This window comes from Photobacterium rosenbergii (assembly GCF_003026455.1).
In the GTDB taxonomy this organism is placed as follows: Bacteria; Pseudomonadota; Gammaproteobacteria; order Enterobacterales; family Vibrionaceae; genus Photobacterium; species Photobacterium rosenbergii.
In genome coordinates, this window is record NZ_PYMB01000007.1 from 1 (window position 1) to 115,343 (window position 115,343).

Here is a 115,343-nt window from a genome sequence, read left to right on the forward strand (position 1 = left end):
CTAGTTTGACGGCTAAACCTACTGCACATATCGGCCCGACGCCTTCAAGCTTCATCAACTTCTGGCAAACATTGTTCGACTTTACCGTGGCTTCAAGCTGCTTTTCTAAGGCTTCGGTATGTTCAATATGGGCAAGGAGGTGTTCCCATAATTGGTGTAACATTTCCCTAAAACTACCAGGTAACCGGTTATCTCCATCTTCGAGAATATAAGGTATTTTCTCTCTCAAGCTTTTAAGGCCTTTTGGAGCGACGATACCAAACTCGGCTAATAGCCCTCTAATTTGATTACTTTGTGCAATTTGATGGGACGTTGCTAATTGGCGGGCTCGCTCTAAGGATTGCAGTGCCTGTTCATCGGCCGATTGAACACGGACACTAGGGATATGGGCTTGAGTAGCTGCAACAGCTATTGCCAATGCATCATTCCTATCCGTTTTCTGCTTGATTTGGAAAGCCTTAACAGCTCGGGCATTGATGACTTTTACTTCATGCCCGAGCTCAGCAGCATACCTTGCCCAATAATGGGAGCTACTGCAGGCTTCCATTGCGACTAAAGCTACTCTCTCGTTAGCAAGCAACTCCTTGAGCTTTGCCCGGGTCATTTCCCGATTGAAGAATACTTTGCCTTGCGGGCTTCGCTTGCAAACTTGGAAAACATTCTTTGCTAAGTCGATGGCCAATGTATTAAGGTCGTTCATGTATGGACTCCTTTTGGCTAATCTTTCGTCGGATTAAGACCGTAACTCCTCAGGGAGAGGGAGTCCATACATCTAGGAAAAGCGGGAAGAGCGAAAAGCAAGAGCTTGACATCGATTAGCTGAGAGAAAAGCTTTTGCAGGTCCCAGGTCCCAGGTCCCAGGTCCCAGGTCCCAGGTCCCAGGTCCGCTTTTTCTCATTCTCAAGACCTATCTCAAACTACCTTCCGGCTGTTCTATCCCCAACTATACTTACAAACATATCAATAAACACACATTGCGCTTTGGGGATAGTAATGATGAAGTTTTCATTGGCTGCAATCTTAATATCGGGCTTAATCAGCTTCTCTACTTTCGCGGCAGATACTGCATCGAACTCTTCACAGGTCAGCCAATCGACCTCTACCGCCTCGCAACCTGGCACGCAGCAGGCTCAGGCTTCAGCACAAACGGCAACTCAGGAAACGGGTAAGGCTGCGGGTATCGATACCGCGTTTGCAGCCTCGGCGGGCGGCATAACAGCAACCGTTCTGGCAGTAGGTGCTGCAGCAGTGGTTATTGGTGTTGCCCTGTCTGATTCCGGCGGCGGTGACGATCCTGCTCCACCAGTAACAGCGCAAGCTGAATGAATATTTTTATCTGGGTAATTTAGAACGGTTATTGAAAGATATTACGTAAAAAAGGCTTGGCCTGAATGTCGTCCAAGCCAAGCCTTCTCTAGGATCTAGGATCTAGGATCTAGGATCTAGGATCTAGGATCTAGGATCTCTAAATCTTCCTCCCCTTTACCAACTTCCTTACCCACATCCGCCCCGGATGAAGGGCTTCCAGCACACTATTAGGTAACGGCAGTGGATCGCCGCAAATTTGTGAGGCCAGTAGTTCACCAAGCAAAGGGGCTGAGCTTAGGCCGCGAGAGCCCAAACCAATCATTGAATACAGGTTGTGGTAGACCGGTACACTCTCTGCGCTATCTTGCTGGTTTTTTAAGTCCGCATACTGTTCAAGTAGTTGATCGTATTGGCACACATCGCCCACAAAAGGCAGGTGGTCGCGACTGGCACAGCGTACGCCTACACGTGCTTGCTCGCCTGACATATCAATATCTTGTGGCCAACTTGCTTCAGGTAGGCAATCAACCAGGCGCTGCTTGTTGTCTGCATGTTCTTCCGGGCTGAAGGCTAAGTCGATACTGCCTCGGCGGTAGCTAGCACCGATACAGTGGCTCTCGCCGCTGGCATTGACAGGTGTTAGGTATCCGTCATAGCAAAGTACTGTTTTTAATGGGTTCAGCGATGGGTTAGTCGGGATATGACTTACCTGTCCGCGTACCGAGTAGGCAGGGATGTCTTGCGTCTGAGTGAATTCTGCAAAGCGGTGCCCGTTAGCCACAATCACCGTCTGGTGCTGGTAGCTTTGACCTTGTTGGTCTGTTAGTTCCCAGCATTGATCATTTTGCTGGCCAGGTTGCTGGTTTAGCTGCTGGATATCGACTTGCGTTTTGAGTTCAAGGAACCCTAGCTCTTGCGCTTGCTCAATCAAGACTCGGGTAAGCTCTTGCGGGCATAGCCAACCGCCAAGTGGGTAGTTAACGCTGCTATGGCCTGAAGCTACACCGGTTACTTGCTCGGTTTGTTCAACGTCCAGTTGGCGAATAAGCTGTTCCGGGAAGCCGCCGGTCATCATCTTTCCTAGCTTGCTGGTTGAGTTATCATCCCAAGCCAACTGGGTCACACCACACCACTCATGGCTGAATGCTTTGTGCTTGGCCGCTTGTTCGACAAACTGGCGAGCATACAAAAATGCCGGGGCAAAGAAGCGGGATAGGGCATCGTTTGAGCCATTGAGCAGCGGATAAACTGCCCCCTGACGGTTACCTGATGCGCCTTCTGCCGGTAGCTCATCGGCACAGTACAGCGTGGTTTTGATACCACGGCGTGCCAGAGCAAGTGCTGTTGTCGCCGAGCCGACACCGCCACCGATAATCGCAATGCTGTTATCTTCGTGACCATTGCCAAGGTTGGCGGATTTGCGGTTGTACCATGGTTTGACGTTGCCGCTGTATTTGCGCTCGGTGACACTGCCGGCCAGCATTTCACGTTTGGTACCAAAGCCTTTGACTTTCTTCATGTCAAAGCCCGCTTCAATCAGGCCGCGGCGAACAAAGCCTGCCGCAGTGAAGGTTGCAGTGCTACAACCAACTCGGGCCAGTTTTGCCATGCCGTTGAACAGATTTTGGTTCCACATCTCTGGGTTCTTGCTTGGGGCAAAACCGTCGAGGAACCAGGCATCAACGATACCGTCATTATTCGTCCATACTTGTGGCATACAGTCTTTGATATCGCCAAACCACAGGTCCAGAGTGATCATGCCATCTTCCAGCACAATGCGGTGACAGTCGGCGACAGCTGGTGGGTAGTGGGTATGGAGTTGGCTAGCTAAGTCGGCCAGTTCAGGCCAAGACTCGTGAGCTTTGATCAGATCGTCCTTGGTAACCGGAAACTTCTCGAAACTGATGAAATGCAGCTCTTTGGTGGTGGCATCCGGGTTAGCTTCGCGGAATGCTTTGAACCATTGCCATACCGCTAGGAAGTTGAGGCCGGTTCCGAAACCGGTCTCTGCCACCACAAAGCGGCGGCGGTCGAAGGTTTCCCAACGTGTCGGTAAGCCATTTTGGTGGAGAAACACATAGCGGGTTTCTTCCAGGCCATTGGCATTTGAAAAGTAGACATCGTCAAAGTCATTGGAAACAGGGGTACCTGATTCGTTCCAGTCCAAGACGGCATTTTCGATTTTTATCGATGGTGTTTTGCTTACGGACGGTTGGGCTTTATAAGACAAAAGGAGAAGCCTCATAGTTGGTGTAACGGGTTTAATTGTGGGCGATTGTACCTGATCAACAGGAAAGCTGACCACTTTTGACAGATAAACCCGTTATTATCGTCAACGTTATACCCAAGTCACCTCAGGTTGTTGATTGTTTTGACTGAGGTTATTTGGGTATAAATGACAGTAGGAATTCATCATGAAACGAGCCGTAATTACAGGCATGGGTATTGTCTCCAGTATTGGTAACAACGTTAAAGAAGTACTGGAGTCTTTGAAAACGGGTAAGTCCGGTATCAACTTCTCTGAACAATTTGCAGAAATGAAGCTGCGTAGTAATGTTTGGGGCGATTTGAAAATGACCCCTTCAGAGCATATCGACCGTAAGAAAATGCGTTTCATGGGCGATGCCGCCGCTTTTGCTTACTTGTCAATGGAACAAGCGATTGAAGACGCTGGCCTGACTGAAGATCAGGTATCTAACGACCGTACAGGCCTTGTAGCGGGCTCTGGTGGTGCGTCTTCTTACAACCAGGTTGCAGCAGTAGATATTCTGCGTGAGAAAGGTGTTAAGCGCGTAGGTCCATACATGGTACCTCGTACTATGTCTTCAACAGTGTCTGCATGTTTGGCTACGCCATTCAAGATCCGTGGTGTGAACTACACCATGAGTTCAGCATGTGCGACTTCTGCACACTGTATCGGTCATGCTCTTGAACTGATCCAGCTTGGCAAACAAGATGTTGTATTCGCTGGTGGTGGTGAAGAGCTTGATTGGTCGCTGACCATGATGTTTGATGCCATGGGCGCACTATCAACTAAGTACAATGACGACCCATCAAAAGCCTCTCGTACTTATGATGCAGATCGTGACGGTTTCGTGATCTCTGGTGGCGGCGGTATGTTGGTTATCGAAGAACTAGAGCACGCTTTGGCACGTGGCGCGAAAATCTACGGCGAGATCGTCGGCTACGGCGCGACATCAGACGGTTACGACATGGTAGCCCCATCAGGCGAAGGCGCTGTACGTTGTATGAAGATGGCGATGCAGGATGTTGACAGCATCGACTACATCAACACCCACGGTACGTCTACACCGGTTGGTGATGTGAAAGAGCTAGGTGCAATCCAAGAGCTATTTGGTGACAACAGCCCTGCGATTTCTGCAACCAAAGCTATGACCGGTCACGCACTGGGCGCTGCAGGTGTACACGAAGCGATCTACTCAACGTTGATGCTAGACAACAGCTTCATCGCACCGAGCATCAACATTGATAACTTGGATGCAGCAGCAGAAGGCCTAGACATCGTCACTGAAAAACGTGACCAAGAGTTGAAGACAGTAATGTCAAACAGCTTCGGCTTCGGCGGCACCAACGCGACGCTAGTTATTAAGAAATACGAAGGGTAAAACCTAGATCCTAGAAAAAGTAGATCCTAGTTCCTAGGGGCATAACGAAATTGTTTGGTTGTGAATATCTAGGAACAATGAACCAGTACCTAGGATCTGAAGTTAACCGACTTTTGTCATTTTCCAGGGGGTGGCACTGACTAAGAGATTCAGTTAGAAAGCCTTTTTGCGGAGACTGCGCTAGCTGTTTTGCCCTTGAGTCAGTGCCTAAAAAACAGACGCGACATTGGCTGTTTGCATAGTATTTTCTTTTGCGGGAGCTGTCTATGATCCCAGCCGGTGTTTTTATTCCTGGACGTTCGCCCAGCAGAGATTCTGCTGGGCTTTTTTATGGGTGAAAAACAGAGACGAGAAGCTAGATCCTAGTTCCTAGAAGGAGCGGAACCAGAAAAGTTGGAATAGTTGAGCCCAGAACTTGCACATTTATCAAATACTCATTTAGGAAAGAGGACACAGCTTTAGTTTTAGTATTCTTCCAATTACTGGTTTTTTGCTTTTGCTCTAGGAACTAGGAGCTAGCATCTAGGAACTGACTTATAAGCTCTTACATCTTGACACTACCTCTACATCCAATAGCATCACCCATATACCAATAACCTTCGAAGGACGCTTTATGAAAATCCTCATTGACGAGAACATGCCTTATGCCGAGGCGCTTTTTAGCCAGTTGGGCGAGGTGATCAGCAAGCCGGGCAGGACGATGACCGCTGAGGATTTGCTCGATGTCGATGCATTAATGATTCGCTCGGTAACTAAGGTTAACGCAGACTTATTGACTAAAGCCAATAAGTTAAAATTTGTGGGTACCGCAACCGCTGGTCAGGATCATGTCGATGAAACACTACTGGCTGAAAAAGGCATCACTTTTACTGCCGCACCAGGCTGTAACAAGGTCGGGGTGGCAGAATATGTACTGAGTAGCCTGATGGTGCTGGGGCAACAACAAGGTTTCTCGGTATTCGACAAAAAGGTGGGGATCATCGGCGCCGGTAATGTCGGTAGCTATCTTGCCCAATGTTTGGATGCGCTGGGTATTCCGTATTTGCTTAACGATCCGATTAAAGAGCAGCAAGGCGATAGCCGTTCATTCCACACCCTAGAAGAAATCCGCTCCCAATGTGATGTGATCACTATGCATACGCCAATTACCAAAAGCGGTGAGCACCCAACTCATCATTTGGTTGATGATGCATTTATTAGTGATTTGCAGCCGGGGGCAATCCTGATCAATGCCGCCCGTGGCCCTGTCGTTGATAACCAAGCGCTGAAGCGTGCCTTGAAGCAGAGCCTATCAGGGGAAGGAAAGAAACTAACGGCGGTGCTGGATGTTTTTGAACACGAGCCGCAAGTTGACTTGGAACTGCTGCCATTATTGGCTTTTGCGACCCCGCATGTAGCGGGCTATGGCTTGGAAGGTAAGGCACGCGGCACGACCATGGTGTACAACAGTTTCTGCCAATTCCTTGGCCTAGACAAAGCAGTAAGTGCTTCAAGCCTGCTCCCGGTTGCGCCCGTGCCGCAGGTTACACTCAGTTGTCTGTGGGACGAGCCTACCTTATTTACATTGACCCAGCTGATCTACGATGTTCGCCGTGATGATGGTTTATTCCGCCGTGAAATGGGCCAAACTGAAGAAGGCAGCCCAGAAATGGCCTCGGCTTTTGACCGGATGCGTAAAAATTACTGGGATCGCCGTGAATATAGCGCGATTACAGTAGCGGGCGAGGCCCATTTTGGGGTAGAGTCGCTGGCTAAATTAGGTTTTACAGTAGAGGAAAGGCCATGAGCCAGGAATTTGATATTGCAGTACTCGGTGCGACCGGCGCTGTCGGCGAAACCATTGTAGAAGTTCTTGAGGAACGCAATTTTCCTGTTCGCAATCTCTATTTACTTGCTTCTGAACGCAGTGCAGGCAAAACCCTGCGTTTCAAGGGTAAGTCTGTACGTGTGACCAATGTTGAAGATTTCGACTGGGGCCAGGTTCAGCTTGCTATTTTCTCTGCCGGTGCAGAAGCGTCTGAACGCTGGGCTCCGACTGCAGCCGATTACGGTGTTGTTGTTATCGATAACACATCACGCTTCCGCTACGACTACGATGTGCCGTTGGTGATCCCTGAGGTGAACCCGCATGCGCTGGCGGAATACCGTAACCGTAACATTATTGCTAACCCTAACTGCTCGACAATCCAGATGCTGGTGGCATTGAAGCCTATCCATGAAGCATACGGTATTGAGCGTATCAACGTAGCGACCTACCAGTCGGTATCGGGCACCGGCAAGAAAGGTGTTGATGAGCTTGCTGGCCAAACGGCCAAGCTATTGAACGGCCTGCCTGCGGAAACCAATGTTTACGACAAGCAAATCGCCTTTAACTGCCTACCGCACATCGATCAGTTCATGGATAACGGTTACACCAAAGAAGAAATGAAGATGGTGTGGGAAACCCAGAAGATTTTGGGTGACGACAACATCCGTGTGAACCCAACTTGTGTCCGTGTGCCTGTTTTCTACGGTCATGCTGAAGCGGTACATGTTGAAACTTGCCAACCGGTACATGTTGAAGAAGCTATCAGCCTACTGGAAAACGCTGAAGGCATTGAAGTCTTCCACGGCAATGATTACCCGACCCAAGTCAGTGACGCGACAGGTAAAGACCACGTCATGGTTGCGCGTATCCGCGAAGACATCAGCCATCCTTGTGGCCTGAACATGTGGGTTGTTGCAGACAACGTCCGCAAGGGCGCAGCAACTAACAGCGTACAGATCGCCGAGAAGCTGATAGAAGAGTATCTTTAAATTAGATCCTAGTAAGAGCGAGTTCCTAGATCCTAGTCAGAACAGGATTTTGACTAATTGAATGGTTCAAGAACACTCTCCTCTAGGATCTAGGATCTAGGATCTATAAAAACCAGCGCCTTGCTTCTTAAAGCAGGGCGCTTTTTTATTGTCTAACACCTGACGGTGATTTTGCTGCTGTTGTATTTTCAACGTGCTGAATCTACTATCGTTCTGAGTAGGTCAACAATAGTGCGACTTTGCTCCCGAAGTCGTAATTGATTGGCTTGGTCACGCTCAAGATTATTGTGCATAGGCCGAAGTTAAATATTCTTGTATCATACGACGCTTGTATGTGTGCACATGATGTGCCCTATTCATTCGTAGCTATTTTTCCTGCCAAAGAGGATGACAGGCAGTGTCTGACCTTTCGACGATGATAAAACGCTTTTTTCTGCCGGTAATTTTTTCCACCGCTGTAATTTCTTCTTCGGCCCATGCCAATACCATTCGTATTACCGGGCCTAACCAAGGTGTACAGCCTGCCGCTTCCTCATTGACGGAGAGTACCGCCGCGCCGGGGCAACCGTCTGCCAATGCATTCCGCTATGGCCCGACGACGAACGCTGAAACCTTGTGGTCTATTGCAACGCGCTATCGGCCGAATAATCAGGTCTCTATTTACCAGGTGATTGGCGCTATCTTCCGCCAGAACCCGCAGGCATTTGAGAATAGTAATATTCACGGCTTGATCCCAGGCAGCATGCTGGCTATCCCAACTGAATCACAAATGCGCCGAGAGAGCATTGATGTTGTTAAGCAGCGCCTAGAAGCGGATCAAGGTTCACCAGCACGCAGTCAGACTCGAACGGCTAATTCACCCAAGCCAGCAGCTCAAACTGCCCAGCCTGTTGCCAGAGCGCCTGAACCAAAACCGACGCCAGCACCTAAAGCAGTAGAAGCTGCCCAAGAGGCCAAGGTTCAAGAGCCAACAGTAGTTGCAACACCACAGGAAAAACCACAGCCTGTGGTAGAAACAGAGGTTAAGACCGCTGAGAAAACACCGGCAGCCGAAGCGCCAGAAGCACTAGCAGCGACCGAGGCTCTGATCCCGCCAAAGCCGACTATCCTTCAGGCTCAGTTGGATGCCTCTGATGAGCAGATGACCAAATTGCTCGAGAGCAACCATTTATTGCGTGTTCGCCTGGCAGAGATGCAGCATGAAGTCTCTGCATTGAAGCAGCAATTGAGCGATGACGAAGTACTTCGCGAGCAAATCAAAGGCTTTATCGACCAGCAGCGTGCGCTGCAGACACAAGCAGTCGAGCCAGAGCCAACCCTATTTGACCGGATGATTGCCAACTCGTTGATGTTGGCTGTGTTGGCTTTGATCCCTGGTGCCTTGATTGCAGGTGCATTGGTTTACTTCCTGCTTGGTCGCAAGCGTGAAGCGGAAGATGAGGTGAAGTCACTGGATGCACCGCAGGCGCAAGATGAAGCCGCGATGATGCCACCGCCGCCACCTGTGCCGACTGACGACGAAGAGGTTCCTAGCCTATCTCTGGGCGATGATGATGAACTGGATGATCTGTTCGGTGATGACGACTCATTGTTTGATGATCCTGAAAGTAGCTTGTTTAGCCAGGATTCGCAGCTGGAATCGAAACGCGACGGCGATGACAACGGCTTTGAGTTGGGTAGTAACCTTGGTGCCAGCAGCATCTCAGTCAATAGCGATGATGAAGCTATCGGCCTTGAAGATATGGAGCGGGCACTGGATGAAATGGACAAAAAGCCAGAGCCGAATTCAGATGAAGAGCTGGCGGCAATGTGGGAGCAGTCGCTGCAGGCCGATGAGGACGATGAAGATAGCTTTGATTTGTCTTATGACGGCGACGAACTCGATCTCGATGCACCTTTGGATCCATCAGCTAAGGATGATCAGATAGTTGATCAGGCTATGCTGGATGATTTGTTCGCTTCAGCCGCTGATGATGTATTGGACGAACAACCTCTGGATGAGCCGTTAGCAGAAAGCCAAGCTTTGGAAAGTCAAGGTTTTGATGACCAAGCACCGCAGCCAGAACAGATGGTCGACCAAGATGAGTTGGATGCGCTGTTTGATAGTGTGGGTGGTGATGACAATGCTTTTGCACCCGAAGCGAAGCAAGAAACGGCTGAGCAAGCTGCGGTCGACCAAGCGTTAGCCGATATAGACATGATGGCATCGCCTGGCAGTGATGAGGATTTTGCCTCCATATTTGATGAGGCAGTTGAAAGTGCTGCGGCCCAGACACCAGATGACTCAACGGCACTACTTGATGAGCTGCTAGATGACGAAGATAGCCTGACATCTGATATTGAGCTGGAAGAAGACAGTACGGCGTTGCTTGATGAGTTGTTAGATGAGCCTGAAGCTGACAGTTTGTTAGCAAGCCAAGATATTGAGATCGATGAAAACAGTACTGAGCTACTGGACGAATTGCTGGCTGACACTGATGACGCTCTTGAGGGCATTGAGCCAGAAGCTGCAGTATCACTCGACGATATCACTATTGAAGAGAACAGTACTGAGTTGCTCGATGATATCCTAGAGCAACACTCCCCAGTAGACACTGCTGAGAACTCTCCCGTTGAAGAGGCTGGTTCTATTGATGAGCTTCTTGCGGATCATGGAGCGGAAAGTGTTCCTCAGCAAGAAAACAGCCTACATGGTTTAACTCAAGAGCAATCGGGTTTAGATCAAGAGCAGGTTATCGCTGAACAAAGTCAGCCATCATCACAGGCAGAGACCGCTGATGTTGATGTACTGCTTGAGAGTCAGGTTGAGCCTGAACCTCAGCCAGAAATTGATGAAATCGAGCAACTTCTTGATTCAGCTGCGTTTGATACACCTGATTCTGACGGTTTGAACGACAGTGCCGAAATTGAAGCGATCGGCCAGACCGTTGAACAGTTACTGGAAAGCCTTGGTGATGAGGAACTGGATGGGGCAGCAGAGCAAAATGCTCATGAGGAAGCGATTGATGCCCAAGATACTGCCGACCTTCAAGAGCTCATCTTAGACGAACCCGCTTTTGATTTTGCGCCGGAAGAGCAAGCATCTGAGCCTGAGCTGACAAATCCTGAGCCGCAAAACGCGGGACAGCCTGTCACTGAATTAGCAGAGCCTGATGCCGAAGAGTTTCCTGTCTTCGATGAGGAAACACTGCTCGCAGAGCTTGAAATGGAACCTGAGCTTGATGGTGAGCACCGCCAGGCGGAGGCTGAGCCAACTCAGGAAAATGATGATAGTGCGCCCCTGACACTGGATGACTTGCCTGAGTTTGATGAAGAAGCGGCATTTAACGATCCCGAGATTGAGCAGCAGGCAGAGCAAGAGCAAGTACTGACTGATGATGATGAGCAGGTCATGCTCGATAACATTGTTCGCCAGTTACAGCAGGCGGCAGAGGCTGCTGAGAAGCCACAAGTCCAGCCGGAAATGGCGGCAGACTTAACGCCAGAGCTTCAACCTCAGGTACAAGAGGCTGTTGCCGAGCAACCAGCGAGCCCTTACTCGTTGCATGGACGACCGGATATTGAGTTTGAAACGCTAGATCCGGCAAGCCTGCCAGAGTTCAGTGAAGATGATGCCTTGCAGGCCTCATTTGATGAGCAGCATGAGCTTGAACAATATGAGATGGAGCAGGGCAGCAAGGCGCAAGCCGCTGTGTCAGAAAGAATCGACTCACAGCCTGTTAGTCCTGAACCAGTACAGCAACCTGCGCCTGTGAACAATAGTGTTCCTTCGCCAGAAGACCAGATGAGTGACGAGTTTGTTGATTCGGCGGGACTGGATATGGATGCCTTGCTCAGTGATCCCGAGCTCCAGGCGGACTGGGAGCGCGAACAACTGGTGGGGCACTCAGAAAGCGCTGTTGGCGATGCTTCTGCAGAAGAAGCATTCTCTGAAAAAGCATGGCCTGAAGAAGAGCAAGAGATCTGGTCAGCGAACAACCCGGAACCAGAGTTAGAGGGCGAAGACTGGGGACAGCAACCAGAGATGAATCTCGAAGATGTCCCTGCCTTTGACGAAGACAACCTTCTCGATGAAGATAGTGCTGTTTCAGAAGTGTCTTCGGAATCTATTGATGATGTCGAGGCTAACGAGCTTTCTCTTGCATTAGATGAAGAAGCTGCCAGCGAACTTTTAGAAGAGCCTAGCGTAGAAGCGCAACCTGCAACACCGACTGCGCAAGAGTCGTACATCAGTATTGATGAACTGATGAAGGATCTCGATGGGGAACCGCTTGATAGTGAGTTGGATGAAGCCCCACTCAACCTAGATGTCGGTTTGGATGAGTTCCCAGATGTATTGGCTGATATTGGCAGCATGGATATTGATAGCCAGGGCGAATTTGCTAGCAAACTGGACTTGGCCAAAGCCTACCTGGAAATGAACGACAGCGAAGGTGCCCGCGGCCTGCTGGAACAAGTCGCCCAAGGCGGCGATGACCAACTCAAGCAAGAAGCGGGAAGTTTGTTGGAGAAAACAAGAAAGTAGAGCGGATCCTACAACCTAGATCCTGGTAAGAGCAAAGGCTAAGAACTTGAACAGCAGTTGATACAGCTACCTAGGTTCTAGAGTCTAGGAACTAGCACCCAGGATCTAGGATCTCCCCTCCCCAAAAAAAGCGGAAGCACATGCTTCCGCTTTTTTTGTTATACTCCCACCCTTATTTTGAAAATCGGCCATTGGCCGCCAGCAAGACGAAGAATATTATGCGAATAGCTTTAGGTATTGAGTACGATGGTGCGAAATACTACGGTTGGCAACGCCAGCGTGACGTAGACAGTGTCCAGGAACGTTTGGAAAAGGCGCTGAGCAAGATTGCCAACAAGCCCATTGAAGTGCAGTGTGCGGGAAGGACCGACGCTGGGGTTCATGGTACCGGGCAGGTCGTCCACTTTGATGTCGATGTTGACCGTAAAATGGTTGCCTGGAGCATGGGTGTAAATGCCCACTTACCTAAAGATATCGCCGTTCGCTGGGCCAAGAGAGTGGACGATGAGTTCCATGCCCGTTTTACCGCAACGGCACGCCGTTACCGCTATATCATCTACAATCATGCATACCGCCCTGCCATTTTGGCCAAAGGGGTGAGCCATTATCATGGTGAGTTGGATGAAAAAGCGATGCATGAAGCAGGGCAGTACCTGCTGGGTGAGAATGACTTCACATCCTTCCGTGCTGTGTATTGTCAATCCCGTAGCCCTTGGCGTAACCTAATGCATTTGAACGTATCGCGTCAGGGTAATTTCGTGATCATTGATATCAAGGCCAATGCCTTTGTCCATCATATGGTCCGCAATATTACAGGCAGCCTGATAAAAGTCGGCCGAGGCGAAGAAAAGCCAGAGTGGATCCAGTGGTTGCTGGAGCAAAAAGACCGTACGTTGGCAGGTGCGACGGCAAAAGCCGAAGGCCTGTACTTGGTAGAAGTGGATTACCCACAGGAACACGAACTGCCTAAAGTGCCGGTGGGACCATTGTTCTTGCCGGATTAATCTGTCAGGTAAGAGTAAGATTTCTCTCGGGCTAACTCGTAGTACCAGTTTTTTATCTACAGTTAGGCGAGTTTGTGCTTTAATTCCACCTCGGTAAATTAACGAATTTGTAATTCTCTGCTGCAAAGACTTGTGCTAAGACCCTAAGGGCAGGGAAATAAAAAGATAAAAGGTCATTCATGAGCTGGCTGGAAAAGATCCTTACAAAAAGCAACATTGTTTCTTCTCGCAAAGCGTCTATCCCAGAAGGGGTGTGGACCAAATGTACTTCTTGCGAACAAGTGCTTTATCACGCCGATCTAGAACGTAACTTGGAAGTTTGCCCGAAGTGTGACCACCACATGCGGATGAAGGCACGTCGTCGCTTGGAAACCTTCCTAGATGAAGAAGGGCAGGTTGAAATTGCTGCAGAGCTTGAACCGAAAGATAAGCTGAAGTTCCGTGATTCCAAGAAATACAAAGATCGCCTATCGTCAGCACAGAAAGCGAGTGGCGAGAAAGATGCATTGGTCGTGAAGAAAGGGACCTTGCTGGGCCAGCCATTGGTTGCCTGTGCGTTTGAGTTCTCTTTCATGGGCGGCTCAATGGGTTCTGTTGTCGGTGCCAAGTTCGTTCAGGCTGTCGATGAAGCGATTGCCAACAACTGTGCTTTAGTTTGCTTCTCTGCCAGTGGTGGTGCCCGTATGCAGGAAGCGCTAATGTCGCTGATGCAAATGGCAAAAACCAGTGCAGCCCTTGAACGCATGTCTGACAAGGGACTGCCGTTTATCTCAGTCCTGACAGACCCGACAATGGGTGGTGTATCGGCAAGTTTGGCGATGCTGGGTGATATCAACATCGGTGAGCCAAAAGCGCTTATCGGTTTTGCAGGCCAGCGTGTTATCGAGCAAACCGTACGCGAGAAGCTACCAGAAGGCTTCCAGCGCAGTGAGTTCCTGCTTGAGCACGGTGCGATTGATATGATTGTCGACCGCCGTGAAATGCGCCAGCGCATCGGTGGTTTGGTGGCCAAGCTGACTCAGGTTGACTCTCCAATGGTTGTGCCTGTTGAGAAGCCAGCAAAAGCGGTTGAAGAGAAAACTGAAGAGCAGAACGAGCAGGCTGAAGAGTAAGCTTGTATTGCTTGAAAAGTTAATGGGAAACGGGGCTTAGGCCCCGTTTTGTTTTTTGTAAAAGTCCCCTCAGTATCAATAATCAAGACATTGCTGTTTGGTCTCGCTGCGTTCAGTGGTAAATTAAGGCTCATATTGTTATAACGAAATGAAATATGATGTCCGGATTGACAGCACCTCAAGCAGATTCCCCTTTGGCCTCTTGGCTGACTTACCTTGAACACCTCCATACCAGTGCTATTGACCTAGGGCTTGACCGAGTACAAGCCGTAGCCCAGAAGGCGGAGCTAACCAAACCAGCACCGTGCGTGATCACTGTTGCGGGTACCAACGGCAAAGGTTCAACCTGTGCCATGATGGAAGCGATTTTGCTTAAAGCCGGCTACCGTGTCGGGGTGTATAGTTCTCCTCACTTGGTGCGTTATAACGAGCGTGTTCGCATCAACGGCATCGAATTGGCTGATGCCGCACATAGCGAAGCCTTTGCCGTAATTGAGCAACAGCGCGGTGATATCAGCTTGAGCTTGTTTGAGTTCGGTACCTTGGCTGCACTTCAGCTATTCAAGTCGCGTCAGGTTGATGTCGTTTTATTGGAAGTAGGGCTGGGTGGCCGTTTGGATGCGACCAATATTGTTGACCATGATGTGTCGGTGATCACTAGCCTTGCGGTTGACCACGTTGACTGGCTGGGTGATGACATCAATGTTATCGGCTATGAGAAGGCGGGGATTTTCCGCAGCGGTAAACCAGCTGTATGCGGCCAGCCAAACCCGCCTGCGACGGTACCAGCCCATGCGGATGATATCGGTGCCAAGCTATACCAGGTTGGTTACCAGTTCGAGTACAGTGTCGAGGCTGATCATTGGCGCTGGCAGAGCGGGGCATTTACCCTCGAGCAATTGCCGCTGCCTTCGCTACCCCTACCTAATGCTGCGACAGCGCTGATGGCATTGGCCGTTGCCGAGCTTAATATCACCGATGAAAACGTGATTGAGGGACTGGCAGATGCCAGCTTGCCGGGACGGATGCAGAAAGTCTCGGAACAACCGCTGGTGATCATGGATGTCGCTCACAACCCGCATTCTGCGCAGTATTTTGCTAAGCAGCTTACGGGCATGAAACAGAAACTCGGCAAGAAAAAGCTTCATGCTGTGGTGGCAATGCTTCATGACAAAGATATTGCTGCTACCATTGCTGAGATGACGGAAGTGGTTGATTGTTGGTACCCAGCTTCGCTAACAGGCCCTCGTGCCGCGAGCGCCGAGGAGATCTTGACCCACCTTCCTTCAGGAACCGAGACATACCAGACGCCAGAAGCCGCTTATGACAAAGCGCTGACACAGGCTGCAGCTGACGATATGGTAATTGTATTTGGCTCCTTTTACACTGTGGGGCAGGTAACCAGTCACATTGAAGCAAAGAATCAGGAGTAACTGTGGCAAGTAAATTTCAGAGCCGGTTGGTCGGTACGATCATTTTGGTGGCGATTGGGGTGATTTTCCTTCCCGATTTGTTCGATGGCAAAAAGCAGCATTACCAGGAGCAATTTGCCAGTATACCGCTGCAGCCTGAAACCACCGATGAAATCGAATATGAAACGATCCCTGCTCCGGAGTTTGCAGAGGTGGATTTACCCCCTGAGCCGGTAACGGTTGTTGTCGATGAACCGCAGCAAGAAACGGCAGCGGTTGAAGTCACAGCTGAAGCCATCGAGGCGGCCAACCAACCACTCAAGGTTGAGCCACAGCCTGTGACCGAGCCAAAATTGGATAACCAAGATAGCGCTTGGGTGGTTCAATTGGGGGTTTTCCGCAATTTTGATAACGCCAACCAGCTGGTTGAGCGTCTTCGTAAAGCGGGTTATCAAGCTCATGTTTTTCCAAAACAGCCACAACAAGGCGATTTGGCCAGGGTTGTTGTCGGCCCAGATGTGTCGAAGCAAAAGCTGTCGGGTGACATCAAAAAATTGGAAGAATTGACCGGATTAAAGGGCCGATTGGTCAGATTTAATCCACTTAATCCTTAGGTAAACGTTTGCGTTCTCATTTTTTCTGTTAGAATACGCACCAACAATACGAATACAACAAATGATGATCTGGATTGATTACGTAATTTTAGGCGTAATTGGCTTCTCGGCTCTGGTGAGTTTGATCCGAGGTTTTGTCAAGGAAGCGCTCTCGTTAGTGATTTGGTTTGCAGCTTTTTTCGTCGCAAGCAATTTTTATAATCAGCTTGCCGCTTACTTCACTAATATTCAGGATGAGATGCTTCGAAATGGCAGTGCGATCGCTGCCTTGTTCGTTGCTACGCTGATTGTCGGCGCAGTAGTGAACTATGTTATAGGACAACTAGTACAGAAAACCGGCCTGTCGGGTACAGACCGGGTACTGGGAATTGTGTTCGGTGGGGTACGTGGCGTTTTGATTGTCGCCGCAGTACTATTCTTCATGGACGCCTTCACAGGCTTTGCGGATGCGGACTGGTGGCAGCAGTCACAGTTGATCCCTCAGTTTGGCGTGGTGATTGAATGGTTCTTCACGTACCTCAAAGACACATCAAGCTTTTTGCCGGGCGCGCTATAGCGAACGGCGTTGGATGAAACCCAAGGTAACTTGGGGTATCAGGTTCAGTTTTAATCTACTGATACCTAATGGAAAAGCTATCAGCGGGTATTTGGCTAAGCCGGATACCCGCTGAATTTCAAATTAAGCGTGACGAGGATTTAGGACATGTGTGGTATTGTCGGAATCGTGGGTTCAACCCCGGTTAACCAGTCTATTTATGATGCTTTGACCGTGCTGCAGCACCGCGGCCAAGATGCGGCTGGTATTGTTACCTTAGAAAGCAATCGTTTTCGTCTGCGTAAAGCGAACGGTTTGGTTCGCGATGTATTCGAAGCCAAGCACATGCAGCGTTTGCAGGGTAACGTAGGGATTGGCCATGTGCGCTATCCGACTGCTGGTAGCTCTAGCGCGTCAGAAGCTCAGCCTTTCTATGTGAACTCTCCATACGGTATTTCACTGGCTCACAACGGTAACCTGACTAACGCGGGTGAGATCAAAGAGCAGTTGTTCGAAAAAGCGCGTCGTCACGTAAACACTACTTCTGATTCAGAAATCCTACTGAACGTATTGGCTAACCAACTGGAAAGTGCCAAGACGTACCCAATCACGCCAGCAGAAATTTTTGATGCAATCCGCGAAGTGCACCGTATGGTCTCTGGCGCTTACGCTGTGGTTTCTATGGTTATTGGCCACGGTATGATTGCTTTCCGCGACCCGCACGGCATTCGCCCTCTCTGCCTAGGTAAGCGTGAAGTTGAAGGTCAGGTTGAATACATGGTGGCTTCAGAGTCGGTAGCGCTGGATGCCGTTGGCTTTGATTTCATGCGTGACGTAGCACCGGGTGAAGCGGTATACGTAACCTTTGATGGTCAGTTATACACTCAGCAGTGTGCTGATAACCCAACCCTAAACCCTTGCGTGTTTGAGTTTGTTTACTTTGCTCGCCCTGATTCGTTCATTGATAAAGTGTCTGTGTACGGTGCGCGTGTAAGCATGGGCCAGAAACTGGGTGAGAAAATCAAGCGTGACTGGGCTGATCTGGATATCGATGTGGTTATCCCTATCCCTGAGACGTCATGTGACAGTGCATTGGAAATTGCTCGCACCCTTGATAAGCCATACCGCCAGGGTTTTGTGAAAAACCGCTATGTTGGCCGTACTTTCATCATGCCGGGTCAGCAAATGCGTCGTAAATCTGTACGTCGTAAGCTAAATGCTATCCGCTCTGAGTTTAAAGACAAGAGCGTACTGCTGGTGGATGACTCTATTGTTCGCGGCACGACTTCTGAGCAGATCATCGAAATGGCTCGCGAAGCAGGTGCCCGTAAGGTTTACCTAGCTTCTGCTGCACCAGAAGTTCGCTTCCCGAACGTATACGGTATCGATATGCCAACGGCTAACGAGTTGATTGCCCACGGTCGTGAAGTCGATGAAATCTGTAAGATGATCGGCGCTGACGGCCTGATCTTCCAAGATCTACAAGATCTGGTTGATGCCGTTGCTGAAGGCAACCCAGAAATCCAGAAGTTTGAAACCTCTGTATTCAGCGGTTCATACGTCACCGGCGATATCGACCAGCGCTACCTAGATTACTTGGAATCTCTACGCAGCGAAGACTCAAAAATCAAGCGTGAAATCCAGCAGGACCTCGCTAACCTCGAGTTGCATAACGAAGGGGTGTAAGGGGAAAAGGGCACGAGGTCCTAGATCCTAGTTGCTGGGAAGAGCGTTAGAAGCGAAAACCAGACCTTCGAATAATTAAAAAGCGAGAGTTGAAAAACTCTCGCTTTTTTCTTTCTAGGAACTAGCTTCTATCAACCTGACCCTTAATGACTAAACTGCGGCCCAATCCCTAGATTCCACAGGATCACCGAACCGGCGATGATTGATACCAGCAATACAAGCCCGCAGGTAACGATTGAACTGGCGTAGATAAAGCCTCTTTCTTCGGGAATGTGCATCAAAATCGGTACACCGGTATAGAGTAGGTATACGGAGTAGGCGATACCGATAAGCCCAGCAATCATCAGGAACCAAACCTGAGGATAGATCGCCGCGATGCTGACCATAAATAGCGGTGTTGCTGTATACGCCGCTAACTCAAGTGCTTGAGTGTAGGTCGGGGTTGAGCCAAAGGTGTGGCTCATCCAATAGGTCAGGTATGCTAGGGCAAATACGCCAGCGATTAGGGCGAAGTACATCGCCACAGACATAGCTAGCGCACTACCTTGGGTTAGGTAGATAGGTGCGCCAACACCGATCCTCCAGCCGATAAATACGCTAGAAATAAAGGCAAAGACAGGGGGAAGAAGAGCAATCAGTAAGATGTGGCTCAAACTGCTTTGAATCCCTTCGTGTTCCTTGTCAATGGCCCGCCACTCTTGCTTGGGGTGGGTATATAAACCGAATAAGTGTCCCAGAATCATAATGCTTCCTCATTGAGTCGTGCTTATTTTCATCCGTTATCGAAGAACACTTACTAAGCGAAAGTGGAACTTGTGGTGCTCTTCTTGCTGGTGTTCTTTTGCTAATACTTACTGTTTACGGCATGGCCTACCAATAAGCCCAAAAACAGGAAGGCTTTTCGTGCCAGTACTATTAACATTTAGTCGGGGTTGAAAAAGTTCGCAAGGAGCAAAAAACGGTTTTTAACAGCGGTCCTATGGTCCTACGGTCCTATGGGGTGAAAAGCAGAGCTATGGAAAAGGTAGTTCTAATGGGTTAAAGAACGGCACTGTGGTGCTACGGCCCTGAGGTTCTATGGGGAAAAAAGGAATTCAGTAAAAATAGCAACAATGCCGTTTGGTAGTCGTTTCTAGTGTGAATATTTAATTTTGAATAATAGTTTGACAGCAAAGTGTTGTCTGGTGAACATCCATACAGAACCACAGAACCACAGAACCACAGAACCACAGAACCACAGAACCACAGAACCACAGAACCACAGAACCCTGGACCGTGAGCCCAAAAAAAACGAGAGACTTTCGCCTCTCGTTTGTTGATTTTGAATAACTGCGGTTACCGGCTTTACAGCTTAAAATACTCGCTAGCAAACTCGATGAACAAGCGAAGTTTCTCTGGCTGGTAATCGCGGTGGTTATACATCAGGTATACATCGCGCTGGTTTGAAGACCAGTTTTCAAGAATTTGCACTAACTCGCCCGAGGAGATGTATTTCTCCAGCATGACATCAGGCATCAGCGTGATGCCTAAACCGGCCATGCAGGCTTTGCGAACGACATTAAGCTCATTGGCTTCGTAGCGGCCGCGATCAGATACAGTAACTGTTTCACCGTCGCTGTTGGTCAAACGCCAACGCAGGAGAGGCTTACCTTTTAGCAAAGGGTGCTGATGCAAGTCCTGGGCATGTTTAGGTTCGCTGTTGGCTTTCAGGTACTCTGGGCTGGCAACCAAAATATCTTTTACTGCATTGATTTTACGAGCGATCAGGGTGGAATCACGCTGAGGGCCAACACGGAAAATCACATCCCAATCTGTTGGGTCAAGGATCTCCGGGTCATTACTCATCATCAACTGGATGTTGATCGCCGGATGCTCTTTCATAAATGCATTGAGCAATGGCTGCAGCATGACTTTAGTCAGGTTTGATGGCGCGGCAATTTTTAACTTACCGGCAGCCCCTTTACACTCTTCGCTGACATGCTCGGCGGTATCTACCAAGCTTTGTAGCAGAGGGCTGCATTCATCGTAAAACTTCTGTCCGGCTTCTGTCAGTGATAGCTTCCTTGCATGACGGTTTAGTAGTCGGATATTCAAACACTCTTCAAGTGCCTGAATACGACGGGTTAGGGTGGCAACGGGCACCTGGGTCTTACGAGACGTTGCTGTGTAACTGCCGTTCTCCACAACCATGCGGAATAAATTTAAATCGTCAAGCTTCATAACTGTACAACACTGAAAACTTATAATGGGGAATTGTATAACAAAATATGTAAAAAGATGACGCTTTCAAGACAACTTTTGCTGTAAATCAAGATATAGCGTGTTTTTCTTTTTGTAGTAATTCTTAGTAATTGAAAAATTTAAATTTTGATGCTGTTAACAAATTTCAATATTTTCGTCATCGAAACAATGAATCCCCTGACGATCAGCGGATTTCGACCTATGCTTTTGGTAGGTTAGTCAAGCCTGTGGTTTGAGGTGTCATGAGTACGCATTCACAGTCAGGTGGCACAGAAGGTGCCAAGCACCATTATCATTCTTCAGTCAGGGAGCAGGCTTTGCTTGAAGATAAAGACGTTCTTATCGTCGAAGATGATCCAGTATTTAGAACCATGCTGTCTGGCTTTCTTATTAGCCAGGGTTGCCGAGTGCGTGAAGCTGAAAATGGGTTAGAGGGTTTGCAGGCGTTACGTGAAGGTATGCCTGATATTTTGTTGTGTGATCTTGCCATGCCAGTACTGACAGGCATGGAGTTTGTAGAAGAAGTGTCGCTTCAGTATCCGATGGTGCCGATTATTGTTATTTCAGGAACCGGTAATATGTCAGATGTGGCGGCGGCGCTACGCCATGGGGTTAAGGATTTTCTGATCAAGCCGCTTGATAACATTATGGTGCTCAAGTCAGCCATTATGTCGGTGCTGAAATCAGAAGATTCAGTGACAGAGAATCATGGCTTTTCCAGTCAATGGGTCAATATTGATGAAGAAACCGTGGTAGATGAAGAGCTTGAATGGCACATAGAAGAGCTTAAGGCTAATCCGCGTGCTGCGCGGGAACTGTTGTTGGGGTTGATGCCTGAAACCCAGTCCTCATTGGGTGATTGGCAGTTGAATTATTGTGTGTTGCAAGCAACGGATGTTCAGCCGGTATTGCTTGATTACACCTGGCTGATAGATGGCAGGTTGGCCTTTTACTTGGTCGATTCGGCGACGGGTGGCGATAACGGTACAGCGACGACTTTGCTTATCCGAGCATTTTTCAATGACTATCTTCGTACCCGTATGGGCGATCAAAATACCATATCAGGCCTGATCAAATTGATTGAGAAAGGAATGCGCCATTCCGGCTACGCCTCTCCGATCAAGGCGATATTTGGTATCTTTGATGTCACCGACAGGACCTTGAACATCGCCTCCGCTGGGCTTTCCGCTAGGCTGCAAACCAGTGATGGCGAGCAGGTCGTCAAAGCCCAACCTTGGCTCGGTAATCAGGCCAGCAAAAATGAAAGTGTTAGCCTCAAGTTTGCCGAATCAGGCGGGCGTTTATCACTAAGTGAGATGGGTTCAGCAAGTTTCAGTTTGACCTTTAAACGAAAAGGGTAGTCTTCAATAGCCGAGATAAACGCCGAGATAAAATTAAAGAAAATAAAAACGGAGAGCCGAGGCTCTCCGTTGTCATTTCAGAATCAAATCTAATATGGTCTGATTATGCTTGTACAGGTTGTGGCTCAGCGTCTTCTTCAACCACTTTACCTTCAGCGCCGTGCATCCAGCGGATCAACTGGTTAGAGCACATAAGAAGTAGCACACCAGAAACAGTTGCTGCGATAGCGATACCGCTGAAGATAGCCATTGGGCCAGCTTCACCTACGTGTGCACCAATGATACCAGCAACATAGTTAGCGATTGCGTTAAAGCCGAACCATGCACCCATCATCAAAGAAGCAAGGCGAAGCGGTGCTAGCTTGGTAACCATTGATAGGCCAATTGGCGATAGGCAAAGTTCACCCAATGTATGGAAGAAGTACGCACCAACTAGCCAGAACATAGAGGTCTTCACCGCCAAATCACCACCTTGCTGCATTACGGCACCCATCATGCAAACAAAGCCGGCTGCTAGGAAGAACAGACCCATCGCAAATTTAACAGGAGAGCTTGGCTCTTTAGGACCCATTTTCACCCAGATAGACGCAATAAGCGGCGCGAGGGTGATAACGAAGAATGGGTTTAGTGACTGGAACCAAGCTGCAGGTACTTCGAAGCTACCGATCATACGGTCGGTGTATTGCTGCGAGAAGATGTTCATTAGGCCACCGGCTTGCTCGAAGCCTGCCCAGAAGATAACCACGAACAGACCCATGATCATAATAACTTTCAGGCGATCTTTTTCTTGTTTGGTCAATGGCTCTTGCTTACCTGATTTATTCATGGCTGCAGCACGTTTAGCCGCTGGCTCTTTACCGATATCACCTAGAAGGCGCTCAGCAAAAATCAGTTGGGTCACTAGGCTGATTAGCATACCGATACCTGCAGTAAGGAAACCGGCTTTCCAACCGTAAGCCGCAGATGCGGTACCCGCGATGATACCTGCTAGTAGTGAACCAAGGTTGATACCCATATAGAAAATAGTGAAAGCACCGTCGCGGCGGTTATCGCCTTCCTGATATAGATCGCCCACCATGGTTGAGATATTCGGCTTGAACATACCGTTACCGATGATCAGCAAGCCTAGGCCGAGATAAAAAGCGGTCACAGAATGTGGGTCGACCATGCTGTTGGGTAGGGCAAGGGTGAATTGGCCCAGAGCCATTAATACACCGCCGATGATGATAGAGCGGCGTTGGCCCATGAAGTTATCGGCAATCCATCCACCAATCAATGGGGTGATATACACCAGGCCGGTATAAATACCGTAAAGGTTGAGGGCATCTTGGGTTGACCAACCAAGACCGCCGTTGATGGTTTTATCGGTGAGGTAAAGCACCAGAATGGCACGCATCGCATAGTAAGAAAAACGTTCCCACAGTTCGGTTCCAAACAGTAAGAACAAACCTTTAGGATGGCCTAACAACGTGCCACTATTCAGATTGCTCATAATTATTCTCTAAATTTAATTGGTTTTGTGTTTGCTAATGTCGCCCCTTTTATAATTGACAAATTATTAAACTGCAAATCGTTACAAATAAAAAACAAAACAAAAACAATGCAAGGTATTGATTGGTAAGCACTTGTTCGCTATTCGCTCAAAATTGAAATTTCAGATTTCCAAGAAGCGGTTTTAATAAAGTTCTGACTTTTTAGGTTTTTATGGTTTTTTGTTCTGATTATGGAAATATTTTTGGTTGTATTGTTTGTGGGTAGTTTCTGTTAATGATTATTACATTTATGGTTGGTTATGCACTTTATGCAAAAACAGAGAGTGAATTAGGGTGTAAGGAAGCAAAACATTGTCGCTTGGGGAAGCTTAGGTATAATTACTTAAAGCTAGAGGATTAACTGACTGAGATTGCTATGAAAGATTGGTACCTACTATATTGTAAGCGCAGTGAGCAGGAGCGCGCGGTGATCAATCTTGATCGTCAAGGGGTTGAGTGTTATTACCCGCAGGTGACGGTGGAGAAAATAGTACGTGGTAAAAGAGTAACGGCATTTGAACCGCTATTTCCAAGCTATATGTTTGTTTATTTCGACCCCGAAGCAATTAGCTATACGACGGTTCGCTCAACGCGTGGGGTGGCAGATTTTATCCGCCAGGGTGCGCGGCCTCAAACCGTTAACCCAGACCTTATCTACAGCTTGATGATCAACGAAGACTCTGAAGAGCAGCAAGCCAAGTTATCTGATCTCCCTAAGCCGGGTGAAACACTGAAGCTCACTCAAGGCCAGTTCAAAGGGATAGAAGCCATTTACCAAGAGCCAGACGGTGAAAAGCGTTCATTTATGCTGATTAATTTGCTTGGCAAACCTGTTAAAGTCAGTGTTCAAAATGAAGATCTGATGAAAAAATAATCCATGTAAAGTGCATTGTTGGATTAAATTGCAATGACTTTGTTATAGTGGTTTGAATAATTTTAAATGGAATAAACTATGTCTACATCTTCCCCTGTACGTAAGGCGGTGATCCCTGTCGCTGGCTTGGGTACACGCATGCTTCCTGCAACCAAAGCTATCCCAAAAGAAATGCTACCTATCGTCGATAAACCACTTATCCAATATGTGGTTAACGAATGTGTTGCGGCGGGTATCAAAGAGATTGTATTGGTGACTCACTCTTCGAAGAATTCGATTGAAAACCACTTCGATACTTCTTTCGAACTGGAAGCAACGCTTGAGAAGCGTGTTAAGCGTCAGTTGCTTGATGAAGTACAAAAAATCTGTCCAAAAGATGTCACCATCATGCATGTACGTCAGGGGCAAGCTAAAGGTCTAGGGCATGCGGTGCTATGTGCCCACCCTTTGGTTGGTGATGAACCATTTGCTGTTGTACTACCGGATGTGATCTTGGACGATACTGCCAGTGATCTTCGCCGTGAGAATATGGCGGCTATGGTAAATGCATTCAATGATACTCAAATCAGCCAGGTAATGGTTGAGCCTGTGCCAATGTCAGAAGTATCGAGCTACGGTGTAGCTGATATCAATGGTGCTGAACTGAAGCCGGGTGAAACGGTAGCCATGAGCAAAGTGGTAGAAAAGCCTGCTCGTGAAGAAGCCCCATCGAACCTAGCCATTGTTGGCCGTTACGTGTTACCTGCTGAAATTTGGTCTCTGTTGGCTCGTACGCCAGTGGGTGCCGGTGATGAAATCCAGTTAACAGATGCGATTGATATGCTGATGGAAGACCAGCAAGTGAATGCGTTCCACATGTCAGGCAAGAGCCACGACTGTGGCAGCAAGCTTGGCTACATGCAGGCATTCGTTGAATACGGCATGCGCCACGAGTCGCTAGGCGAGGATTTCAAAGCGTATTTGAAGGAAATTGTGAAGTAAGTAAGGTCCTAGGAAAAACGGTTCCTAGTTCCTGGGAAGAGCAAAGAGCTCAATGCGCTAACCCACTAAGATTTGTATTACGTTTCAAAAAAGCGAGAGGTGTTAACCTCTCGCTTTTTTATTTGAAATTTATCAGCTTTTCCAAGGATCTAGGATCTAGGATCTAGGCCCCGCTTTTATCACTTCTCATGATACTGCTCACAGGCGTGAAGCGTGTTTTCAATCAATGTTGCGACTGTCATTGGGCCTACGCCACCGGGTACTGGGGTGATGTGGCGGGCGCGTTCGCGGGCGATATCATATTCCACGTCACCGGCCAGTTTCCCGTTGTCTAATCGGTTGATGCCTACATCGATGACTGTAGCCCCTTCTTTGATCCAGTTACCAGGGATAAAGTTAGGTTTACCAACCGCAACGACCAAGATATCAGCCTGGCGAACGTGGCTTTCTAAGTCTTGGGTAAAGCGGTGACAAGTGGTTGTGGTTGCCCCAGCCAGCAGCAGCTCAAGGGTCATCGGACGGCCGACAATGTTCGACGCACCAACAATGACTGCGTGCTTACCTCTGACGGCGATGTTGTAGCGCTCAAGCAGGGTAATGATCCCTTTCGGAGTACATGAGCGTAGCTTGGGAATGCGTTGGCATAAACGGCCAACATTGTACGGGTGGAAACCGTCGACGTCTTTCTCTGGGTCAATATGCTCTAGTACCTTGGTGCTATCTATACCAGCAGGAAGAGGCAACTGGACCAAAATCCCATCCACTTCGTTATCACTGTTTAGCTCGTCAATTAAGGCGAGCAGTTCAGTTTCGGTTGTGGTGGCAGGTAAGTCGAATGACTTGGACACAAAGCCAACTTCATCACAGGCTTTACGTTTGCTGCCTACGTAAATTTGTGAGGCAGGGTCCTGACCTACCAAAACAACGGCTAGCCCCGGTGCACGAAGGCCTGCATCGAGACGAGCCTTAACTCGGGCAGCAACTTCTTGACGAACTGTTTGCGAAATGAGTTTTCCATCAATGATTTGAGCGGCCATGATTATCCTTTGAACTGAAAATGACTGAGCGTGGGGCAAAGTAGCTTTGGTTATTGCATCTACTCTTTAATGAGCCATTACTGGTGCTACTTGATTGTTGTATTGTCGCAGAGAATGTTACGAAGATCTATAGCGCAAACGTTTGCGTGTGGGTTTTGTTTACGTTTTGGTAATAGTTGCTGTTTTAGTGTGGTTATTGTTAACTTAAATAACCTCCCGCCCATAGCCTATGCAATTTGTACTATGTTTGGTCACTTAGGCGCAAATGCAGAGAAAATAGGGGAAAAGGCATTGACGTTCATTGTTGGAAACGTATAATTCCGTCCCGTAACCCAGTGTTACACCAATGATGCGCCCTTAGCTCAGCTGGATAGAGCACGTCCCTTCTAAGGATGTGGTCGTAGGTTCGAATCCTACAGGGCGTGCCATTTCCCCTTTCTTCATAATGCTGCTTCTAGCGAATTAATCGACCCGAATCAACACCTTTTTTGCCCGTGCCGCCTTGATGCTGCTTGGTACATCCGGCCATTTCGTTCATCAGAAATTGTTTGAGCGCCTGCTGTTCGCGTTCATTAGTCGGTTGCCATGAGGCGATCACTGTTGCCTTGTTCCTTTTCATTGTCTTGTCCTTAATATTTGCAGCGAAGATATTTGCAGCTAAAACACTGCTGCATGCTCTTGGGGAATATTCAACGAGTATCTTAACGATCGGAATGGTTAAAATTTGTGCTATCCGTCGATTTATCAAATTAACCATTTTGTTATTAGGGTGATTGTCAGGAAGGGTTCAGGGAGGAACCGGAACTAGGCCCTAGTAAGAGCTGGTCCTAGGAAAAGCGAAGTGCAAAAGGTTGACGCTGTATTGCTATCAGTGAACGCTCCTGCAGGACCCAGGACCCAGGACCCAGGACCCAGGACCCAGGACCCAGGACCCAGGACCCAGGACCCAGGACCCAGGACCCAGGACCCGGACCCAGGACCTATCGCTTCACCACGCTATCTCACTCCCATCCCAATGAAAGAACTTACCGCTGTCTTCAGCCGCTAGGGAGCTTAGGACACGATAAATTCGCTTGGCGGAAAGTTGTGGCGTATATAGTTTGTCGCTACTGATGTTGCTTTGAAAAGGCACAGACAAAGGCGTGTCAGTGGTACCGGGGTGGATAGCAGCGATACAGGCATGGGGGAACCGTCTTTGCCATTCTATGCTGAGGGTTTTAACAAACATATTTAGCGCAGCTTTGCTCATTCGGTAGCTGTACCAACCGCCCGAGCGGTTGTCGTTAATGGAGCCGACCATGGCGGAGAGGCAGAGGTAGCGAAAAGGTTCGTCACGTTTGTATAGCGTGTCGAGGTATTGGGCCACCGCGATGCTGGTATAAGTGTTGGCTTGGATATTGTCAGCAAGGAATGAGCCGGTGATCTGCGACAGGCGTTTTTCCGGCATGTCGCCTGTGTGTTTGCCATGAAGCAGCCCTGAGGCGTTGATGGTCCAGTCTGGATAGCCGTACTGGCCAAAAATATCGGAGACTGGCGCCAACCCCTCTGTATCATGCTGGCTGATATCGCAAGCTACGGCCAAAGCCTGCCCTGGGTAGTCGTATTGCAATTGTTGCAGTTCAGCGGCAGGTTGGCGCGACATGGCTGTCACTTGGTGGCCTTGGCTGAGTATATGGCGGCAAAGGGCCAACCCCAGGCCACCGTTGGCACCGATAATCCAAACTTTCTTTTTATCTCCCGCCATTACTCTTTCCTCTGTCAAAAGCTAACAATGTATACGCACTACATTGCATTTCAGACCACTGTTCGAATAGACGTTGGTGAAGAGGGCAGTCTGCGCGGTAATTATTCGGCGTTTAGGTGGGAAAAGAGTCAGTTAAAACAGGCTACGGTCAAAAAAACGTAAAAGGAAACGATTTTTTTGGGGTTTTCCCTTGTAAATGGAATTTTTGCCCCTATCTTGTGTGAAAGGTTTGATTGCGGTGCGACCACTCTGTCTCGACGGCGGGGTTGAGGATCGCTATAATACCGCGTTTTTAGTCCCTGTCCGAGTGGGTTCCGGCCCTTGAAAGCAGGCACTATCAGAATTAAGGCGTTATGGTTTGGGCGTGGTTGCCGGCCATAACACGAAAGGATGCCACCGTCAGTATGACTGATCGGCAACATCACTCAGATAGCACTGAGTAAGTTTTGAGGTTAAATAAAATGCAAGTTACCGTTGAAACCACTGAAGGTCTAGAACGCCATCTAACTATCACAGTTCCAGCTGCAAACATCGAAGACGCTGTTACCGCTGAACTGAAGAAAATTGCTAAGAATCGTCGTTTCGATGGTTTCCGTCCAGGTAAAGCACCAATCAAAATGGTTGCTCGCATGTTCGGCGCATCTGTTCGCCAGGACATCCTAGGTGAAGTGATGCAGCGTCACTACATCGAAGCGATCGTTAAAGAAAAAATCAACCCAGCAGGCGCGCCAACTTTCACTCCAGTTGAAATGGCTGAAGGCAAAGACCTAGTATTCAAAGCGTCTTTCGAAATCTTCCCAGAAATCGAACTAGCTGGCCTAGAAAACATCACTGTTGAAAAACCAGCAGTAGAAGTTAAAGACGAAGACGTTGAAACTATGCTTGAGACGCTTCGCAAGCAGCAGGCAACTTGGAACGAAGTTGAAGAAGCTGCAGCTGCTGACAGCCGCGTAACTATCGACTTCACTGGTTCTATCGACGGCGAAGAGTTCGAAGGCGGTAAAGCTGAAGGTTTCGCTCTTGCAATGGGCCAGGGCCGCATGATCCCAGGTTTCGAAGACGGTATCGTTGGTAAGAAAGCAGGCGAAGAGTTCTCTCTAGAAGTGACTTTCCCAGAAGACTACCACGCTGAGAACCTAAAAGGTAAAGCAGCAACTTTCGCTATCAAACTGCACAAAGTTGAAGCTCAGGAACTACCAGAGCTAACTGAAGAGTTCGTTGCTAAGTTCGGCGTTGAAGACGGTTCTGTTGAAGGTCTTAAAGCTGAAGTTCGTAAGAACATGGAGCGCGAGCTGAAGCAAGCTGTTAAGAACCGCATCAAAGATCAGGTTCTAAACGGCCTGGTTGAGCAGAACGACATTACTGTTCCTGCTGCTCTTATCGACCAAGAAATCAACGTTCTACGCCAGCAGGCAACTCAGCGCTTCGGCGGTGATGCTGCTAACGCTCCTGAGCTTCCACGTGAGCTATTCGAAGAGCAAGCTAAGCGTCGCGTAGTTGTTGGCCTACTTCTAGGTGAAGTGATCAAGTCTGAAGAGCTAAAAGCTGATGAAGAGCGCGTTAAAGCTATCATCGGTGAAATGGCTTCTGCTTACGAAGATCCATCAGAAGTTGTTGCTTACTACGAGAAGAACGAGCAGATGATGAACAACATGCGCAACGTTGCTCTAGAAGAGCAAGCTATCGATGCGCTACTGGCTAAAGCTCAGGTTTCAGAAAAAGAAGTTAGCTTCAACGATCTGATGAACCAGCAGCCAGCTGCATAATTTGCTGAAATTGCTGTAGGGATTTGACTTTACTTCAAATCTTCTGCTAACAATGGTCCGTGTGAGAGTAATTTCATTCGGGCCATTTATTTTAGGGAAATAACGTTATGAGCTACCAAGAAAAAAACGCCATGTCGCCGATTTTGGATGCGCTGGTTCCTATGGTGGTCGAGCAGACTTCTCGTGGTGAACGTTCCTACGACATCTATTCCCGACTACTAAAAGAGCGTGTGATCTTCCTGACCGGTCAGGTTGAGGACCACATGGCTAACCTAGTTGTTGCACAGCTTCTATTCCTTGAGTCTGAAAACCCTGACAAAGATATCTTCCTGTACATCAACTCACCGGGCGGTTCGGTGACTGCGGGTATGTCGATTTACGACACCATGCAGTTTATCAAGCCAAACGTCAGCACGGTTTGTATGGGTCAGGCATGCTCAATGGGTGCCTTCCTGCTTGCAGGTGGTGCCAAAGGTAAGCGTTACTGCCTGCCTAACTCACGTGTAATGATTCACCAGCCGCTAGGTGGCTTCCAGGGCCAGGCTTCTGATATCCAGATCCATGCCCAGGAAATCCTAACGATCAAACAGCGCCTGAACGGTTTGCTAGCAGAGCACACCGGCCAACCACTAGAAGTGGTTGAGCGCGATACCGATCGTGATAACTTTATGTCGGCAGAACAAGCTGTAGAATACGGTTTGGTCGACGCTGTTTTGAGTCAGCGTGACTAAGTTTTTTTAGCCTCCGTGCAGCGACTTAGCCGCTTGCACGGAGCAAAAAGACTTGAGTTGTTATACACTCAAAACAAAGGCAATGATGGGGTAAGACCCGAAAAGAGGTTAGCGAATGACAGATAAGCGAAAAGAGAGTGGTAGTGGAAAACTGCTGTACTGCTCTTTCTGCGGCAAAAGTCAGCATGAAGTTCGCAAGCTGATTGCAGGCCCTTCTGTGTATATTTGCGATGAATGTGTTGACCTGTGCAACGACATCATTCGTGAAGAAATCAAAGAAGTAATGCCTAAGCGCGATGGCAATGAACTTCCGACACCACAAGAAATTCGTGCAAACCTGGATGAATACGTTATTGGTCAGTCCCATGCGAAGAAAGTTCTCGCGGTAGCGGTATACAACCACTACAAGCGCCTTCGTAACGGCGACACCAATAGTGACGGTGTTGAGTTGGGCAAGAGTAACATCTTGTTGATCGGCCCAACGGGTAGCGGTAAGACGCTACTGGCAGAAACATTAGCTCGCATGCTGGATGTACCGTTTACCATGGCGGACGCCACCACCCTGACCGAAGCCGGTTACGTGGGTGAAGATGTTGAGAACATCATCCAGAAGCTGCTGCAGAAATGTGATTACGATGTAGCCAAGGCCGAGCGCGGTATTGTGTACATCGATGAGATCGACAAGATCTCTCGTAAGTCAGACAACCCATCAATTACCCGCGACGTGTCGGGTGAAGGTGTTCAGCAGGCATTGCTGAAGCTGATTGAAGGTACAGTCGCCTCGGTTCCGCCGCAAGGTGGCCGCAAGCACCCACAGCAGGAATTCCTGCAAGTGGATACGTCAAAAATCCTGTTCATTTGTGGCGGTGCGTTCGCCGGTTTGGACAAGGTGGTTGACCAGCGTGTGGCAACAGGTACTGGTATCGGCTTTGGTGCGGATGTACGCTCGAAAGATCAGTCTCGTACCCTGAGCGATCTGTTCGAGAAGGTGGAACCTGAAGATTTGGTCAAATACGGCCTGATCCCTGAGTTCATCGGTCGTCTTCCGGTAACCGCTATCCTGAACGAACTGGATGAAGACGCACTGGTACAGATCCTGCGCGAGCCTAAGAACGCGCTTACCAAGCAGTATGCCGCACTGCTTGAGCTTGAAAATGTCGAGCTTGAGTTCCGTGACGATGCATTGGTAGCTATTGCCCGCAAGGCAATGGAGCGCAAGACCGGTGCTCGTGGCCTGCGTTCTATCGTAGAGGCCGTTCTGCTTGATACCATGTACGAACTTCCTTCTGCTGAAGGCGTCAGCAAGGTTGTTATCGATGAATCAGTTATCAAAGGTGAGTCTGAGCCTTTGCTGATTTACGAAAACACTGAAAATCAAGCGGCTGGTGCTGAGTAATTTCTGCGCAGAAAGGTCAAAAAAAGGAGGCAATCGCCTCCTTTTTTATTTTCTGATACATATCCCGTTGAATCTTTTGCCGATGCCCCCATATACTCATTAATAAGAGTGAACGGAAGAGAGAATAATATGAACCTGGAGCGTTCGGAACGCCTTGAGATCCCCGTTCTGCCACTTCGCGATGTGGTGGTCTACCCGCATATGGTTATTCCATTGTTCGTAGGCCGGGATAAATCTATTCGCTGCCTTGAAGCGGCGATGGACGATGACAAACAAATTCTGTTGGTGGCCCAAAAAGAAGCGGCGACCGACGAGCCTGCCATTACCGATTTGTACGACGTCGGTACGGTAGCGACTATCCTACAATTGCTTAAGCTGCCAGACGGTACTGTGAAAGTGCTGGTTGAGGGCCAGCAGCGAGCTAAAGTTGAAAACCTGCGTGATGATGAGTTCTTTAGCGCCGAAGCTGATTTCCTTGTGACCGAGGAAATGGACGAGCGTGAGCAGGAAGTGCTGGTGCGTACCGCAATCAACCAGTTCGAAGGCTTTATCAAGCTCAACAAGAAAATCCCGCCGGAAGTGCTGACTTCGCTCAACGGTATCGACGAGGCTGCACGCCTAGCCGATACTATTGCTGCCCACATGCCGCTGAAACTGGCTGACAAGCAGAAGGTGTTGGAGATCGTCGACGTTGTGGAACGCCTTGAGTTCCTGATGGCGATGATGGAGTCTGAGATTGACCTGCTGCAGGTGGAAAAACGCATCCGTGGCCGCGTCAAGAAGCAGATGGAAAAGAGCCAGCGCGAGTACTACCTCAACGAGCAGATGAAGGCTATCCAGAAAGAATTGGGTGAGCTGGATGATGCGCCGGATGAGTTCGAGTCTTTGAAGAAGAAAATCGAAGAGTCGAAAATGCCGAAAGAGGCACGCGAGAAGACAGAGCAAGAGCTGCAAAAGCTCAAGATGATGTCGCCGATGTCTGCCGAGGCAACGGTCGTGCGTGGTTACATCGACTGGATGCTGAGTGTGCCATGGTACAAGCGCTCCAAGGTGAAGAAGAACCTCGCTAAGGCCGAAGAAGTATTGAATGCCGACCATTACGGCCTTGAGCGCGTCAAGGAGCGTATCCTTGAGTACTTGGCAGTACAGAGCCGTATCAACAAGCTAAAAGGCCCTATCCTTTGTCTGGTAGGTCCTCCTGGTGTGGGTAAAACGTCACTGGGTCAGTCGATTGCAGCTGCCACCGGCCGTAAATATACCCGTATGGCGCTGGGTGGCGTACGCGACGAAGCGGAAATCCGTGGCCACCGCCGTACCTACATCGGTTCGATGCCGGGCAAGCTGATCCAGAAAATGTCCAAAGTTGAAGTGAAGAACCCGCTGTTCTTGCTCGATGAAATCGACAAGATGTCATCAGACATGCGCGGTGACCCATCTTCAGCGCTGCTGGAAGTACTGGATCCGGAACAGAACAATGCGTTCAACGACCACTACCTGGAAGTGGACTACGACTTGTCTGATGTGATGTTCGTTGCGACATCGAACTCGATGAACATCCCTGGCCCGTTGCTTGACCGTATGGAAGTTATCCGTCTGTCTGGTTACACCGAAGACGAAAAACTGAATATTGCCAAGCGCCACTTGCTAGAGAAGCAAATTAAGCGTAACGGCCTGAAGCCGCACGAGATCGAAGTCGATGACTCGGCACTGATCGGTATTATCCGTTACTACACACGTGAAGCGGGTGTACGTAGCCTTGAGCGTGAAGTCTCCAAGCTGTGCCGCAAGGCGGTGAAAGAGATCCTGCTAAGCCCTGAGACCAAGAAGGTTGTGATCACACAAGACAACCTGAAAGAGTACTTGGGTGTCCAGCGCTTTGACTACGGTAAAGCCGAAGAGAACAACCGTATCGGCCAGGTAACGGGTTTGGCTTGGACCGAAGTGGGTGGCGATCTGCTGACCATTGAAACCGAGTCGATGCCGGGTAAAGGTAAGTTGACCTACACCGGTTCACTGGGTGATGTGATGCAGGAGTCAATCCAGGCAGCCATGACTGTTGTCCGTACCCGCGCTGAGCGTCTGGGTGTCGCGCCTGACTTCTACGAGAAACGTGATATCCACGTTCACGTACCTGAAGGTGCAACACCGAAAGACGGACCGAGTGCCGGTATCGCGATGTGTACTGCACTGGTTTCTAGCCTGACGGGTAACCCGGTACGCGGCGATGTTGCCATGACGGGTGAAATCACCCTACGTGGTGAGGTACTGCCTATCGGTGGCCTGAAAGAGAAACTGCTTGCTGCCCACCGTGGTGGTATCAAAACGGTACTGATTCCGAAGGAAAACGAGCGTGATCTGGAAGAGATCCCAGATAACGTGATTGCCGATTTGGAAGTGCGCCCAGTGCGTTGGATTGATGAAGTGCTAACCGTTGCACTGCAGAATAATCCAACGGGTATCGAGCTGGTAAACGCCCAAAACAGTGACGTGCAGCAAAGTTAAGATATGAAAAAACGCTTTCGGGGATAAAAACCTTGTCAGCGTTTTTTTGTGTGGCTATAAGTGAATTCTAATTTGCCGTTAGCTCAATAAAATCAATGTCTACAGGTGAATTTGGGTTTGCTGTTGATATAATGAAACTGATTCTTTTTGTCCGTGATGTAAATTTTGCCATGAAGGCTCAAGCGGATAACGTTCATAGAGGGGATAGATCGTGAACAAAACTCAACTAGTTGATAAAATCGCTGAAAATGCAGATATTTCTAAAGCGTCTGCGGGTCGTGCACTGGATGCATTCATCGACGCCGTATCTGAGAGCCTAAAAGACGGCGATCAGGTTGCGCTTGTTGGCTTCGGTACTTTCTCTGTACGTGAACGTGCAGCGCGCACTGGCCGCAACCCTCAGACAGGTGAAGAAATTCAAATTTCTGCAGCAAAAGTACCTGGCTTTAAAGCAGGTAAAGCGCTGAAAGATTCTGTAAACTAAGCGTTGGGCTTTGCCCGCCGGTTTGTGTGAACAAACGAACGTTCAGGTTGTCTTAACTGGCAACCTGGCATGATAAAGGGCGCATCCTGTCGGTGCGCTTTTTTTACTTTGGAAAAGTGTGAATTTTTCAGGTCTTCGCCTGTTAGCATTCTTCACTAATATCAATATGGGTAAGCTGTGGCTTCGCGGTCATCCAGACGACACGGGTCTACATTAGGTTTATCACAAATTGGTATTACCATGCCAAATCGAATAGGTAGGAGATACGGCAAATTATGATGGAGCGTATGCGCGAAGGCGCAAGCAGCATTTGGGTCAAGATTATCCTTGGTCTGATTATTCTTTCTTTTGTTTTTGCAGGGGTAGGTAGCTACCTTGCTGGTGGAAGCGAACAAGTCGCCGCGAAAGTGGACGATCGTGAAATCAGCCAGCGCGAATTCGAAATGGCTTACCAGAACGAGCGCAACCGCATGCAGGCGCAACTGGGTGATTACTTCTCTACCCTTATGGGTGACCCAGCTTATGTACAGCAGTTCCGCCGCAGCGTGCTTGACCGTATGGTTAATGATCTACTGATTGAACAGCGCGCCAACGAGCTAGGCTTGCGCATTAGCGATCAGCAGGTTCGCCAGACAATTGTGTCCATGCCTGAATTCCAGCGCGATGGTGTATTTGACAACGAACAGTACAACGCGCTGCTGCGCCGTTCAGGTCTAACCCCAGATATGTTCGCTGAGTCCATGCGTACAGACTTGCTTCGTCAGCAATTGTTGCTTGCTATCCAGAGCAGTGATTTTGCTCTGGGTAATGAAGTTAACGCACTGATCAAGCTTGAGCGCCAGGAGCGTGAAATCCGCACTCTGACCCTGGACGTGGCTGAGTTCACCAATAAAGCTGAAGTGACTGACGAGGAAGCGCAGGCTTACTACGAGCAGAATCCACTGCAGTTCACCCGCCCAGACCAAGTTAAGGCCGCTTACATCGAATTGTCAGGTACTAACCTGAAAGAGACCCTGAATGTCTCTGAAGACGATGCCAAAGCGTACTACGACGAAAACCAAAGCAAGTACGGTACTGCCGAGCAGCGCCAGGCTAGCCATATCCTTGTTCAGGGTAAGGGTAGCGAAGCGAAAACCAAAGCAGAGAACCTACTTGCCGAGCTGAACAACGGTGCTGACTTTGCTGAGTTAGCGGAGACGTCTTCTGATGACACATTCAGTGGCAAAGATGGCGGTAAGCTTGATTGGTTCGAGCGTGGCGTGATGGATCCTGCTTTTGAAGACGCGGCATTTGCCCTGAACAAAGGTGAGATCTCCGGTGTGGTTGAGTCTGACTTCGGTTACCACATCATCAAGCTAGATGACATCAAAGAACCACAAGTGAAGCCGTTCGCTGATGTTCGTGATGAAATCCTAGCCGAACTTCGCGAGCAACGTGCAGCTGAAGCCTTCTATGATCTTCAGACTCAACTAGCCGAGAAAGCGTTCGAAATGCCAGATTCTCTGGATGACGCTGCTGAAGCGGTAGATGCAACGGTACAAACAACGGACTTCATCTCTCAGTCTGATGCCCCGGGCGTTTTGGCTAACCCAGCTGTGCAGCAGGCGCTGTTTAGCCCTGAAGTACGTGAAGACGGCCTGAACTCAGATGTTATCGAAATCGGTCCTGAGCATGTGGTAGTTGTACGTGTTGATGACTCCCGTGATGAAATGGTTCTGCCATTTGACGAAGTCTCTGCCAAAGTGAAGCAGCAGCTATCTGTCGTTAAAGGCGAAGAGGCTGCAAGCGCGAAAGCTGATGAACTGGTTGCCGCTCTTCGTGATGGCAACACTGACGTGTTGGCTGATGAAGGCTTGAGCTTCTCTGAAGCAGAGGTCATCAACCGTATGGGCGCAGATCGCCTTGTTGCTCAGGTTGCATTCGGTCTTGCTAAGCCTGCGGAAAGTGATGCTGTATACGGTGTGACCCGTGATATGGAAGGCAATATGCTTATTATCGCGCTGGACAAAGTGATTGAAGCGGATGTTGATGCAGATGCTGTTGACCTGCAGATGACGCAGCAACTTGAGCAGATGCATGCCCAGCAAGACGTGATGGCAACACTAGACGTCCTGCGAAATGCAGCTAAAGTGTCTTACCCTGTGTTGGATACAACAACAAATTAATTGTAACTAATACGTTGCTTGACGGGCCGCCATTGTGCGGCCCGTCGTTTTTTTGGGCAAAGCAAATCAATCTTTGTATACAGTTTTAGACTATATCGCCACCCTTACTCTTGTTTAATACAAGGAGTAAGCACATGAAGAAAACAATTTGTTCTATTTCAATGGTCGTTGCTTTGGTTGTTGGCGGTGTAGCACCTGTGCAGGCAAGTGGAGATAGTTATGAAGGCATCGAGATCACTATCAACATCAATGATGCAAATGCTGAAGAGTTGGATAAGTTATTGATTGGTATTGGGCCGGACAAAGCAGCCAACATTATTGAATACCGCGATGCGAATGGGCCTTTTTCTTCCCCTGAAGACCTCATCAATGTGAAGGGAATTGGTGCATCTACGGTTGAAAAGAACCGTGAGAGGATAGAGCTATAGTTTTGGTCCTAGGTGATAGGCCCTAGGCGCTTGGAAAGGCAAAAACTTGGCCCTAAAAGATTTTAGGGCCATAGCTTAGAAAGAGAAAACACCGCTTTACCTATAGAAAAACCGAGATCCCTCGAAGAAACCAGCAATAACCTCCCAGGACCCAGGACCCAGGACCCAGGACCCAGGACCCAGGACCCAGGACCAAGAACCTAGCTCCTCTCAACATACCTAAACTTCTGCCTTGCCGGGGTAAAGTGGACTTGGTAACCATCAGCTTCATATTCACTGGCAATTAGCTTGGCTTGTTCGATCGGGAATTTGTATTTCCCCATTGAGCCTACACGGACCCAGCCTGTCGGCAAGGTGATATTGATACGGTATAAGGTGTCCGCTGCGGTATTCATTCGGGCTCGTTATGCTCAGGCTTGAAAGATATTAAGTTGCATTCTAAATGCAATTAATTATCGTTGGCAATCCTTTTCTTCATCCATTGCGGCAGCGTGAAAAGTACTCCGCCTAAAACACCGACGAGATGGGCTTCAACCGCCACCCTAGCGCCAATCAGCTCAGCGGAACTGGCAGAGCCGCCTGAAACTTGTTCCCACAATACTTTGGCGATAACGCCAATGAGTAGCACCCAGCCTAGTTTATCCTTAGCTTTGATATCCTGTATGGCTCCCCATGCAAACAGCCCGTGTAACACTCCAGAGAGGCCGGCATACCATTCCATAGAGCTCAGTAATAGGCTGACGCCAATGAACCCTGAAATAGTCAGGATAAGTAAGCCAAGGCGCTGGCTGGTAAGGTAGCGGCGAAAGATGAAGGTAATGATTGCCAAGCCGAGACTGTTCATTATCATGTGTGCCCAGTTGGTGTGGGTCAGGTTTCCGCTGACCAGTCGCCATATTTCCCCATCGGCTATCAATGGGCGTTGCCATACCAGCAACGACTGGATGGCGGGCAGTTGGGCGGCGGCCATCATACCGATAATAATGAAAATGAAGATGCGAATAGACAAGGCTACCTCGATGAGTCGATATTGTGAACGGTGCAAAAAAGCAACCAAGGCATGTATTTGCCAGTGGATCCAACAGCTTGATGCTAAAACTGAATTGTGGATTTTACAACATCCATCGGAAGTAAAGCGGGCAATTGGTACCGCAAGGATCCTCACTTTATCGCTGCCCAATGCCAAACTGTGGGTCGGCGAGGACTTCTCACAACATGAGGAAATCAATCAGTTGTTGGCTGAACCGAGCCGCCGTGCATGGGTCGTCTACCCGGGTGAAGGTGCCCAGCCTATTTCAAGCCTCGCTGAAGGAAGGTCAGATCTAGACGCCGATATAAAGCATACCTTGATCCTGCTTGATGGCACTTGGAAGAAAGCCTACAAGATGTGGCAGCTTTCAGCGAACCTCCAGCAGTTGCCGACCGTCACCCTCGATAATGCTGATCAGGGTAACTACCGCATCCGCAAATCACCAAAGTCCCAAGGCGTCTCGACCGTAGAAGCGGGATACCTAGCCCTGACAGCCTTGGAAGGCGAGGACGACAAATTCGCTCCGCTTATTGATGCGTTCAACCAGATGATTGAATTTCAGATCCAGCAAATGCCGGAAGGGGTGTTTGAGAACAACTACAGATCCTAGATACGAGTACCTAGGTCCTAGGCTCTTTTCTAGGTTCTAGAACCCAGGATCTAGTGCCCGCTTCTATTAATCCCCCCCATGAAACCCAATGCCGCTGGCTGCGGTAGGGTGGAACAGGGTGCTGTAGAGTCGCTGGGCAAAGCCATCGGTCATGCCGGAGATATAATCGGCGATGATCCGGTGGGCATTCTCTCCCTTTTCATTGCATTGGCGCCAACGCTCTCGGGTATTTTCCGGCAGTAGGCGCTCAGGATCTGACGCAAAGGCTTCAAACAATTCCATTACTAACTGTTGGCCTTTGTACTCCAGTAGCTGGATATCTGGTTTGTGGACCACATATTGGCTGACGAACTGCTTGAGCACTTCCAGCACTTGCTCCATCGGTTCAGATAAAAAGGCATTCCATTGTAACAATGGGTCTTCGAAGCTATCGATACCGTTCTGGATAGTTGGCGCTATCTGGATTGACGTTAGCAGGGCGTTGACCATGGCGCCGATAGCGTCTTTGCGTTGGTGGTGGGTGCCAAACAGCTGGTCACTCAACACGCCGATGCGCTCTTCGATCCAAGGCTCACCGCAATCAGCCAGTTTGCTGGCGACGGCTTCCTGCCACTGCTCACGAGTCACAATCCCCATCACGATAGCATCTTCCAGATCATGGACGCCGTAGGCGATATCATCGGCGAGTTCCATGATGGAGCAATCTAGCGATTTGAAGCGGGTTTTTAGGTGCTCTCTCGGTGCTGTGCGTTCGCCGCGCATTTGGCCAAAAAGCTGGCGGTCGTGTTCAGATAGCGGTGCTAGCACCCAGTCGAAGGTCTGGCTGTCGTCATTGTATATCCCCTTGGCCGGATACCAATCTTTGGCCTTGAGGTGGCGGAAGTGATGGACGTCAGCAGGCAATTCAGTCGCCCGGGTATGGCTGATAAAAGCCGGGTATTTCAATAGCCCTAGCAGCGTACGCCGTGACAGGTTCATCCCGAATTGCTCGGTATACGGTTCAAGTAGGGTGACAATCCTGAAGGTCTGGGCATTGCCCTCGAACCCACCGTGCTCACGCATCATGTAGTTTAGGGCAACTTCACCACCATGACCAAAAGGTGGATGGCCGATATCGTGGGCCAGACATAGGCTCTCCATTAGGCTGTTTGATGGCAGCAAATCACGAAATTCAGGTTGCTTGATTTTCAGTTGGGCGACAATGCCGGTGCCTATCTGAGAAGCTTCCAATGAATGGGTCAGTCGGGTGCGGTAGAAGTCGTGGTGGCCCGCACCGTGGACCTGTGTCTTGGCCTGCAGTCGGCGGAAAGCGGCGGAGTGTAAAATCCGGGCACGGTCACGTTGATAGGCCGTGCGATGATCGTTGCGCCGCATCTTCTGTTCATTGCTTTTACGCGCTTCCCATTGCTGGTTGAATACATCACAGAGGGAGATAACTGACATTAGCTGATCTCATCTAGGGTTAGGTTGAAACTGTCTACAAAGGTCTCGAGGAAATAGCGCATTTCCGGGGTAGAGCGGTCGTGCAGGGTTTGTTCTAGATTGTTCTTGGCAGAGGTGAATTCGTGGTTACCGACATTGAGCTCTTCTAAACACTTGAGATAAGCGCACAAGCTATCAGCCTGCTTAACAATGGCATAGTCCTCTCTGTCTATCTTATGGCTGTCGAGAAGCGGGGCATAATCGTCGTGGAACTCTTCTGGCAGCATAGAGAGGAGTTTCTGCTCGGCAGCAAGCTCAATCTTTTTGTATTCCTCAGCGATGGCTGGATTGTAGTATTTGATCGGGGTGGGCATATCCCCGGTCAGGACTTCGCTGCAGTCATGAAACATAGCCAGCAGCGCGATGCGCTCTGGGTTGGTATTGCCATCGAACTTGCGGTTTTTGATCAGGGCAAGGGCGTGGGCGACAAACGCGACCTGTAGGCTATGTTCTGAAATGTTTTCGGCTTCGACACAGCGCATCAACGGCCAGCGCTGGATCAGTTTCATTCGAGCAAGGTGTGCAAAAAAATGGCTTTGTTTCATAGCGGTACTTCTTGACGGACAGAACAGGTAACAAAATCAATCACCTTTTAAAGGTAACAGAATTTACCGCTAAGCAAACGAGAAATGTTGGGATGGGGCAGGAGGCAAGAGCGGCCATAGGCCATAGGCTAGAGGCTAGAGGCTATGGGGAAAAGTGGTTAGAGGCTTGAGGTTCTGGGATAGAGGCAAAGTGTCTAGAGATTAAAAGCTAAAGCGACAAGGGTGATTAAGGCGTTGGTTGAAAATTAAACGGGAGCATATTGCTCCCGTTTTTTTGATTGTTTAAGGCAACGATAAATTATCGCCAATCGCCAATCGCCAATCGCCAATCGCCAATCGCCTATCTACTGACGATAGTTATGAAGGAAACGTTCCAAACGGCCGATCGCCATTTCTAGGTCATCAACCCGTGGCAGGGTGACGATACGGAAGTGGTCTGGTTGCTTCCAGTTGAAGCCTGTGCCATGGACGACCAGCACTTTTTCCTGCTGTAGGAAGTCTAGTGCGAAACGCTGGTCATCAATGATGTTGAACTTCTTCTGATCCAGTTTCGGGAATAGGTAAAGTGCACCTTTTGGCTTTACGCAGGACACTCCCGGGATAGATGTCAGCAAGTCATAAGCACGGTCGCGTTGCTCAAGCAGACGACCACCAGGCAGGATCAGTTCATTGATACTTTGATAGCCGCCGAGCGCAGTCTGAATAGCATGCTGCATCGGAACGTTGGCACACAAGCGCATCGAAGAGAGCATTTCCAGTCCTTCAATGTAGCTCTTTGCCAGGTGCTTAGGGCCAGACAGCACCATCCAGCCAGCACGGAAACCGCAAACCCGGTAAGATTTCGACAGGCCGTTGAAGGTGATACAGAACACATCTTCAGCAAGTGGTGCAATCGAGATATGCTGGGCACCTTCGTAGAGGATCTTGTCGTAGATCTCATCGGCAAAAATGATTAGCTTGTGCTGACGGGCGATTTCGACCACTTCCAGCAGGAAGTCTCGGCTGTATACCGCACCTGTTGGGTTATTCGGGTTGATCAGCACGATACCACGGGTATTCGGGGTGATCTTGCTGCGAATATCATCCAGATCCGGATACCAGTCTGATTGCTCGTCACAGGTATAGTGTACGGCTTTACCGCCGGAAAGTGATACAGCAGCTGTCCACAGTGGGTAGTCAGGTGCCGGCACCAGCATCTCATCATTATTGTTGAGCAGCGCCTGCATCGCCATCACGATAAGCTCTGATACACCATTACCGATGTAGACATCCTCGACGTCCAAATCAAGCATACCGCGTTTTTGGTAATGCTGGACCACCGCTTTACGTGCTGAGTAAATACCTTTGGAGTCACAGTAACCCTGTGAGGTCGGCAAGTTACGGATCACATCCACCAGAATTTCATCAGGGGCATCAAAACCGAACGGCGCAGGGTTGCCGATATTGAGTTTGAGAATCTTATGCCCTTCCTCTTCCATGCGCTTGGCATGCTTCAGAACGGGACCTCGAATGTCGTAGCAGACATTGTTGAGTTTTGATGACATCCCGATGTTTTGCATTATTGGTGGTATCCTGTTTCAAGCCGTTAATGACAACAAATTACACTATAAAACCTTAAAAAATAAACACCCTACAGGAATAAGTAGCGTAAAATAGTGGTTTGTATAATTAAATTCTATCTTGTCAGGTGAGATCCACTGGCTGGCTGGCAAAACAGGGGCTAATTCCCTCTGTGAGCAGAATAAAATATTACAATGCAGGGATTTGCTGGAGATTTCAGCAAAAAATGATGGGATTTAAACCAAGTTTGTCGATATTGGCGCCAAAATAATATCTGGCGATATGGGGAATGCATCCGTGCTGGAGTCATCGGCAAGAAGCTGTGAATTGTGATGAGATATGAAGATTCATGTTGAGTCATTACTTTATTAGTCAGAATGCGAGTTCTGGGGTAGAATGCCAGCATTCGGTATGTGGTCTATTGCTTACAGCTGTATGACTTGCTGGGGGACCACATATAGGGCGAAAGATGCTAATTGATTAGCCATTTACCATCAGCCAGGGATGAGCCAATTCTGTGCTTGAGAGCTGAGTGAGGTTACCTTGACCGCGTTACAAAAAGCCGTTGAGTTACTACTTGAAAAAATTCGACAATCCACACCAACAACTCAACGAATTACGGTAAAGCTGGATCTTCCGGCCAATACCGATCTGATTGATTGGATGGAATCGCAGCCCCTATTTCCAAAATTCTATTGGCAATCACGCGATTGCCGCGAGGAAGTAGTGGCGCTTGGGCAAATCAAAACATTCACCGATCCAAAAGCTGCCGAGAAAATTCTGTCTGACGGCCAGCGTATTTGGGGAGGCCGTTCGTTTGATGGCCGCACCCAGCGCAACAGGCGTTGTATGCCTTCTTTTTTCTTTTTGCCGGTACTGGAAATCTTCCGTTTGGACGGTGGGTGGAATGTTGCAGTGAACTTGTCTGAGGAAAGTCGCGATAAGGTGACTGACGCCTTGGCCCAGTTGACATTGGATACCGCAGAAGTGCCTCAGATCAGCAGCAAGATCTTGGGGCGTACCTACAGCCCGGATTTTACGGGTTGGTCACAGATGATCGGCAATGCCCTTGAAGCTATCTCCCAAAAAGTGTTCGAGAAGGTGGTTCTTGCGCGCAAAACGACCCTGACCCTTGATACACCGGTCTCTCCGGCTCAGCTACTCAAAGCAAGCCGTGACAGCAACCACAATAGCTTCCACTTCATGATGGCCCTTGATGCCAAGCATTGCTTTGTTGGTTCTACCCCTGAGCGCTTGTTCCTGCGCCAGGAGCAAGATCTGCAAACCGAGGCACTGGCCGGTACGATTGGCCGTGGTGCCGATATTGCTGAAGATGATCGTTTGGCGCAATGGTTGCTGGACGACAACAAAAATCGTTATGAAAACCGTCTGGTCGTGGACGATATCGTTGATCGTTTGGTGCCGCGCTGCATTAGTATGAATGTGGCCCAGACACCGGAATTGATCCGGCTGAGAAAGGTTCAGCACCTCAAGCGGGGTATCGACGCCCAGCTCAATGACGGGGTTGAAAACTCAGAACTGCTCGACAGCCTCCAGCCAACAGCGGCTATTGCCGGTTTGCCACGGGATAAAGCCTTGGACTTTATCAGTGAGAACGAACCGTTTGCCCGTGGTTGGTATAGTGGCGCGGTTGGCTTTTTGGGGGCCCGCCGCAGTGAATTCTGCGTCGCGATCCGCAGCGCCTTGATCATGGGTGATGAGCTGCACCTGTTTGCCGGTGCGGGTATCGTTCCGGGGTCGACTGCTGATAGTGAGTGGAAAGAATTGGATCGCAAAACCTCGACCCTGTGCAGCTTGCTAGCGAGCGATGAGCCTGATTGGGAGCGCCGGACTGCATGAGCAATGGGGTATCGACACGCGCAGCCTTGAACCAGTTGTGGGCAGGGCTGATGCTCGAAGAATTAGTGCGCCACGGGGTCAAGCATATCTGTATTGCCCCCGGTTCGCGCTCAACACCACTGACACTCGCCGCGGCCAAAAATGGCAACCTTGCCATCCATACCCATTTTGACGAGCGCGGGCTGGGCTTCCTTGCACTAGGGCTTGCCAAAGCAACCAATGAGCCTGTGGCGGTTGTGGTGACATCTGGTACTGCGGTGGCTAACTTATTGCCTGCCGTTGCCGAAAGTGGCCTGACGGGGGAGAAGCTGGTACTGCTCACCTCTGATCGTCCTATTGAGCTGATTGACTGTGGTGCCAACCAAGCTATTCGTCAGCACGGCATTTTTTCCTCCCATGTCACCGCATTTGAAGCTATCCCGACGCCTTCACAAGAAATCAGCCCAGCTTGGTTGCTATCAACCGTTGATAAGGTGATGAACCAGCAATCCCAGCGTGGTGGTGCCGTACATTTCAACTGCCATTATCCAGAGCCACTGTATGGCGATGAGTGCGATTTCTCCAACTACCTTCAACCTGTCCGGCATTGGCTGTCAGGAGAAGACCGTTTCACCCAGTATATCGATGCACAAAGAAACGGAATCGCTTTTGATGCCTGTCACTGGCAATCGTTGCAGGGCAAAAAAGGGATTGTGGTTGCAGGCCGTATTGCCCCGGGGGAATGGGAGGCGGTTCGAACGCTTGCCTCTGCATTAGGCTGGCCGCTGCTGGCGGATCCGCAAGCCGGAGGGAGCAGCGACTGGGCTGGGTTTGATGTTTGGCTGCAAAACGATGCCTGCCGTGATTACCTCAACCAGGCTGAGTGTATCATTCAGTTCGGTGGCCGCTTGGTCTCCAAACGCCTGGGACAATTGCTCGATGCAAAGCCGTGGCAGGACTATTGGCTGGTGGACCCATTACCCGTTGCACTTGACCCTAGTTTTGCCGTAACGGCCCGTATCCAAGCTAATGTAGGTGGATTTGCCACTATTATTACTGAAAAAATGGAACCGGCAAAGGCTATTCATCATGGCTGGGCTGATAACCTCAAAGCGTCATCAAGCCAATGCTTGGCGTTGATCCGAGGTAAATACACCACGCTTAACGAAGTAAGCTTGGCGGCCAATATGATGGATTGGGTCGGCCGGGATACCTCACTGTTCTTGGGCAACAGCCTGATTGTACGTCTGTTGGATATGTGCGGTAGGATGCCGCAAACAGCAACTTTTGCCAACCGAGGGGCATCGGGTATTGATGGTTTGATAGCTACCGCCGCAGGTGTACAGCGTGCGGTTGAGCAACCGATGCTCTGTGTCTTGGGTGATACCTCGTTGCTGTATGACCTCAACTCGTTAGCCCTGCTCAAAGCGGTTAACCAACCTCTTGTGGTACTGGTAACCAACAATGATGGTGGGGCTATTTTTGATTTGCTACCGGTGCCTGATGCCCAGAAAGACAGCCTTTACCGGATGCCCCATGGCCTGACCTTCGAACATGCAGCGGGTATGTTTGGGCTTGGCTATGCTTGCCCTACGACGCTGGGCGAAGCCAAGCAAGCTGTCCAAGATGGTTTGGCAACGGTGGGTGCAACACTTGTTGAAGTTCAGACCCCATCAGGGGAAAGTGGTGAGTTGCTGCGGGCGGTGTTCAAAGAGATCAAACATGCAACTTTACTCTGAAACATACGGTACGCCTGCTACAGCAGCAGGCGAACTGGTTGATCCCGATACTTTGCCAACCCTCGTCTTTCTGCACGGCTTGCTCGGGTCAGGCCGTGACTGGCAGCAGGTTGTTAACCAACTGAGCGCTAAATATACCTGCCTGACCGTTGACCTGCCTGGCCATGGCCACAGTCGCCTACTACATGCGGCAAACTTTGAACAGACCAGCCAATGGCTATCAGAGACGTTAGCTGCCCGGGGGATAGAACGCTACGTCCTAGTGGGGTATTCGCTCGGGGCTAGGGCCGCGATGTTTCATGCCTGCCAACCGGCGGTGGCGTCAACACCGGTATCAAAACTATGTGGGTTAATACTGGAGGGCGGTCATTTCGGTTTGCCACCAAGTGATCGGGCAGCAAGATTAGAAAACGATCAGCGTTGGGCACAGCGGTTTGCCAATGAACCTATTGCCGAAGTGCTAGCCGATTGGTACTTGCAACCGGTATTTTCATCACTGAACTATGACCAAAGACAAGGTTTGATTGCCAAGCGCAGTGATAACCTTGGTGCATCTATAGCACATATGCTACTGGCTACATCGTTAGCCAAACAACCTCTCCTGCAATCCCAACTCACCGGGTTATCGATACCCGTGCATTACCTTTGTGGGGAGAAAGACAAAAAGTTTACGCTTCTGGCTGCTGAGTCCGAACTCTCTTTTCAAGTCATTGAAGATGCTGGCCACAATGTTCACGTTGAACAGCCATACTCCTTTGCCAGGGCCGTAGACGACTATATTTCAAGAACAATATTTAAAGATCATTCTCTTAATAATAAAGCAGATGGAATTTTATGATGCGTAGCGCGAAACTTTACCAATATCAGCTTCCTATGGACTCTGGCGTGATCCTCCGTACCCAGCGACTGGTTAACCGCGATGGTTGGATTGTCGAACTGCAGGACGGGGATAAGAAAGGGTATGGTGAAATTGCGCCATTGCCTGAATTCAGCCTAGAAACAGCAGAGCAAGCTGGTGAACAAGCCAAGGTATTGCTGGAGCAGTGGGTTGCGGGTCAGGCGCTAGATCTTGCTGATGCGCTTCCATCTGTTGCGTTTGGCCTGAGTATGGCAGAGCTTGAGCTGCAGGGCGGTTTGCCACAAGCGGGTAACTACACGGTAGCCCCATTGTGTGCCGGAGACCCGGATGATCTGGTCATCGCACTCAATAACATGCCGGGCGAGAAGGTTGCCAAGATCAAAGTGGGCATGTACGAAGCGGTTCGCGACGGCATGGTTGCCAATATGTTTATCGATTCCATCCCGGGGATTCGCCTGCGCTTGGACGCCAACCGTCAATGGACCCCACTAAAGGCCCAGCAGTTCGCCAAGTATGTGAAGCCTGAAAACCGTGGTGGTATTGCCTTCTTGGAAGAGCCTTGCCAAACACCGGCAGACAGCTTGGCGTTTGCCCAGGAAACAGGCATTAACATTGCTTGGGATGAAACCGTGCGTGATGAAGGCTTTGAAGTCAAGGCTGAGCCAGGTGTAGTGGCAATTGTGATCAAGCCAACCTTGGTGGGTAGTGTTGAGCGCTGTATTGAATTGGTCAAGCAGGCCCATGAAAACGACCTAACCGCTGTAATTAGTTCAAGCATGGAGACGAGCCTTGGCCTGAACCAGCTAGCTCGTTTTGCTGAGTGGCAAACGCCGGGTGTGATTCCTGGGCTTGATACCATGCAGCTATTCCAAAGCCAGCTAGAAACACCGTGGCCTGAGTGTGAATTGCCGGTGACAACATTGGCTGAGCTGGACGTGGTATGGTCCAAGTAACATCTGATACCCGATTGAGTTTGCCGGTGGAAGAAGTGGCTGATATGACGTTTTCCACTTGGCCTTGGCAATACTGGGCAAAAGAGCGGCCGTCTGCGGTCGCTCTCTCTTTTGCAGGGCAGCAATTTAGTTGGGCGGAGTTGGCCGAACGGGTTGATGAATACGCCCAAGGTTTGGTTGAGCAGGGGCTTAAGCGTGACCAACTGGTCGCTGTGGTAGCGCCCAATTCGGCATCGGTGATTTGGTTGCTGCTTGCGGTTTTACGTGTCGGTGCCCGCTATGTTGGCTTGAACCCCCGGTTGAGCCAGCAGGAACTGACCAGCCAGTTGGCCCAGCTTGAGCCTGACTTTGTTTGGTATCCGGCCAAAAACAATTGTGCAGATCAATGTGGGTTGGCGCTTCTCCCTCGCTTGCAATTACTGCCTCCGCAATCCCCTAGAATGGTCCCTGTGACGTGGCAAGCGACACGGGCTGCGACTTTGACCATGACCTCAGGCTCTACCGGCCAGCCCAAAGCGGTTGTGCACAGTGCCCAAAGTCACTTGGCGAGTGCGGCGGGCTTGTTAAATTGGATGGCGTTTGAAGCCGATGATAGTTGGTTGTTGTCACTGCCGCTATTTCATATTTCAGGCATGGCAATTGTCTGGCGCTGGTTATACCGTGGTGCCCAAATGGTCGTTGAACCACCGCAAGAGCTAGAAGTGGCCCTGAGCAAGGTCACCCACGCATCATTGGTGCCGACCCAACTTCAGAGGCTTTTGGACAATAGCGACATTGCTGGCTTGTCTTTGAAACGAGTATTGCTTGGCGGGGCAATGATCCCGGTGAGCCTTACCGAGCGCGCCAAGCAAGCGGGAGTCGAGTGCTGGTGTGGTTATGGCATGACGGAGATGGGCTCGACTGTCACGGCCAAGCTTGCCGATAGCAGTGCGGGTGTTGGTGCTGTTTTGCCAAACCGTGAGTTGGTGCTTAAAGAGGGTGAAGTCCTGGTAAAAGGCAAGACCTTGGGAATGGGCTACTACCGTAACCGAATGGTTTTTCCTTTCTCGGATCAAGACTGGTTTGCAACCAAGGATCTGGCCATCTGGCAAGACGAGGAGTTGTTTATCCTTGGCCGTAAGGACAATATGTTTATTTCTGGCGGTGAAAATATCCAGCCGGAAGAGATTGAAAAAGTCCTCTTGTCCCATCCTAAAGTCCAGCAGGCTTTTGTCCTGCCGGTAGATGACACTGATTATGGCCAATGCCCAGTGGCCATTGTCGAGACCACTAACGAGCTTGTTGCTTCTCTTCAAGATGAGTTGGCTGCGTTTATGAAGAGGCAGGTGATGGGACTTCGCCGGCCGGTTAAGTACTTGGCTTTGCCTAGCCATTTAAGCTCGGGTGGGGTCAAGATATCTCGCAAGCAGTTGGCTGACTGGCTGGCTGGGCAAAAATAATATAAAAAAGGCCAGCGGGTTGATAAACCCACTGGCCTTTTTAAAATCTAACATCGCCAATCGCCAATCGCCAATCGCCAATCGCCAATCGCCAATCGCCAATCGCCAATCGCCAATCGCCTCAGCGATTTTCTCCCCTCAGTGTCAGCACTTCTTCACGCAAATGGCTACTATTGGTGTCTTCCGGCTGAACCGGCTTCCCGGCGACAATCGTCACTTTTGACCAGAAACGTTTAGGGATTTTCAGTAGTGCGCGGCCACCTTCTCGGCTGAAGAAGCTGCCCCAAAGGCCTTGGATCGCCACAGGGACAACAGGTACCGGGGAGCGCTTGATGATCAAATCAATCCCGCGCATAAAAGGCCCCATCTCGCCATCGTAGGTCAACTGGCCTTCGGGGAATACACAGACGACCTCTCCACGCTCAAGGTGTTTGCTGACGCCGACAAAGGCCTTCATGACTGACTTTCTATCCGTGGCATCAATCGGGATCACCTTGCAGGCTCGGCAGAAGGCCCGGATCATCGGCAGGTTGTAGATATCCCTGTCCATCAAAAAGCGGATTGGGCGCGGGCATGCACCGGCAAGCAGCAGAGCATCCATGTAACTGACATGGTTAGAAACAATCAGCACTCCACCTTTGTCTGGGATGTTAGCCAGATCTTTGTGGGTTACGCGGTACATGGTGTGGCTAACGAGCCAAACCATAAAGCGCCAGAAAAAGTCAGGTGCCTGCACGTAGATGTATACGACGACTACCAGGTTGAGTACCGACAAGATCAGGAAGAACTGCGGTATGGTGAATTCCAGCACCGACAGTACCACAATGCCGCTAATCGCACTGACCACCATGAAGATGGCGTTCCAGATATTATTTGCCGCAATCACCTGGGCCCGCTCAGATTCCTTGGCGCGGTGCTGCATCATGGCATAGAGTGGGACAATGAAAATACCGCCAGAGACCCCAAGCATAGTAAGGCAAACAAACACGCCAAGTAGTTGAGGATCAGTAATAAACTCAAGAATAGGTTGGGTTTCAGGCAAAGTGCTTGGGGTACTGAACATTAGCCCAGCACCAAATAGGGTGATCCCCATGCTCCCCAGTGGCACAATGCCCGGCTCGATACGGTGGCCTGATAACCGGTCACACAACAGTGAGCCAACGGCAATACCAATTGAGAACAGGGTTAGCAGGAACGAAACCGACGCCGCATTGCCACCGAGGTGCAGTTTGGCAAAGTTCGGGAATTGTGTCAGGTAACAGGCCCCGAGGAACCAGAACCAGCTAATCCCCATGATACATTGGAAGACGGTTTTGTCTTTGCGGGCAATCGCCAGCGTCTTACGAGTTTGTTTAACCGGTTGCCATTTAAAAACGATATCTGGGTTACTTGGCTTGGTCGAAGGGATCGCTTGTGAGCACAGGTAGCCGATAATAGCAAAACTGACCACGCTAATGGCCGCGATATAGGTTGCCTGTTCCTGGTTGGCAATAACCCCAGCCAGCAAGGTACCAATGAGTATGGCCAGGAAGGTACCGGTTTCAACCAGTGCATTACCGGAAACCAACTCTTCTTTTTTCAGTTGTTGGGGAAGTAGGGCGTACTTGGCTGGCCCGAAAAAGGCTGACTGGGTCCCCATTAGGAACAGCAGGATTAGCAGCATCAGGTAGTTTTCACTGATAAACGCAATCGCAGCCAAAGACATGATGATGATTTCGGCCATCTTCACCACGCGCATAATATTAGCTTTATCGTATTTGTCTGTGATCACCCCGGCTGTGGCGGAAAAAAGGAAGAACGGCAAAATGAATAAGCCTGCAGCCAGATTGATGACCAGATCGCTGTCTACCGGTAAGGTACCGGGAGCGGCAAACGCAATAAGGATAAGCAGAACATTCTTGTAGATGTTGTCATTAAACGCCCCGAAGGCCTGCGTAAGAAAGTAGGGCAGGAAGCGCCGCTGAGTTAGGAGTCGAGACTGATCTGACATGAATACTTTAGCCTGAGTTCGAATGGGTCATCGAAAGTAGTCACCGCAGGTAGTGCGGGTTGAATAAAGACGTTATCACTTGTTGACATGAGAGTATAGGTATCTGGCCTAAGCTTAGACCAGATACGGCTTAATAACGGTTAACAGCTTACCCTTTCCAAGCGTTGAGGTAAGTGCTTAACAGGTTATCAATCAAAGCTTTGCCATCAACCGGTACGGCAGTAAACAGCTTGTCGTCTACCGATAGCAAGGTGATACCGTGTACACCAGACCAAATCACACGGCTGGCTTCCAAGGTTTCATCACTGCTTAGGTTAGGGTTGATTTGGTGGATCAAGGTTTCCAGCATACCGGTCATGTTGTTGATACGCTCAGATTGCCACTCCGGCAATTCCTCACCATTCATCGTATGTTGGAAAATAAGTTGCCAGCGGTATGGGTTCTGCGAGGCAAAATCCAGGTAACAGTATGCAAGGCGCTTGAGTGCATCTTCCGCTGATGAGGCTTCTTTCATTTCCGCTTCTGCTTGGGCAAATAGCTCATCAAGAGTCTGGGCCACCGCATGCAGCAGAAGAAGGTTGTAGTTACCGAACACGTTGACCAGTGTACTAGGCACATAGCCTATCATAGCGGCGACTTTGCGCAGGCTGAGTTCATGGTGTGGGTGCTGGGCGAGAAAGTTTTTGACTTGCTCCAGTGTCATACTTACCAACTCTTCACGAGTATGGTCGTTTCGTCTTGCCATCGAAGTTACTCTTAATCGACTAAGTCTTATTTTGCTTAATTGTAATATGCCCAACTCGAGTGGGTATGATGCGAAATAAGTTTTTTTGCCAAAAGGCAAAAAATAATTAGAACATTGTTCGATATTTTAGTGTTTTCAACAAGAATAGGTCAAGCAACATATCCTGCCTAATAACCTTTTCTAACATTTACTTGGTGAGTTGTGAGCCCAGTCATGGCTGATGCCAGCATTATTTTGAATGCTGGCATCAGTGTTGATTAGATTTACAGCACTATGCCGATAGGCCCTTGGCCCCGAATTAGGCGCGGCGGCGCTCCTGGTTCTGGATGGAAACTTGGTCATTCAAGGTCCAGAAATCAACCAGAATACCAATTAGGAAAAAGCCAAAGGTACACAAATACAAGATACCAGTTAACCATTTGCCCATGTACATACGGTGAACGCCGAACACGCCAAGGAAGGTCAGTAATAGCCAGGCCACGGTGTAGTCAATGTCACCGCCCTGAAAACGCAGGTCGGCCTCGCGGTCCATGGATGGGATCAAAAACAGGTCAATCAACCAGCCGATACCTAGCAGCCCTAATGTGAAGAACCAGATGGTGCCGGTAACCGGTCTACCGTAGTAAAAGCGGTGGGCACCGGTAAAACCGAAAATCCACAATAGATATCCGATCAGTTTGCTGTGCGTATCTTGCATATCTTATTCCGCCTACAAATATTTTATTAACACATTGAAGTTATTAGTATTAAAGACTAATCCAATCTAGCATGATAGGGAAATATTTCGTCGGTTATTAATATTAGTAACAATTTGCTTGTGTGGTTTGGTTGACATTCAGTTGTGGCGGTTTACGATGCAAGATTCTATATGAGGCAAAGGTAATTCATTCAAATGAAACGCATCTTCACAGTTTTTGCCCTTATCCTGACAGTTGCATTCGTTGCTCCTGAGGTTGAGGCAAAGAAATTTGGTGGCGGTAAATCATTTGGCAAAAGCTTTAAAACTGCGCCAGTGAAAAAGCAGCAACCACAACAAACGGACACCCTGAGACAGCAGCAACAACCCGGTGCTAATCAGGCAGCAAACTCAAGCAAGAAGGGACTAATGGGCGGCCTGATGGGCGGACTATTGGCTGGTGGATTGCTAGCAGCCTTCTTTGGTGGTGCGTTTGAAGGTATCCAGTTCATGGATATTTTGATCTTGGGCTTGATTGCCTTTGTTATCTTCAAGTTGTTCAAAACAATGCGTGGTGCCAAATCGACCCCGATGGGCCACCGCGAAGCGTATGCTGGTAACTCCCCCCGCCAACCACAGCAGCCTAACCAGTTCCGCCAGCAGGCGAGCCAAGGCGGTATGGCACAGGAAGAGTACGTATCAACTGACAGCGACGTGCCATTCAACCTGCCTCCGGGCTTTAACATGAATGCGTTCCTGAACGGCTCCCGAGAGCACTACCGGACTATCCAGGGCGCTTGGAACCACAATGAACTGGCTAAGATCAAAGAGTACGTCAGCCCTGCGCTGCTTGACGATTTGATTGCAGAACGTGCCAAGCTAGAGGGTGAGCAGCATACAGAAGTGATGTACGTTGATGCAGAACTCGTTCGAGCTGACTATGATGCCAACATCGCCCAACTGAGCATCAAGTTCTCTGGCCGTTACAAAGACCGCCAAGAAGGTGTAGAAGAAGATATTACAGATATCTGGCATCTAGAGCGCGACTTGCGCACTCCTAATGCGCCTTGGTTGATTGTCGGTATCCAGGCATAATACGACCAAGCGATATTTTAAAACCGTCCTTCAGGGGCGGTTTTTTTATAACAAAAATATGATCTTGCTCGCTTTCGCGATGCGCTTGAATTGATCTTGCTACCTACTTTTCTGGCCATAAGCCGCTAGTATTACTGTTAGGTTAATTCAGTAAGAGAGAAATGCATGCCGTACAATGCCGATTTGGTTCACGAGATGAACCTGCTAGTAAAATTCCCGATGCACAGCGATTTGGAGGGGATTAAAGTGCACAGTGGTGCTGCGCCTGAAATGGTGGCAGCTGCACAGCGTTTGTATGCCAAAGGGTTGGTGACCCAAGAGGACGGCGGCTACTTGACCTATTCGGGTCATCAGGCGGTAGAGCACGCCAAGTCCGTTCTACGTATCCTAACCGGCAAGGTGGCGGTTTAGGTCATAGTTTCTAATTCGGTAATGTTTTCCAACGCCTGCTTGTTGCTCGTTCCGCACAGTGACGGGCAGGCTTTAAATTGATGGCACACGGCAGGGCGTTCTGGCTTGCCGAAAATCTTACACAAATTCTCGTCATTGAGCTGGATGCAGCGAACTCCGGCCGGTTTGCCTTTCGGCATGCCGGGGATCGGGGAAGAAATACTCGGTGCAATACAGCATGCGCCACAACCTAGTCGACACTCCATCACTTACCACTCATCTACACTAATAAAAACGGTTGCGAACGTTACCACTCTCGCCGCTACGGATCAAAAAAATGTGGCATTTTAAATCATGGATACGAATGACTATTATTACATGGTGTAATTGGTAGCAAAGGGCCGGAAGTACTTGCACTTTATAGGTGTGGAAGCTATAAAACCGCCTCCATGATAGCCTTGGCAACTAAGGGCAAGGTAGAGAGCAACAGAAGGCAAAGTGATGACGCACTATTGGCAAGAGAAAGATTTGAAGGAAATGACCGATCAGGAGTGGGAAGCGCTGTGTGACGGCTGCGGCAAATGCTGCCTGCACAAACTGATCGACGATGATACCGACGAAATCTACTACACCAATGTTGCCTGCAGCCTGCTGGACAACGACACCTGCTCTTGCAAAGATTACCCGAATCGCTTTGAATCGGGTGAAGAGTGCCTCAAGTTGACCCGTGAGCGTATCGACGAGTTTGTCTGGCTACCTGAAACTTGTGCCTACCGCTTGCTTGCAGAAGGCAAGGAGCTACCAGAATGGCACCCGCTGTTGACCGGCTCGAAAGATGCCATGCATGCTGCCGGTGAATCAGTACGCGACAGCGTAGTGTATGAGATCGACGTGATCGACTGGGAGGACCACATCCAAAACTTACCTGAATGGGCTAAAAAGAGTTAATTAACTTTTAAAGTTGAGAATGGTTTTTACTGATTCATACATTACGTTTGATTCATGATGGCTCAATACAAATCAAGAGTGCCGCCACTGATGCCATATTGTGCAACAGTGGCGGCATTTTTTTGATCGCGACAATGAAAACCCACATAGATAACTATTAAAGTTGAAAGCTAGATGTATACTGTTTTTATATACAGTTAATGTGTGGGGTGTGTATGCCAGAAAGCGATGAAAATCAGAAAAATGCCATACGAAAAGAGGTAGAGATTTCATCTATCCCTAACTTCGCTTACGAGAAACCATTGATATCCATTGACGAGAATGGCGAACCTCGGGTTAGCTACCGTTCCAATGGCAATACGTTCCCAATCAAGAAGCTCCCCTTACTCTATATCGCTGGGTATGACGACAAAGACAACCTAATCAGCTACCAGCCATTAGATATGGTCAATGAGTTCTTATTGTCGAAAGCAATTGATGGTGGCGTGCTTGAACTCGGTACAGATGCACAGGGGCTTGCCCATTACTTCAGCTTTATACTGGACAAACAGGCTGAGTGGGATGCTGAATACGATGAAGGTGACTTTGACCCTCTCTATGATGACCCCCGTCCAGAATGGAGTGCCTTTCCTCGCAACAAGCAGGAACGTTTAACCTACCAATATCGAGATGGAATCAAGCATCTCGCTATTGATGGTGTATTGGCTAAATCAACGGCTAGGCAATATATGAGCAGTGTCGTTGGTTTCTATAAACACTGTCTTCGCCAAGGTATCCGCTTTAATAACCCTCCCTTCCAGTTTGAGACCGTTAATATCCATTTCGAGGCGTCTGCATCCAGTATGAAAGCTTACCAACGTAAGCAGGTGCACACGACCGATATGCGGATTAAGTTTGCAAAGCCATCTCGCAGTGGCGGCACAAACCTCAGCAACCTACGCCGTGACTTAAAACCGTTTACAAATAGTGAATGGAACATCCTACAAAATATACTTATGAAGTCCCGCAGGGTAGTTCGCCATGGTGACAATAATAAACTGCACTCACTGCCGATTGAGTTTTGCCTGCATCCAATGATTTGCCGTTATACAGGGTTACGTCGAGAGGAAGCAGCGAGCCTTCATTTGGGACAGGTTGTTAACCCCGAAACCATGATTCAGGACGGTGAAGAGGAGTTTAAAAAGCCTGTGATGGATTTGGGTGTCGGTGATAAATATCAATCACTCACAAAGACTGCTGAGGGCTTCGCAGAGAAGAATAAAAGCCGCGTTACTATTATCCCTGCCACATTAATGAAGGTGCTTTACGATTACTCGCAGTCTGACAGGTATCAAAAGCGTCTAGAGAAATTCAAAGCATGGTGCAAGGAGCAGGTTGAGGCAGGTAATACGCATCTCTTTGAGGGTGACGATGCCATTAACCCCGAACTTGAATACCTGTTTATTACCCAATCCGGGAAACCCATGTTTACCCGGCTACAAGACTTTACTGGGCGCTGGGTGGAAATACGTAATACTGCAAACCTAACCCAAGGTCTCGACAAACCGATTAACGGCTCCATACATAATTTACGTTCAACGTTTGCTGTGAATATCTTCCGCCACCTTTTAAATAAAAAGGATGAGTATGGCAACCCATCAATCACACCCGATGAGGCATTGGATAGGGTATCGGCTTTGCTAGGCCATGAAGATAGGGCGACGACCATGGAATACCTGAAAATAGCACAGGACATGCCCTCTGCCGACGAAATCTACGAGGATGTACTGGACTATATTGGCGCTTTTGAGGACTTGGAAGGGGCACTATGACGCAAGGACGTAAACGTACCAAGATTACAACAAAAAAGACCAGCGCACCTATCATCCCAATTCGTTTTGCAGATATGGTATTAGATTGTGGGAATGAAAATAAAGCTTACACACACCGTCTGCGTTATCTGAATGTCCCGACAGTAAATCAAATAAAGTCAGGGAATGAGGTATTGGCAAATCGTGATGATATCGTTAGGGAAATTCACCAACGGCTAAACCCATTACCTGAAAACATATCAAAGCAGAATTATTTTTCTGGGCTTGTTATTTACTTTAAATACCTTGATGGTATTGGTTACCACGGTGAGCTTTTCACTAATACTGTCATGATTGATTGCATTAAGCACTTCAATAAATTACGCGAAAAAGGTGAGAGGGTATCGTTAGCAGGGCAGGTTAAAGTCAGCTTATCTTTCTTATTAAGGCTGTGGAACAGAGAATCTGACCTCAAGACACTGCCAGAAGTTGCAGCACGCCCTTTGGCTGCAAATAAAGCGTTTCATGTGGAAACAGAGCTGAAGACTTTATCCAAAATATTGGTTAAAGGCGCACTGGTCTTTCAGGAAGCGATTGAGAAAAATGAGTTGCTAGATATTCACCCGTTCTTTGATGAAGAACGGTTTGATGAGCAAGTAAGGCGCAATGGCTGGAAATTAAGGCAAAGTGCAGAAAAGAAAAAGGGCTTCAAGCTGTGCATGAAACCCACAGCTGCAAATATAAAGAGTAGCCCGCTTCCACTTGAGCAACTTCATCGGCAAGCTCTTTATAATCAGGCATCGCGCAATTGGTTTTTCGTGTTCTCAATGCTGACAGGCATGAATACATCGGTGCTTGCTAATGTGCAGCATGGGGATGTTTCATTTAAAAGTATCGGTAGCGGGCGGTTTGTTTTTGACGGTGAGAAGTTCAGGGCGGGTTATAAGGACTTGGATAATAGCGCTGGTTTTAGTCAGCGAACCCAAGAGTTGATTACCCGATGGCTAAAAACATCTAAGGTGATGTACTTATCACTGGGTATCCCGCTGTCAAATGAGCTGCCGCTCTGCCCTTTCTTTAATACCAATGGTGAGGTTTGGACATTCATTAGCCATGGTTCAAATGTTGGCCTCATCAATACTCAGATTGAGAAGATAACTGGCTTAACGGTTACTACAAGCCGATTCAGGGCGACAAAATCCGATGTTCTGATGCGAGTCACTGAAGATATTTTCCTTGTGTCGCAGGGGCTGAATAATGACATAAATGTTGTCGCCCGACGCTACTCTAGTGGTGTTCAGGCAGACCACGATAACAACCTTAATGCCACGATGGGCGCACAATACGCTATTGCCAAGGGCGAGGATATTGGCAAAGCCATCGAGGATGCAAAGGTGATGCGCAGCGATATTTTGTCAGATTATGATTATAAGAATTTGCGCAGCCGTGAAAGTAAAGAGCAGCCATTAATGACAACGCCCAGTGGCATCAAATGCGCAGGGGCAACACCAGAGAAGCTTATTGCGGAAGCGAGGCGCATGAAGCAGTTAGGCATTGATTTTTCAAAAGATACAGGTCGTTGTACGGATTTTCTTGCTTGCTTTGATTGCGACAGCCATAAATTGGTGGCGTCAGAAAATGACATCTGGCTGATGCTGTCATTTTTAGAGCAAATTGAAGACCTCAAAGAGATGGTGGCGAGTAATTCCACACCGAAGGATGAGTATTTCGTGGTGGAAGGCATGTTAAAAAAGCCCTTCTCAGGCTGAAACAGAAAGCACCTAAAAACTACGCTCTAGCAAAACAAAAAGTGGATGACGGCGAGTACCACCCGCTTTACCAAGACCGAGCCAGCGTAAGCCAATTTTTTAAGGGGTAACTTATGTCTAAAAAGCTTATACAGTTTCGCCAAGAACTTGCTGAAAACCCGTATGTGACGTTTGACTCTGACAAGAACGGAGTGTCACGTGTCTTTGATGTAGAGTGGGACTTCCATGCCCTGAACCAGAATAAAAAAGCAATCTCTTTTAGGCATATTGATGAGAAGTACCGCCACGATATTCAGTCTTACCTCTATGCGCAGATGCAATGGCAAAAGGAAAAATCAAAATCTAACTCCCATGTGGCTGTTAGCTCGTTGCTAAAGAGAAGGGATCATTTAAAAGCCATCGCAACACGCTGGGGAAAAAGTGACTTCAGCTTGCTTTCGAGCGAAAAGGAGTGGAAAAGGTGCAGTAAAACATTGCATGGGGTCGGCAGTGAAGGTACGTGCCGAGCCGTTGCCTCAACGGTCAATGCATTGAATAAAGCAGATCTTGTATCGCGTTATGTCCATAAACGAGAGTATATCAAGTGGGTTAACCCTGATACGGAGGACGGTGGTCAGGCCATCGCATTTCCTGAAGTGATTCATGTCATTATTTTAAGGACAGTTGTTGAATTTGTGGAAACCTATCACCCCTATCGCCATCAGATTTCAGAGGCCATGGAGAAGCTATACACCTATCAGGATGAAATGTTCAACGCTGAGCAAAAAGCACTCGATGTAAGTACCTTAACCGATAGGCAAATGATGACATTCAGCAAAAGGATGTCTAACAGAGCAAGCAAGTGGCCTGAACGAAAAGCCATTCCTGACTTCTCCTTTCACAGGCGAGGAGGTTGGTTAGGTAAATTACTCAGGATGTGCTTTATTTGTGTCGGTTTGTTCTCCGCTGCCCGAAGGGAAGAGCTGCTTTCCATGAATAAAGAGAGCTATGATGATTCACTGGCTGCTGTACCCAAGGTCTCAGGGTTTTCTACAAAAGGAAATAAGGGCGAAAAGATTTATACGACGTGGAATACTGCCCCTATCGCAAAGCTGGCACTGGAGCTAGCTTATGACGCCACGCAAGCCGCGAGAAAATACAGTTTAAAACGACTGGATGACGGTTATCAAAATAGTCTGTTAACCCAAGACCAATATAATGCAAAGAAACAAGACCTTGAGAGTGCCTTTATTTCTTCTGATATCCCTTATGACAGTGAAGTAATCATAAATAAATCGTCGCTAAAATATAGGGTTGACGGTGCTGATGGTGCATTGAATATGAAAGAGTTCAACATTACTGCGACCGCAGAAGACGTTGAGGAATTCGACCTGCTAAATCCAGACCGCGCAGGGATCTTAAAGGTCGGAGGCGGTTTACCAAAGCTTAGCCCTCATGATTTACGGCGGAGTTTTGTAGTTTTTATGGTGAAGAACCGACTGGGCAACGCACTTACAGTTAAATACCAGCTTAAGCACCGCAATATAAACATGTCTAATTGGTACGCGAATTATTCCGAGCTGGCGCGTACCAAACAGCTGTTGATGGATACTCAGTTAATGAGTGAATTTGATGAAGCCATTGAAAGTTCAGCGGTCGACGCATGGGATGAGATTTACAACGTATCCGATACCTTAAGCGGTGCAGAAGGTGAGCGCATAGCCCAGAATAAAGCAGAGAGGCTAGCACAGGGGGAGGAAATTGTTATGTCCCGAAGTGAATTGGTAGCCTTGGTAAGGTCCGGTGACAAATCCATTGTGTTGCTTCCTACAGGGGGGTACTGCACCAACCGTAATTGTGAGCGCCTTTGCTCACTGATGGATATTGTTGAAGCCCCCTGTGAGCATAAGGTTGTCACGGATAAGGCGGCCAAAAGGCTATCGAGGGAGCGGGATAACCTCATTGCTTCGTTCCGGGCAATCAATGATATGGGTGATTATGCCAATGAATTGATTCTGGATGCCAGAAAGAAGAAGATTCTGTCTATTGAACCAACATTGGTCAAACACTGCATCCCATTTGAGAGCTTCAATGATGATATTAAGGCGGTATGGTCATGAAAGTAGAGTATAAGGCAACCTGCAAGGCAGAAGGGTTACTGGTCAATGCATTTCAGCGACTATTAGATGGTAAGCCGCTTCATGTTAAGGCAACGGGTAAACTCACGTTAAACCGAATCAATAATGAAGCCCAACTTGGCAATAGCTATGTCCATAAGTTCAAAGAGTTCGTGGCCTACGCCAAACCTGTTATCGATGAATACAACCTCAACCGTGATAAAGCAATGACAACAGGCTTAGATATTGAGCTCGATGTCCCTTTGTCTGAGCTTGATGGGCTAAAACACCAATTAAAAAAAGCCAATGAGCTTAAAGATAAATACAGGGTGCAACGAAATAATGCAATTGAGGCCCGAAAGCAGTTAGAGGCTGAGAACGCCAGGCTCCGCTTTAGGGTGTTTGACCTCCAACAAGAGTTATTGGGTGAAAATTCAGTTGTGACACCAATCCAGTCTTGAATTGATATGTAGTTGAGTTGAGTTGAGTTGGCTGAGTATGCTTCAGTTCAAAAGTAACCCAACCAATATTTACTAGTAGTTACTTATCTCTGGTAAAAGACAGTTCTTCATTTAAGAACGCTGCTACGGTCTCTAGTGCAGTGATATCGACAAAGGTGTGGTTATCAAGTTCTGCTTGTTCATTACGTTCTGGATACCACTGTGTTTTATCTGGCTGTGGTATTGTGTGATCCGCTTTGTACGGATAACGTTGGTTCGTAAATACATTTGCATTTCTTGCAAGATCATCATTTAAATCTCTTCTGTAGCGAGCCTGGTATCGCTCAGATAGGTAAAGGGTATCTTTCGGGTACTTACAGCCTAAGTTTGAAAATAGTGCCGACAAGTTGTGTCCTTTTTCATGCATGACACCGACTCCTCTACATCCATTCCAATATGTTGTCGTTCGTATACTCTTTAAATAACACTCTATTGATAGTGATAATAACATGTAGTAAGGAGGGCCACTTACGTTGTTAGTTTGTAAGACTGTTGCAGCATCATAGAAACCCTTAGCCTGTGTACTAAAACCAAAGTCTACAATCTCATTAGTACTTATAATGGACCCGCTTTCAAGAGCCTCATTCCATCGCTTTTGAAGCTTTGTCTGAGCTTTATTTTTCATAGTGTTGTTTGTAGAGTCATTTAGAAGATAATTTTCGTTGATCAATTTTGCCACAAAAGCGACCTATGATGATTGTTCTATGCAATTTTCAATTTTGCTAATTAGGAACTCACCAAATTCCTTGGTTATCTGCACTTTATCGTTGCCAAAATTAAGCGTGCCAAGGCTGAATTTCCCTGATGTGGTTACTGCTGTAGTTGGGTATAATTGTCGGAACTCCTCTAATACTTCATTTCGTTTAATGTCATGTTTCCACCATGAACTGCCGAAGTCACAGCTACGATTTTGCCCTTCCATGTACCATGGCCATCGCTCTTTCCATGATTCTAGTTTTATCTCTTCCTCCGTAACATGAAATAAACTGCCAGTGACTTTAAAGTAACTAAGTAAAGAGCCTGACCCAACTCCTGTCGTAATCACAATATCACCCTTGGTCACGCCTTTGGGTTTTTTCTTTGAGAAGTGTAAGTTTTGGTGGAGGTCGGAGAAGTCTTGACGATCCTCTAAAAGAACCGGCTCTTCACTGGTACCAATTGGCTTAAGAAAATAGAGTGATTCTTTATCCGAGTCGCTTTCAGATGAGTAAACTCGTGGCAATATATCAATATCTGCTTGAGGCTGAGTAGTTTCCCATACCTTGGTCGATTGATAATGTTCGGCAAATATTACTGCTTTTCTTAGCTGAGTTAATGTTAACTCCCTATACTCGATTGCTTCGTAAATCTCATCTAGTAGGTTGACTAGTTGCTCGCTATGACCAGAAAGTAAGCCCCACTCATGGTTATGCTTTTGGCCGTTATTCGTGAAATTCGCAGATGTAATTATTGCTTGATGCTCATGGGTGTTAGTGACGATATAAACTTTTCCATGAAGGCTGTTATCAACATGTACCTTTACTTTTATTGATGGAAGATGCACATGAAAGTACTCGAGGAAATCTAATAATTGTTTCGGTTTGGTTAGCTGCTCTGGGGCGTTAGCTTTAAATGTGGTTACTAACTCAATGCACTTTATGTTTTTGAAGTCAAAACTAGCTAGAAACTCAGTCATATTAGATGCTAAGAATGGAGATGTTATCAGCAGCCTATCACCGCCTTTGGTGATTAATTTCTGCAGCTCATCATGGTGAGTGCCTGTTATGTTCGAGATTACTTTCATATTCTTTAGATCAATCGATGAATTTAGTTATATCCATAATATGCAACAGTAGGTTCATGGCATCAAAGATTTATGTGGAAATGAACTTCACTATTACCCAAGTTTAAGTTATGGCGCACATTACTATGGTGGCTTCGCATAAGGACGAAGCTCTCTTTGATGCGAAACCTACTATCACAAGTATTCATAAATCCAACTTCTCCAACCATGAGCAAACCCAAAGGTGCAATTACCGATTACCTCAAAGGGTTTAATCTTCCTCACTTCGTATCTATATATTAACCACGGAAAATGACTCTCCCAACGTAACTACCATTCATATCTCTCCTCTCACATCTAGCTTCTGTTTGTTTAGAATCTGATATCTGTTTGCGCTTGGGGGCAATCCACTTACCGGTCAGTAGCAGAACGGCGAGGGAAAAGTCCAAGCGATAAACCCTTGACTCAAAGTCCTTCCATTGGCGCACAATGCTGGCTGCTTCGCTATAAGTAAGAATTTGTGATTGCCCTGTCACGCATTTGATGGCGTTCCTGAAGGTTGTTGCCTCCCAGTTTTTCGGATTTTTAAACATATTTCGGATAATGATTTCTGCTTTTTCACGTTCTTCTTTCACCGTTAGAGGGCGGGTTTTGTTTTTTGGAGCCGTCGTTTTCGATGGTCCAGTATCAAAACGTTCACTCTGAGCAACCTTGGGCTTTGGTGTTTTTGTTGCTGGTTTGTCTTTCTTGAGGGTTGCAACAAACCCCAAAGCTTCAAGTTGACGCTGAAATTCTGTTATAGCCATAAGTAAACACCATAAATATGAGACCTGATGAGTACATCACGTTGCTTTGGCTTCATCAATGAGGCGAGGTCACAGTTCAAGAAAGTCACAATCCATGTTCGATAACTCCATAAGATGCTGTTTTATATTGCTTTATATTCATTTTATTTATTCTGCGTATTACTCTTTTCAATCAACAATAAAATAATCAGTAAAAAATTTTAAAAATCAGCTTTACACTTTTTGTGGTTAGGCGTATATTACCAACCAACAAGGCGGAAGGAGATGCAGATATGGCAAAGACAAGACACATCCATCAGCGAATGAATCAACGTGGCATCAATGAGCAAATGCTTGAGATTGTGAAAATGTTCGGTGTCGATGAAGGTGATAAAACCTACCTAAATCGCAAAGGCATTGATGCTGTTGAGAAACAGCTCAAAGCATTCTTGAAGCAGATGGAAAAAATGAAAGCTCGTGGTGGTGTTGTCCTGGTTGAGTCTGGTGAGGCTGAGATAACAACCTACACACTAGACAGCTATAACCGCACTCGCATCCACTAATATTTGAAGGAAATTCAGCGTGAAACAGCAACTACACACCCTAATTCAATCATTCCATGGTTCTTATGAGCCATTACTATTTAACGAACTTTTTGCCGCTTGCTGTGCTTGGGTGAAATTAGAGAGAAATGGGGAGATTGATGGCCAGAACCAAACACTTGAAGAAGTGTTTCGTAATCCGAGTTTCTCATCGTTTTATCAAAAAAGCCTGACCGATGAGAAGTTGGCTTCCACAGTTGAGCGCTTGACGTCATCCATGCAAGAGCTAGTAGGCGCTGGTGTGGTTACTTATCAAGATCTATCTGAAACTATCACGCATCTATGCCAGAGTGCTGGTCGTCAAGTTGGTGCTCTATCACACCCTCAGGAGCTTCTTGATTTAGGAGTTCAACTTCTTGAGGGACAGGTTACAAGCGTGTATTGCCCATTTAATGCTGGATACCAATTCGGTCAAAATGTTCAATCAGGCGGCGAAATCGTTTGTGAAACGATGAATATGACTGATGCTTTCTTGGGCCAAGTTCATAACCTGTTGTTGGACAAGTCCGTTGATATTATTGCGACTGACCCAATCAAAACACCAAAACTGATTGGTGAGGGTGGGTTAAAGCAATTTAGCAGCGCGGTCGCAATGCCTCCCTTCGGCGTGAAATATGGTAAAGACGAAGTTCATGATATCTGGGGACGGTTCCCGGAAAAATCCCTAATGGGTGATGTCTATCATCTACGTCATATGTTGGCACACGCCGATCTTGTGGTTTGTTACGTCACCAATGGTTTCCTTTTCCGCACCGCAGCGGGTGAGAAGCACTTCAAGCAAGACATTGTCGAAAAGAATTGGTTGAAAGCTGTTATTTCTCTACCTGGTAACTTGCTCACAGATACCAGCATACCTGTCAGTGTTGTTGTTATTGATAAAAATAAAACAGATGACCAGATTACTTTTATAGATGCTAGCAGTGATCACTTTATTGAGAAGCTTGGTCGTGTAAAAAATAAGTTATCTGATGTAGAGCAAGTGCTTAAACTCGTCAATTCAGAGGAGACAACAGTTTTCAGTAAACGATGCTCAGTGCGTGATGTCGAAGAAATGGACTTTAACTGGTCGCCGAATCGTTACGTCCAGTCAGAAGAAGAAGCAGAGTTATCGTCTTTTTTGAGCCAATTCAAAACAGCAAAGCTGTCTGATGTTGCTGATATTGTTCGCCTCCAGGCGATTAAGCATGATGAAAATGGTACAGAGACATTCATTGAGCACAATCTCACCAGCCTTAATGCCATTGGTCAACTGGCTGGTGAAGGAAAGAAACTTCAAGTTAGTTCGAAAGACATCAATAAAGCCAAAAAGCAGCAAGTGAAACCTCATGATGTACTGGTTTCTTGCCGTGGAGCTGTAGGACGCATTGCCTTGATTGATGAAAATGTGCCAACGAATACTTTGGCAAGTCAGGCTTTTGCCATCGTAAGGATAAAACCACATGTGGAAGGCATTACCAGTCTATCCCTGTATCAATATTTGGTCTCTTACTATGGCCAGCTGCAATTCTCTGGGCTGGTGACGGGGACTACCGCACAGATGCTAAATGCCAAAGATCTTGGGGATATGCCTATTCCGCTTTTCGAGCATGAAAAATTAGAAGTGTTTGATTCTATTCGTGCAAAGACACTGGATTACCAACAGCAGCTGAACAAGATAGAATCGGCAATGAAACAACTTAGCTCAAGCTGGATAGATCAAGTACAATAGCGGTTTTTTGAAGCTATTTCATCGAAAGAACAACCATAAACTGCCAACTTGCATACAAAAATGCTGGTTGGCACCAACTGAAGATTTTTTATGAACCAACAAGAACAGCAATTTCTAAAAGATCTAGAGGGTAAACTCTGGACGGCAGCAGACAAGCTGCGCTCAACGCTAGACGCCGCACAATACAAGCACGCGGTGTTAGGTCTAATCTTTGTTAAATACGTCTCTGATGCGTTTAAGCTGCGCCAAGATGAGATAAAAGCTGACCTAGCTAACCCAGATCATGAATACTATCTAGATCCAGCGGATTTCTCCGAAGAGGAGTTAGCAGAAGAGATCGCAGCCGAACTAGAAGTGCGTGATTTCTACACCGAGAAAAATGTGTTCTGGCTACCAACAGAGTCTCGTTGGCAGTTCCTACAAGATAACGCACCTCTGGTTATCGGTGGTGCAGACCTTGAAATCGACGGTAAAGCGAAGAAGATTACTTCTGTTGGTCACCTTATCGACAATGCTTTAGAAGGCATCGAACGTGACAACCCGAAACTGAAAGGCGTACTTAACAAGTCATACTCAGGCTTGAAGATAGACCAGGCTAAGCTAAACGAGCTTATTAACCTGATTGCAACCATTCCTTTCGATCACAACTCGCTAAACAGTAAAGATATCCTTGGCCATGTGTACGAGTACATGCTTGGTCAGTTTGCACTTGCTGAGGGTAAAAAAGGCGGTCAGTTCTATACACCTGCTTCTATCGTATCGCTAATCGTTGAGATGATTGAACCGTTTGAGGGTCGTGTTTATGACCCTGCAATGGGTTCAGGCGGTTTCTTTGTACAGTCAGAGAAATTTATTGAGCGTCATGCCAACGAGAAGAAAGTCGATGCACTAACTCAGAAGCAAAAAATCTCTATCTACGGTCAAGAATACAACCACACGACGTGGCAGCTAGCGGCAATGAACATGGCTATCCGTGGTCTTGATTACGACTTCGGCAAAGAGCCTGCGAGTACCTACACCAACGTTCAACATCCAGACCTTCGTGCAGACTTCATCATGGCAAACCCTCCATTCAACATGAAAGAGTGGAATACAGGTGTTGATGATAACGATCCACGCTTCAAATACGGTCAGCCGCCAGCAGGTAATGCCAACTTTGCATGGATGCAGCACATGCTTCACCATCTTGCTCCTGATGGTTCTCAGGCGCTTCTGTTGGCAAACGGCTCAATGAGTTCGACAACCAACAATGAAGGTGAGATCCGTAAAGCGCTTATCGAAAACGATCTCGTTGAATGTATGGTGGCGCTACCCGGCCAACTGTTTACTAACACGCAGATCCCAGCATGTATTTGGTTCCTAACCAAGAACAAAACAGCTCGCACAGATAAAGCGGGTCGCAAACTGCGTGCGCGTAAAGGTGAGGTACTGTTCATTGATGCTCGCAACCTTGGCTATATGAAAGATCGTGTTCTACGTGACTTTAGCTTTGATGATATCCGTAAAGTCGCTGACCTATACCACGCATGGAAAACGGGTGAAGAGGTTCATGGTGTTGGCTATGAAGACCAAGCTGGTTTCTGTAAATCAGCAACGCTTGAAGAAATCACTAAGCATGACTTTGTGCTAACACCGGGTCGTTATGTAGGTGCCGCTGAGGAAGAGGACGATGGCGTTCCTTTTGCTGAAAAGATGGCGGCACTGACGACCAAACTGGGTGAACAGTTCGCTGAATCAGCAACATTAGAAGCTGAGATCAAGAAGAACCTAGCGGGGTTAGGTTATGAGCTTTGATTTGTTGATGCTAGAAGAACTCGGCATTCAGCTAATTGATGGTGACCGTGGTAAAAACTACCCTAAGAAAAATGAGTTTAAGCCGGAAGGTCACTGTTTGTTTTTGTCTGCCAAAAACGTAACTAAGTCAGGCTTCCAGTTCGCGGACAAAGAATATATCACTGAAGAGCGACACAATTTATTGAGGGCTGGTAAGTTAGAGCGTTCTGACATAGTCCTAACTACCCGTGGCACCATCGGTAACGTTGCATTTTATGATGATTTTGTTCCTGATGATATTGTTCGTATAAACTCCGGCATGTTGATTCTGAGAGCTGATACAACTGTTTGGAATCCTCGCTTTTTGTATTTTTTGTTCACTTCTAAGCTGGTTCAAGATCAAATAGCATCGTTGACTTCTGGCTCTGCCGTGCCCCAATTGCCAGCTAAAGATCTTAAGAAGTTTTCATTGCCCCTAATTCCAGTTCCAACACAGAATGCTGTGGTTAAAGTGATCGGTGATATCGCAGATAAATTATCTTTGAACTCTAAAGTTAGCCAAACCCTAGAAGAAATGGCACAGGCTATCTTCAAATCATGGTTTGTCGACTTCGACCCCGTCAAAGCCAAGATGAATGGTGAGCAACCAGAGGGTATGGATGCGGCTACTGCCTCGCTATTCCCAGAAAAGCTCGTTGAGTCAGAGTTAGGGCTGATCCCTGAAGGTTGGGAAGCAACAGACATCGATAACGCAACTTCTAAAGTTTTTAGTGGTGGGACTCCATCAACGAAAAATGAAGCTTTTTGGGGAGGTGAGTTACCTTGGTTTTCTTCTGGTGAAACGCGTAATAATTTTATCATTGAGACAGAAAAACATATTACTCAAGAGGGTGTTGATGGTTCTTCAACAAAAGCCTCTGCTTATGGTGATGTACTAATCGCTTCAGCGGGTCAGGGGCACACCAGAGGACAAACTTCTTTCAATTCAATTGACTGCTACATAAACCAGTCTGTTGTAGCTCTTCGCGCATCTGACAATATTTCGCCATATTGGCTCTATTACTGCCTTGAGAGAAGATATGATGAGATGCGCTCTGTCTCCGATTCTCATAGTAGTCGAGGAAGCTTGACTACAAAGCTGCTCAAAGCGCTACCAATTGCGAGGCCGAGCAAAGAAATCGTTAACGCATTCGATGCGATTGTCGAGTCTTTAGTCCGAAAACAAGTAGCGAACGCAAAGCAGAATAAAGAGCTATCTCTTCTACGTGACACCTTGCTTCCTAAATTGCTTTCCGGCGAAATCGAGTTAGGTCAAACCGAGCAACTGGCCGAGGTAAGCTAATGGCAACCCGAGTGGAGGTGAATTTCGAAATAACAGGGCGAACAGGAATTCTCCGCTCGGGTGCTAACCAAGTTAAAATGGCAATCGGCTAACCGGATTGTCACTGAAAATAAAGACTTCCATCATTACATCGAACAAGTGGGTATTTACAACCAGACAGGGCGTTTGATTAACAGTGCGTGGAATAAGTGAAGGTAAAGTCTGAATGATCACAGAAGACCAACTAGAACAACAATGCCTTGAATGGTTTACCAACCAAGGTTACCTATACAAAAATGGCTATGATATTGCGCCTGATGGTGAGTCACCAGAGCGTGACGATTACCACCAGGTCGTGCTCAAGCAGCGCTTGCTCAACCAACTGGAAATTTTAAACCCATCATTGCCTGTAGATAGCTTAATGACTGTGGTGAATACGGTCAGTACGCCTGATACTCCGGTACTGATCAAAAGTAACCGAACTTTCCATAAATACCTGATTGAAGGTGTGCCGGTGGAATACACCATTTTTGAAGATGGTGAAACCAAGACGAAGCATACCCATGCCCAACTGATGGACTTTACCAACCCGGACAACAACGAGTTCTTGGTAGTTAATCAGTTTACGATAACCGGTACCAAGGGTAACCGCCGCCCAGATGTGGTGGTATTTATTAATGGTTTGCCTATCTCGGTTATCGAATTAAAGAACCCAGCAGATGAGCATGCCGATATCTGGAACGCCTACAACCAGCTGCAGACCTATAAGGATGAAATATCAGACTTATTCGTCTTCAACGAGGCGTTGGTGGTGAGTGATGGCTGGACGGCACGTGTCGGCTCTCTGACGGCAAACAAAGAGCGCTTCTTGCCATGGAAAACCGTTTCTGGCGAAGACGACAAGCCGCTGCTTGAGTTTCAGTTGGAGACCATGGTTCGTGGTTTCTTCAAGCAAGATTTACTGTTGGATTACATCCGCTACTTCGTTTTGTTCGAAACGGACAACGATAAAGTCATCAAGAAAATTGCCGGTTATCATCAGTTCCATGCAGTGCGTGCAGCTGTTGAAGCAACGGTTAAGGCCAAGCAGGCAGACGCTGATTTGCCGATGGTCGCCGAGAATATTGCCCGTTACCAAGTCCAAGCGACGAAAGGGTTGGATAAAATCAAGCCGGGTAGCGGTAAAGCGGGCGTGGTTTGGCACACGCAGGGCAGTGGCAAGAGTATCTCTATGGTTTGCTATGCCAGTAAGCTGTTGCAGCAGTCGACCATGAACAACCCAACCATTGTGGTGGTGACCGACCGAAATGATCTGGATGGCCAGCTCTATAATACTTTTGGTATGGCACAGGAAACGCTCAAGCAAATCCCACAGCAAGCTGATGACAGGGATGCATTGCGTGAGTTGCTATTCAACCGTCAGTCTGGTGGCATCATTTTTACGACCATACAGAAGTTTGCTCTGTTGGATGATGAAACAGAGCACCCGGTTCTATCAAAGCGCGCCAACATTGTGGTGGTGTCGGACGAGGCACACCGTAGCCAGTACGGCAATAAGTCCAAACTGGTCGAAGTTAAAGATGAAAACGGCGCAGTAAAAGGACACAAATACGTATACGGGTACTCCAAATACATGCGTGATGCTCTGCCGAATGCTTCGTTTATCGGTTTTACCGGTACACCTATCGCCATGGACGATAAGGATACCCGTGGTGTATTCGGTGAATACGTTTCTATCTACGATATTCAAGACGCAGTAAATGATGGTGCCACGGTGCCGATTTACTACGAATCTCGTTTGGCCAAGCTTGATATCAACCAGAAAGAAATCGAAACCTTGAACGACGAAGTTGAAGATGAGATCGGTGAGGATGAAGAAACGGCTTCTCGAGAGAAAATCAAATCTCAATGGGCAACCTTAGAGAAGCTCGTAGGGGCTGAGCCTCGGATCAAACAGGTAGCCAAAGATCTGGTTGAGCATTTCACGACCCGTACCAGCACTTTCCCGGGCAAAGCGATGATTGTGTCGATGAGCCGTGAGATTTGTGTTGATTTGTACGATGCTATCGTCGAGCTCAAGCCTGAGTGGCACCATGACGATCCTGAAAAAGGGGCGATTAAAATTGTGATGACAGGCAGTGCGTCAGACAAAGAGAAGATGCAGCCTCACATTCATGATAAGAAGACCAAGAAGCTTTTCGAGAAGCGTTATAAAGACACCGAAGATGAACTTCAGTTGGTGATCGTTCGTGATATGTGGCTGACAGGCTTTGATGCCCCATGCTGTCATACCATGTACATCGACAAACCGATGAAAGGTCATAACCTGATGCAGGCTATCGCTCGTGTAAACCGAGTATTTAAAGATAAGCCGGGGGGCTTGGTGGTTGATTACATTGGCATTGCTAACGAGTTGAAAAATGCCCTGAAGACATACACCAACAGCCAGGGAAAAGGACAGCCAACCGTAGACACGGCAGAAGCTTTTGCGGTGTTGATGGAAAAGGTCGATATCATCCGAGGTATGTTCGCCACTCCAGTCGATGGCGAGGTGTTTAATTACCGGCCTGATTTCGAAACCGATGCCCTGCGTTTGTTACCGGGTGCAGTCAACCACCTATCAGGGTTGTCCCATACGGACTCTAACGGTAAAGAAACACGAGATGGTAAGCGACGTTACCTTGATGTGATGGCAGCATTGACTAAGGCTTACTCACTTTGTAATACCATGGACGAAGTGCATGGCTACAAGAATGAGATCGCCTTCTATTCAGCGATTAAAGCGGCCTTTATCAAGCACTCCACAGTTGATAAAAAACGTACAGATGAAGAGCGAAACTCGGCCCTGAAGCAAATATTGAATAATGCTGTCGTAGCAGATGGTGTGGACGATATCTTCACTATGGTAGGGCTTGATAAGCCGAACATTGGCTTGTTGTCTGAAGAGTTTCTGGAAGATGTCCGGAATATGAAAGAGAAAAACCTGGCCGTCGAGCTGCTTGAAAAGCTGCTGCGAGATGAGGTTAAAGCTCGCATGAAAAATGATGTGGTGCAGGAGAAGAAATACTCAGACCGCATCATGACGACGCTTCAAAAGTACCATAACCGTAATATTGAAACGGCGCAGGTAATTGAAGAGCTAATCCAGTGGGCGAAAGAGATGCAGGAAGATGCGGCCCTTCTCGATAAGCTCAACCTGTCTATTGATGAAATCGCTTTCTACCGCGCATTGGTTGAAAATGAATCTTCTGTGCGAGAACTTGGCGATGATGCGCTTCGTAACTTGGCGATTGAGTTAACTCATCAGCTGCGTAAATCAGCCACGGTTGATTGGCAGAAACGTGACAGTGTTCGTGCCCGTATGCGTAACCTTGTGCGCCGACTGCTTCGCCGCTGGAAGTACCCGCCTGATGCTGCAGAAGAAGCCATCAAGCTTGTGTTGGAGCAAGCAGAAGTGCTGGCTGACGGTTGGCATGCTGCTTAACTAAATGAAAAGGCAAGGTGTGAATACCTTGCCTTTTTAATATCAAAACCGAGCCTTAATAGAGTAGTTTTGGCTAAAAAGTCGTTTAAAATGGCCGAACTTCACACCGTCTAAATCTCAGAACGCACAAACGCAGAGATTACCCGCTGTTTGAAAGAGCCTAATCTAATTTCATCGAGTGAACAAAAAGCACCTTGTGAATTGCTATCCCTGCTAGATGTAGCACCCCATACCAATTTAGAGCCTAGAGTGCCGTGGTAATCACATATGCTTGTATCGTTCGAAGTATTTGGTTGATTTTCAAAATCATACTCCATCGGGGTTGCCATCTTTGTAAACATACAAGACTCTGGAATGTCCTGTTCAATTCTTTCTGAAAAATTAATTAGGCTTTGTTCTGCAAAGGTAAATAACCACGCCTGCTGGTTTATAGCATCATTCACTCGGAGAATGCGGCCGAGCACCTGCCTAAAGTAGAGTTCTGTCTTGATTGCACTCATGTGGCAGCATACTTGAAGTCGGGGAATATCGGTTCCCTCGCTGATCATCCCGACACTAACAATCCATTGGGTATCACTCTGACGGTAATGTTCTATTTCTGCCAAAGGTTCATTATGACGGTAAGTCACAATAGAGACTGTTTGAGCGTATTTTTGACTTAGTATGCCCATAATAGTGTGTGCATGCTGTACTGAAGCTGCGACAATTAAACCGCCTGCGTTAGGAGATTGAGTGCGTATTTCTGCTAGCTTTTTGCAACCCAATCCAAGCAAGTACTCCATCGCCTCCTGATTGTGGATGACGTTTTGGTAAGAGGTTTTAGTCTGCTTAATCATTTCTAGAATCGAAGGAAATGACTCAACTTTATCATCATTAGTGACAGACAAATGTTCGTTATCAACCAGTACTATTTTAGGGGATCTGCAGACTTTATCTTTAATCGCCTGCTCTAGGGTATATTGATAATCAACGACAAGCTGTCCTTCTGGGTCACTGTATTCTCCCATTACTATGGGCAAAGAGTCAGAGCGCCAAGGTGTACCTGACATGGCGAGAGTATAAGTCGCTAAGCCTTGAATCCTGGTTAATATTTGCTGCCCCCAAACATTAGCATTTTCCAATTCAGTACCAGAACAATGGTGTATTTCATCAAATATTACGAACACTCTATGGTTACGCAGCGTCAGCCAAAATTCGTCGTTAAGGTACTGGATTGACTGATAGGTCAGCGATTGCCCAATAGAGCCTAACCCACCATTGAAAGTACAATTAAGTTTTCGCGAGAATGTTCTTTTTATTCCTTCGGAGACCGTTAGAGACGGAGAAAAGCAAAGTACAAGGTCGATCATATCCTCTTTCAGTAACCTTGAAGCGACTGTTGCAGCCAGTACTGTCTTTCCAGCCCCTGGTGTCGCTTGGCAAAAGAAGTGAACTTGTTTGCTTTTATATTTCTGTACAGCTTGTTCAGAACATTCGGACTGCCATTGCCTTAACATGCTTTGCTGCCTTCAGAGACAATTTTGAGAGCGTTTGTTAGGACATTGATCTGCCCGAGAAGGTGCGCAGAACGTTCTCGGGCCTGAACAAGGTACGGTGATAGTTTGGACTCTAATTCGGGAAAGCGGTTATAAAGAGACTGGTATCCTTCGATCTCGCCCAGAACAATCTCTAGTTCACCTTGGAACTGGTTACGCTCGTGACTCAAAATCGAGTAATCCGGCGCTGTAGGAGTACTGGTATCGATACTTCTTAAATCCGAGTTCTTTTTAAGGGTTTTAAAGTCATCGGTTTGAAAGTAACGTTTTTGCTGTCCGTTCCCTTCGCTTCTAAGCCAGTTATTACTCATAAAACGTAAGATTTGTCGGTATACCTTTCGACGGGCATCATCCAAATCGACGAAAGAGTCATCAATAGAGATGGAGGCATTTCTCAGTTCAACCACAGTGAAACCATCCATTTCTTTTTCTATCAATAACTTGTGCATTAATGCGCCGATTTTTCTTGAACGTGCCATCTTCTACTCATACAAACCAAAAAGCTAAGGATTGCTTAGTATACAGAAATCAGTAAAACTAAGAAAATCTTAGTTACCTTGAGATCAGAAACATGAAGCGTAAGTGTCATTCACTAACCCAATCCCAGCGCGCCTCAAAGATGCACGCAAAAAAGCAAAACTCTCCCAAAAGGCTTTGGGAGTGCGTATAGGTATGGATGAAAGTACAGCAAGTCCAAGAATGAACCAGTACGAAAAAGGCCGACATACGCCTGATATCAGTACTTTGAAAGCACTAGCGGACGAACTTGGTGTACCTTTAAGTTACTTTTTCTGTGAGGATGAAGTCTCTGCTGAATTGGCTGTGAACCTGAATAAGCTGTCAAAGAGTGATAGAGAAAAGATTTTGGATATTACATCTAAAATGATCGCTGACTCGCTAAAAGATGAAGCCTCTAAGGGTAACTAGTTTCCAAGTCCGATATGAAGTTTGTATATGGTAGGTTGAAAAAGTTGAGAATTTACAGGTCTAATTCTCAACTTTCCACTGTAAAATCATTAGGAAGTAGTGAAGCCACTCCATCCATTGATATCACTGGCCTCTCTCATGATTCATAAAAAATAAAATTAATTCTTGCTGAATCTCAACCACCCTAACCGCTAGTCGAACGCCCCTTTTCTGCTTCCTTCTTTGGTGGTCTAATGGCATTAAAGAGGGGAGCAAAATACCCATTCTCAACTCGCCTCCTCTCCTAGCCAATATCTCTTAGGTTATTGGTATGATTAGTTTTCTCTATAAATGCTTGAAAAAAAAGCCTGCATATGGATACTTACTCAAAATGATTATATTGGGTAGGTTCAATGAGTGCTCTAAGGCGGGCGTATAAGCCAAGAATTCCAATGCCAAGCCACCAGTGCTCAATGGTCAATCGTGAGTCATTGCCGAGGGAGTGTGGCGTCTATGCTATTTCCCAAGGCTTTGAATGCCTGCTGGTAGGCAGTGCTCCGGATGTGGGTAAAGCATTGCAATCGCTACATAAGGTCGGTGATGTGCAAATTACCCATGGCTGCACAGTTCAATTTTGGCGGTGCCGGGAAGAAAACCGGCAGGCGATGGAGTTATCGTTTATCTATTCGATGGATCCTAAGTTCAACATCCATCTACCGGATAACTTTGTTGAGATAATGCTTGATCACCTTAAGCCTGAATCCAGTCTGGCGGTGGAGGATATCGAACGTTTCTTCCAACACTTCCAAGCTAACCGGGCTTACAAGGTGCATGAGCATGAAGAGCGTCGCCGTAAAAACGAAATGACGCGGCTTGCTTACTTGGCTGCGTTTAGCGAATTGACAAATGATGAGCTAGATATGGTGCAAGATGCATTGGATCAGGTACGGCGAGAGCGCCGGGCCTAATAGGGTATACAGCCCAGAAATAGAAAAGCCAGCACATGAAAATGTTGCTGGCTTTTTGCTGTTTGGACGGTCGCGACTTAAAGTGTTTGGTTTAGGCCGCGAGGTCGGCATAGCTTCGTTCGAGGATCTCGACGATAGGCGCGGCTTTGTTGTGCTTGCGGATGTCGGCAAATAGCGCCTTGGCCTGCGGGTATTCATGGCGCAGGTAGGCAAACCACTGTTTGATGCGGTTCGGGTAATACAAGCCTTTATCGCCTTTGATTTCATAGGTTGAGTACTTCAGCAGGAGTTGCAGTACAGCTTCCCAACCCATATGGGCCTCATTGTGTTTGACCACGTTGCCAAGGTTCGGCAGGTTGATAGCACCACGGCATACCATTAGGGCATCGCTGCCAGTCACTTCCATACAGCGCTGGCCATCTTGATGATTCCAGATTTCACCGTTGGCTATAATTGGCGTTTTGACCTTAGCTTTTAGCTTACGGATATAGTCCCACTTGATGGTATCGGCCTTGTAGCCATCGACCTTGGTGCGGGCATGCACCACGATTTCATCCGCGCCAGCTTGGGCAACGGCATCGGCAATCTCATAGCAGTGGTTAGGTTCATCCCAACCAAGACGAACTTTGGCGGTGACCGGTAAGCGGGGATCGGTTGCTCCGCGTACCGCTTTGACGATGTCATACATCAAACCAGGATCTTGTAGCAGTACGGCACCGCCACGGCTTTTATTGACCGATTTTGCTGGGCAGCCGAAATTGATATCAATACCTGGGGAACCCAACGAAATGGCGCGGTGGGCATTCTCAGCCAACCAGTCAGGATCTTGGCCCAGCAATTGGACACGGACCGGTGTGCCGGAGGCTGTTTTACCGCCTTGGCGCAGTTCCGGGCACAGGCGGTAGAAGACACTGTTTGGCAGGAGCTGGTCAACCACACGGACAAACTCCGTGACGCACAGATCATAATCATTGATATCTGTCAGCATTTCCCGCATCAGGTGGTCAAGGACACCTTCCATCGGGCCTAGAATTACTCGCATGTGATTTCTCTTTGTGCCAATGTGCAAAAGTATAGGCGAGGGCTGATCCGGCAGATCAGCTCCGTGCCGCTTGGGTGCGAGATTTTAGTGGGTAATAGCAGGCTTGTCTAATAGCATCCGTCCTGAGAGGGTAAATACCTTTGGCAATTCGTGCCTTTGGGCCTCCAGGGCAAGGGTCAGCATTTTCTTTGCCACTTGCTCTGCCGGGATCGGATCAAGGTTGGCGAGTGGGCCAATAACCAGCGGGTGGAAGACATCGAAGATCCCTTGGACCATCAGTTCGTCTTTTCTGGGTTTGCTGCGTTCACCTTTGAGTGGGCCGGGGCGGACAAAGATGCAGTGCTCAAAGCCCATCTTCACCAATGCCTGTTCCATTTTCCCTTTACAACGCAGGTAATGGGAAGGAGACCAAGGACTGGCAAACAGGCTGGAAATGACAACAATATGCCGGACACCCAACATCTTCATGGTTTTGGCCACTTCCTTGACCAATTGGTAGTCCACAGCCTCCAGTGCTTTCTTGCTGCCGGCTTGTTTCTTGGTCGTCCCTAGGCAGATGAAACCGACAGTTGGCGTCGGGGAGGCGTCTTCCCATTCGGTGACACGCAGTTCAGGATGGATGATCTGGTGCAGCTTGCTGCCATGCAGGGGGAGCTCACGCCGAGAAAGCGCATAGACAGCCTCGAAATCGGGCTGGTTGAGGAGAAGATGTAAAAGTTCATCACCGACCAATCCGCTACCGCCAGCGATTATTGCACTGCTACCTGTCATTAATTTCCACCATCCTGATGATAACTCCATCTTTTTTGCCACCATTTACTGCAAAGTTCAATAGGTTTGTCTTTTTGTCACCATTTTCCTGTTCTGGCGCAAAAACCGTTATAATCAGCCGACGAAACAGATAATGAGAACCGACCATGACACAACTAATGACGTTACCCGAAGCTTGGGAAGGCATGCCTGCCACCTTTATTGAGGGTGCACTCTTGGCAGCCAATGCAAACCCAAAACCATTGGCACCAGAGATCTGGTTACCTGTGCTGATCACCGGTGGTGTCGATGAAGATGAGACGGTAGCGCTCCAGCAAGATGACAAAATGGCGGTGTTGAACCACTTTGAGTTGCAGTACCGCCATATCAAGGCCGGTGAATTTGAACTGCCAAAGGAACTGAGTTTTGAGCAGGCGGGCGAACTGACAGAGGCGATGCAGCAATTTGCCGAGGGTTTCCTAGCGGTATGGCCGCATATCGAGCCGAACTGGGCTGAGCAGCCACTAAATGATGGCACTATGCGTATGCTATCGGCATTAATCACTACTTTGATGCTGATGCTGGACGAGGAAAATACCTTGGCTCAGATGCAAGAAGCTGGGGTTACCGGCATGCCTGAACCAGAAGAACTCTACACCCAGCTACCATTGATGCTGACCGAAGTGGTAATGGCTGCCGACGATCTACAGCATGGCAATGCGGCACAGGCTGTTAACCCATTCAAGGAAACAGGCCGAAACGATCCTTGCCCTTGCGGAAGTGGCAATAAGTTCAAGCAGTGCTGCGGGAAGTAAAACGGTGGACGTCGAGCAGAACATGGCAAAGCCAGAGATTTTGGTCGTTGCTGGTGTGATTGAAAAGCAGGGAAGGTATTTGCTGACCCAGCGATTCGAGCATGCTAGCCAAGGTGGCTTGTGGGAGTTTCCCGGCGGCAAGGTCGAATCCGGTGAGACCGATGCACAAGCATTGGAGCGTGAGCTTCAAGAAGAGTTGGCTATCGAAACCACCACTGGGCAGTTTCTGGCTGACAGTGTATTCGATTATGGTGACAAGGTTATCCATTTAAAAGGTTACCTGACGCATTGGGTCTCGGGAGAGCTTGTCTTGCACAGCCACCAAGATGCCAAGTGGGTAGGGTGTGATGAGATTACTGGTTACGCCCTGTGTCCCGCTGACTATCCGATTGTTGATGCGTTGAAGCATCTTATCTACCAATAACTGCGTTCTATCACAGCATGGTGCAGAGGCAACGCACCAAGTTTGTCCCGTTTTCAAACCCTGGCTCGTGCTGGGGTTTTCTTTTTATCTGACTAACCAAAGCATCTGAATAAATGATCTTTAATGTTATTTATTGCAGTCAGCAATGGATAATCTGGTTAGTGTTGAATAATTTCCAGTCTTTTTATGAAAAATTAGCCTGATATTGCTCGTCAAAATTGTGCTTATGAGATGTTCCGGCAAAGCCCAAACGGGCACTACTTTTCTCCTTGTATTAAATTTATTTAAAACAGTGGTTTATGGGTGTTCTTTTTATCCTTTAAACAGATGCTAGACGCTTTCATTAATAATGCTTCTGAGCACTCTTACCTTCCTTTCTGCTCTATGGTGTTTAAAACTCATAACTAAACCCTGCAAATAGCATTGGAATGGCCCAGTAAAGGGGTGGTTTTGGGCATTAGATAGAAGGGTTTTAGCTTTTGTAGCACGGGACTGGTGCCAAAGTAGCTGATCATGCCAAATACTGAGCTGAAAGTAGTTGTAAACTTACAAACAAATTAGATCTTTGGTGGGTAATTCTGCTGTTTCTCTGTTTTAATACGCGTATTGACTGGGTGAGTGGTAATAATTCAGTTTTTCTAACTGTCTTGTTTTTTATCATTGGTCTTATTCACTATATTTTGAGGTTTGGTTATGTCTGTTAAAGGGCCATTTAACGTAAGAAGTGCTGCTGCGGATACTTTTGCAATGGTAATTTTTAGTTTTATTACAGGCATGATGATAGAAGTGTTTATATCGGGCATGACATTTGAACAGTCACTCGCTTCAAGAACACTGTCTATTCCGGTCAATATCGCGATTGCTTGGCCGTATGGTGTTTTCCGTGACATGATGATCCGCCAAGGCATGAAGCTATCAGCAACGGGGTGGATGAAAGGCGTTTCAGATATGCTGGCCTATGTATTGTTCCAGTCGCCAGTATATGCGTGTATCTTGCTAGTCGTCGGTGCTGACTTTGATCAAATCATCACTGCGGTGACAAGTAACGCGTTCGTCTCAGGTGCATTGGGTGTCGTTTATGGCCAGTTCCTTGAAATGTGCCGCCGTATGTTCCGTGTTCCTGGATACTACCAGCAAGCGTAAAAGTCACTTTGGCCTCGTTGCCTAATCACTATCTAATTCTATAGCCCCGAAGGTTTTGCCTTCGGGGTTTTTTCTATTTCTACCCAGTTGTCCCTCACTTTAGTGCGACAGCACGCTTTTCTACTATCTAGTCAAACTCCAAGTATCCATTATTTTAAGTTTGTTTGCGGTTATCTGCTTTTAAGTTGCACGAAAGTGCTTGGATAAGCATTGAACAAGCTGTTTCTGATTGTAAAAACATATCTCTGTTTGTGATGGATATGAAAGGCTGCAAAATTGATATACATCAAAGAAAAGATCGCTTATAAAACAAGTTGTTAACTTTTTGTTATTGCTTAATTGGTGTCTTACCAATATTTGCCTGTTAAATCATTATGTTAAATTTGTAGTATTATATTATGTTAACCTGATGTTTTATTTTCACGGGTGGGATCTTTGATTTCAAAAATGGTTTTTTACAGGTCGCAGGAGTCAATTCAGGTTAAATTCAGTTACAGGCATAGGGATATTGTTCATGATTTTACTGGCATAGTTACCTCAGTCAGTTCTGCAAGCAAAAACATAATTAATGGGGAAGTAATATGATTGAGGTACATTGGTCGCTAGCAGCAATGTTAGGCGTTAGTCAGTTTGTCCTGTGGGTGAAAATTGGTCTTTTCGGTCGCTTCTTCTCTTGGGTAGACCGCTGTTGCCAAGGTGTCGCCAAAAACATGTTCCGCGTTCTTTACGTAAGAATGCGCCCAACCAGCAAAGCAACAATGCAGCCAACAGAGTTGCCATACATCCTACGGGGCAAGCCAGCCTCGATGCATTTGGGAAGCTATATCCAAATGCAAAATGAGCGAGCAGCTAGAAAGAATTAAAAAAAGCCCCGTAAGGGGCTTTTTACATTGCAGGATTTATTATAATGCTGCGTGTGCATCGAAATAGATCCATTAAAAAGCCCCTTGTGGGGCTTTTCGTTTTTCTGAGGTGCCAACTGAGATTTAACTTTTCACAGTCCGGCGGCGCTTCATTTGGATTTCCAACTGCGGGCTGGCTATCTGGATACCATGGTGATTGAACTTTTGCTTGATACGGTTGTGCAGGTCGTGTGTCAGGCTCAGGCGGTGGGCTGTTTCTGCCGCATAGGCCCTGACTTCGAAATTCTGGCTGTCGGTTGTCAGCGTTAGGAAGAAGACTTCAGGTGCCGGGTTATCCAGTACCAACTCACACTCTTCAGCCGCCTCGAACAATAGCTTGGTGACCAAATCCGTATTGGCCGAGTAATTCACGCTGATCGATAAAGTGACACGGGTGATAGGGTCGGATAGCGACCAGTTGATGAATTGCTCCGTCACGAAGGCCTTGTTTGGAACAATCACTTCTTTACGGTCGAAATCGACAATGGTTGTTGCACGGGTATTGATTTTGGCAATTATCCCGGTCAGGTTTCGAATGGTCACCGTATCTCCAATCCGTATTGGCCTTTCAAACAGGATGATTAAGCCGGAGATAAAGTTGGCAAAGATTTCCTGCAAGCCGAAACCGAGGCCGACACCCAGTGCCGCAACCAGCCATTGCATTTTCGACCAGTCAAAGCCGACCATGCTCGAGCCAATCAATATCCCCATGGTAATTGCAATATAACGGGTTAGTGAGGTAATGGCGTAGCCAGTACCCGGAGACAGGTCAAGGTGTTGGAGGATCAACAGTTCCATTGCGCCGGGCAAGTCGCGGGCAAAGATTCCCGTTAACCAGAAAGCCAAGAACCCCAGTAACACGCTGCTCACCGATATCGCACTCAGTTCGTCGATACCATCGATTGTATTGGTCACATCCCACAAGGTGAGATCACCAAGGTAGGAGATAGCCTGGTAGAAATCGGCCCATACCGTCGAGAGGAAAGCGAGGTAAATCAGCAACAGCAAGGTGCGTAGCAAGCGCAGCGACTGAGCGCTGATTTTATCGAGATCGACTTCCGGCTCTTCAATCTCGATTTGCATTTCATTGCTACCATGGTGCTCATCCTTATCATCCTCCATCTCGGCGATACGTTGGGCAATGATTTCCTGACGTTTGGCCTTGGCGCGTTCAAATGCCAAGCGACGTTTCTGGATCAGCATCAAGCGCTTGACGAGGTAGTAAATCAATATGGTGACTACCCCGAGAACAGCAGAGTACTCCAGCTTGTGCATCACATCCTGAGAGGAGGATAGGTAGCCGTTTAGCGCGGTATAGTTGAGCCCCTGTGGGATCAAAATCAGGGTCCACCAGAATACATGGTGGCCGATATGTGCTTTGCCTTCGGGAAGATCACCGTAAGTCATTGGCAGTTTTTCTTGGCACATCCGCCACAAGAAATAACTGATGGATAAATTGCTGATGATAAACGCCAGTCTGCCAAGGGTCGCATTCACATCAATATCACTATAGAGGTGGGCAAATTGCTGGATCACCATCATTGGCAGGTAAACCCATAGCAGCCGCTTGTAGTGGGTGAAGCAGCGGCCGATGAGATCCTCTTCCCAACCGAAATGGCTGATGAGCAAACCGTTTGGGCGCACTATCTCACGCATGAAGCAGAACATCACAAGCGCCATCGGGATGGTGAGCGCTTGCCCAAGGTGATGGACGAACGGGTACTGCCAACCACTGGAGAAAATCAGCCCGACTAGCCCGACGATAACCGGGATTGGCCATGCCAGCAAAAATGAGAAAAAAACATTGCTGTAGCTATAGCGGAATTTATCTTGGGTGACTTTTCCGATTTTCTTGCTGGTATCGCTAAGGAAGCGCTTCCAGTATTTGCGGCACCAGTTTAGGCCAAGGATGATCACCGCAATAATGGTCAGGGCGAATGCCAGTTTGACCTTATCGGCAACAGCCGGGAATTTGACGAAACCAATCCATTGGTAGGGTGAAAAGAACCATTTGAGTTTTTCCCATGTGGCAATCACAAACCTGACACTGACTGGGTTGGTATCCGGTGCCCAGAATAATTGTTTGTTAGCTGAGGTTTGCAGCTCGTTAAGGTTGCTGTTGAGCTGCTCGTAGGACACTTTGAGTGTTGCTTGCTGGTAGATCAAGGTGTCGGTTTGGTCGATGAGCTTTTCAAGCAGGATTTGGTTAGCTTCAATCAGTGCCGTTTCCTGCAGTAGTTGCTCTTCAGTCAGCCCCTCGGTGCCGGGCGCAGATGCTCTATCCCGAAGGGCATCTGAAAGTTGTTGGTATTCATATTTTTTTATCTGGTTTTGGGCAATGTCCTTGTCCAGTTGCTCGATGGGTGGGTTGGCAGGCAAGCGGCTGATGCGGGTCCGGAGGTTTTCACTGAATGCAGGACTGAGTTTGAGCCACTCTGCCATGGTTTCCAAATCATCGGCAGTATTGTCGACTTCACGGATTTGCTTGCGGGTAGCCGTCAGGCTTTGTTGCACCTGCTCACTCTGGGTGGTAATCGCTTTTAAGGCAGCAATATAGCGTTTGTTGTTGATAGTCAGCTGGCGGAGGCTGTCTGGTTGCCCGTCTAAATCCAGATCAAATTGATCACTTTGCTCTGAGGAGAGGTCTGTATCTAGGCGCTGCTGGCGCGAGAGTTCCCGCTGTAAGTTATTGCGGTACGCTTGCCTTGCATCTACTTGCAGGTTTTGTAGTTGGATACGCTGTTTGACCAATGTGCGGCGGTTGCCAGCACTGAGTTGCTCTGCCTCGAGCATATACAACTCGCTGACATAGTATTGATGAGAGATCTGATGGACCAATTGTTGGTTCTTGGCATCTGGCTGGTTTTCGATTTGGCGCAGGGCTTGCTCTTCTTGTTTGATCAAGTCGCGCAGTTGGGTTGAGCGAACAGAGAATTCATCGATCCCTTTTTCTATCGAACCCAGTTCATCCTTGCTGTTGTTGCGGCTTTGTTCCAGCTGTTTGATCTGGGTATCTTGCTCTTTGATGGTATCGCTCAGTTCTTTCTGCGACATATTGCTAAAGTCGGGGAACTTGGTGGTCGCAAAGTTATCGACTTGTTGCCTGAGCCTTTCTGTGAGTTCCGGGAACTCTTCAATCAATTGGCGGTAGCTCTGGGTCTTGTCATCAAACCCCATCGCTTTTTCAATCATCCCCTTGGCATTTTGCAGGGTATCCAGCTCTTTGACGATTTCAGGTGTATTCTCTTGTGCCCTGAGCTGTTGGATCTGTTCATCCAAGGTTTGGTTCCAGACATCATAATGCCCTTCGAGCGCATGGCTGTAGGTAGATGTAAGGCTCAGCACCAAAAAGGTGAAAGCGGAAAATAGCCGGACGATCATAACACTCCAAAATACAAGGCACCCAGAGGCGAATTGGCTCGTTGGGTTAAAATGGCCTGAGAGATAATAGGTTGATAATACGTGTTAAATTGTAGTGTATAACATCCTTGATAGATATCTGGATGAGTGGTTTGCTGGACATTGAAACAATTTGGCCTATTCCTCACCAGTCAAAAAAAGATTTCGGCAAAACACTTGACCCTGATACGCTAAGTGATTACATTAGCCGCCGTTGAGACGCAAGGCGTCAAAACAACAATGTGGTGAGGTGTCCGAGTGGCTGAAGGAGCACGCCTGGAAAGTGTGTATACGGCAACGTATCGAGGGTTCGAATCCCTCCCTCACCGCCATCATCCTTTGCGGTGATACAATTCGGAGAGATGGCTGAGTGGTTGAAAGCACCGGTCTTGAAAACCGGCATACGTTAATAGCGTATCTAGGGTTCAAATCCCTATCTCTCCGCCACATTCAGAAAAAGCCCAGCAGCAATGCTGGGCTTTTTCGTATCTGGAGCAATGAGGAGCAGACCCTAGAAACTAGTTCCTAGAAGGTTCGAGGCCTAGGAACTCGCATCCAGGATCTAGGATCTTTACCCCTCCCTCACCCGTACCTCATCCAGCATCATCTGCAGTTCAGAGACACAGCTTCCGCAGCCTGTGCCTGCTTGGGTTGCCTTGCCTATGTCTTTCACCGAGCAACAAGATTGAGTACGAATCGCTTTTTCAATGGTTTTAACGCCGACTTGCTTACATGCGCATACCAGTCGGCCATTTTGGTGTTCTGGCGGGGTTTTGCCGGTGAATAAAGCCTGCACCAGCGGGTCTGATAACGGTCGGCCAATTAGGGTGTACAAATAGTCATAATCTTTTTCATTAAAGCTGTTTGTGTCGATGGGGCTTTGCAAGTTGTCGCTGACGATAAAGGCCGTTTCAATCAGGCCCCCTTTGAATAGGGCAAAGCGACTTTCAGGCTCAGCTTCAATATTGATACGTTGCTGACCTGTGGCTTCATCCTTTATGAGGCATTGTGCTAACAAGTGGTGCAACTTCGCTGGTGATTGCTGGGATGTGATCCGGAGTAAGTAACCTTTGTGAGTTCGTTGGTTTGTCCAGTGCTCTTGGTCGCTCAGTAGGGTAGCGACATCTTTTCTTTGGCTGATCAACAAGGCTTCACTGGTATAAGGCGACGGCTCGATATTGACCGCTGTTGCCTTGAACTCAGGTTGGCCGGAGAGTGGGTCACGGTGCTGTGCAATCAAGGTGTCGGCCTTTCCCATGCTTGTGTTGCAATCATTCCAGTGGAACGGAGCAAACACTTGGCCTTGTTGGCACTCATTACTGATTTGGGCGCGCAGTAAGATGCTACCTTGCTCGCTTGAAACTTTGACCAAATCACCCTGTTTGACCGATAACTGCTTGGCATCTTGCCGCGACAGATCGAGGTAGGGCTCACTGAGGTGCTCGCTGAGTCGGGATGATAGGCCGGTTCGGGTCATGGTGTGCCATTGATCCCTGATCCGCCCGGTATTGAGTATAAAGGGGTAGCGCTCTGATATTGCCATGGCTGGAGGCCGGTGATCGGTTGCAATAAACTGCGCCTTCCCCGACGGAGTGGCAAACTCACCATTGGCAAATAAACGGGCTGTGGACTGGTTATACTCTATGACTGGCCATTGCTGTGGTGCCATGTGGTGATATTGCCGGGTACTGAGGTTGGCAAGTCCGTGGAGGCTGAGTGGGCGAGTGAGTGGGGCAACATCACTAAACGGTGTGTACTTTTCCTGGCCCAAAGCGGTCATTTGGGCATATTCACGGAATATATCGGCCTCGTTTTGGTAGTTGAAGGCATTGCCGAACCCCATTTTCTTAGCGACTTCGCTGATGATCCACCAGTCGGGTTTGGCTTCTCCTGGTGAGGGGAGCAGGCGTCTCTGACGCGAAATACGTCTTTCAGAATTGGTCACCGTCCCGGATTTCTCGCTCCAGCCTTGCGCAGGTAACACCACATCTGCATGGCGGAGGGTATCAGTATCGGCCACACAATCTGACACGACCACATAGGGGCAGTTGGCCAAAATAGTGTTGATCCTTTCACTATCAGGCAGGCTGACTGCAGGGTTAGTCGCCATGACCCAAATGGCCTTGATTTTCCCACTCTCAACGGCATTGAACATGTCGATGGCTTTGAGGCCCGGCGATGTCGCAAGGTTGTCGGTCTGCCAAAACTCGCGGATTTGCTGGGTATGGTCAGGGTTATCAAAGTCCATATGGGCGGCTAGCATATTGGCTAACCCGCCGACTTCTCGCCCTCCCATGGCGTTGGGTTGACCGGTGACCGAGAAAGGTGTGCTGCCGGGTTTGCCGACCCTACCGGTTGCCAAATGGCAGTTGAGGATGCTGTTGACCTTGTTGGTGCCGGATGTGGACTGGTTAACGCCCTGAGAGTATACGGTGACAGTTTTATCGGTGGTGGCAAAGAGTTGGTAAAAGGCGAGGATCTGCGCTTTTTCAAGTCCTGTAACGGCCTGTACTGACTCAATATCACCAAAGCGGAAGGCAGATGCCAGCGCTAAATCCAACCCGTCAGTCGACGACTCAATGTAGTTGTAATCAACGGCATGGTTTTCACTCAGGTAAGCCAGTAAGCCGTTAAACAGGGCAATGTCACTGCCCGGTTGGATGGGAAGGTGCAAATCGGCGATATCGCAGGTGGGGGTACTGCGTGGATCGATGACGATGATCTTGCATTGCCGCTTAGCCTTAGCCTCCCGAATTCGCTGGAATAGGACAGGGTGGCACCACGCGAGGTTGGATCCGGTCAACACGATGAGATCGGCCAGTTCGAGATCTTCATAGCAACCCGGTACTATGTCGGCCCCAAATGCCCGCTTATGCCCAGCAACGCTCGATGACATACACAACCGAGAGTTGGTATCGATATTGGCACTACCGATAAAGCCTTTCATCAGTTTGTTGGCGACATAGTAATCCTCGGTGAGCAGTTGCCCCGATACATAGAAAGCCACCGCATCTTTGCCATATTTTTTGATAATGTCATTGAAGTTGCTGGCAACATCAGCAATAGCGTCTTCCCAGCAAACTTCTTGATAGCTGAACTGATGCTTGATTTTCGGTGTTAGCAATCGCCCTTCGATGCCAACAGTTTCCCCCAGAGCCAGTCCTTTCGAACACAGCCTGCCAAAGTTGGCTGGGTGTGATTTATCCCCACGAACTTCCAACGTTCCATTGCTGTTTGCCCTGGCTTCAATGCCACAGCCTACCCCACAGTAGGCACAGGTTGACTTAATCCAAGTACTGTCTTTTTGGCTCACCTGTCATTCTCCTTGGCCTTGAAATCTATTACCAGATGACTGAGCAATAACTAGGCCAGCTTTCCCTATGCTTTCCTGATGTCTTGGTTTGGATTATGTATCTTTAATTTCGCCTAATGCTGATATTTTGTTTTGTATCTAACCCTAAAGTGGTAGTTGTGCTTATATGAAATGCTGTTTGTCTGACTATTTTGGTGCAGGTCTGCGCTTTTGTTGCACGGCGACTGGGCAGTCCATCAAACTGTGCCGGGGACTATTTCATACGAATCATTCTTGATAGTTGCTTTTTACATTTAAATAACAATGCGTTATGCGCTTTGCTAGGAGCCTGTGATACAGGCTGGCATCGTCTTTGCTCTAACCAGATAAGAGATTTCAAGGATATGGACGAGTAGGAGATGTATGCCAACGATAAGAGAACGGACAGGCGTTAACTCGCCAAGGCGCTATCTTAGCGGTGCCTGTGGGCCATCAGGGCGAAAGGTAGGAAAAGTAGAATTGGTAGGCGCTGGTCCGGGTGACCCTATGCTGCTGACATTAAGGGCAATGCAAAGCATTGAGCAGGCCGATGTGATTGTTTATGACCGGCTTGTCAGTAAAGAGATACGAGCTTGTTTTCCGGCTACCACCCAGACGCTTTATGTCGGCAAAGCAAAAGGGGAGCACAGTGTCAGCCAGGAAGCGATTAATGAACTTCTGGTGGAGTTGGCATGGCAGGGCAAAACAGTATGCCGGTTAAAAGGGGGGGATGCCTTTATCTTTGGTCGGGGCAGTGAAGAAATGTTGGTATTAAAAGCTGCCGAGGTACCGGTAGAAGTCGTACCGGGGATCACTGCTGCTGCCGGTTGCACCAGTTATGCCGGGATCCCTCTTACCCATCGGGGATACTCGCAAGGTTGTACCTTTGTTACCGGTCATGCCGAGCAGTCACTCGATCTTAACTGGCAAGCTCTGGCACAGCTTGAACACACCTTGGTGTTCTATATGGGAGTCACAAAATCAACCCTGATCAGGGACAAGCTGCTGGCTGGTGGAGCCGCCCCTACAACCCCTGTCGCCTTGGTTGAGAAAGGATGCTGCCCTGAACAACGCACAGTCACAGGACAGTTACAACATTTGCCTGAGCTAGTAGAACGGCATCAAGTGATATCGCCAGCTTTGATTGTCGTGGGTGAGGTTGTCGCCCTATCGGAACAACTGCAATGGCTCAGCCAGGCAGCCGATCTACAGCAACAGAAACAGCTCAAGCTTTCAGCGTGAGGGTGATTGGCCTGAGGGTAATAGAAAATGAGTAGTGAAGTCAGTGGCTCAGGGGAGAGCAGAAATGGATAAGAAAAGAATTATTGTGATCGGCAATGGCATGGTCGGGCATAAGTTTATTGAAGATATCGTGGCTCAGGATACAGAGTCACAGTTTAGTGTCCTGACTTTTTCTGAAGAGCCAAGATTGGCCTATGACCGAGTACAGCTTAGTAGTTATTTTTGTGGGAAAAGCGCGCAGGATTTGGCATTGGCTAATGAATCTGATTACCAGAGAAACGGGATAACGTACCTGCTGAATGAGCAGGTTAGCGAGATAGATCTCAACGAGAAGCAGGTTGTCACCCAAAGTGGCCGGTGTGAACATTATGACAAATTGGTATTGGCTACCGGCTCATACCCTTTTGTCCCACCGATCCCGGGCAATGACCAACCGCACTGCCATGTGTACCGGACAATCGAGGATCTGGATGCGATTGCCGAGTCCGGCGAACAAAGCCAGGTGGGGGTCGTCGTTGGTGGCGGACTGCTTGGCTTGGAGGCAGCTAATGCCCTTAAGCAGTTAGGTGTTGATACCCATGTGGTGGAGTTCGCACCCCGCTTGATGGCGGTTCAACTTGATCAGGGCGGGGGTGACTTGCTGGCACGCCAGATCTCGTCTTTAGGTGTCTCGGTGCACACCGAAAAAGCCACAACTGAGATTGTTGCCGGTGAGTCCTGTCGCTACCGGATGAACTTTGCCGACGGTTCGTACCTGGAAACCGACATGATCGTGTTCTCTGCCGGGATCCGCCCGCAAGATACCTTGGCTCGGCAATGTGGCCTCGAAGTCGGGGAACGGGGCGGGATTGTGATTGATGATCATTGCCAGACCAGTGCCGAGGATGTCTATGCCATTGGTGAGTGTGCTTTGTGGCAACAGCGGGTTTTCGGTTTGGTCGCGCCGGGTTACCAAATGGCGAAGGTATTGGCAGGTCACCTCTGCCAACCAGAAGCCGGGTTGTCTTTTGTCGGTGCTGATATGAGCACCAAGCTTAAGTTGCTAGGCGTAGATGTTGCCAGTATCGGCGATGTGCATGGCTCGACACCGGGCGCGTTGTCCTATACCTACAGCGATGATTTGGAGCAGGTTTACAAGCGCTTAATTCTGTCTCCGGAAGGCGACAAGATTTTGGGTGCAGTGCTGGTAGGTGATGTCAGTAATTACCAGTCCTTGTTGCAAACCAAACTGAATGATATGCCGTTGCCTGAGAACCCTGCGGTGTTGATCTTGCCCCAGATTGAAGGAGAAGGTGCCCCGTCCGGTTTGGGGGTCGAAGCCTTGCCCGACACTGCCTCGATTTGTTCTTGCTATGACGTGACCAAGGGGCAGATCAAGCAGGCCGTGGCCAATGGCTGTAGTTCAATGGCCGATCTCAAAGCTGCGACCAAGGCATCAACCGGTTGTGGTGGTTGCTCGGCGCTGGCCAAGCAGGTGATGGATGCTGAACTGGCGGCCATGGGGGTGGAAGTCAGCAACCATATCTGTGAGCACTTTGCCTATTCCCGCCAAGAACTGGCTGATTTGGTGAGGGTGAAAAAGATCACCACCTTTGATGCCCTCCTCAACGAGTATGGCAGTGGTCTTGGCTGCGATATTTGTAAACCTGCGGTGGGCTCAATGCTGGCCTCGTACTGGAATGACTATGTACTGGCAGAGCCGCACCTCGAACTGCAGGATACCAATGATATTTTCCTCGGCAACATGCAAAAAGACGGTACTTACTCGGTAGTGCCACGCATTCCGGGTGGGGAGATCACCCCGGACAAACTCATTGTCCTTGGTGAGGTCGCCAAGCAGTTTGATCTTTATACCAAGATCACCGGTGGCCAGCGGGTCGACTTGTTTGGCGCCCAACTGCATGAATTACCAGAGATCTGGCGTATTTTGGTCGATGCCGGGTTTGAGACTGGCCATGCTTATGGTAAGTCGGTACGAACGGTGAAGTCTTGTGTCGGGAGTACTTGGTGTCGATATGGGGTGGATGACAGTGTTGGCTTTGCCATTGATCTTGAACACCGTTACAAAGGCTTGCGTGCACCGCATAAACTCAAGTTTGCGGTCTCGGGTTGTACCCGGGAGTGTGCCGAGGCCCAGTCTAAAGATATCGGCGTGATTGCAACCGAAAATGGCTGGAACTTGTATGTGTGTGGTAATGGCGGGATGCGACCCCGCCATGCGGATTTGCTAGCCAGCGACCTAGATGCCGAAACGTTGGTGCGATATGTCGATCGTTTGCTGATGTTCTATATCCGCACTGCCGATAGGCTGCAGCGTACATCGGTGTGGCTGGAGAACCTCGAAGGTGGGTTGGACTACTTGAAGAAAGTGGTGATTGACGATCACTTGGGGCTTGGCGAAGAGTTGGAACAGGAAATGGCTCGCACCTTGGGCCAATACCAGTGTGAGTGGAAAACAACCTTGGAGTCACCGGAGAAACTTGAGCGTTTTAGGCACTTTATCAACAGCGAGCAGCAGGATAGCCAGTTGGCCTATGTCACTGAGCGGGGGCAACGCCGACCAATGACCAAACAAGAAAAGGTTCAGCTACAAGCTAAGGCCAATTTAACGGCTGGCATTTCGCCCCGAGGATTCGCTGGTGAAGCCATTAATGTTATTGATATTACAAAATAAAGAGTGAGGCTAGCATGGAGCAGAAGCAAGCAGAGTGGTATACCGTGTGCCACCGTGATGCGCTGATCAGAAACTCAGGGGTTTGTGTCCTTTGGGGCCATGAGCAAGTGGCGATTTTTTACTGTCACCGTTCAGATTCCCTGTATGCTGTTGAGAACTATGATCCAATCGGTGAGGCGAATGTACTGTCTCGGGGGATTATGGGGTCAATAGGCGATGAGGTGGTGGTCGCTTCCCCTTTATACAAACAGCACTTTAATTTGCAGACAGGGCAATGCATCGAACAACCGGAAGTGAAATTGAAAACTTTTTCAGTTCGCTGTCAAGGTGAAGATGTGCAACTTAATTTATAATAAATCGGTGCTTTGAACTAAAATCACAGCTAAGGCTGTGATTTTTTTTAATTGTTTTTTAACCCTATATTTTACATTGATATTTTATGTATTGTAAGTAAGTCAATGCTGCCTTAAATGGTGTTATTTGACTCAAATTGGTGCTTAAATATTTAGCTTTGATTTATGTTGGTGCTTTGGTGGTGTTATGTATGAGTTATTTTTATTTAAGATGTTGATTTTAAATTAAATAAAAATATGGCACGGACAATGCAATAGTAATGGCAAGTCAGTATAAAAAAGGAAACACCAAGATGTCAGAAACAGGCAAGTTCAATATCTTTTCGTTTACGGGGAAAATGAAAATTCTCCATCTTAGCTGGTTTGCGTTTTTCATTACCTTTTTTGTGTGGTTCAACTTTGCGCCACTACTCCAATCGGTCAAAGCCTCACTAGGATTAACAACAGCAGAGATAAAGACCTTATTGATCCTCAATGTCGCTTTTACCATACCTGCCCGGGTTATCATCGGTATGCTCACCGATAAATATGGACCTAGATTGGTCTATTCCGCCTTGCTAGCTGTTTGTTCTATCCCTTGTTTTGTGTTCGCTTTTGCCGACAGCTTTGTTCAGGCCGCCATTGCCCGTTTTGCTCTTGGCTTTATTGGGGCCGGGTTCGTTGTCGGGATCCGCTTGGTCTCGGAATGGTTCCCGCATAATGAGCTTGGAACAGCAGAAGGTATCTACGGTGGTTGGGGTAACTTTGGCTCAGCTGCAGCAGCATTTACCCTGCCGACCGTTGCAGTCATGTTTGGTGGTGATGATGGCTGGCGATATGCCATGGCCATTACCGGGGTCATGAGCCTGCTGTTTTCTTTCGTTTTTTATAAAAACGTCACTGATACACCGAAAGGAGCAACCTATTTCAAGCCCAAGCAACTGGGCGCAATGGAAGTCACTTCGAAAGGCGACTTCTTCCTGCTGCTGTTTATGAAACTGCCGATGTATGGCGCTCTGGCACTACTGGCCTGGAAGCTTTCACCAGCCGGGATTGGCATGCTAGGTGAAAGCACTGTAGTGGCCATCTATATCGTACTGGCGGTGATCTATTGCTATGAAGTGCTGCAAGTGTGGCGCGTTAACAAAAACGTTTTTGAGAAGCCAGTACCAGAGGTACACCAATACAAGTTCAAGCAAGTCGCGATTTTAAATGTGCTGTACTTCGCCACCTTTGGCTCGGAGTTAGCTGTGGTCTCGATGCTGCCACTATTCTTCTCGGAAACCTTTGAATTAACGCCGGTGATGGCCGGTATGGTTGCATCGGCCTACGCCTTCATGAACTTGATGTCCCGCCCAGGTGGTGGTTGGATTTCAGATAAATTTGGCCGCAAGCCTACGCTGCTGATTTTGACGGCAGGACTGGCCGCAGGTTACTTCCTGATGGGGCAGGTCGATAGCAGTTGGCCGGTATGGTTGGCAGTGGTAGCCGCAATGGCCTGCTCGTTCTTCGTTCAGTCCGGTGAAGGTGCGGTATTTGCCACTGTACCTCTTATCAAGCGACGTATGACAGGGCAAATCGCTGGGATGACTGGTGCCTACGGCAATGTGGGTGCTGTGTGTTACCTCACTATTCTATCAGTAGTGGATTACAGCACCTTCTTCTATGTCATTGCAGCCACGGCAGTCATTGGCTTTATCACCTTGTTGATGATGGAAGAGCCAAGCGGGCAAATTGCCGAGGTCAATGAAGACGGTAGCATCATGATGATTGATGTTGCTAACCGCTAAGTGATTTCCGGCCTGCGGGGCACAGCCTGTCTTGCAGGCCGGAAGTGGCTGTAATTCATGAATTTAAAATCAGTGAAAGTAGGGGGAACTGTGGATGAGCGAAACTATTCAGCCAGGGACTGCCCCTAATTCAATGTCCGTCAACAGGAAGCGGATCCGCCAAGGGAGTACCCTCGAACTTGATGTCGGGGGCTATTCAGTCGCCGGATGCAAGCCAAGCAACCAAGATGCATTTGCGGTTTATCAACCTAAAAAGCACGATGAACTCCTGCACAAGGGCGTCGTTGCCTGCTTGGCCGATGGCGTCAGTTGCAGTGAACAGGCGCAGCAGGCCAGCCAGATTTGTGTGACCCAGTTTATCGAAGAATATTACGCCACACCGAAAACTTGGGGTGTTAAGCAGTCGGCAGGAAAAGTGCTGCATGCCTTGAATCAGTGGCTTTTCCATCAAGGTAGCCAGAGTGAACTCCAGCACAATGGCATGGTAACCACTTTCTGTGCGGTGATTATCAAATCCAACACGGCCTACATCATGCATGTGGGTGATACCCGCGCCTACCTCTACCGTAACCGGGCATTGACCCAACTCACCCAAGATCATCGCCGTCATCAATATGGCCAGCAATACTTTCTGACTCGATCGCTGGGGATGGATAGCCATATTGAAGTCGATTTCCAACAAATCCGGTTGGAAGAAGGTGACCGTTTGCTGATGGCAACCGACGGTATCTACGAATGGTTGGATGAGGCCCATATTCAGCAGGCGTTATCGTCTATTGATAATGCCGTTGAACCCCTATCCGAACAACTGGTGAAGGAAGCGCTGGCGGCAGGGAGCCAGGATAATGTATCCAGCTTGCTGATTGATATAAAAGCGTTACCGACTTTGACTATGGATGAGTACATTGGGGAGTTGACCAAACGAGTGATCCCCCCGGTCATGGAAGAGGGGAATCGAATCGATCAATACCGAATATTACGCGTGTTGTACAGTGGCCCCCGCAGCCATATCTATTTGGCAGTCAGCGAATTTGATAATCAGCGTTATGTGTTAAAGATGCCTTCACTCAATTTTGCCGAAGATTACCAGTATTTGCAGGGCTTTGTCCGTGAAGGTTGGGTCGGGGAGCAGATATCCCATCAGAGAGTAATGAAAATCCACCCTTTCTCACGCCACTCTCCTTTTCTCTACCATGTTTGCCAATGGGTAGAAGGTAAGTCACTTCGCCAATGGATGGATGATAACCCTAAACCTGATATTGAAAAAGTTCGGGTAATGGCTGAGGAAATAATTAAGTCGATTCGTGTGATGCAGCGCCATCGACTCATTCACCGTGATATTAAGCCAGAAAACTTAATCGTTAATCAATTTGAGCAAATTGTCATTATTGACTTTGGTTCAGTTTATTCTGAACACTTTGATGAAATACAAAACCCTATATCTGAAACGATACCCGTTGGTGATATTAAATATCTATCACCCGAGTGTTTACTTGGCGGTAAAGTTTCGATGAGGTCTGACATGTATTCTATATCCATCATTATTTATGAAATGCTAACTGGCCATTATCCTTATCCCTTCCCTAATACATTTAAACCGCCGCAGGCAAACAACCAATGGCCGGAATATACACCTTTAGAGAATTATCGTGATGACTTGCCTGCATGGTTGGATGTCGTCATTCGTAGAGGGTGTTTCCCTCAGGCCAGTCAGCGCTATGACGCCCTTTCAGAGTTGCTCTGTGACTTATCCAACCCTTCTTCACAAGTGCTCAAACAAGCGAACAAGCGGCCTTTGAAGAGTAAGAATCCGGTACAGTTTTGGAAAATCACCTCACTTTGCTTATTTATCATTGTTATTGTTCAAGTTATCATCGCAATGATTTAATATTAACCCTTTCAATTGTATCGCCATAATTCATTGGTAAGGGGAATAGGTTTGTCAGTGTTATATATTTAATTTCTGTCAAATAATTTTATTTATCTTAATTAATAAAAGTTAAATGAGATCACCCTTCCATTGCTTGTCGCTAATTTTTGCTGATGCTTAAAAAAACACTATAAATATACCCGAGTTTCTTCAGTATATCGGTTTTACTTGAACCAATATTGAATTGACTCATTTTTATATCGTCAGCTAAAGGCTAATTATCCGAAAGGGTAGGGCGCAAAACTTCCGACCTAAGGAGTAACCATTTTTATTGGTGACTCTAGGGTAGCGGGGTTACCTGATAGGAATAAGCAAGGTCAAAATAAGATCAAAGCAGTGGCTTCTTCCCATTAGCTGGCTTCCCAAAATAATCATAATGGAAGCTAAACATGAAAAAAGTAATTAACTTTTCCTTGGGCGCTGTGTCAGTCATGGCCGCCCTTTCTCCATTACATGTAAACGCTCACGGCTATGCTGAATTCCCAGCGGCCCGCCAACTTATCTGTTATAACGATAGCGGGCACTGGGGACCTTCTGACGGGTCGCAGATCCCGAATGAAGCCTGTCGTGCCTCGTTCCTAGAGTCAGGAACCTACCCAATCGTGCAAAAGAACGAGTTTGCTGCCCTAGTGCCGAATTACGACAATATGGATGCGGTTAAGGCTGCAGTTCCTGATGGGACTATTTGTTCAGGCGGTGACTCGCGCAAGAGCGGCATGAGTGTCGCTTCAGAGCACTGGCAACGTACCGACATGAAAGCGGGAGAAACATTCACTCTTCGCTACCGTGCTACGGCACCGCACAACCCGAGCTTCTGGCAGTTTTACATAACTAAGCCGGGCTACAATGCTGCCCATAGCCGTCTGGGCTGGGATGATTTGGAGCTGATTGATACTGCCGGCGACGTTAAAGTGACGGACGGGTATTACCTAATTGATGTCACCCTACCAAGCGGTCGAACCGGTGAAGCAACTTTGGTTTCCCGCTGGCAGCGAAATGATCCTGTAGGTGAAGGGTTCTACAACTGTAGCGATATCCGCTTTGATGGTGAGGTGCTACCGCCTGAGTGGACTTCTAAGGGACAGTACGTCAAACCGGGTGTTGAGGCGCAAGACGGTGACAGTGTTTGGTTCCGTATTTTCAACAAGCAAGGCTCTGAAATTGTATTCGAGAAGTTGCCAATTACGGCTGCTAACGAGAACATCAATACGTGGTCTTATGACCTTGCCCAATTGATCAATGATAAATACCCAACAGTTACCCAGGTGGGTGTGGAAGAAGCATCCGGCGATATCGTTTATCAACCATCAGATCTGTATACCAACCAAGTCTTTGTCACCAACCCGGATTACAACTACGCGTTGGATGTTCGCGATGGGGATGTGATTGAACCCGCTCCGGTAACAGTTCAAGGGCTAGAAAGTGAATACACTCAGGGTAGCGATGGTAAAACCTACATTGATGCAACCGTAAGCTCAGAAGGTAGTTACCTGATCAACATGAAGTTACTCGATAGCACTGGCCACCAGTTGGCACTGGCAAGTGATATTGTCGACAACGGTAACATCGATCTATCGGTGTTCACGACCCAGACCGGTTCATTTAGCGTGGTGGTAACAGCAGCCGAGCAAGGTAGCAGCGAGCACAAGGTCGTTGAAACCAAGTCGGTGACTATCAAGGACAGTTCAGGTGGTGGTGATTACGATTATGCCTACCCTGAAGGTATCGGTAGCTATGTACCTGGTGAAACGGTAGTACTTAGCCGCGACGGTAATACCTATCAATGTCGTCCATTCCCTGAAGGTGGCTGGTGTAATATTGACTCTGCGCATCACTATGAGCCGGGGTATGGTTCAGCATGGCAAGATGCTTGGATAAAGCAATAATTAGCGAAAGCAAATAGTTACCCTTCTCAATAAGGGGCAAAACGCTGGCATAAGCCAGCGTTTTTTTATGCCGGTAAGATCACAAAAAGAAACCACTCTTAGTGATGAAATGAAAAGTAGTGTTTCCATATGGAAACAAATTTGATGTGTAACTTGTTGAATTGGTGATCTGGCTCAAACTACATTGCATGAATATTTCTTTCGGATTTATAACTTGTTCCAGATCAATTTGTTGCACACTTTTCTGGTGGTAGGTTTCTACTCGTAGACAAGAGACTGATTACGGACAGCCTGTTTAGGCGAAGCAAAAAATATTGTGTGCAAGTAGGTTTTGGTAATTAGTTTTTGATAGTTATGGAGAATTTATCATGAGTAGCGCATTTTTTATCCCTACGGTAAACCTGATGGGTGCTGGCTGCCTGACAGAAGCGGCAGATGCTGTGAAAGCGCACGGCTTTAAAAAAGCTCTAATTGTGACTGATAAAGTGTTGAGCCAAATCGGTATGGTCAAGCAGGTAGCAGACCTGTTGGCACAGCGTGACATCGATTCTGTTGTTTTCGATGGTACACAACCAAACCCAACAATTGGCAACGTTGAAGCAGGCCTAGCACTGTTGAAAGACGGCGAGTGTGATTTCGTCATTTCACTAGGTGGCGGTTCACCGCATGACTGTGCCAAGGGTATTGCCCTTGTTGCCTCTAACGGCGGTAAAATTGCTGATTACGAAGGTGTTGACCAGTCTGCGAAACCTCAGCTACCACTTGTGGCGATCAATACCACTGCTGGTACTGCCAGTGAAATGACCCGCTTCTGTATCATTACCGATGAAGCGCGCCACATTAAAATGGCAATCGTTGATAAGAACACCACACCATTGATGTCGGTGAACGATCCTGAGTTGATGCTGGCAAAACCGGCTTCACTGACGGCTGCGACGGGTATGGATGCGCTGACTCACGCAATTGAAGCTTATGTCTCTACTGCAGCAACCCCGATCACTGACGCGGTAGCAATCAAGGCCATCGAGCTGATCCAAGCGCATCTGCGTACGGCAGTAGAAGACGGCCAGAACATTGAAGCGCGCGAGCAAATGGCTTATGCACAGTTCATGGCTGGTATGGCTTTCAACAATGCTTCACTGGGCTATGTTCACGCAATGGCGCACCAACTAGGTGGTTTCTACGATCTGCCACACGGTGTATGTAACGCGGTATTGCTGCCACACGTTCAGCGCTACAACGCACAGGTTTGTCCTGAGCGCCTAAAAGACGTTGCGAATGCGATGGGTGTGAATGTTGAAGGCCTGACGGCAGAGCAGGGTGCGGAAGCAGCGCTGGAAGCGATTCAGGAGCTGTCTAAAGATGTGGGTATTCCAGCAGGTCTTCAGCAGCTAGGTGCGAAAGAAGAAGATATTGCGGTTCTTGCTGATAACGCACTGAAAGATGCGTGTGGTTTCACTAACCCGAAACAAGCAAGCCACGAAGAAATTTCGGCTATCTTTGCTGCGGCAATGTAATCAGCCAATACCACTGCACGATTAAAGTTGCGCCCACCATTCGGTGGGCGCTTTTTTGTTTGGGCTTAATGCCAATTTTCGACGAGTCGCTTTTACAGGCTTTTGGTGAAGCGTTTGAGAGTCGGTGCGGTTCCATTCGGTACTGCTGATCCTTCGTAATGTATCACGCCATTTTTCCCCTGCTGTTTGACTTCATACATAGCAAAATCAGCTTGCTGTAGCACTTCACTGACATTAGATGCTTTGAGCGGGTACTCGCTACTGCCGATACTGGCCGAGATAGGGTAGCTTTTGCCATTCAGTATTACTGGCTGCTGAAAACTGTTAAGCAGTTTTTGGCTGATATTGATCTCGTGCTGAACCGCCAGAGACTCGATCACGGCAAACTCATCGCCACCCATACGGGCTACATGGTAGTGCTCGCCGCTCAGAACCGCCAAACGGGCAGCCACTGTCTTCAGTAGTTCATCGCCGGCATGGTGTCCCAGCGTATCGTTGATGGTTTTAAAGCCGTCTAAATCAACAAGATAAAACCTAAAGGGCTGTTGTTTATTAACCAACTCTTTAAGGTGTTGGTTGAGCCATAAACGGCTATGGATCCCTGTTAATGTATCGCTCATTGCTAACTTGCGCATCGCTGATGACTCACGCCAAAGCGCCCACAGTAAAATCCCGCCAAGCAATACGATGGCACAGAGTAAGAAGTACACCAGTGTTTTCATGGTATGAGTAGCTTCGACTCGTTTTAGTAGGTCTCCACTTGAAAGGCGAAATTTATGGCTAAGGAAAATTACTAGGTTTTCGTACTGATCCTTAACGTCAGTGATTATCGCCGATTCGGGATCGCCCGTTTCGAACTCAATTAGCTGTGGCTCTATCGATTGGATATAAGCAAATTGTTTGCTGATTTGATGATAGGCGCCATCGAAATGATAAAGGTGGCTGATGTGGGTGTTGTTGAGAATGGTCTTAAATCGGCTCCATAGGATCTCATATTGCAGCATCATATCGTTATGGTCACTGGTCCCGACTGCATAACGGTGAAGCTGGAGGTGAAACTCGGCATACTCCTTGTGTAGTTGGAGTACATACCAGGCTGCCTCATTTTGGCTGTTGGCAATGATATCTGAATTGCGTTTCAGGGCGGTCACAGCGACCAAAATGCTGATAATTAGTAACGGTGTGATGTAGATGAGTAGGGAGGTTATACGGCGGCTTATTCCCATATTGCAACCCGCTACTGCACTTCAATTACGGTGAGTTGCCACACCATATTGGCAAGGTGTTTGGTTTTGGCAGCTTCGGGGTGTTCATTGAGGGAAATGATCACCCAATAAGGGCCGTAATCTCTGACTTTCAAGTATTGGCCGTCTTGCTTGATGGCAACTAAAGGATTGTACTGTTTGATGTAGTCATGGCTGATCTCAACGGAATAATCGTTGAGGGCGAGTAACTTCAACTTGGAAGCAGAAAGCTTGAAGTGTTCAAGCAGTGTCAGCAGGCGTACTCCTTCAAAGTTGGCGCTTTGCTCTAGCCAAGGGAGGTGGGTAGAGAATGACGATTGGGGAAGTTGCTCGAGTTGGTCACGTTGGAGTACAAGGGATAGTTTTTCGCCTGACTGGCTGGTCCCTGACAAAGCCAATGGAATACTCTGGCTCCATGCCGAAAATGCAGTGAAAAGGCCAAAACAATATAAAAGACAACGTATTGTTAACTTCGGGCTTGCAAGCTGCATTGGAACTCCTCCAATTGTCGTCCTGAACTCTCTACCGTTACTCCAAAGCACTTCTTGCCGCAGAGATACTTAAGCTGCTTGGATATAATTGTAGCTGCTTCTTTTACATGTGAGGCAAAGAAATCAAAACAAAATAGAATGAGTACGTTGTAAATTTTTATTTCTCGCGGCATTAATAATCATGAGGTTAATGTGTTTTTGGGTGTTTTTTAAACATGATCAAGCTGTGAGATCAAAATAATTCCTGAAAAAACTTGAGCTAGTCAGGCTTACTCACTAGAATCCCCCTTCCTTTTTCGCTTGTATGACTTGTGGTCTGACAAGCGATGCTAATGGTGTAAACCATGTCTATCAGGGCGGAGCCCCTGTTTTGACAACCTTGTGGTTGTATCAATGTTTCCGGCGCTTAGCGGAAACACTCATTAAACAATCTGTGTTCAACTCGTAAATCCAGGAGTGCAAATTGGAAATTTTCAATTTCGTTCTGGACAACTGGGATGTGATTGTCTCTCGCACTGTAGAGCATCTGTCGTTAGTGAGCCTGGCCGTTGGTCTAGCCATGATGACAGGGGTACCTATTGGTATCGCAATTACCCAGAATCAACGTGTCGCCAATGTGGTGCTATACGTTGCGTCCATTATTATTACGATCCCTTCTATTGCCTTGTTCGGGATCATGATCCCTGTGCTGTCGATTATCGGCCAGGGTATTGGTTATCTGCCTGCAGTGATTGCGGTTTTGCTGTATTCGCAGTTGCCAATTATTCGTAATACCTACACCGCAATTAACAACGTTGACCCGGCCCTGCGAGAAGCAGCAAGGGGTATCGGCCTGACCAATATGCAGCGCCTGCGTTTGGTGGAAATCCCACTGGCTATTCCGGTGATCATGGCTGGTGTGCGCACTGCTGTGGTGATGAACATCGGTGTTATGGCTATCGCGACTTACATCGGTGCTGGTGGTTTGGGGACGTTTATTGCACGGGGGATCAGCCAGTCTGATCCGCGCCAGCTGATTGTTGGTGCTGTAGCTGTGAGCCTATTGGCAATCTTTGCCGATACGGTATTGGCGAAAATCCAAAAGAAATTCACACCGAAAGGTGTCGTCGTTCACGGCTAAGTTTTACGAATTTAAGAGGGCGTTTTCATGATTCAACTTGAGAACCTGACAAAAGTTTTTGAAACACCACAGGGTGTGGTGACAGCAGCCGATCATATCAACATGGAAGTACCGACCGGTGAAATCTGTGTCCTGCTGGGCCCATCTGGTTGTGGTAAAACCACCACGCTGAAGATGATCAACCGTCTGGTAACACCAACTTCTGGCCGTGTACTGATCAACGGTGAAGATACGACTGGTATCGATACGGTGACGTTGCGCCGGAATATCGGTTACGTTATTCAGCAGATTGGTCTGTTCCCGAACATGACCATCGAAGAGAACATCAGCCTGATCCCGAAATTGATGGGATGGGATGCCAAGCGTTGTACCCAACGTGCCAAAGATCTATTGGATATGGTGGCACTGGATCCAAACACCTTCATGAAGCGCTTCCCGAATGAACTTTCAGGAGGCCAGCAGCAGCGTGTCGGTGTGATCCGTGCGTTGGCGGCCGATGCACCGGTACTTTTGATGGACGAACCTTTTGGTGCAATCGACCCGATCAACCGCGAAGTGATTCAGGAAGAGTTCCTGAAGATGAACAAAGAGCTGAAGAAAACCATCATGTTCGTATCACACGATATTGATGAGGCCGTGAAGATGGCAAACAAAGTTGCAATCTTCCGTGATGGCCAACTTGAGCAATACTCAAGCCCAGACCAGCTTCTTGCCCACCCTGCGACTGACTTCGTGGCAGATTTCGTGGGTACTGACCGTACCTTGAAGCGCCTTCAGCTATCGACGGCTGGTGAAGTGATGGAGCGCCATGTTCCGACCGTATCGCCGAACGACACGTTGGATGTCGCCCTGCAGCGCATGAATGATTACGGCCACGGCATGATTGTGATGGTGAATAACCAGAACCAGCCAATTGGTATGATCACCAAATCTGTTGCCATGAGTCAGCGCGGCTTGTGTAGCGACCACTACGATGGCCTACCTATCCTGATGAACCAGGAGCAGGACTTGCGTGCGGTTGTCTCTAAGATGTTTGCCCACGACATCAGCTGGTTGGCGGTGGTCGACGAGCAAGGTCAATTGTGTGGTGAAATTTCACAGCGTGGTATTACACACCACCTGGGAGCCAGTTTCCGTAAAAAGGGGTAAGGGATGAAGTCGATTAACTTAAGCCCTTACTTCAATGCGCTACTGCTGGTGACCGTCTTCCTGCTTGGGATTTGGGCCCAGTCATCGGGTTTTGTCGAGCAGTTCATCTATTACTGGGATGAAATTATCTACTTGTCAGGTCATCACATCAAGCTGACCTTGATCTCGGGCTCGATTGCGATCCTGATTGGTGTACCGGTGGGGATTATCCTGAGCCGTCCTGCTTGCCGTAAGGCCGCTGATATGGTGATGCAAATCTTCAACATTGGTACCACGGTACCAACGCTTGCAGTATTGGCATTGTCGATGAGCTTTTTGGGCATTGGTGACAAGCCGGCGATTTTTGCCTTGGCGTTTGCCTCGGTGCTGCCAATTCTGCGCAATACCTACACCGGCTTGCTGTCTGTACCTGCGCACCTGAAAGAGGCGGCGACCGGTATCGGCCTGACGCCAACGCAGCAGTTGGTCAAGGTTGAACTGCCAAACGCGATGTACGTCATCATGGCGGGTATCCGTACTGCATTTGCGATCAACATCGGTACTGTGCCGCTGGCATTCCAGATTGGTGGTACCGGTTTGGGTGAGCTGATCTTCGCCGGTATCGATCTTTATGATACGCCGATGATGCTAGCGGGTGCGATCCCGACTGCTGTCTTGGCTTTGATTATGGATATGGTTCTGGGTGTTGTGACCTTCTTTATTGTGAGTAAGGGTGTAAACCCTAACCATAAGTAATGGCACGGAGTAAGACAAAGATGAAACGCGTAATCTCTTTAATGGCTGCTGTGACCACTGCGATCTCGGTAATGTTTTGTGCTGCTTCAGCGCAGGCGGCTGGCAAATTAGTTGTTGGTGGTAAGGGCTATACCGAGCAGCTGATCATGTCTTCGATGACGGCACAGTACCTTGCAGGCCTTGGCTATGATGTCGACCAGCGCGATGGCATGGGTTCGACGGTACTGCGTACTGCACAGCTTAACGGTCAGATCGACCTTTACTGGGAGTACACCGGTACTGGCTTGGTGACTTTTAATAAAGTGGTTGAGAAGCTTAACCCGGTTGAGACCTACCAGCGTGTTAAAGCGCTGGATGAAAAGGTTGGACTGATCTGGCTGAACCCATCGCAGGCGAACAATACCTATGCCTTGGCAATGCGCAAAGACTTTGCCAAAGAGAAGGGCATTGAATCTATCACCGACATGATGGAATGGCTCCAGTCTGAAGACGGCAAAGATGCCCAGATGGCAAGTAACGTTGAGTTTTCGGCCCGTCCAGACGGTTTGAAGTCGCTGCTTGAAGCCTATGAGTTTGATATGCCGCGCCGTAACCTACGCAAGATGAACTCGGGCTTGGTATATCAGGCTCTGGCTCAGGAAGTGGTTGATGTCACCATGGTGTTTGCTACTGACGGCCGTGTGAAGGCGTTTGATTTCTATGTATTGAAAGATGACCGCCAGCACTTCCCGAACTACGCCCTGACGCCGGTTGTTCGTACCGACGCTCTGGATGCTAACCCGGAACTGGCTGAGCAGCTTAACAAACTGTCTGCGCTGATGAATGACGAGACCATGTCTACCCTGAATGCCTTGGTAGACGTCGATGGACTTTCTATCGAACGTGTGTCCCGTGAGTTCCTTGAGCAAAACAGCCTGCTGTAATTACCCGATACAGTAATCAAGCGCTTTATCTAATTCAAAGGCCAGCGTCAGCTGGCCTTTTAAGGTTTTATCATGACAAAACAAGTACTACATGTTGGTATTGCCCAAATCGCCCCTGTGTTGGGCGATGTTGAGGCTAACCTGCAAAAGCACCTTCACTATATCGAACTCGCGCGCGCGCAGGGCATTGAGGTGTTGCTGTTCCCGGAGCTTTCGCTAACCGGCTACAGTTTGCGTGAAAAGACGCTGGATGTGGCTATGGCGGTCAGCCACCCGTTGCTCGAGAAGTTGGCTTCGGCAGCAGGTGACATGGTAGTTAGCGCAGGCTTCATCGAAGAAGCGCACGCCGGTGAGTTCTATAATGCGCAGGCGATGGTGACCAAAGGCCAACTCGTTCATGTCCACCGCAAGCTAAACCTGCCGAACTACGGCGGTTTGGAAGAAGCAAAATGGTATAGCAAAGGTCAGGACCTTGAGCCGTGTGAACCAATTGCTGGCTGGCCTATGCATACGCTGATCTGTGCAGATTTATGGAACCCGGCACTTCCGCATCTTGCGATGTTGGACAAACCCGCCTTGATGCTGGCACCGGTCAACTCGGCAGCCGATATTGTCTCTGATGAGTTCTCCAACCCGCAGGGCTGGAAAACCAATACAGATTTTATTTCGATGACCTATGGTGTGCCTGTGCTGATGGCAAACAGCTGTGCTCTTGAAGGTAACAGCCGTTTCTGGGGTGGTTCCCGTATTCTGGATGCGTTCGGTAATTGTCTGGCAGAAGCGGGTGGCGAAGAAGCCCTGATCAGTGCCGAAGTCTCGCTTAAAGATACCCGCGAGGCACGCTTCCAGCTACCAACTATCCGTGATGCGGACAGCCGTTTGGTGTTGGATTTGCTGGCTAAGCGAGTTGGAAAGTAATCATAAAGCCATGAGCTTTTACTGAATTTTCTGCAAATTAGCAGGGTGTAATTTTAAAAACGCATAAAGGCATCCATGCCGCTCCGACCCGCCGTCCATGGCGGGTAGGTTTTAAAATCACACCCAACTAACTTGCTGTTATGCAAGTTGAATATGAAAATTACAATAACGGGCTGAACATATAGAAGAACTGTTCAATCAGCTTGTTGCTGATATGCCTTTGCTCCCACTTGTTCCTGTCAACCAGGCTGGAATCATTCATATACTCTTTCTGTAGCCAGTTTAGCTGCTGGGTGAACTCGGCATTGTCCACTGCCAATGTCACCTCGAAGTTGAGCCACAGGCTGCGCATATCCAAGTTAACCGTACCAATCAAGCAGTGGGTCTTGTCTATCACCACGGATTTGGTATGTAGCAAACCGCCATGGAACCGGTGGATGCGAACACCTGCAGCCAGGAGCTCCGAGAAGAATGAGCGGCTAGCCCATTCCACCATAATAGAGTCATTCTTATCCGGGATAATGATATCGACGGTGACCCCACGGTGGGCGGCCCCCTTCATTGCGTGCAGCAAATTCTCACTCGGAACAAAGTAAGGGGTAGTGATCACCACACTTTCTTTAGCTTGGTAGATGCTAAGCAGCAGTGCCTGATGGATGATTTCATCTGGCATCCCCGGGCCCGATGGAATCACCTGGATCATATCGGTTGCCTCAACCGAACTTGGCAAGGTGCATTCAGGCAACTGCGGCAAGTAGCGGTCACCGGTCTCTACTTCCCAGTCCCAGGCCTGGATACCATTAAGCACCGCAACCGAAGGGCCGGTTACCCTTACCATGACATCAATCCACTGGCCGACTCCCGCATCGGTTTTGAAAAAGGCGGGATCAACCAGGTTCATCGAACCGGTGTAGCCAATTTTCTCATCAATAACGACAATTTTACGGTGCTGGCGCAAGTCCATCCGGCGCAGGAACATCCTGAACGGTGTGACCGATAGCGCCTCGACAATTTCAATGCCTGAATGGCGCATGAGTTTCGGCCAATGGGAGCGGAAGAAACGCATGCTGCCTGCGGCATCGAGCAGTACCTTTATCTTTACCCCGCGCTTGGCTGCCATGATGAGCGCAGTTGCGACTTCATCGGCTAACCCGCCCGGATGCCAGATATAGAACTCCATATCAACCGAGACTTCGGCTTGGTGGATATCTTCTATCAGTGAGCGGAGGATGGTTTGCGGGGAATCTTGCAGCGAGAGAGTATTGCCGCTCAGGGCCGGAATACCAAGTCGGTTTTCGCACAAATCACTGATAGGGCGGGCATGCTCGCTCATCAGCTCGGGCTGGTGGCCAGGACAATCATTAAGGCGCTGGAACCAGTCGGCGAAAGGCTCGAACATGACTTTCGCACGTTGGGCACGTTTTTTTCCTAGGTTGAGTTCGCCAAACAACAGGTAAGCAATCACCCCGCCGATAGGGATGATAAAGATGATCATGAGCCAAGCAAGAGAGACACCAACCACCCTGCGCTTGAACACAATGCGCATAGTGACGGCTGCGATCATCAACCAGTAGAAGAAGACGCTAGCCCAGACAAGAACTTGATAGAACTGTTCCATTCGTATTTGTTATGAGTTGGACGTATTACTCTATTTTGCATTGAAACTTGAGGAATACCAGCGAAATTTACTGGGATTTATGTGCTATGTTTGATAAGAGGAAATGACTGATTTGTAGGAGGAATGTAAAACTTGCACGCAGGGTTAGTGCAAAATATAAGCAAAAAACAAAGAATTGATGTAAAAAAGCAGTAAATGATCAAAATTTACAAGCGCGGGCTTCACATTCTAATCGCAACCTGTTTTACTTGCCATATATAGAGCGTCAATTACATCCTTATAAGTGTACAAATAAGTTTGCACACAAGTTTACACAACATATTTTCGGCGCCTATTACTAGCAAACTCTAGCAAACACAACAAAACCTTGGAGAGAACGTGGCTACTAGTAATACAACCACACAACCCCGCGATAGCTGGGGTTCTAAATTAGGCTTCGTTATGGCCGCGGCAGGATCCGCAGTAGGTCTAGGTAACATCTGGAAGTTCCCATACACAGCTGGTGAGAGTGGTGGTGGTGCTTTCGTAGCTATTTACCTATTGTTCGTGATCGTTATCGGTTTCAGCGTCATGCTGACTGAATTTGCCGTGGGTCGTAAAACAGGCCTTTCCGCTGTAGGTGCTTTCAAGTCTACTGATCGCCGTTGGACATTCGTCGGTGTTATCGGTGTCGTCAGCGGCCTGCTTATCATGGGCTTCTACCCGGTCGTTGGTGGCTGGGCAATTGCATACATCTATAAAATTGCGACAGGTCTATTAAGCACACCAGAAGCCATTGGTGACAGCTTCGGTGGCTTTATCTCTAACCCTATCCAGCCTCTATTCTGGATGGGCCTATACCTGGTGTTCAACATTCTGGTGGTTATCAAGGGTATTTCTGGCGGTATCGAGAAAGCCGGTAAGATCCTTATGCCTCTACTGTTTGCCATCCTTATCTTGGTAGCAGTAAAAGGCCTGAGCCTTCCAGGTGCAACAGCAGGTCTTGAGTTCCTGTTCAAGCCAGACTTCTCTAAAGTCGACAGCACAGTAGTATTGGCTGCGCTTGGTCAGGCATTCTTCTCACTAAGTTTGGGTATGGGCTGTATGATCACATACGGTAGTTACCTGAAGAAGAAAGAGAACCTAGTACAAACCACAGCAATGGTAACGGCGATGGATACTGCTGTTGCAATCCTTGCGGGTGTGGCTATGTTCCCTGCAATGTTCGCATTCAGCATGGAGCCAGCAGCAGGTCCTGGTCTGATTTTCGTTGTTGTACCTCAGCTATTTGCTGAAATGGGCGGCATCGTTGGTCTATTGCTTGCGCTACTGTTCTTCATCGGCCTAAGTGTTGCAGCATTGACTTCTTCTGTATCCCTACTTGAAGTGGTTGTGTCATACCTAATCGATGAGAAAGGTATGAAGCGTTCAACCGCTGTGTTCTCGGCAAGTGCCCTGATGGCGTTCCTGTGTGTATTCGCATCGCTATCGCTTGGCGGCCTTGGTCCAACACTGTTCGAAACAGGTGCGTTTGATATCTTCGACCTACTAACAGACAAGATCTTCCTAGCGGTTGGCGGTATGTTGGTATGTATCTTCGCAGGCTGGCGCTTGAGCCGTAGTGAACTTGAAAAAGAAATCACCAACGACGGTGAAATCAAGTTCCCACTATTCGGCCTATGGTACAACCTAGTTAAGTACGTGATCCCATTTGCTATCGCTATCGTTGCAATCGCAGGTGTGAAAGCTGGCTTTGACAGCGGCAAAGGTGAAATCATGGTGATGGGTCTTGCCATCATCGGCATCGGTGCCCTGATTTCTAAGAAGCTGTAATCAGCAAGTATTGTCACTTAATTTGACATAGCAAAGCGGGAGCCCTCGGGCTCCCGCTTTTTGATCGTACTGATTGCGATCAGGTGCCAGTAAAGGCCATGTGGAAATACTCCCTATAAGCGGTATACTTCGCTCTCTTTATTTGCCAGAGCCTTCAGCCAAGAGCCCATCACTATGTTCGATATTCTCCATACCCATCCGGATTTCCTTATCATCAACAAACACCCAGGGGTGTCTGTCCACAAAGATGATGGTGATGTGATGCTACTGCAGGAAGTTGCTAAGCAGAGTGGGGACGAGCAGCTATACCTTATCCACCGTTTGGACAAGATGACCTCTGGACTGCTGTTGCTGGGCAGAAACCGTGAAGCGGCATCGGTGCTTTCTTTGTGTTTTGCCGAGCGTGAAGTAGAGAAATATTACCTGGCAATCGGCACCAAGAAGCCAAAGAAGAAACAAGGTGTAGTGATCGGCGATATGACACGTTCCCGCCGTAGCAGTTGGAAGCTGGAGACCACTCGGGACAACCCAGCAGTGACGCAATTTTTCTCCACTGCCGCAGGTAATGGCCGGCGCTTGTTTTTGTGTAAGCCGCATACTGGGAAAACCCACCAGATCAGGGTGGCGCTTCGCAGTGTTGGCTCGGGGATCAGCGGTGATGAGATCTATGGTAATGAAAAGGCTGACCGCGGTTACCTTCATGCTTTTGCATTGCGCTTTCCGTACGCTGATCAACAGTGGCAGTTTATTTGTCTCCCACAACAAGGTGAACTGTGGTTGATTGATGAGACGCAGAAGGTTCTTGCAGAAGAGTGGTCAGCGCCATGGGAGTTGGCATGGCCTACATTATCGAAGGAGAAAGCCGCTAGAGGAAAGAGCTCAAAAGAAAAAGTCTCCGGTAAAAAATAGCATCGCTTGCGATTGGTTGCAGATTGACCAGTTCTTTCCGAAATTAAGTAGATAAATAGGGCTTAATGATAAAAAATTGTGTAAGCCGCGTATTTTTCATTGTTAACTTGCGACCAACTGTTGCTATTTTGACCTCTAGCAAATTACATTACAGAACAGTTTCACCTATAATATCGGTCTAGGATTTACCTAGACCGAGACATATTATGCGCCTTACCCGCTCCGTATCGCTTCGTATGCGATTGAAGAAAAAGAAGAACCAATCACGTTTCTGGGGGCTGGCGTCATTTCGCAGGCAACGTAAACTTGTCAAAAACCGCACCCGCCGCCAACGCCAAGTCCGCCTTCAGGCAGAATATGTTCACCTTGCCAGTTGTCGTCAACCCGACCAAGAAAACCTCAAACTCGTTGCCTAATAATATCTTTACTCCAATTGTGTTTGCTCTTGGTGGGTTTGCTATACTACCGCCCCTGAATTCCCCAACGCAGTAGAACTATGGAACCGAGTGCATTAGTAAACCTTGAGCAACACCTATTGACAGAATTGGCGACACCGCCAAGTGAAGTGCGCCGGTTATTCCATGGCCGTGGCCGTTGCTGGCCGGGACTTGAACAGCTGACTGTCGACTGGCTGAGTGGCCAAGTGCTGGTTTCACTCTTCAAAGAGCCGTCAGAGGAGTTTCTGACACAACTGCACCGCTTGCTACAGAATTTGACTGATACGCCAGCGTGGCAGCAATCAGGCGCCAAGTCGCTACTTCTCCAGCATCGTGACCGTCAAGGTTCGCCAATGGAAGTGTTGTGGGGTGAGAGCCGCGAGTATCAGGATGTGGTCGAAAATGGCCTTACGTTCAAACTGGATCTCGGCCGCAAGCAGAACAACGGCTTATTCCTTGATATGCGCTATGGACGCGATTGGGTGATGCGCCATGCCGAAGGTAAACGCGTTTTGAACCTGTTCGCATACACCTGTGGTTTCTCTGTTGCTGCGATTGCCGGTGGGGCAGAGCATGTGGTGAATCTAGATATGGCAAAAGCGGCGTTGAGCCGTGGCCGGGACAACCATCATCTGAATAAGCACGACCTATCGAAGGTTAGCTTCCTTGGCCATGAGTTGTTCAAGTCATGGGGCAAGGTCCGCAAGCTGGGCCCTTATGATCTGATAATTATCGATCCGCCATCGTTCCAGAAAGGCAGTTTTGCCCTGACCAAGGATTATCAGAAAATCCTCCGTCGCCTGCCAGAATTGTTGACCGAGAACGGACAGGTACTGGCCTGCGTGAATGACCCAGGTGTGTCATCATCTTTCTTAATTGAGGGAATGGCTACCGAAGCACCGGAGCTTACCTACCAGCACCGTTTGGAAAACCCGCCGGAGTTCAAAGATATTGACCCGGAAGGCGGGCTGAAAGTGCTGCTGTTTGAGCGTTCGTAAAGACTATGAATTAAAAGAAAAAACGCCAGCAATGCTGGCGTTTTTTGTACATATGATGTGTTTGCCGTAATTTGTTGTAGGGCATAATTTCAAAACCTAACCGCCAGGGACGGCCCGGGCTGGCGTTCCAGGTTTGGAGCGACATGGATGTCTTTATGCGTTTTTGAAATTACTGCCCTGCAGCAAATATTATATTGGCGCTATCAATTCGCTAACTGACTACACACATCTGCCGTGATTGGCTGGGTTACCATCGGGCGGCCACGCATATCCATGATCACGATATTGTAGTTAACCCCCTCGCTTACCATCGGGCTTAGCTCAGCGCTGTTACAGTAGTTAAGCGCAGCACTTTTGGCAGCTCGAGTAGGCGGCGTCTTACCACCACCACCATACAAAATGGTGATTTCGACAATGTTTTCCCGTGCTTGGGCTTTCATGATCTGGTATTGGTCAATCTTCTCGTACGGTGCCTTGTTGTTGATGGCCATCGCGCGAGCTTTTGCCATATCCAGAATGGCCTGCTGCTCTGCGTTTGATGCACAGCCTGCCAGCAGGGCAGCGCCGAGTAAAACGAGGGTGCGTTTTAGCATAAGGTTGTTATCTCAAAATCGGTTATGGAAGTACTTTCTTGAACGGCTTAACGATCACTTTTTCGTAGACGCCGGCTTCAATATAAGGGTCGGCATCGGCCCAAGTTTGGGCATCGTCAAGGGAGTTGAATTCAGCGATCACGGTTGAGCCGGTAAAGCCTGCTTCACCCGGGTTCTCGCTATCAATCGCAGGCATTGGGCCCGCAACTAGCAAGCGGCCTTGCTGTTGGAGATCTTTCAGTCGTGCAAGGTGCTTTTCACGCACACTCAAGCGGCGCTCAAGGCTGTTTTCGACATCTTGGGAAAAAATAACGTACCACATGTAGCTCTCTCCTTGTAACTGCTGCCCTCAATAGATATTGGTGAAATTTGTAATGAGGCAGCAATGTGTGACAAATTTTTCCTATCATAAATGAAAAAAAAAGCCCTAGCATTAGGATAGGACTTTTTTGCGGAACTTTGCCAAAGTTTGACAATGTCGCTATGTGTAATGGGCGCTTTTTCTTTTGCTCACAGCGCTTTTGTGGCTAGTGCTTTTGCACCGGACGCGGCCTGCCGTCAGCATCGATAGCAACATAGTTGAAGGTGGCGTCGCACACCATAAAGCGGTCTTCGATGTTTTCATCGCGTACTGGCTTGATCCAAACTTCAAGGTTGATGCTCATTGAAGTGCGGCCAATCTTGGTACATTCGCCATAGACACACACCACGTCACCCACACTGACGGGCTTTTTGAAGGTAATGCTTGATACCGATACGGTAACGATACGGCCACCGGAGATTTCCTTGGCAAGGATACCACCCGCGAGGTCAAGTTGGGACATGATCCAGCCACCGAAAATATCACCGTTGGCATTGGTGTCGGCTGGCATGGCGAGAGTGCGGAGCAGCAGTTGCCCGCGTGGGATGTTGTTTTCTGATGTCATGTTGCGACTCTGTACTACTCTGAATCAGGTTCTTTTGGCATATGGTGGTAAATATAGCCGCCGGTGGCAATGGTGAAGATCAAAGTCAGGATCAATAACCCAAAGACTTTGAAATTAACCCACACATCTAGCGGCAAACGGAAGGCAATATAGACATTCACGACGGCACATACAACGAAAAACAGTGCCCAAGCACCGTTGATCCTGTTCCAGACAGCGTCCGGTAGTTCCAATTCTTTGCCTAACATGCCCTTAATCAGCGGCTTACCCATGTACTGGCTGATAGCAAGCCCAGCGGCAAAAATCCCGTAGACGATGGTGACTTTCCATTTGATGAAGTTGTCGTCGTGCAGGAAAATTGTCAGCCCGCCGAATACCGCCACCATCACAAAGGTGACCAGCTGCATCTTTTCTACTTTTTTATACAGCACCCAAGTTACCGTAATTTGAATGGCGGTCGCGATAATCAAGGCACCGGTCGCGACATAGATGTCGTGGGTTTTATAGAGAATAAAGAATACGACCAGAGGAATAAAATCAATCAGTTGCTTCATGTTGATAGCCATAAAATACATATAAGCTGCTTATAGTATATCAATAAGCAAAAGGCTGCAGGTTTAACCCTGCAGCCTCCGGTCTGTAATACTGTTTGTATTACTTTGTATTGAGTAGCCTAGACGCGATGGCTGGACTCTGGCTCCGGCGTGTCCTGCGGCGCATCGTTGATCATGTTATCGACAATGACTGCACAAGCGGCATCACCGGTGATGTTAAGTGCAGTACGGATCATGTCGAAGATACGGTCAAGGGCAAACAACAGCGGTAGGCCTTCGATGGGAATACCCGCTGCCAGCAATACTGCGACAACCAAGAAAGACGGACCCGGTACACCAGCCTGACCAACAGCACCCAGTGTTGATGTCACAATAATGGCGATGTAAGCCCCCATACCCAGCTCGACATTGAACATTTGGGCAAAGAAGACAGCAACCAGACCGTAGTAAATGGCATTGCCACTCATATTGATGGTTGCACCCAGCGGCAATACGAATGAAGCAGTCGAGTTTTTCACGCCCAGCTCTTCTTCACACACTTCCATGGTAACAGGCAGGGTTGCCATGGAAGAAGCTGTCGATAGGGCAACAGCCTGTGGTTTCTTCATTGCTGACAAGAACTTCAGCGGCGACGTCTTGCTGAAGGCTTTGATCATTGCCGGGTAGAAGATGAAACCGTAAATCAAGATAGCAATCACGTAGACCACGAATAGCTTGAATACCACCATCAGTGCGCCAAAGCCGAAGGTACCTACCGCATCAGCCATCAGACCGAATACGCCAAGAGGGGCAACCTTCATTACAACGTTGATCATCCATACCATGGCATCAACAATGGCATTTACACCGTTGATCAATGGGTCACGGCGTTCTTTTTCCAGCTTCGAAACAGCAATACCGAAGAAAAGGCAGAAAACCAAAATTTGTAGGATATTTGCTTCATTCAGTGACTGGAAAACGTTGGTCGGGATCATGCCGAG

At 48.1% G+C, this 115,343-nt stretch carries 95 protein-coding genes, 3 tRNA genes, 1 pseudogene and 1 riboswitch (1 of these 100 running past the window's edge); of the genes and pseudogenes, 65 read left to right on the forward strand and 34 right to left on the reverse strand.

The annotated features are described in order from the left end of the window. Positions 1-700, reverse strand: a 700-nt coding sequence (locus C9J01_RS15720) for an IS110 family RNA-guided transposase (RefSeq protein ID WP_107299094.1), incomplete at its 3' end; no start/stop codon positions are given. Between the two features lie 293 nt (positions 701-993). Here C9J01_RS15720 and C9J01_RS15725 point away from each other — a divergent pair. Then, positions 994-1,326: a hypothetical protein gene (locus C9J01_RS15725; RefSeq protein WP_237156985.1), complete on the forward strand. Its 333-nt coding sequence runs from the start codon at positions 994-996 to the stop codon at positions 1,324-1,326. Between the two features lie 139 nt (positions 1,327-1,465). On the opposite strand, the gene mnmC is transcribed toward C9J01_RS15725, so the two are convergent. Then, complete coding sequence (mnmC, locus tag C9J01_RS15730) at positions 1,466-3,538, reverse strand: bifunctional tRNA (5-methylaminomethyl-2-thiouridine)(34)-methyltransferase MnmC2/FAD-dependent 5-carboxymethylaminomethyl-2-thiouridine(34) oxidoreductase MnmC1 (protein WP_237156986.1); 2,073 nt, start codon at positions 3,536-3,538, stop codon at positions 1,466-1,468. Positions 3,539-3,722: 184 nt separating this feature from the next. Between mnmC and fabB the strand changes: the two genes are divergently transcribed. The 10 genes from fabB to purF all read left to right on the forward strand — a co-directional run bounded on the left by fabB (position 3,723) and on the right by purF (position 18,618). Beyond that, positions 3,723-4,934, forward strand: a complete 1,212-nt coding sequence (gene fabB, locus C9J01_RS15735; protein ID WP_107299096.1) for a beta-ketoacyl-ACP synthase I — start codon at positions 3,723-3,725, stop codon at positions 4,932-4,934. Positions 4,935-5,547: 613 nt separating this feature from the next. Continuing rightward, positions 5,548-6,720, forward strand: a complete 1,173-nt coding sequence (locus C9J01_RS15740; protein WP_107299097.1) for a 4-phosphoerythronate dehydrogenase — start codon at positions 5,548-5,550, stop codon at positions 6,718-6,720. Then, entirely contained in the window at positions 6,717-7,730 is a 1,014-nt protein-coding gene (locus tag C9J01_RS15745; protein WP_107299098.1) for an aspartate-semialdehyde dehydrogenase, read from the forward strand. The genes C9J01_RS15740 and C9J01_RS15745 overlap by 4 nt, the downstream gene beginning before the upstream one ends. 397 nt (positions 7,731-8,127) lie before the next feature. Further along, a complete protein-coding gene (locus C9J01_RS15750) occupies positions 8,128-12,255 on the forward strand; it encodes a FimV/HubP family polar landmark protein (RefSeq protein ID WP_146157086.1) in 4,128 nt (1,375 codons plus the stop codon). A gap of 218 nt (positions 12,256-12,473) precedes the next feature. Further along, the gene (gene truA, locus C9J01_RS15755) at positions 12,474-13,259 is read left to right on the forward strand and encodes a tRNA pseudouridine(38-40) synthase TruA (RefSeq protein WP_107299222.1); all 786 of its coding nucleotides are present in this window, start codon (positions 12,474-12,476) and stop codon (positions 13,257-13,259) included. A 179-nt stretch (positions 13,260-13,438) separates the two neighbouring features. Further along, positions 13,439-14,371 (forward strand): acetyl-CoA carboxylase, carboxyltransferase subunit beta, encoded by a 933-nt coding sequence (gene accD, locus C9J01_RS15760; RefSeq protein WP_107299100.1) that lies wholly within the window; start codon positions 13,439-13,441, stop codon positions 14,369-14,371. A 158-nt stretch (positions 14,372-14,529) separates the two neighbouring features. Continuing rightward, positions 14,530-15,804, forward strand: coding sequence for a bifunctional tetrahydrofolate synthase/dihydrofolate synthase (gene folC, locus C9J01_RS15765; protein ID WP_107299101.1), 1,275 nt, complete (start codon positions 14,530-14,532; stop codon positions 15,802-15,804). Between the two features lie 2 nt (positions 15,805-15,806). Then, a complete protein-coding gene (locus tag C9J01_RS15770; protein WP_107299102.1) occupies positions 15,807-16,397 on the forward strand; it encodes an SPOR domain-containing protein in 591 nt (196 codons plus the stop codon). Positions 16,398-16,461: 64 nt separating this feature from the next. Beyond that, complete coding sequence (gene cvpA / locus C9J01_RS15775) at positions 16,462-16,953, forward strand: colicin V production protein (protein WP_107299223.1); 492 nt, start codon at positions 16,462-16,464, stop codon at positions 16,951-16,953. A gap of 147 nt (positions 16,954-17,100) precedes the next feature. After that, positions 17,101-18,618 (forward strand): amidophosphoribosyltransferase, encoded by a 1,518-nt coding sequence (purF, locus tag C9J01_RS15780; RefSeq protein WP_107299103.1) that lies wholly within the window; start codon positions 17,101-17,103, stop codon positions 18,616-18,618. A 143-nt stretch (positions 18,619-18,761) separates the two neighbouring features. Here the strand turns inward: purF and C9J01_RS15785 are convergent, their stop codons facing one another. Continuing rightward, positions 18,762-19,361 (reverse strand): Yip1 family protein, encoded by a 600-nt coding sequence (locus C9J01_RS15785; RefSeq protein ID WP_107299104.1) that lies wholly within the window; start codon positions 19,359-19,361, stop codon positions 18,762-18,764. 601 nt (positions 19,362-19,962) lie between these two features. After that, positions 19,963-20,838: a LysR family transcriptional regulator gene (locus tag C9J01_RS15790; RefSeq protein ID WP_107299105.1), complete on the reverse strand. Its 876-nt coding sequence runs from the start codon at positions 20,836-20,838 to the stop codon at positions 19,963-19,965. Between the two features lie 338 nt (positions 20,839-21,176). Between C9J01_RS15790 and C9J01_RS15795 the strand changes: the two genes are divergently transcribed. Further along, positions 21,177-22,220 (forward strand): response regulator, encoded by a 1,044-nt coding sequence (locus tag C9J01_RS15795; protein ID WP_107299224.1) that lies wholly within the window; start codon positions 21,177-21,179, stop codon positions 22,218-22,220. A 103-nt stretch (positions 22,221-22,323) separates the two neighbouring features. Here the strand turns inward: C9J01_RS15795 and C9J01_RS15800 are convergent, their stop codons facing one another. Further along, a complete protein-coding gene (locus C9J01_RS15800; RefSeq protein ID WP_107299106.1) occupies positions 22,324-23,712 on the reverse strand; it encodes a peptide MFS transporter in 1,389 nt (462 codons plus the stop codon). Between the two features lie 416 nt (positions 23,713-24,128). Here C9J01_RS15800 and rfaH point away from each other — a divergent pair, with 416 nt between their 5' ends. Both rfaH and galU read left to right on the forward strand, forming a co-directional pair. Continuing rightward, entirely contained in the window at positions 24,129-24,626 is a 498-nt protein-coding gene (gene rfaH / locus C9J01_RS15805) for a transcription/translation regulatory transformer protein RfaH (RefSeq protein ID WP_107299107.1), read from the forward strand. A gap of 78 nt (positions 24,627-24,704) precedes the next feature. Further along, the gene (gene galU / locus C9J01_RS15810; protein ID WP_107299108.1) at positions 24,705-25,607 is read left to right on the forward strand and encodes a UTP--glucose-1-phosphate uridylyltransferase GalU; all 903 of its coding nucleotides are present in this window, start codon (positions 24,705-24,707) and stop codon (positions 25,605-25,607) included. Between the two features lie 179 nt (positions 25,608-25,786). On the opposite strand, the gene folD is transcribed toward galU, so the two are convergent. Continuing rightward, a complete protein-coding gene (gene folD, locus C9J01_RS15815) occupies positions 25,787-26,644 on the reverse strand; it encodes a bifunctional methylenetetrahydrofolate dehydrogenase/methenyltetrahydrofolate cyclohydrolase FolD (protein ID WP_107299109.1) in 858 nt (285 codons plus the stop codon). Between the two features lie 351 nt (positions 26,645-26,995). Here folD and C9J01_RS15820 point away from each other — a divergent pair. Beyond that, positions 26,996-27,072 (forward strand) — tRNA-Arg (locus tag C9J01_RS15820). A 26-nt stretch (positions 27,073-27,098) separates the two neighbouring features. Here the strand turns inward: C9J01_RS15820 and C9J01_RS29795 are convergent. Then, on the reverse strand, positions 27,099-27,263 hold the full coding sequence (locus tag C9J01_RS29795) for a hypothetical protein (protein WP_170114914.1): 165 nt from the start codon (positions 27,261-27,263) through the stop codon (positions 27,099-27,101). A gap of 369 nt (positions 27,264-27,632) precedes the next feature. Then, complete coding sequence (locus C9J01_RS15830; RefSeq protein ID WP_107299110.1) at positions 27,633-28,388, reverse strand: SDR family NAD(P)-dependent oxidoreductase; 756 nt, start codon at positions 28,386-28,388, stop codon at positions 27,633-27,635. 461 nt (positions 28,389-28,849) lie between these two features. Here C9J01_RS15830 and tig point away from each other — a divergent pair, with 461 nt between their 5' ends. From tig to C9J01_RS15865, 7 genes are all read left to right on the forward strand, one after another. Beyond that, a complete protein-coding gene (tig, locus tag C9J01_RS15835; protein WP_107299111.1) occupies positions 28,850-30,154 on the forward strand; it encodes a trigger factor in 1,305 nt (434 codons plus the stop codon). A gap of 107 nt (positions 30,155-30,261) precedes the next feature. After that, positions 30,262-30,885, forward strand: a complete 624-nt coding sequence (gene clpP / locus C9J01_RS15840) for an ATP-dependent Clp endopeptidase proteolytic subunit ClpP (protein WP_005369103.1) — start codon at positions 30,262-30,264, stop codon at positions 30,883-30,885. A 115-nt stretch (positions 30,886-31,000) separates the two neighbouring features. Next, on the forward strand, positions 31,001-32,281 hold the full coding sequence (gene clpX / locus C9J01_RS15845) for an ATP-dependent protease ATP-binding subunit ClpX (protein WP_107299112.1): 1,281 nt from the start codon (positions 31,001-31,003) through the stop codon (positions 32,279-32,281). A 129-nt stretch (positions 32,282-32,410) separates the two neighbouring features. Beyond that, positions 32,411-34,783 carry an endopeptidase La gene (gene lon, locus C9J01_RS15850; protein ID WP_107299113.1) on the forward strand — a complete coding sequence of 791 codons (2,373 nt, stop codon included), beginning with the start codon at positions 32,411-32,413 and terminating at the stop codon, positions 34,781-34,783. Between the two features lie 211 nt (positions 34,784-34,994). Next, on the forward strand, positions 34,995-35,267 hold the full coding sequence (gene hupB, locus C9J01_RS15855) for a nucleoid-associated protein HU-beta (protein WP_107299114.1): 273 nt from the start codon (positions 34,995-34,997) through the stop codon (positions 35,265-35,267). A gap of 275 nt (positions 35,268-35,542) precedes the next feature. Further along, a complete protein-coding gene (gene ppiD / locus C9J01_RS15860; RefSeq protein ID WP_107299115.1) occupies positions 35,543-37,432 on the forward strand; it encodes a peptidylprolyl isomerase in 1,890 nt (629 codons plus the stop codon). A gap of 134 nt (positions 37,433-37,566) precedes the next feature. Continuing rightward, complete coding sequence (locus C9J01_RS15865) at positions 37,567-37,860, forward strand: ComEA family DNA-binding protein (RefSeq protein WP_107299116.1); 294 nt, start codon at positions 37,567-37,569, stop codon at positions 37,858-37,860. A gap of 200 nt (positions 37,861-38,060) precedes the next feature. Here the strand turns inward: C9J01_RS15865 and C9J01_RS15870 are convergent, their stop codons facing one another. Together C9J01_RS15870 and rrtA are read right to left on the reverse strand one after the other, a co-directional pair. Beyond that, positions 38,061-38,255, reverse strand: a complete 195-nt coding sequence (locus C9J01_RS15870) for a hypothetical protein (RefSeq protein WP_107299117.1) — start codon at positions 38,253-38,255, stop codon at positions 38,061-38,063. A gap of 53 nt (positions 38,256-38,308) precedes the next feature. Next, on the reverse strand, positions 38,309-38,869 hold the full coding sequence (gene rrtA / locus C9J01_RS15875) for a rhombosortase (RefSeq protein WP_237156987.1): 561 nt from the start codon (positions 38,867-38,869) through the stop codon (positions 38,309-38,311). A gap of 10 nt (positions 38,870-38,879) precedes the next feature. Between rrtA and C9J01_RS15880 the strand changes: the two genes are divergently transcribed. After that, a complete protein-coding gene (locus tag C9J01_RS15880; protein ID WP_107299118.1) occupies positions 38,880-39,500 on the forward strand; it encodes a tRNA-uridine aminocarboxypropyltransferase in 621 nt (206 codons plus the stop codon). Positions 39,501-39,566: 66 nt separating this feature from the next. Here C9J01_RS15880 and C9J01_RS15885 read toward each other — a convergent pair whose 3' ends face one another. The 3 genes from C9J01_RS15885 to C9J01_RS15895 all read right to left on the reverse strand — a co-directional run bounded on the left by C9J01_RS15885 (position 39,567) and on the right by C9J01_RS15895 (position 43,086). Next, entirely contained in the window at positions 39,567-40,943 is a 1,377-nt protein-coding gene (locus C9J01_RS15885) for an anti-phage deoxyguanosine triphosphatase (protein WP_107299119.1), read from the reverse strand. Beyond that, positions 40,943-41,527, reverse strand: a complete 585-nt coding sequence (gene yfbR / locus C9J01_RS15890) for a 5'-deoxynucleotidase (protein ID WP_107299120.1) — start codon at positions 41,525-41,527, stop codon at positions 40,943-40,945. Before yfbR ends, C9J01_RS15885 begins: the two co-directional genes overlap by 1 nt. Positions 41,528-41,871: 344 nt before the next feature. After that, positions 41,872-43,086, reverse strand: a complete 1,215-nt coding sequence (locus C9J01_RS15895) for a pyridoxal phosphate-dependent aminotransferase (RefSeq protein ID WP_107299121.1) — start codon at positions 43,084-43,086, stop codon at positions 41,872-41,874. A gap of 544 nt (positions 43,087-43,630) precedes the next feature. On the opposite strand from C9J01_RS15895, the gene C9J01_RS15900 reads away from it, so the two are divergent. From C9J01_RS15900 to menE, 5 genes are read left to right on the forward strand one after another with little or no spacing between them, the layout of a single operon-like run. Next, positions 43,631-44,947: an isochorismate synthase gene (locus C9J01_RS15900; protein WP_107299122.1), complete on the forward strand. Its 1,317-nt coding sequence runs from the start codon at positions 43,631-43,633 to the stop codon at positions 44,945-44,947. Then, complete coding sequence (gene menD / locus C9J01_RS15905; protein WP_107299123.1) at positions 44,944-46,665, forward strand: 2-succinyl-5-enolpyruvyl-6-hydroxy-3-cyclohexene-1-carboxylic-acid synthase; 1,722 nt, start codon at positions 44,944-44,946, stop codon at positions 46,663-46,665. Before C9J01_RS15900 ends, menD begins: the two co-directional genes overlap by 4 nt. Continuing rightward, complete coding sequence (gene menH, locus C9J01_RS15910; protein ID WP_107299124.1) at positions 46,649-47,503, forward strand: 2-succinyl-6-hydroxy-2,4-cyclohexadiene-1-carboxylate synthase; 855 nt, start codon at positions 46,649-46,651, stop codon at positions 47,501-47,503. The genes menD and menH overlap by 17 nt, the downstream gene beginning before the upstream one ends. Beyond that, positions 47,503-48,477 carry an o-succinylbenzoate synthase gene (menC, locus tag C9J01_RS15915; RefSeq protein WP_107299125.1) on the forward strand — a complete coding sequence of 325 codons (975 nt, stop codon included), beginning with the start codon at positions 47,503-47,505 and terminating at the stop codon, positions 48,475-48,477. The genes menH and menC overlap by 1 nt, the downstream gene beginning before the upstream one ends. 44 nt (positions 48,478-48,521) lie before the next feature. Then, positions 48,522-49,916, forward strand: a complete 1,395-nt coding sequence (gene menE, locus C9J01_RS15920) for an o-succinylbenzoate--CoA ligase (RefSeq protein WP_419687127.1) — start codon at positions 48,522-48,524, stop codon at positions 49,914-49,916. Between the two features lie 121 nt (positions 49,917-50,037). Here the strand turns inward: menE and C9J01_RS15925 are convergent, their stop codons facing one another. The 3 genes from C9J01_RS15925 to C9J01_RS15935 all read right to left on the reverse strand — a co-directional run bounded on the left by C9J01_RS15925 (position 50,038) and on the right by C9J01_RS15935 (position 53,348). Continuing rightward, the gene (locus C9J01_RS15925; protein ID WP_107299126.1) at positions 50,038-51,906 is read right to left on the reverse strand and encodes an MFS transporter; all 1,869 of its coding nucleotides are present in this window, start codon (positions 51,904-51,906) and stop codon (positions 50,038-50,040) included. 148 nt (positions 51,907-52,054) lie between these two features. Beyond that, positions 52,055-52,651 (reverse strand): TetR/AcrR family transcriptional regulator, encoded by a 597-nt coding sequence (locus C9J01_RS15930; protein ID WP_107299127.1) that lies wholly within the window; start codon positions 52,649-52,651, stop codon positions 52,055-52,057. A 298-nt stretch (positions 52,652-52,949) separates the two neighbouring features. Next, positions 52,950-53,348: an NINE protein gene (locus tag C9J01_RS15935; protein WP_107299128.1), complete on the reverse strand. Its 399-nt coding sequence runs from the start codon at positions 53,346-53,348 to the stop codon at positions 52,950-52,952. Positions 53,349-53,543: 195 nt separating this feature from the next. On the opposite strand from C9J01_RS15935, the gene C9J01_RS15940 reads away from it, so the two are divergent. Further along, a complete protein-coding gene (locus C9J01_RS15940) occupies positions 53,544-54,422 on the forward strand; it encodes a Tim44 domain-containing protein (protein ID WP_107299129.1) in 879 nt (292 codons plus the stop codon). A 165-nt stretch (positions 54,423-54,587) separates the two neighbouring features. Continuing rightward, positions 54,588-54,833 carry a TIGR02647 family protein gene (locus tag C9J01_RS15945; protein WP_107299130.1) on the forward strand — a complete coding sequence of 82 codons (246 nt, stop codon included), beginning with the start codon at positions 54,588-54,590 and terminating at the stop codon, positions 54,831-54,833. Here C9J01_RS15945 and C9J01_RS15950 read toward each other — a convergent pair. Continuing rightward, positions 54,830-55,078 carry a YkgJ family cysteine cluster protein gene (locus C9J01_RS15950; protein ID WP_107299131.1) on the reverse strand — a complete coding sequence of 83 codons (249 nt, stop codon included), beginning with the start codon at positions 55,076-55,078 and terminating at the stop codon, positions 54,830-54,832. The genes C9J01_RS15945 and C9J01_RS15950 overlap by 4 nt on opposite strands. Positions 55,079-55,313: 235 nt before the next feature. On the opposite strand from C9J01_RS15950, the gene C9J01_RS15955 reads away from it, so the two are divergent. From C9J01_RS15955 to C9J01_RS15975, 5 genes and pseudogenes are all read left to right on the forward strand, one after another. Next, a complete protein-coding gene (locus tag C9J01_RS15955) occupies positions 55,314-55,760 on the forward strand; it encodes a YcgN family cysteine cluster protein (RefSeq protein ID WP_107299132.1) in 447 nt (148 codons plus the stop codon). Between the two features lie 215 nt (positions 55,761-55,975). After that, entirely contained in the window at positions 55,976-57,571 is a 1,596-nt protein-coding gene (locus C9J01_RS15960) for a tyrosine-type recombinase/integrase (RefSeq protein WP_107299133.1), read from the forward strand. Further along, positions 57,568-59,429: pseudogene (locus C9J01_RS15965) on the forward strand (hypothetical protein). The gene C9J01_RS15960 and the pseudogene C9J01_RS15965 overlap by 4 nt, the downstream one beginning before the upstream one ends. A 3-nt stretch (positions 59,430-59,432) precedes the next feature. Next, positions 59,433-61,418 carry a site-specific integrase gene (locus C9J01_RS15970; RefSeq protein WP_107299134.1) on the forward strand — a complete coding sequence of 662 codons (1,986 nt, stop codon included), beginning with the start codon at positions 59,433-59,435 and terminating at the stop codon, positions 61,416-61,418. After that, entirely contained in the window at positions 61,415-61,876 is a 462-nt protein-coding gene (locus tag C9J01_RS15975; RefSeq protein WP_107299135.1) for a hypothetical protein, read from the forward strand. The genes C9J01_RS15970 and C9J01_RS15975 overlap by 4 nt, the downstream gene beginning before the upstream one ends. Positions 61,877-61,955: 79 nt before the next feature. Here C9J01_RS15975 and C9J01_RS29500 read toward each other — a convergent pair whose 3' ends face one another. From C9J01_RS29500 to C9J01_RS15990, 3 genes are all read right to left on the reverse strand, one after another. Continuing rightward, entirely contained in the window at positions 61,956-62,594 is a 639-nt protein-coding gene (locus tag C9J01_RS29500) for a hypothetical protein (RefSeq protein ID WP_146157087.1), read from the reverse strand. A gap of 9 nt (positions 62,595-62,603) precedes the next feature. Continuing rightward, positions 62,604-63,698 carry a restriction endonuclease PLD domain-containing protein gene (locus tag C9J01_RS15985; protein WP_107299137.1) on the reverse strand — a complete coding sequence of 365 codons (1,095 nt, stop codon included), beginning with the start codon at positions 63,696-63,698 and terminating at the stop codon, positions 62,604-62,606. A gap of 278 nt (positions 63,699-63,976) precedes the next feature. Next, on the reverse strand, positions 63,977-64,483 hold the full coding sequence (locus tag C9J01_RS15990) for a hypothetical protein (protein WP_107299138.1): 507 nt from the start codon (positions 64,481-64,483) through the stop codon (positions 63,977-63,979). Between the two features lie 272 nt (positions 64,484-64,755). On the opposite strand from C9J01_RS15990, the gene C9J01_RS15995 reads away from it, so the two are divergent. From C9J01_RS15995 to C9J01_RS16020, 6 genes are all read left to right on the forward strand, one after another. Next, the gene (locus C9J01_RS15995) at positions 64,756-65,025 is read left to right on the forward strand and encodes a DUF4258 domain-containing protein (protein WP_107299139.1); all 270 of its coding nucleotides are present in this window, start codon (positions 64,756-64,758) and stop codon (positions 65,023-65,025) included. A gap of 19 nt (positions 65,026-65,044) precedes the next feature. Continuing rightward, a complete protein-coding gene (locus C9J01_RS16000) occupies positions 65,045-66,772 on the forward strand; it encodes an N-6 DNA methylase (protein WP_107299140.1) in 1,728 nt (575 codons plus the stop codon). 90 nt (positions 66,773-66,862) lie between these two features. Beyond that, on the forward strand, positions 66,863-68,566 hold the full coding sequence (locus C9J01_RS16005; RefSeq protein ID WP_107299141.1) for a class I SAM-dependent DNA methyltransferase: 1,704 nt from the start codon (positions 66,863-66,865) through the stop codon (positions 68,564-68,566). After that, the gene (locus tag C9J01_RS16010) at positions 68,556-69,887 is read left to right on the forward strand and encodes a restriction endonuclease subunit S (RefSeq protein WP_107299142.1); all 1,332 of its coding nucleotides are present in this window, start codon (positions 68,556-68,558) and stop codon (positions 69,885-69,887) included. The genes C9J01_RS16005 and C9J01_RS16010 overlap by 11 nt, the downstream gene beginning before the upstream one ends. 60 nt (positions 69,888-69,947) lie before the next feature. Further along, positions 69,948-70,079, forward strand: a complete 132-nt coding sequence (locus C9J01_RS30030; RefSeq protein WP_272898724.1) for a hypothetical protein — start codon at positions 69,948-69,950, stop codon at positions 70,077-70,079. A 13-nt stretch (positions 70,080-70,092) separates the two neighbouring features. Further along, on the forward strand, positions 70,093-73,350 hold the full coding sequence (locus C9J01_RS16020) for a type I restriction endonuclease subunit R (RefSeq protein WP_107299143.1): 3,258 nt from the start codon (positions 70,093-70,095) through the stop codon (positions 73,348-73,350). A gap of 110 nt (positions 73,351-73,460) precedes the next feature. Here the strand turns inward: C9J01_RS16020 and C9J01_RS16025 are convergent, their stop codons facing one another. Both C9J01_RS16025 and C9J01_RS16030 read right to left on the reverse strand, forming a co-directional pair. Beyond that, a complete protein-coding gene (locus C9J01_RS16025) occupies positions 73,461-74,846 on the reverse strand; it encodes a DEAD/DEAH box helicase (protein WP_107299144.1) in 1,386 nt (461 codons plus the stop codon). Beyond that, positions 74,840-75,364 carry a hypothetical protein gene (locus tag C9J01_RS16030; protein WP_107299145.1) on the reverse strand — a complete coding sequence of 175 codons (525 nt, stop codon included), beginning with the start codon at positions 75,362-75,364 and terminating at the stop codon, positions 74,840-74,842. The genes C9J01_RS16025 and C9J01_RS16030 overlap by 7 nt, the downstream gene beginning before the upstream one ends. Positions 75,365-75,467: 103 nt before the next feature. Between C9J01_RS16030 and C9J01_RS16035 the strand changes: the two genes are divergently transcribed. Both C9J01_RS16035 and C9J01_RS16040 read left to right on the forward strand, forming a co-directional pair. Continuing rightward, a complete protein-coding gene (locus C9J01_RS16035; protein WP_107299146.1) occupies positions 75,468-75,812 on the forward strand; it encodes a helix-turn-helix domain-containing protein in 345 nt (114 codons plus the stop codon). A 392-nt stretch (positions 75,813-76,204) separates the two neighbouring features. Further along, positions 76,205-76,759, forward strand: a complete 555-nt coding sequence (locus C9J01_RS16040; protein WP_146157088.1) for a hypothetical protein — start codon at positions 76,205-76,207, stop codon at positions 76,757-76,759. A gap of 91 nt (positions 76,760-76,850) precedes the next feature. Here C9J01_RS16040 and dusC read toward each other — a convergent pair whose 3' ends face one another. Together dusC and C9J01_RS16050 are read right to left on the reverse strand one after the other, a co-directional pair. Then, positions 76,851-77,801, reverse strand: coding sequence for a tRNA dihydrouridine(16) synthase DusC (dusC, locus tag C9J01_RS16045; RefSeq protein ID WP_107299148.1), 951 nt, complete (start codon positions 77,799-77,801; stop codon positions 76,851-76,853). A gap of 84 nt (positions 77,802-77,885) precedes the next feature. Beyond that, a complete protein-coding gene (locus tag C9J01_RS16050; RefSeq protein ID WP_237156988.1) occupies positions 77,886-78,602 on the reverse strand; it encodes an NAD(P)H-binding protein in 717 nt (238 codons plus the stop codon). A 116-nt stretch (positions 78,603-78,718) separates the two neighbouring features. On the opposite strand from C9J01_RS16050, the gene C9J01_RS16055 reads away from it, so the two are divergent. From C9J01_RS16055 to C9J01_RS16070, 4 genes are all read left to right on the forward strand, one after another. Beyond that, the gene (locus tag C9J01_RS16055) at positions 78,719-79,366 is read left to right on the forward strand and encodes a YecA family protein (protein WP_107299150.1); all 648 of its coding nucleotides are present in this window, start codon (positions 78,719-78,721) and stop codon (positions 79,364-79,366) included. Positions 79,367-79,388: 22 nt separating this feature from the next. After that, positions 79,389-79,790 carry a (deoxy)nucleoside triphosphate pyrophosphohydrolase gene (locus C9J01_RS16060; protein ID WP_107299227.1) on the forward strand — a complete coding sequence of 134 codons (402 nt, stop codon included), beginning with the start codon at positions 79,389-79,391 and terminating at the stop codon, positions 79,788-79,790. 693 nt (positions 79,791-80,483) lie between these two features. Beyond that, on the forward strand, positions 80,484-80,933 hold the full coding sequence (locus C9J01_RS16065) for an L-alanine exporter AlaE (RefSeq protein WP_107299151.1): 450 nt from the start codon (positions 80,484-80,486) through the stop codon (positions 80,931-80,933). Positions 80,934-81,514: 581 nt separating this feature from the next. Further along, positions 81,515-81,796 carry a hypothetical protein gene (locus C9J01_RS16070; protein ID WP_107299152.1) on the forward strand — a complete coding sequence of 94 codons (282 nt, stop codon included), beginning with the start codon at positions 81,515-81,517 and terminating at the stop codon, positions 81,794-81,796. Between the two features lie 123 nt (positions 81,797-81,919). On the opposite strand, the gene mscM is transcribed toward C9J01_RS16070, so the two are convergent. Then, positions 81,920-85,216 (reverse strand): miniconductance mechanosensitive channel MscM, encoded by a 3,297-nt coding sequence (gene mscM, locus C9J01_RS16075; protein WP_107299153.1) that lies wholly within the window; start codon positions 85,214-85,216, stop codon positions 81,920-81,922. 262 nt (positions 85,217-85,478) lie between these two features. Here mscM and C9J01_RS16080 point away from each other — a divergent pair. Beyond that, a tRNA-Ser gene (locus C9J01_RS16080) sits at positions 85,479-85,566 on the forward strand. 24 nt (positions 85,567-85,590) lie between these two features. Further along, positions 85,591-85,681: transfer RNA gene (locus tag C9J01_RS16085), tRNA-Ser, on the forward strand. A 124-nt stretch (positions 85,682-85,805) separates the two neighbouring features. On the opposite strand, the gene C9J01_RS16090 is transcribed toward C9J01_RS16085, so the two are convergent. Further along, positions 85,806-88,547 (reverse strand): nitrate reductase, encoded by a 2,742-nt coding sequence (locus C9J01_RS16090; protein WP_107299154.1) that lies wholly within the window; start codon positions 88,545-88,547, stop codon positions 85,806-85,808. Positions 88,548-88,949: 402 nt separating this feature from the next. Here C9J01_RS16090 and cobA point away from each other — a divergent pair, with 402 nt between their 5' ends. The 7 genes from cobA (at position 88,950) to yiaY (ending at position 99,936) form a co-directional block, all read left to right on the forward strand. Beyond that, positions 88,950-89,807 carry a uroporphyrinogen-III C-methyltransferase gene (cobA, locus tag C9J01_RS16095; RefSeq protein WP_107299155.1) on the forward strand — a complete coding sequence of 286 codons (858 nt, stop codon included), beginning with the start codon at positions 88,950-88,952 and terminating at the stop codon, positions 89,805-89,807. 64 nt (positions 89,808-89,871) lie between these two features. Then, a complete protein-coding gene (gene nirB / locus C9J01_RS16100; protein WP_107299156.1) occupies positions 89,872-92,481 on the forward strand; it encodes a nitrite reductase large subunit NirB in 2,610 nt (869 codons plus the stop codon). Positions 92,482-92,495: 14 nt separating this feature from the next. Beyond that, on the forward strand, positions 92,496-92,834 hold the full coding sequence (gene nirD / locus C9J01_RS16105; protein ID WP_107299157.1) for a nitrite reductase small subunit NirD: 339 nt from the start codon (positions 92,496-92,498) through the stop codon (positions 92,832-92,834). 293 nt (positions 92,835-93,127) lie between these two features. Next, entirely contained in the window at positions 93,128-94,603 is a 1,476-nt protein-coding gene (locus C9J01_RS16110; protein WP_107299158.1) for a NarK family nitrate/nitrite MFS transporter, read from the forward strand. Between the two features lie 94 nt (positions 94,604-94,697). After that, complete coding sequence (locus C9J01_RS16115; RefSeq protein WP_237156989.1) at positions 94,698-96,491, forward strand: bifunctional protein-serine/threonine kinase/phosphatase; 1,794 nt, start codon at positions 94,698-94,700, stop codon at positions 96,489-96,491. Between the two features lie 244 nt (positions 96,492-96,735). Then, positions 96,736-96,835: riboswitch (cyclic di-GMP riboswitch) on the forward strand. Positions 96,836-96,922: 87 nt separating this feature from the next. Further along, a complete protein-coding gene (locus tag C9J01_RS16120) occupies positions 96,923-98,419 on the forward strand; it encodes a lytic polysaccharide monooxygenase (protein ID WP_107299159.1) in 1,497 nt (498 codons plus the stop codon). A gap of 368 nt (positions 98,420-98,787) precedes the next feature. Next, positions 98,788-99,936, forward strand: a complete 1,149-nt coding sequence (gene yiaY, locus C9J01_RS16125) for an L-threonine dehydrogenase (RefSeq protein ID WP_107299160.1) — start codon at positions 98,788-98,790, stop codon at positions 99,934-99,936. A 92-nt stretch (positions 99,937-100,028) separates the two neighbouring features. Here yiaY and C9J01_RS16130 read toward each other — a convergent pair whose 3' ends face one another. Both C9J01_RS16130 and C9J01_RS16135 read right to left on the reverse strand, forming a co-directional pair. Next, positions 100,029-101,162 carry a GGDEF domain-containing protein gene (locus tag C9J01_RS16130; protein ID WP_107299161.1) on the reverse strand — a complete coding sequence of 378 codons (1,134 nt, stop codon included), beginning with the start codon at positions 101,160-101,162 and terminating at the stop codon, positions 100,029-100,031. An 11-nt stretch (positions 101,163-101,173) separates the two neighbouring features. Beyond that, on the reverse strand, positions 101,174-101,671 hold the full coding sequence (locus tag C9J01_RS16135; protein ID WP_107299162.1) for a putative pterin-binding protein: 498 nt from the start codon (positions 101,669-101,671) through the stop codon (positions 101,174-101,176). A 463-nt stretch (positions 101,672-102,134) separates the two neighbouring features. Here C9J01_RS16135 and C9J01_RS16140 point away from each other — a divergent pair, with 463 nt between their 5' ends. The 5 genes from C9J01_RS16140 (at position 102,135) to C9J01_RS16160 (ending at position 106,516) form a co-directional block, all read left to right on the forward strand. Beyond that, on the forward strand, positions 102,135-102,791 hold the full coding sequence (locus tag C9J01_RS16140) for an ABC transporter permease (protein WP_039458410.1): 657 nt from the start codon (positions 102,135-102,137) through the stop codon (positions 102,789-102,791). Between the two features lie 27 nt (positions 102,792-102,818). Then, positions 102,819-103,940, forward strand: coding sequence for an ABC transporter ATP-binding protein (locus C9J01_RS16145; RefSeq protein WP_107299163.1), 1,122 nt, complete (start codon positions 102,819-102,821; stop codon positions 103,938-103,940). A 3-nt stretch (positions 103,941-103,943) separates the two neighbouring features. Beyond that, positions 103,944-104,675 (forward strand): ABC transporter permease, encoded by a 732-nt coding sequence (locus C9J01_RS16150; RefSeq protein ID WP_107299164.1) that lies wholly within the window; start codon positions 103,944-103,946, stop codon positions 104,673-104,675. Positions 104,676-104,695: 20 nt separating this feature from the next. Further along, positions 104,696-105,598 carry a glycine betaine ABC transporter substrate-binding protein gene (locus tag C9J01_RS16155; protein ID WP_170114915.1) on the forward strand — a complete coding sequence of 301 codons (903 nt, stop codon included), beginning with the start codon at positions 104,696-104,698 and terminating at the stop codon, positions 105,596-105,598. Between the two features lie 72 nt (positions 105,599-105,670). Beyond that, positions 105,671-106,516 (forward strand): nitrilase-related carbon-nitrogen hydrolase, encoded by an 846-nt coding sequence (locus tag C9J01_RS16160; protein ID WP_107299165.1) that lies wholly within the window; start codon positions 105,671-105,673, stop codon positions 106,514-106,516. Positions 106,517-106,676: 160 nt separating this feature from the next. On the opposite strand, the gene cls is transcribed toward C9J01_RS16160, so the two are convergent. After that, entirely contained in the window at positions 106,677-108,134 is a 1,458-nt protein-coding gene (cls, locus tag C9J01_RS16165; protein ID WP_107299166.1) for a cardiolipin synthase, read from the reverse strand. A 378-nt stretch (positions 108,135-108,512) separates the two neighbouring features. Between cls and C9J01_RS16170 the strand changes: the two genes are divergently transcribed. The 4 genes from C9J01_RS16170 to C9J01_RS16185 all read left to right on the forward strand — a co-directional run bounded on the left by C9J01_RS16170 (position 108,513) and on the right by C9J01_RS16185 (position 112,290). After that, positions 108,513-109,946, forward strand: coding sequence for a sodium-dependent transporter (locus C9J01_RS16170; RefSeq protein WP_107299167.1), 1,434 nt, complete (start codon positions 108,513-108,515; stop codon positions 109,944-109,946). Positions 109,947-110,120: 174 nt separating this feature from the next. Beyond that, on the forward strand, positions 110,121-110,855 hold the full coding sequence (locus tag C9J01_RS16175) for a TIGR01621 family pseudouridine synthase (protein ID WP_107299168.1): 735 nt from the start codon (positions 110,121-110,123) through the stop codon (positions 110,853-110,855). Positions 110,856-111,061: 206 nt separating this feature from the next. Continuing rightward, positions 111,062-111,271, forward strand: a complete 210-nt coding sequence (locus C9J01_RS16180) for a hypothetical protein (protein WP_107299169.1) — start codon at positions 111,062-111,064, stop codon at positions 111,269-111,271. 80 nt (positions 111,272-111,351) lie between these two features. Then, entirely contained in the window at positions 111,352-112,290 is a 939-nt protein-coding gene (locus C9J01_RS16185) for a class I SAM-dependent methyltransferase (protein WP_107299170.1), read from the forward strand. Between the two features lie 203 nt (positions 112,291-112,493). Here the strand turns inward: C9J01_RS16185 and gspS2 are convergent, their stop codons facing one another. The 5 genes from gspS2 to C9J01_RS16210 all read right to left on the reverse strand — a co-directional run. Further along, on the reverse strand, positions 112,494-112,883 hold the full coding sequence (gene gspS2 / locus C9J01_RS16190; protein WP_107299171.1) for a type II secretion system pilot lipoprotein GspS-beta: 390 nt from the start codon (positions 112,881-112,883) through the stop codon (positions 112,494-112,496). A 22-nt stretch (positions 112,884-112,905) separates the two neighbouring features. Continuing rightward, positions 112,906-113,205: a YciI family protein gene (locus tag C9J01_RS16195; RefSeq protein WP_107299172.1), complete on the reverse strand. Its 300-nt coding sequence runs from the start codon at positions 113,203-113,205 to the stop codon at positions 112,906-112,908. Positions 113,206-113,410: 205 nt separating this feature from the next. Then, positions 113,411-113,809 (reverse strand): acyl-CoA thioester hydrolase YciA, encoded by a 399-nt coding sequence (yciA, locus tag C9J01_RS16200; protein WP_107299173.1) that lies wholly within the window; start codon positions 113,807-113,809, stop codon positions 113,411-113,413. A gap of 14 nt (positions 113,810-113,823) precedes the next feature. Further along, complete coding sequence (locus C9J01_RS16205; protein ID WP_107299230.1) at positions 113,824-114,363, reverse strand: septation protein A; 540 nt, start codon at positions 114,361-114,363, stop codon at positions 113,824-113,826. A 119-nt stretch (positions 114,364-114,482) separates the two neighbouring features. Further along, positions 114,483-115,343: the 3' portion of a dicarboxylate/amino acid:cation symporter gene (locus C9J01_RS16210; protein WP_107299174.1), read on the reverse strand. 414 nt of this gene lie beyond the right edge of the window; 861 of the gene's 1,275 nt are visible here — the last part of the coding sequence; the start codon falls outside the window, past its right edge; the stop codon is at positions 114,483-114,485.

Bases quoted from the DNA above. Each gene is read 5' to 3' on its own strand.
- C9J01_RS15725 (WP_237156985.1), top strand. From the start codon at position 994: ATGATGAAGTTTTCATTGGCTGCAATCTTAATATCGGGCTTAATCAGC.
- fabB (WP_107299096.1), top strand. From the start codon at position 3,723: ATGAAACGAGCCGTAATTACAGGCATGGGTATTGTCTCCAGTATTGGT.
- C9J01_RS15740 (WP_107299097.1), top strand. From the start codon at position 5,548: ATGAAAATCCTCATTGACGAGAACATGCCTTATGCCGAGGCGCTTTTT.
- C9J01_RS15745 (WP_107299098.1), top strand. From the start codon at position 6,717: ATGAGCCAGGAATTTGATATTGCAGTACTCGGTGCGACCGGCGCTGTC.
- truA (WP_107299222.1), top strand. From the start codon at position 12,474: ATGCGAATAGCTTTAGGTATTGAGTACGATGGTGCGAAATACTACGGT.
- accD (WP_107299100.1), top strand. From the start codon at position 13,439: ATGAGCTGGCTGGAAAAGATCCTTACAAAAAGCAACATTGTTTCTTCT.
- folC (WP_107299101.1), top strand. From the start codon at position 14,530: ATGTCCGGATTGACAGCACCTCAAGCAGATTCCCCTTTGGCCTCTTGG.
- cvpA (WP_107299223.1), top strand. From the start codon at position 16,462: ATGATCTGGATTGATTACGTAATTTTAGGCGTAATTGGCTTCTCGGCT.
- purF (WP_107299103.1), top strand. From the start codon at position 17,101: ATGTGTGGTATTGTCGGAATCGTGGGTTCAACCCCGGTTAACCAGTCT.
- C9J01_RS15785 (WP_107299104.1), bottom strand. From the start codon at position 19,361: ATGATTCTGGGACACTTATTCGGTTTATATACCCACCCCAAGCAAGAG.
- C9J01_RS15790 (WP_107299105.1), bottom strand. From the start codon at position 20,838: ATGAAGCTTGACGATTTAAATTTATTCCGCATGGTTGTGGAGAACGGC.
- C9J01_RS15800 (WP_107299106.1), bottom strand. From the start codon at position 23,712: ATGAGCAATCTGAATAGTGGCACGTTGTTAGGCCATCCTAAAGGTTTG.
- rfaH (WP_107299107.1), top strand. From the start codon at position 24,129: ATGAAAGATTGGTACCTACTATATTGTAAGCGCAGTGAGCAGGAGCGC.
- galU (WP_107299108.1), top strand. From the start codon at position 24,705: ATGTCTACATCTTCCCCTGTACGTAAGGCGGTGATCCCTGTCGCTGGC.
- folD (WP_107299109.1), bottom strand. From the start codon at position 26,644: ATGGCCGCTCAAATCATTGATGGAAAACTCATTTCGCAAACAGTTCGT.
- C9J01_RS29795 (WP_170114914.1), bottom strand. From the start codon at position 27,263: ATGAAAAGGAACAAGGCAACAGTGATCGCCTCATGGCAACCGACTAAT.
- C9J01_RS15830 (WP_107299110.1), bottom strand. From the start codon at position 28,388: ATGGCGGGAGATAAAAAGAAAGTTTGGATTATCGGTGCCAACGGTGGC.
- tig (WP_107299111.1), top strand. From the start codon at position 28,850: ATGCAAGTTACCGTTGAAACCACTGAAGGTCTAGAACGCCATCTAACT.
- clpP (WP_005369103.1), top strand. From the start codon at position 30,262: ATGAGCTACCAAGAAAAAAACGCCATGTCGCCGATTTTGGATGCGCTG.
- clpX (WP_107299112.1), top strand. From the start codon at position 31,001: ATGACAGATAAGCGAAAAGAGAGTGGTAGTGGAAAACTGCTGTACTGC.
- lon (WP_107299113.1), top strand. From the start codon at position 32,411: ATGAACCTGGAGCGTTCGGAACGCCTTGAGATCCCCGTTCTGCCACTT.
- ppiD (WP_107299115.1), top strand. From the start codon at position 35,543: ATGATGGAGCGTATGCGCGAAGGCGCAAGCAGCATTTGGGTCAAGATT.
- C9J01_RS15865 (WP_107299116.1), top strand. From the start codon at position 37,567: ATGAAGAAAACAATTTGTTCTATTTCAATGGTCGTTGCTTTGGTTGTT.
- C9J01_RS15870 (WP_107299117.1), bottom strand. From the start codon at position 38,255: ATGAATACCGCAGCGGACACCTTATACCGTATCAATATCACCTTGCCG.
- C9J01_RS15880 (WP_107299118.1), top strand. From the start codon at position 38,880: ATGAGTCGATATTGTGAACGGTGCAAAAAAGCAACCAAGGCATGTATT.
- C9J01_RS15885 (WP_107299119.1), bottom strand. From the start codon at position 40,943: ATGTCAGTTATCTCCCTCTGTGATGTATTCAACCAGCAATGGGAAGCG.
- yfbR (WP_107299120.1), bottom strand. From the start codon at position 41,527: ATGAAACAAAGCCATTTTTTTGCACACCTTGCTCGAATGAAACTGATC.
- C9J01_RS15895 (WP_107299121.1), bottom strand. From the start codon at position 43,086: ATGCAAAACATCGGGATGTCATCAAAACTCAACAATGTCTGCTACGAC.
- menD (WP_107299123.1), top strand. From the start codon at position 44,944: ATGAGCAATGGGGTATCGACACGCGCAGCCTTGAACCAGTTGTGGGCA.
- menH (WP_107299124.1), top strand. From the start codon at position 46,649: ATGCAACTTTACTCTGAAACATACGGTACGCCTGCTACAGCAGCAGGC.
- menC (WP_107299125.1), top strand. From the start codon at position 47,503: ATGCGTAGCGCGAAACTTTACCAATATCAGCTTCCTATGGACTCTGGC.
- menE (WP_419687127.1), top strand. From the start codon at position 48,522: ATGACGTTTTCCACTTGGCCTTGGCAATACTGGGCAAAAGAGCGGCCG.
- C9J01_RS15925 (WP_107299126.1), bottom strand. From the start codon at position 51,906: ATGTCAGATCAGTCTCGACTCCTAACTCAGCGGCGCTTCCTGCCCTAC.
- C9J01_RS15930 (WP_107299127.1), bottom strand. From the start codon at position 52,651: ATGGCAAGACGAAACGACCATACTCGTGAAGAGTTGGTAAGTATGACA.
- C9J01_RS15935 (WP_107299128.1), bottom strand. From the start codon at position 53,348: ATGCAAGATACGCACAGCAAACTGATCGGATATCTATTGTGGATTTTC.
- C9J01_RS15940 (WP_107299129.1), top strand. From the start codon at position 53,544: ATGAAACGCATCTTCACAGTTTTTGCCCTTATCCTGACAGTTGCATTC.
- C9J01_RS15945 (WP_107299130.1), top strand. From the start codon at position 54,588: ATGCCGTACAATGCCGATTTGGTTCACGAGATGAACCTGCTAGTAAAA.
- C9J01_RS15950 (WP_107299131.1), bottom strand. From the start codon at position 55,078: ATGGAGTGTCGACTAGGTTGTGGCGCATGCTGTATTGCACCGAGTATT.
- C9J01_RS15955 (WP_107299132.1), top strand. From the start codon at position 55,314: ATGACGCACTATTGGCAAGAGAAAGATTTGAAGGAAATGACCGATCAG.
- C9J01_RS15960 (WP_107299133.1), top strand. From the start codon at position 55,976: ATGCCAGAAAGCGATGAAAATCAGAAAAATGCCATACGAAAAGAGGTA.
- C9J01_RS15970 (WP_107299134.1), top strand. From the start codon at position 59,433: ATGTCTAAAAAGCTTATACAGTTTCGCCAAGAACTTGCTGAAAACCCG.
- C9J01_RS15975 (WP_107299135.1), top strand. From the start codon at position 61,415: ATGAAAGTAGAGTATAAGGCAACCTGCAAGGCAGAAGGGTTACTGGTC.
- C9J01_RS15985 (WP_107299137.1), bottom strand. From the start codon at position 63,698: ATGAAAGTAATCTCGAACATAACAGGCACTCACCATGATGAGCTGCAG.
- C9J01_RS15990 (WP_107299138.1), bottom strand. From the start codon at position 64,483: ATGGCTATAACAGAATTTCAGCGTCAACTTGAAGCTTTGGGGTTTGTT.
- C9J01_RS15995 (WP_107299139.1), top strand. From the start codon at position 64,756: ATGGCAAAGACAAGACACATCCATCAGCGAATGAATCAACGTGGCATC.
- C9J01_RS16005 (WP_107299141.1), top strand. From the start codon at position 66,863: ATGAACCAACAAGAACAGCAATTTCTAAAAGATCTAGAGGGTAAACTC.
- C9J01_RS16010 (WP_107299142.1), top strand. From the start codon at position 68,556: ATGAGCTTTGATTTGTTGATGCTAGAAGAACTCGGCATTCAGCTAATT.
- C9J01_RS16020 (WP_107299143.1), top strand. From the start codon at position 70,093: ATGATCACAGAAGACCAACTAGAACAACAATGCCTTGAATGGTTTACC.
- C9J01_RS16025 (WP_107299144.1), bottom strand. From the start codon at position 74,846: ATGTTAAGGCAATGGCAGTCCGAATGTTCTGAACAAGCTGTACAGAAA.
- C9J01_RS16030 (WP_107299145.1), bottom strand. From the start codon at position 75,364: ATGGCACGTTCAAGAAAAATCGGCGCATTAATGCACAAGTTATTGATA.
- C9J01_RS16040 (WP_146157088.1), top strand. From the start codon at position 76,205: ATGAGTGCTCTAAGGCGGGCGTATAAGCCAAGAATTCCAATGCCAAGC.
- dusC (WP_107299148.1), bottom strand. From the start codon at position 77,801: ATGCGAGTAATTCTAGGCCCGATGGAAGGTGTCCTTGACCACCTGATG.
- C9J01_RS16050 (WP_237156988.1), bottom strand. From the start codon at position 78,602: ATGGAGTTATCATCAGGATGGTGGAAATTAATGACAGGTAGCAGTGCA.
- C9J01_RS16055 (WP_107299150.1), top strand. From the start codon at position 78,719: ATGACACAACTAATGACGTTACCCGAAGCTTGGGAAGGCATGCCTGCC.
- C9J01_RS16060 (WP_107299227.1), top strand. From the start codon at position 79,389: ATGGCAAAGCCAGAGATTTTGGTCGTTGCTGGTGTGATTGAAAAGCAG.
- C9J01_RS16065 (WP_107299151.1), top strand. From the start codon at position 80,484: ATGTCTGTTAAAGGGCCATTTAACGTAAGAAGTGCTGCTGCGGATACT.
- C9J01_RS16070 (WP_107299152.1), top strand. From the start codon at position 81,515: ATGATTGAGGTACATTGGTCGCTAGCAGCAATGTTAGGCGTTAGTCAG.
- mscM (WP_107299153.1), bottom strand. From the start codon at position 85,216: ATGATCGTCCGGCTATTTTCCGCTTTCACCTTTTTGGTGCTGAGCCTT.
- cobA (WP_107299155.1), top strand. From the start codon at position 88,950: ATGCCAACGATAAGAGAACGGACAGGCGTTAACTCGCCAAGGCGCTAT.
- nirB (WP_107299156.1), top strand. From the start codon at position 89,872: ATGGATAAGAAAAGAATTATTGTGATCGGCAATGGCATGGTCGGGCAT.
- nirD (WP_107299157.1), top strand. From the start codon at position 92,496: ATGGAGCAGAAGCAAGCAGAGTGGTATACCGTGTGCCACCGTGATGCG.
- C9J01_RS16110 (WP_107299158.1), top strand. From the start codon at position 93,128: ATGTCAGAAACAGGCAAGTTCAATATCTTTTCGTTTACGGGGAAAATG.
- C9J01_RS16115 (WP_237156989.1), top strand. From the start codon at position 94,698: ATGAGCGAAACTATTCAGCCAGGGACTGCCCCTAATTCAATGTCCGTC.
- C9J01_RS16120 (WP_107299159.1), top strand. From the start codon at position 96,923: ATGAAAAAAGTAATTAACTTTTCCTTGGGCGCTGTGTCAGTCATGGCC.
- yiaY (WP_107299160.1), top strand. From the start codon at position 98,788: ATGAGTAGCGCATTTTTTATCCCTACGGTAAACCTGATGGGTGCTGGC.
- C9J01_RS16130 (WP_107299161.1), bottom strand. From the start codon at position 101,162: ATGGGAATAAGCCGCCGTATAACCTCCCTACTCATCTACATCACACCG.
- C9J01_RS16135 (WP_107299162.1), bottom strand. From the start codon at position 101,671: ATGCAGCTTGCAAGCCCGAAGTTAACAATACGTTGTCTTTTATATTGT.
- C9J01_RS16145 (WP_107299163.1), top strand. From the start codon at position 102,819: ATGATTCAACTTGAGAACCTGACAAAAGTTTTTGAAACACCACAGGGT.
- C9J01_RS16150 (WP_107299164.1), top strand. From the start codon at position 103,944: ATGAAGTCGATTAACTTAAGCCCTTACTTCAATGCGCTACTGCTGGTG.
- C9J01_RS16155 (WP_170114915.1), top strand. From the start codon at position 104,696: ATGAAACGCGTAATCTCTTTAATGGCTGCTGTGACCACTGCGATCTCG.
- C9J01_RS16160 (WP_107299165.1), top strand. From the start codon at position 105,671: ATGACAAAACAAGTACTACATGTTGGTATTGCCCAAATCGCCCCTGTG.
- cls (WP_107299166.1), bottom strand. From the start codon at position 108,134: ATGGAACAGTTCTATCAAGTTCTTGTCTGGGCTAGCGTCTTCTTCTAC.
- C9J01_RS16175 (WP_107299168.1), top strand. From the start codon at position 110,121: ATGTTCGATATTCTCCATACCCATCCGGATTTCCTTATCATCAACAAA.
- C9J01_RS16180 (WP_107299169.1), top strand. From the start codon at position 111,062: ATGCGCCTTACCCGCTCCGTATCGCTTCGTATGCGATTGAAGAAAAAG.
- C9J01_RS16185 (WP_107299170.1), top strand. From the start codon at position 111,352: ATGGAACCGAGTGCATTAGTAAACCTTGAGCAACACCTATTGACAGAA.
- gspS2 (WP_107299171.1), bottom strand. From the start codon at position 112,883: ATGCTAAAACGCACCCTCGTTTTACTCGGCGCTGCCCTGCTGGCAGGC.
- C9J01_RS16195 (WP_107299172.1), bottom strand. From the start codon at position 113,205: ATGTGGTACGTTATTTTTTCCCAAGATGTCGAAAACAGCCTTGAGCGC.
- yciA (WP_107299173.1), bottom strand. From the start codon at position 113,809: ATGACATCAGAAAACAACATCCCACGCGGGCAACTGCTGCTCCGCACT.
- C9J01_RS16205 (WP_107299230.1), bottom strand. From the start codon at position 114,363: ATGAAGCAACTGATTGATTTTATTCCTCTGGTCGTATTCTTTATTCTC.